We start from the raw sequence: 114,870 nt of genomic DNA on the forward strand, positions 1-114,870 counted from the left end.
GCTCCTCTGTTGCTCATCCCACGTAGTACGCTGGGCGATCGCGTCGCGAATGCCTTTGCCGATGAATGGCAGAAGCTCGGTGGCGGTATGGTGCTGCAGCAGAAATTCGGTTCCGTCTCTGAACTGCGCGCTGGCGTAAATGGCGGGGCAGGTATCGCCCTGAACGGAAGTCCGGTGACCGCAAGCCTGCCGCAGCAGCAGGGCGTGACAATTGGTGGTCTGACAATCCCTGCCCCACCTACCGACGCGCAGATCAGCGGTGGCGGTAAAGTGGATGCAGCCTATATTGTCGCCACGCCACAAGAGATCGCCTTTATCAAACCGATGATTGCAATGCGTAACGGCAGCCAGAGCGGCGCAACGCTGTACGCCAGTTCACGCAGCGCGCAGGGCACTGCAGGCCCGGATTTCCGTCTGGAAATGGACGGTCTGCAGTACAGCGAAATCCCTATGCTGGCAGGCAGCAATCCGGCACTGATGCAGCAGGCGCTGGGGGCAGTACGTAACGACTACTCTCTGGCACGTCTGTATGCGATGGGTGTCGATGCGTGGGCGCTTGCAAACCACTTTACCCAGATGCGTCAGGTGCCAGGCTTTGAGCTTAACGGCAACACCGGCGATCTGACCGCTACTCAGGATTGCGTGATCAACAGGAAGTTATCATGGCTCAAATACCAGCAGGGGCAAATCGTCCCGGCCAGTTAAGCCGTAAAGAGACCGGCGATGCGTGGGAACTCAAAGCGCGTCGCTGGCTTGAAGGCAAAGGACTGCGCTTTATCGCCGCTAACGTCCGTGGGCGTGGCGGCGAAATTGACCTGATCATGAAAGAGGCTCAGGTCATTGTGTTTGTAGAAGTCCGTTTTCGACAGTCCTCCCGTTTTGGCGGCGCTGCCGCCAGCGTGACGCTCGCCAAACAACATAAATTATTACAGACTGCCCACTTGTGGCTTGCCCGCCATAATGGGAGCTTTGATACTGTGGATTGCCGGTTCGATGTGATAGCCTTCACCGGAAATGAGATCGAATGGCTTAAAAACGCTTTTGGCGAAGACGCATAATTAAGATTTAAAAGGGATAACGTGCTCGAAAGAATTAAAGTGTGCTTCACAGAAAGCATCCAGACTCAGATTGCCGCGGCTGAAGCGCTACCGGATGCTATCTCCCGTGCCGCGATGACGCTGGTGCAATCCCTGCTTAATGGCAACAAAATCCTCTGTTGTGGCAACGGAACGTCAGCCGCCAACGCACAGCATTTTGCTGCCAGCATGATCAATCGTTTTGAAACAGAACGTCCGAGTTTACCTGCCATTGCACTTAATACCGATAATGTGGTCTTAACAGCGATTGCTAACGATCGTCTGCATGACGAAATTTATGCGAAGCAGGTGAGAGCCCTCGGCCATGCCGGAGATGTGCTGCTGGCAATATCCACACGCGGCAACAGCCGGGACATTGTCAAAGCTGTTGAAGCCGCTGTGACCCGGGACATGACTATCGTGGCTTTAACCGGCTATGACGGTGGTGAGCTGGCGGGTTTGCTGGGGCCGCAGGATGTGGAAATTCGCATTCCTTCTCACCGTAGCGCGCGTATTCAGGAAATGCATATGCTGACGGTAAATTGCTTATGCGACCTGATCGATAACACGCTTTTCCCTCACCAGGATGATTAAGGAGTTCTTATGAAGGCTTTATCGACCCTCGCAGTCCTTATGTCTGCATTACTGCTTCAGGGCTGTATCGCTGCGGCTGTCGTGGGTACTGCTGCGGTAGGCACTAAAGCAGCAACCGATCCGCGTACTGTCGGGACGCAGGTGGATGACGGTACGCTTGAACTGCGCGTCAACAGTGCGCTGTCGAAAGACGAACAGATTAAGAAAGAAGCGCGCATCAATGTGACGGCTTATCAGGGTAAAGTGCTGCTTGCGGGCCAGGCACCCAATATGGAACTCGCCTCCCGCGCCAAACAGATTGCGATGGGTGTAGAAGGTACAACAGAAGTCTTCAACGAAGTGCGCCAGGGACAACCTGTCAGCCTGGGCACCGCATCGTCTGACACCTGGATCACCACCAAAGTGCGTTCCCAGTTGCTGGGTTCTGACCAGGTGAAATCTTCCAACGTGAAAGTGACGACGGAAAACGGTGAAGTGTTCCTGCTGGGTCTGGTAACCGACCGTGAAGGAAAAGCTGCGGCTGATATCGCCAGCCGGGTGAGCGGCGTGAAACACGTCACCACCGCGTTTACTTATATCAAGTAATAAAAAATACCCGGCAATGTCGGGTATTTTTTTGTCTTAAACCAACGCAAGACTTCCCACTACCACCCCACTCAACGCCACCAGCCCCGCTGTCAGCCACAGCGCTTTGGCCGGGAATGATTTACGCAGCATGATAAGCGACGGCAGGCTGATTGCAGGCAGTGTGATGAGCAGCGCCAGCGCCGGTGCTGTGCCCATGCCAGCCAGCATCATGGTCTGCACAATCGGGATCTCCGCCGCCGTTGGGATCACAAACAGGCAGCCTGCAACGGCCATCGCAATGACCCACATCAGCGTGTTGTCGATAGCCCCATCCGCATGCGGGAAAAGCCAAACGCGCGCAGCCCCCAGAACCAGTACCGCCAGGATATAGACCGGGATAGTGCTCCAGAAAAGCTGCCATAACGCCTGACCCCAGCGCATGAAGAAACTCCCCTGAGGCTCGCTGACGTTCAGCTCAACTGACGCCGGTTCAACGGCATTATCTTTCACCCATTTTTGTACCAGCGTCGCGACTACCAGCACCGTCAGCAATCCAGCCACCAGACGGATGAACGCAAAATGCCAGCCCAGAACAAATCCCATAAACACCAGCGTCGCCGGGTTTAATAGCGGGTTACCCATCCAGAAAGCCAGCGCTCCGCCCATTGAGACACGCTGGCGACGCATCCCCGCGGTAACAGGAGCAGCGCAGCAGGAGCACATCATGCCCGGCAGAGAGAAAATCGTCCCCAGAAGCGTGCCCTGAAAACGCGACTGCCCGAGAGTTTTCACCAGCCAGTTCCGCGGAATAAGTACCTGAATCAGTGACCCCAGAATGACGCCTAAAACGGCGGCTTTCCAGACGGCAAGGAAGTAGACCAAAGCGTAATCCCACGCCGCCTGCAGTGGGCTGGTATCAGCCTGAGCGAGAATAGACTTACCGATGCTGTGCGTTTCGGCGGCGGTGAAGGCTTTGCCGTAATAAGGCTGCCATTTCACATACCAGAGGCCGATAATGACCACAAGAAAGAAGAGCGCGGGCTTCCACCATTGAACAGGTGTTGCCGCCTGAGATGAAGACTGACCAGTCATAACATTCCCCGGAGAGTAGTAGGTAATTAGCCGGGGGAGTTTACGCCTCGCCCTGCGCGATTTCACGCAGTTTTGCCGAAGGGATAATGTTCACCCCTTCCTTCGAAGGCGAAAACGCCTCTTTCAGCATCGCGCGAGCGACATCCTGCGCCTCAATGGATTTCCAGTTCCCCGGAAGAATGCGGAATAGCGGCGCGAAAATTGACTCATTAAAACGCCGTTCGTCGCGGTGTCCCAGTAGCATGGAGGGGCGAGCAATCGTCAGATATTCCCACCTCTGCGCAATCAGCGCGTCCTCCATTTTGCCCTTCACTTTGTTGTAGAAAAAAGGCGATCCGGCGCTGGCACCCAGCGCGCTGACCACCAGGAAATGTTTCGCCCCAAGCCTTTTGGCCGTGAGTGCCGTATCTACCACCAGTGTGTAGTCCGCATGCACAAACGCCTCTTTACTGCCCGCCTCACGCCGGGTCGTGCCGAGACAGCAAAATGCGATATCAATGGGGTCCTGCACCTGTGCCAGCGCATCCGTCAGTTGCGGATCATGTGGGTTAAAGACGCCGGAGATGTCTGCGAGCGGTCGTCGCGTAGGGGCGGCGATATAATTCACTTTGCGCTCCTGAATCAGCAGACGCAGCAAATGTCCGCCCACCAACCCGGTTGCGCCTGTAAGCAGTACCTGGCTCATCTTTTCCCCTTTACAGAATTGTCCGTTTGCGAACTCAGCGTGGTCGACCACACTTAGAAGTCTGTTACAGGTAAGTATTTACCACAAGCGGAGAAAAATCAGTCTGAAGCCAAAACAACGGAGACCGGTCTTTGCCATCTGCCACGGCCCGCAACTGCTCATCAGCGCTGAGGTTGTACGCGGGCGTAAGCTCACGGCGGTGAAACCGATCGTTATCGATCTGAAAAATGCGGGGTCCGAGTTTTACGATCAGGAAGTGGTCAACGACAAAGACCAGCTGATCACCAGCCGGACCCCGGACGATCTTCCGGCATTTAACCGCGAAGCGCTACGCCTGCTCGGCGCGTAGCCAGTGCAGCTTCTTGCCAAAGCCCAGCGTGTTGTCGGTAAATTTCAGCTCATCAAGGCGGATTTCCCATACCGGGGCTTTTAGCGAAGCGGCAACAGGAAAACGGCGCGTGTAACGCTTACGATGCGCGTCGCTCTCTTCTCCGTCCAGACGACGGATTTCCCCTTTAAACTGCACCCCACGGATCAGCGCGACCGTTTTAGGCTGGCCATTCACCGTGCCCGCGACCTTCGCCTGCTGGCCAGTCATCTGCGCATGACGAGTCTTATCTTCACTCATGACATAAAAGGCCACACGCTCGGGATCGTAGTAGTAAAACGCGTTTGCGCACCACATCTCGCCCTCGCTGTACACGCACCAGGTGACGACATGCTGTTTCGTCAGCCAGCGGTTAATGGTGGCCAGTGTTTCCATTTTCATTCTCTCTCATGCTATGGTGCGTTCACCTTAACATACTGAATCTGTTTACCGTGTGCTGGTTTCTCTATCTTGTCCGAACCGCTGATAACGCACTCTACACCGGGATCACCACCGATGTGGCGCGGCGTTTTTTACAACATCAAACGGGAAAAGGGGCAAAAGCACTGCGGGGGAAAGGAGAACTACAACTCGCCTTTTCAGCACCTGTTGGTGACAGATCGCTGGCGCTCAGACTGGAATACCGTATTAAGCAGTTGACGAAGCGCCAGAAAGAGCGCCTCGTGAGCGGAGACGGCTCGTTTGAGGCGCTACGCGAGCGCCTGATTAAAAGCGATTGAAATGGTCGTGGTACTCCACCAGGCCATTAACGCCATTGAGCGCGTCATCGGCCAGACGGTGTACCTGGAACGCGGATTCCGTGCCCGGCCAGCGGCAGCGGAGATCGTAATGCGCGGCCTGCTCAAAGCCTAAATGGCCATAAAACGCCGGATCGCCCAGCGTGACCACAGCGGCATAGCCAAACTCATTGAGCGAATCCAGCCCTTCATAGACCAACTGGCGTGCCAGCCCTTGTCCACGATAATTTTCATCAACGGCCAGTGGTGCCATACCTACCCACTGGAGCTCTTCTCCCTGAACGGTAACCGGGCTGAAGGCAACGTAGCCCACCACCTGACCTTCATCATCGGTGGCAACCAGCCCCAGCGTAATCAGGCCGTCTTCGCGAAGATCGTGGACCAGTTGGGCTTCGGCATCGCTCTCAAAAGAGCGGCGTAGCAACGCATCAATTCCCGGTGCATCAATCCCAATTTCAACTCGAATCAGCATGGCTCACCTACTGAAGTGTGTTTGCTTTCCGGCGGGCTTTTCAGCCCGGCCTCAACGAAATCTGCCATTTGCATCAACATGACACGCAGCGCTTTCGGCATCTGCTCCAGCTCAATGGCATCCATTAAATTCTTAACGTACAGGCCCAGCTCCGTATCGCCTTCAATGACCAGACGACGCTGGAAGAAGAGCGTATCCGGATCTTGCTTACGCGCGGCAATCATCAGCAAATCGCTGGCGTTGGCGCTAAAACTCACATCCGCGTCGGCAGATTCACGTACGATCAACTGGTCATTCTCAACAGAGGTAAACCAGCGCAGCCCGATGTCACGCACCTCAATGCTTAACCAGCGGCCTTCCAGGAACTCCAGCTCGCCATCGTGCAGCGCCTGGCGGAACTGCCAGCTCAGGACCTGCTCCAGCACCTGGCGTTTAAGCGCGAACGGCGCCAGTTTGACCGGCACGCTCAGCATTGATGGACCAAATTGTACGAGACGTGAACGCAGTTTATCCAGCACGAGCTTTACTCCCTGATATCTATAGTCCTGCTATTTTGCCATATCCGAAGCACAACATAGCGGCGTAAATCAACAAACCGTCGTCCGGTGTACCTCATTATTGGTGCCATCAATACGCCATTAGCTGCCTTAAATCAAAAATTGTCGCGTATGGGTTAATTAAAATCCCAGCTCGTTAACAATTTTGCGATCGACTACATCAGGATAAATTATGGAGCTGCTCTGCCCAGCCGGAAACCTTCCGGCGCTTAAGGCGGCCATCGAAAATGGGGCCGATGCGGTCTATATCGGGCTAAAAGATGACACCAATGCCCGCCATTTTGCTGGCCTCAACTTTACGGAGAAAAAGCTTCAGGAAGCCGTTAACTTCGTTCATCAGCACCGCCGCAAACTGCATATCGCCATCAATACTTTTGCCCATCCTGATGGCTATGCCCGCTGGCAGCGTGCGGTGGATATGGCTGCACAACTGGGTGCGGATGCGCTGATCCTGGCCGACCTCGCTATGCTTGAGTATGCGGCAGAACGCTATCCCCATATTGAGCGCCACGTCTCTGTTCAGGCATCTGCCACTAACGAAGAGGCCGTACGTTTTTACCATCAAAACTTTGACGTGGCCCGTGTGGTGCTACCGCGCGTGCTCTCTATTCATCAGGTTAAGCAACTCGCGCGCGTCACGCCAGTGCCGCTGGAAGTTTTTGCTTTTGGTAGCCTGTGCATTATGGCTGAAGGTCGTTGCTACCTTTCCTCTTATTTAACCGGTGAATCACCGAATACCGTCGGGGCCTGCTCCCCTGCCCGCTTCGTCCGCTGGCAGCAGACGCCACAGGGGCTGGAGTCTCGCCTGAATGAAGTACTGATCGACCGCTATCAGGACGGTGAAAACGCAGGGTATCCGACGCTGTGTAAAGGCCGCTACCTGGTCGACGGCGAGCGCTACCACGCGCTGGAAGAACCCACCAGCCTCAACACGCTGGAACTGCTGCCGGAACTGCTGGCGGCCAATATTGCCTCGGTAAAAATCGAAGGTCGCCAGCGCAGCCCGGCGTACGTGAGCCAGGTGGCGAAAGTCTGGCGTCAGGCCATCGACCGCTGCATGGCCGATCCGCAGAATTACGCTCCGCAACCGGCCTGGATGGAAACGCTCGGTTCGATGTCCGAAGGCACGCAAACCACGCTTGGCGCGTATCACCGTAAATGGCAGTGAGATAACCATGAAATATTCATTAGGGCCGGTGCTCTACTACTGGTCAAAAGAGACGCTGGAAGATTTTTACCAACAGTCCGCCACCAGCAGCGCCGATGTGATTTATCTCGGTGAAGCCGTGTGCAGCAAACGCCGCGCCACTAAGGTAGGCGACTGGCTGGATATGGCAAAAAACCTGGCCGGAAGCGGCAAACAGGTGGTGCTTTCAACGCTCGCGCTGGTACAAGCCTCTTCCGAACTGGGGGAACTGAAGCGTTACGTTGAGAATGGCGAGTTCCTGCTGGAAGCGAGCGACCTGGGAGTGGTGAACATGTGCGCTGAACGCAAGTTGCCATTTGTCGCGGGTCATGCGCTGAACTGCTATAACGCCGTCACCCTGCGTCTGCTGCTCAAACAGGGGATGACGCGCTGGTGCATGCCGGTAGAACTCTCTCGCGACTGGCTGGCAAATCTGCTGACACAGTGCGAAGAGCTGGGCATTCGCAATCAGTTTGAAGTGGAAGTACTGAGCTATGGCCATTTGCCGCTAGCCTACTCTGCCCGTTGCTTTACCGCGCGCTCGGAAGATCGTCCGAAAGACGAGTGTGAAACCTGCTGCATCAAGTATCCGAACGGGCGCAGCATGCTGTCTCAGGAGAATCAGCAGGTATTTGTTCTCAACGGTATTCAGACCATGAGCGGTTATGTCTATAACCTGGGCAATGAGCTGGCATCGATGAACGGGCTGGTAGACATGGTGCGTCTGTCGCCGCTGGATACCAGCGTGTTCGCAATGCTGGACGCCTTCCGTGCCAATGAAAATGGGACATCTCCGCTGCCGCTGACCGCTAACAGCGACTGCAACGGTTACTGGAAGCGGCTCGCCGGGCTGGAACTGCAGGCATAGCGATAAAGTGTAAAGGCTCACTTTGTTAACAACGGTTATTAATTTTTAATGCACTATTAAAAGATTCACCGTCGACAAAGTGAGCTGTTATGACTGATAAAACCATTCCGTTTTCGGTGCTGGATCTGGCGCCGATCCCACAAGGTTCCTCAGCGCGCGAGGCCTTTTCCCACTCTCTGGATCTTGCTCTTCTTGCCGAAAAACGTGGCTATCACCGCTACTGGCTGGCAGAACACCACAATATGGTGGGTATCGCCAGTGCCGCGACTTCAGTGCTGATTGGCTATCTGGCGGCGAACACCACCACGCTGCACCTGGGATCCGGTGGCGTCATGTTGCCGAACCATGCACCACTGGTGATTGCCGAGCAGTTTGGTACGCTCAATACCCTCTATCCTGGCCGCATTGATTTAGGGCTTGGCCGTGCGCCGGGCAGCGATCAGCCGACCATGCGCGCGCTACGTCGCCATATGAGCGGGGATATCGACAACTTCCCACACGATGTGGCGGAACTGGTGAACTGGTTCGATGCGCGGGACCCGAACCCACACGTGCGTCCGGTTCCAGGCTACGGCGAGAAGATCCCGGTGTGGTTGTTAGGCTCAAGCCTCTACAGTGCACAACTTGCCGCACAACTGGGGCTGCCATTTGCATTTGCCTCACACTTCGCGCCGGATATGCTCCATCAGGCGCTACATCTCTACCGCACGAACTTCAAACCATCTGAGCGTCTGGAAAAACCGTATGCGATGGTGTGTATCAATATCATTGCTGCCGACAGTACTCGCGATGCCGAGTTTTTGTTCACCTCCATGCAGCAGGCGTTTGTGAAGTTGCGCCGCGGTGAGACAGGCCAGTTGCCGCCACCGGTGGAGAATATGCATCAGTTATGGTCCGCTTCCGAGCAGTATGGCGTGCAGCAGGCGCTAAGCATGTCTCTGGTGGGCGATAAGGCGAAAGTGCGTCACGGTCTGGAAGCGGTGCTGCGTGAAACGCAGGCGGATGAGATTATGGTTAATGGCCAGATATTCGATCACCAGGCGCGTTTACATTCGTTTGAGCTGGCGATGCAGGTGAAAGAAGAAATGTAGTGAAGTATGTTTTGTTACTCCAGCCCTCTCCCACGGGGAGAGGGTGAAAAGAGGCGTTTACTGATACACAGGCAGCAGGTTGAAGCTCGACAGCACATGCACCAGTGCGTTGCCAACACCGAACACCAGAATCAGCACAATCATCGGCTTGCCGCCCCAGACGCGGAATTTAGGGCTTCCGAAGCGTTTACGTGATTTACGTGCCAGCAGCGCCGGGACAATCGCAGCCCAGATGGTTGCTGCCAGTCCGGCATAGCCGATGGCATACAGGAAACCATTCGGCCACAGCAGGCCTCCTACAATCGGTGGCAGGAAGGTCAGCAGTGCGGTTTTGAAGCGCCCCATTGCAGAATCATCAAAACCAAACAGATCAGCCAGGTAGTCAAACAGACCCAACGTCACGCCGAGGAAAGAGCTCGCCACGGCAAAGTTGGAGAACACCACTAGCAAGAGATCCAGACTACGGCTGTTCAGCACACCACTCAGCGCCTGTACCAGCACATCTATGTTACCGCCCTTCTGCGCAATGCCGATAAATTCCGGACGCGGGATGTTGCCCATCGTCCCCAGCAGCCAAATCACATACAGACCCAACGCCAGCAGCGTGCCGTAGACCAGACACTTCACAATCGTGCGTGGATCTTTGCCGTAGTACTTCATCAGGCTCGGCACATTACCGTGGTAGCCGAACGACGCCAGACAGAATGGCAGCGTCATCAGTAGGTATGGCGTATAGGAGGTATTCACTTCGGCGACATTAAACAGTGTCGCGGGAGTGACGTGCCCCAGCAGGCTGCCGAAGGTCAGGAAGAAGGTGATGACCTTAGCGCCCAGCACAATCGCCGTCATGCGGCTCACTGCTTTGGTGCTCATCCAGACGATAAACGCCACGCCCAGCGCAAAGCACAGCCCTGCCAGACGCGCCGGAACGTTCAGCGACATCTCCGAGAAGGTGTGGTGCAGAATAGAACCGCTCGCTGAAATATATGCGTAGGTCAGGATGTAAAGCACAAATGCGATGGAGAGGCCGTTCACCAGGTTCCAGCCTTTGCCTAACAGATCTTTGGTAATGGTGTCGAAGCTGGAGCCTATACGGTAGTTCAGGTTCGCTTCGAGGATCATGAGCCCGGAATGGAGCATACAGAACCAGGTAAAGACCAGCGCCGCCAGCGACCAGAAGAACCACGCACCGGACATGACCACTGGCAGGGAGAACATCCCGGCGCCAATAATGGTTCCGCCGATGATCACCACGCCGCCAAGCAGCGAAGGTGACGTTTGAGTGGTGGTTAGTGTCGCCATACAGCCATTTCTCCAGTCAATAATGCGGTGATGCATTTTAATGTGCAGCACTGTACCAGTACAGGAGTACAAAAGAAATAAAAAAAGCCCCGATTGTGTTTATCGGGGCTGTATATTTTACTTTACGTCAGTTGCGTAAGGATTACGCGTCACGACGACGGCTTGAACCTTCGTCACGACGTGGGCCGCGGTTTTCACGGCGCTCGCCGGAGAAACGACGACCTTCACCGCCACGACCTTCGCTGCGACCACCTTCACGACGCTCACCACCGAAACCGCGACCACCGCCACGACGTTCGCCGCCACGGTCAGGACGTGGCTGTGCATCGCCCAGCAGCTGCATGTTCATCGGCTTGTTCAGGATGCGGGTGCGAGTAAAGTGCTGCAGTACTTCGCCCGGCATGCCTTTTGGCAGCTCAATGGTAGAGTGGGATGCGAACAGCTTGATGTTACCAATGTAACGGCTGCTGATGTCGCCTTCGTTAGCGATCGCGCCAACGATGTGACGAACTTCAACACCATCATCACGGCCCACTTCAATGCGGTACAGCTCCATGTCGCCCGCGTCACGACGCTCACGACGTGGACGGTCTTCACCACCGCGCTCTGGACGGTCACCACGTGGGCCACGATCGTTACGGTCGCCACGACGTTCGAAGCGATCGTCACGGTCACGGAATTCACGCTTAGGACGCATTGGTGCATCTGGTGGCACGATCAGGCTACGTTCGCCTTGCGCCATTTTCAGCAGTGCTGCTGCCAGAGTTTCCATATCCAGCTCTTCGCCTTCAGCAGTTGGCTGAATCTGCGACAGCAGTGCACGGTACTGATCCAGATCGCTGCTTTCCAGCTGCTGCTGAACTTTCGCGGCGAATTTTTCCAGACGGCGTTTGCCCAGCAGTTCTGCGTTTGGCAGGTCAGCTTCTGGAATGGTCAGCTTCATGGTGCGTTCGATGTTACGCAGCAGACGGCGCTCGCGGTTCTCAACGAACAGCAGAGCACGACCCGCACGACCCGCACGACCGGTACGGCCGATACGGTGAACGTAAGACTCGGAGTCCATCGGGATGTCGTAGTTAACAACCAGGCTGATACGTTCAACGTCCAGACCACGTGCTGCCACGTCGGTTGCAATCAGGATATCCAGACGACCGTCTTTCAAACGCTCCAGAGTCTGCTCACGTAGGGCCTGGTTCATGTCGCCGTTCAGCGCTGCGCTGTTGTAGCCGCTACGCTCAAGCGCTTCAGCCACTTCCAGGGTCGCGTTTTTGGTACGAACGAAGATAATCGCCGCATCAAAATCTTCCGCTTCCAGGAAACGTACCAGCGCTTCGTTTTTGCGCATGCCGTATACAGACCAGTAGCTCTGGCTGATGTCCGGGCGAGTGGTAACGCTGGACTGAATACGCACTTCCTGCGGCTCTTTCATGAAGCGGCGGGTAATGCGACGAATCGCTTCTGGCATGGTTGCAGAGAACAGCGCGGTCTGATGACCGTCCGGGATCTGCGCCATGATAGTTTCTACGTCTTCGATGAAGCCCATACGCAGCATTTCATCTGCTTCATCCAGTACCAGGCCGCTCAGTTTAGAGAGGTCCAGAGTACCGCGCTTCAGGTGATCCAGCAGACGGCCAGGCGTACCGACAACAATCTGTGGGCCCTGGCGCAGGGCGCGTAACTGCACGTCATAACGCTGGCCGCCGTACAGGGCTACCACGTTTACGCCGCGCATATGTTTAGAGAATTCCGTCATTGCTTCAGCAACCTGAACAGCCAGTTCACGGGTTGGAGCCAGGACGAGGATCTGCGGTGCACGCAGGTCCGGATCAATATTGTTCAGCAGCGGCAGCGAGAACGCCGCAGTTTTACCGCTACCAGTCTGGGCCATGCCCAGCACGTCACGACCAGAGAGCAGATGTGGGATACATTCTGCCTGGATCGGAGATGGTTTTTCGTAACCCAGATCGTTAAGGGCTTCAAGGATAGGAGCCTTCAGGCCCAGATCTGCAAAAGTGGTTTCGAATTCAGCCATGTAGTACGAGTGCCTCAATGTCAATGGCGGCCAGTCTACTTAGCTCATCGTGAAAATGATCTGCAATTTTCATTGAAAAGTGTGAACCGGCTCAAATTAGATGTATTGACGAACAACAACGCCCTCACCAGTTAAGATGATGGCAATCAAAAGATTACGGGCTGATGTTTATGTCGTCAGCTATTGCTGGTCCGATTCTGCCAGGTCGTCTTGCTCCTGGCCCAAGAGCGATAATTCCAACAATGCATAACGGTGCTCAACGAAGTTGTGTACGTTGTTAGCAACCGCTAATTTGAACAGTGCCGTAGCGCTGTCCTTATCCCCCAGACTTAGGTAGTACTTACCTAAATAGAAGTTGGTTTCACTGAGATGCTCAGCGAGCGAGGTGTTATCCGTTGCGTCCGCCTTGAGGCGTTCCATCAGCGTTGCTTCGCTAATGTTGCCCAGGTAGAACTCGACAATGTTCCATCCCCACTGTTCCTTGTCCGATTTATCGAAGCGCTGTTTCAGTGCCTCTTTTGCCTGCTTCTCATCGAGCTTCCGCTCAACGATGTAAAGCCACAGGCTACGGAAAGGATCATTAGGATCGTCTTGATAAAACGCCAGCAGATCATCTTGCGCTAACTTATCACGACCGCCGTAATACAATGCGATACCGCGATTCAAGTGCGCGTAGTTGTAAGTTGGATCAAGCTCAAGTACAGAATCAAACGCTTCATAGGCAGCATCAAAATTGCCTGCCTGCGTTAAATAAATGCCTAAGTAATTGAATACTTCAGGCATATCAGGTCGGATTGCCAGCGCTTGTGAAAAATCATTTCGCGCCAATGCCCTCAGACCGAGACTATCATACAACACTCCGCGCTCATATAAAAGCTGTGCGCGTTCGTCATCGGTTAAAGCCCGACTGGCAAGAATTTGTTCCATGCGTGCCAGAATCACTTCCTGCTGCAAAGTCGGTTGCAATGGCACTGCGAGGACTTCGCTCTTACGCCAGGCAGAGTTGCTGCATCCTGCCAGCGTTAGAGCTGTCGCAACGAAACACCAGCGCAAAAAAGGCTTCATTTCCCACTCCCGAAGACAACTATTGGATGAACGTCCTGTCCCCCGGCGGCTTAACAAGGCGTCCTGCCTGATAATAGGCCCTCCGCAAAGCGGAGGGCAAATGGCAACTTACTCGCCTTGCTGTTCTGCTGCCTGTGCTTCAGGCGCAGCAGCTGGCTGAGACTGCTCGGTTGCTTCTTTAATGCTCAGACGGATACGGCCCTGGCGGTCAACTTCCAGAACTTTAACCGGTACTTCCTGGCCCATCTGCAGGTAATCGGTCACTTTCTCAACGCGCTTGTCAGCGATCTGAGAGATGTGAACCAGACCTTCTTTACCGCCACCGATGGCAACGAACGCGCCAAAGTCAACGATACGGGTCACTTTACCTGCATAGACGCGGCCCACTTCGATTTCTGCAGTGATTTCTTCGATACGACGGATAGCGAATTTCGCTTTCTCGCCATCGGTTGCAGCAATCTTCACTGTACCGTCATCTTCGATTTCGATGGTGGTGCCAGTTTCTTCGGTCAGAGCACGGATAACAGAACCGCCCTTACCGATAACATCTTTGATCTTGTCTGGATTGATCTTGATGGTGTGAATACGCGGAGCGAACTGAGAAATATCGCCACGCGGTGCGTTAATCGCTTGTTCCATCACGCCCAGGATGTGCAGACGCGCACCTTTAGCCTGGTTCAGAGCAACCTGCATGATCTCTTTGGTGATACCTTCAATTTTGATATCCATCTGCAGTGCAGAGATACCGTCGCGGGAACCCGCTACTTTGAAGTCCATATCGCCCAGGTGATCTTCGTCGCCCAGAATGTCAGACAGAACAACAAAGTTGTCGCCTTCTTTCACCAGACCCATTGCGATACCCGCAACAGCGGCTTTGATTGGCACGCCAGCATCCATCAGCGCCAGAGAGGCACCACACACGGAAGCCATGGAAGAAGAACCGTTAGATTCGGTGATTTCAGAAACCACACGAACGGTGTACGGGAATTTGTCTGCGTCTGGCATCACTGCCAGCACGCCGCGCTTCGCCAGACGACCGTGACCAATTTCACGACGCTTCGGCGAACCCACCATACCGGTTTCACCTACGGAGTACGGAGGGAAGTTATAGTGGAACAGGAAGCTGTCAGTACGCTCGCCCATCAGTTCGTCGATGATCTGTGCATCACGGGCAGTACCCAGAGTTGCCGTCACCAGCGCCTGAGTTTCACCACGGGTGAACAGCGCAGAACCGTGAGTACGTGGCAGTACGCCAGTACGAACGTCCAGACCACGGATCATGTCTTTTTCGCGGCCATCAATACGCGGCTCACCAGCCAGAACGCGGCCACGAACAACGTTTTTCTCGATTGCGTGCAGGATTTCGCCAATTTCGTTAGCGTCCAGCGTTTCGTCTTCAGCAACCAGGGCAGCGGTAACGTCAGATTTGATCACGTCAACCTGAGCGTAACGCTCCTGTTTGTCAGTGATACGGTACGCATCGCTCAGACGAGATTCTGCCAGTGCAGCAACGCGTGCATTCAGTGCGTCGTTTGCCGCTTCTGGCTGCCAGTCCCAACGTGGTTTACCCGCTTCTTTCACCAGGTCGTTGATGTTCTGGATAACAACCTGCTGCTGATCGTGACCGAAGACCACGGCGCCCAGCATCTGGTCTTCGCTCAGCAGTTCAGCTTCAGATTCAACCATCAGAACGGCGGCTTCAGTACCCGCAACAACCAGGTCCAGCTTACTTTCTTTCAGCTCTTCCTGAGTTGGGTTCAGTACGTACTGGTCGTTGATGTAACCGACGCGCGCGGCACCGATTGGGCCATTGAATGGAATACCAGACAGTGACAGGGCGGCAGAAGCACCAATCATCGCTACGATGTCTGGGTTAACCTGTGGGTTAACGGAAACAACGGTCGCGATAACCTGAACTTCGTTCACGAAACCTTCCGGGAACAGCGGGCGAACCGGGCGGTCAATCAGACGCGCGATCAGGGTTTCGCCTTCGCTTGGACGGCCTTCACGACGGAAGAAACCACCTGGGATTTTACCGGCAGCGTAAGTACGCTCCTGGTAGTTAACGGTCAGTGGGAAGAAGTCCTGACCTGGTTTTGCTTTTTTCTGGCCAACTACGGTCACGAATACTGCAGTGTCATCCATGCTTACCATAACGGCAGCAGTAGCCTGACGTGCCATCATGCCAGTTTCCAGCGTGACGGTATGTTGACCATACTGGAATTTACGAACGATCGGATTCAGCAAAATTCTGTCCTTTCTTAAATGTTTGACAGCACACCCACGGCGTGCTGTCGATTTAACCCGACCTTCTTCGCATCCTCGCGACTAATGACAACCGACACCCTCATGGGTGAAGCCTCTCATTAGCCGCGCGAACCTCTGCAATGAAGATCATTTATAGCAACAATACAATAGTTTCCAGTGAATTGCTGCCGTCTGGTTGAAAAAAGGGGCCATCAGGCCCCCTTTTCTGAAACTCGCAAGACTTAGCGACGCAGACCCAGACGCTCGATCAGCGCGGTGTAGCGTGCAACATCTTTACGTTTCAGGTAGTCGAGCAGTTTACGACGCTGAGAAACCATGCGCAGCAGACCACGACGGCTGTGGTGATCTTTTTTGTGCTCTGCAAAGTGACCCTGCAGGTGGTTAATCTGTGCAGTCAGCAGTGCAACCTGAACTTCGGTAGAACCGCTGTCGTTAGTACCACGACCAAACTCAGAAACGATTTTAGCTTTAGCTTCAACGCTTAGAGACATTTTCAAACTCCAAAGTATAAAGAATGTAAGGATGCCGATCTCTAATTCAGCAATCCAATGTACGCCCCGCAGATTGTTAAACAATTTACCAGGCGTTAAGCGGCAATATTCTACTCGTCTCCCCTGCTTATCGCAAGGTGAGCCGTTATTGCCGTCACGCTTCTACCGGGTATTCGACGACCAGACGGCGTGGCGCAACGCGCCCTTCACCATCCATTTCGCCCATCCCAATAAACTTGCCTTCATCACCTTCAGTCACACGTACCAGACCTTCGAGCGGCGCATCAGCCGTACGAACCGGGTTTCCGTTCTTAAAGTAAACGGACGATGTTAAAGGAAGATTAACTACAGGGAAGTCCGCTGCCGGACTGTCCATCGGCATCAGCAATGGATCCAGTAAATCTGCCGGAGCAATACCCTGGGCTTCAGCCTGTTCAACCAACGCGCGAAGATGTTCAAGGGTCACCATTCGCTCTACTGGATACTTACTCACCGCAAGGCGGCGCAGGTAGATAACATGTGCGCCACAGCCCAGTTTTTCACCAAGATCGTCGATGATGGTACGAATATAGGTGCCTTTCGAACAGTGTACTTCCAGCTCCAGCTCATCCCCTTCGTGGCGAATAAACAGCAGTTCATACACGGTTATCGGACGGGCTTCACGCGGGACTTCAATGCCCTGGCGTGCATATTCGTAGAGTTTTTTTCCCTGATATTTCAGCGCCGAATACATCGACGGCACCTGCATCGTGTCCCCACGGAAGCTCTCCAGCGCAGCATCAAGCTGTTCCGCGCTGAATGTCACCGGACGCTCTTCTACCACCTGACCATCTGCGTCGGAGGTATCCGTACGCTGTCCTAGTTTGGCGATAACGCGGTAACGCTTATCGGAGTCGAGCAGGTACTGGGAAAACTTTGTCGCCTCCCCCAGACAAACCGGCAGCATACCGGTTGCCAGAGGGTCCAGCGCACCCGTGTGGCCCGCACGGTTGGCGTTAAAAATACGCTTAACTTTTTGCAGCACGTCGTTGCTGGAAGCGCCCTGGGGTTTATCCAGCAGCAGCACACCATGCACGTCGCGACCACGACGACGAGGACGACTCATTAGTCCTCCTTGCTGTCGTCCGCTGGGTTAACACGACGTTCGTCGTCATGTTTCACCACGCTGGTTACCAGGTTAGACATACGCATACCTTCAACCAGCGAGTTGTCGTAGAAGAAGGTCAGCTCAGGCACGATACGCAGACGCATCGCTTTACCAAGCAGAGAGCGGATGAAACCAGAGGCTTCCTGAAGGGCTTTGATACCGTTTTTAACTGCGGCTTCATCCTGATCGTTCAGGAAAGTCACGAACACTTTGGCATACGCCAGGTCACGGGACATTTCTACGCCAGACACGGTGGTCATCATACCCACGCGTGGGTCTTTAATTTCACGTTGCAGAATGAGGGCGATCTCTTTCTGCATTTCCTGCGCTACGCGCTGAGGGCGACCAAATTCTTTCGCCATAATAAATTCTCCAGACAAAAAAGGGGCTAAAGCCCCTTTTTTAAATTATTGCCGGGTGGCGCGAGGCGATCCCGGCCTACAATCGGTCATTAAGCGATGGTACGCTGAATTTCGATGATCTCGAACACTTCGATCATATCGCCAACGCGAACGTCGTTGTAGTTCTTCACGCCGATACCACATTCCATACCGTTACGGACTTCGTTCACGTCATCTTTGAAGCGGCGCAGGGATTCCAGCTCGCCTTCATAGATAACCACGTTGTCGCGCAGGACACGGATTGGGTTGTGACGCTTGATGATACCTTCGGTAACCATACAGCCCGCGATCGCACCGAATTTCGGTGATTTGAACACGTCACGTACTTCAGCCAGACCGATGATCTGCTGTTTCAGCTCAGGAGACAGCATACCGCTCATCGCAGCTTTCACTTCGTCGATCAGGTTATAGATGACGGAGTAGTAACGCAGATCCAGGCTTTCCGCTTCGATCACGCGGCGAGCAGAAGCATCAGCACGCACGTTGAAGCCAACCAGGATAGCGTTGGACGCTGCAGCCAGGGTCGCGTCGGTTTCGGTGATACCACCTACGCCAGAACCGATGATCTTCACTTTAACTTCGTCGGTAGACAGTTTCAGCAAGGAGTCGGAGATCGCTTCCACAGAACCCTGAACGTCGGCTTTCAGAACAACGTTCACTTCGTGAACTTCGCCCTCGGTCATGTTGGCAAACATGTTCTCGAGTTTAGATTTCTGCTGACGAGCCAGTTTAACTTCACGGAATTTGCCCTGACGATACAGTGCAACTTCACGTGCTTTCTTCTCGTCACGCACAACGGTCACTTCGTCACCGGCAGCCGGCACACCGGACAGACCCAGGATTTCCACTGGAATGGACGGACCTGCTTCCAGGACTTCCTGACCCAGTTCGTTACGCATCGCACGAACACGACCATATTCGAAACCACACAGGACGATATCGCCTTTATGCAGTGTACCTTCGCGAACCAGAACGGTCGCCACCGGGCCACGGCCTTTATCCAGGAAGGATTCGATAACAGCGCCGCTCGCCATACCGTTACGGATCGCTTTCAGCTCCAGAACTTCAGCCTGCAGCAAGATCGCGTCCAGCAGGTCGTCGATACCGGTACCTGCTTTCGCAGACACGTGTACGAACTGGCTTTCACCGCCCCACTCTTCTGGCATGATGCCGTACTGGGACAGTTCGTTTTTAACACGATCCGGATCCGCTTCTGGCTTATCGATCTTGTTCACTGCAACCACTACCGGCACACCCGCCGCTTTCGCGTGCTGGATAGCTTCGATAGTCTGTGGCATGACGCCATCGTCAGCTGCAACAACCAGAACAACGATATCTGTCGCCTGGGCACCACGAGCACGCATTGAGGTAAACGCGGCGTGGCCTGGGGTATCCAGGAAGGTGATCATACCGTTGTCAGTTTCTACGTGGTAAGCACCGATGTGCTGGGTAATACCACCCGCTTCACCGGAGGCCACTTTCGTAGAACGAATGTAGTCGAGCAGAGAGGTTTTACCGTGGTCAACGTGACCCATGATGGTCACCACTGGCGCACGCGGTTCAGCCGCAGCACCGGTGTCACGGTCGCTCATTACCGCTTCTTCCAGCTCGTTTTCACGACGCAGGATAACTTTGTGGCCCATCTCTTCGGCAACCAGTTGTGCGGTTTCCTGGTCGATAACCTGGTTGATGGTCGCCATTGCGCCCAGTTTCATCATCGCTTTGATGACCTGAGAGCCTTTAACTGCCATCTTGTTCGCCAGATCGCCAACGGTGATGGTTTCGCCGATCACAACGTCACGGTTAACTGCCTGAGCTGGCTTCTGGAAGCCCTGCTGCAGAGAAGAACCTTTACGCTGTTTGCCGCCTTTACCACCACGTACCGCTGCACGCGCTTCTTCACGGTCAGCTTTAGATTCGGCGTGTTTATTGCCTTTCTTCGCCGGACGCGCTGCTTTCGCATTGCGACCACGACCACGGCCGCCTTCAACTTCACGGTCGTTATCATCTTCAGCCTGACGCGCGTGCTGAGAAGTGGTCACGTGATAGTCGCTGGTATCTTCAGACTGCTCAGCGGTATCAACACCGTTCTTCTCGTTTTCTTCTGCCATACGGCGTGCTTCTTCAGCCACACGACGCGCTTCTTCTTCCAGCTTACGACGGGCTTCTTCTTCCGCTTTACGCTTCAGCTCGGCAGCTTCATTTTCACGGCGGGCTTTTTCAGCCTGGGCGGTTTTGGTCATTTCGTCTGTCTGTTGATTGCTCACTTTGTCTTTTTCCGCAGCGTCACGCTTCACTTTATCACTTGCGTCGCGTTTCGCTTTTTCTGCGGCCTCACGTTCAGCTTTTAATTCTGCTTCACGTTTAGCGGTTGCTTCCGCCTCACGCTGAGCTTGTTCTTCCGCTTCACGCTGTGCCTGCTCTTCCGCGGCAAGGCGTTCTGCCTCTTGCGGATCACGTTTTACAAAGGTGCGCGTCTTGCGGACTTCAATTTGTACCGATTTGCTTTTGCCACCGGTACCTGGGATGTTTAACGTGCTACGCGTTTTGCGTTGCAGCGTTAACTTGTCAGGCGTCGAACCGTGTTCACGGTTCAGATGCGTTAACAAGGTTTGTTTTTCTTGCGCGGTCACCGAGTCATCAGCGGACTTCGGGATCCCTGCATCAGCAAATTGCTGTACCAGGCGGTCCACGGAGGTCTGAATCTCAGCAGCCAGCGATTTTACAGTTACATCAGTCATGCTGTTCCTTCCTGCTACAGTTTATTACGCTTCGTCGCCGAACCAGCAAATATTACGTGCGGCCATGATGAGCTCGCCGGCTTTCTCGTCGGTTAAACCTTCGATATCAGCCAGGTCATCAACGCCTTGCTCGGCGAGGTCTTCCAGCGTACAAACACCACGGGCAGCCAGCTTGAACGCAATCGCACGATCAAGACCTTCCAGATTCAGCAGGTCATCAGCCGGCTTCTTATCGCCAAGGCTTTCTTCCTGAGCCAGTGCCAGGGTGGTCAGTGCGTTTTTAGCGCGTTCACGCAGGGCTTCAACGGTTGGCTCATCCAGACCGTCAATTTCCAGCAGCTCTTTCATTGGCACATAGGCCAGTTCTTCCAGCGTAGAGAAGCCTTCTTCAACCAGAACAGTGGCGAAATCTTCGTCAATATCCAGGTACTTAGTGAAGGTATCGATCGCCGCATGGGCTTCAGCCTGATGCTTGGCCTGCAGGTCATCAACGGTCATGACGTTGAGTTCCCAGCCGCTCAGCTGTGACGCCAGGCGAACGTTCTGACCATTACGGCCGATTGCCTGCGCCAGGTTGCCCGCTTCAACTGCGATATCCATAGTGTGTTTGTCTTCGTCAACAACGATAGACGCCACATCAGCTGGAGCCATTGCGTTGATCACGAACTGCGCCGGGTTATCGTCCCACAGAACGATATCAATACGCTCGCCGCCAAGCTCAGTAGAGACAGCCTGAACACGCGCACCACGCATACCGACACAAGCACCGACTGGGTCGATACGTTTGTCGTTGGTTTTCACCGCAATTTTCGCACGAGAGCCCGGATCGCGAGCCGCTGCTTTAATCTCGATAACTTCTTCGCCGATTTCCGGTACTTCGATACGGAACAGTTCAACCAGCATTTCTGGTTTAGAACGGGTCACGAACAGCTGTGCACCACGCGCTTCAGGACGCACGGCGTACAGAACACCACGAATACGGTCACCTGGACGGAAGTTTTCACGTGGCAGCATATCTTCACGCAGAATTACCGCTTCAGCGTTACCCGGCATCCCTTCGGATTTGATTTCCAGAGAGATGTTGTCGCGGTTCACTTTCTTCACCACGCCAGTAATGATTTCGCCTTCCTGATCGCGGAACTGGTCGACAACCAGCGCGCGCTCGGCTTCACGCACTTTCTGCACGATAACCTGTTTCGCGGTCTGGGTCGTGATACGGTCGAAAGTCACAGATTCAATCTGATCTTCAACGTATTCACCCACGTTCAGACTTTCGTCTTCAAAACGTGCCGCTTCCAGGGTGATCTCTTTGGTCGGCTGGGTCACTTCTTCAACGATTACCCAACGACGGAATGTATCGAAGTCACCGCTTTTACGATCGATTTCTACGCGAACATCGATCTCTTGCTCGTATTTTTTCTTGGTTGCTGTAGCCAGTGCACTTTCCAGCGCTTCGAAAATCTTCTCACGCGGCAGTGATTTCTCGTTGGAGACGGCTTCAACAACAGCCAAAATTTCTTTGTTCATCGCGGGCTTTTCACCTCAATCCAGACTGTTAAAAGTGGGGAACCAGGTTCGCCTTCTGGATATTACTCAGCGCGAACACTTCATCTTTGCCTTCGACTGTTACCGTGATCATTTCACCATCAACGGCTTTGATAATTCCCTGCCATTTACGGCGGTTCTGTACGGCCATACGCAGAACGAGAGCCACTTCTTCACCGGTAAAACGCACATAGTGTTCGGCCGTGAACATCGGGCGATCGAGGCCAGGTGAGGAAACTTCCAGGTTGTACGCAACGGTAATCGGGTCTTCAACATCAAGAACCGCACTCACCTGGTGGCTAACATCAGCACAATCATCAACATTGATGCCATCTTCACTATCAATATAGATGCGCAGCGTCGATGTACGGCCGCGAACGAATTCGATGCCGACCAGTTCGTAGCCCAGTGCTTCGACCGGTGCAGTAATCATCTCTGTTAATTTTTGCTCTAATGTGGACAAGCCCACCCCCAAGACATAAAAAAAGGGCGTAAAGCCCAGTTATTCTGTAGTCAGATAACAAAAAACCCCGATAAATCGGGGCTTTAGATAACTGAACCCTATAGCCACAACTGTGGCCTGGAGCACTCTCCGAAAGAATTTTTTCAAATCCAGCTACGAAGGCTCTAAGTCTTCACAGTATATTTGAAAAAGAACTTTATGGGAAAGTGGTTGCGGGGGCCGGATTTGAACCGACGACCTTCGGGTTATGAGCCCGACGAGCTACCAGGCTGCTCCACCCCGCGCCTGAAACGTGGCAAATTCTACGCGTTTTGGACAGAATTTGCAAATAATGCTGGGATTTGGTACCGAAGACGGGACGTAAAATCGGCGTTCAGTATATTGATAGTTGACCCCACCTGTCAAGGCGACTTCCGTCAGAGCAATCAGACCAAAATTTTTACAAAAAACGCAGGAGTCTCTTTCGGTCATCGGCAAAAGATGATTAAATGAGTACTCACTTATTTTGCATAAACATGCACAGATAGCGAAAGCGGTCTCTAATCAGTCAATCAAGCAGGGTTTTATTATATGACGACGATTCTCAAGCATCTTCCGGTAGGACAACGTATTGGCATCGCTTTCTCAGGCGGCCTGGATACCAGCGCTGCACTGCTGTGGATGCGCCAGAAGGGAGCGGTTCCGTATGCATATACTGCGAACCTCGGTCAGCCAGATGAGGAAGATTATGATGCGATCCCTCGTCGTGCCATGGAATATGGTGCAGAGAACGCACGTCTGATTGACTGCCGTAAACAACTGGTCGCTGAAGGTATCGCGGCTATTCAGTGTGGCGCGTTCCATAACACCACCGGCGGCCTGACCTATTTCAATACCACCCCACTGGGCCGTGCCGTGACCGGTACTATGCTGGTTGCAGCCATGAAAGAAGATGGCGTGAACATCTGGGGTGACGGTAGCACCTATAAAGGCAACGATATCGAGCGTTTCTATCGTTATGGTCTGCTGACAAACGCTGAGCTGCAGATCTACAAACCGTGGCTGGATACTGACTTCATCGACGAGCTGGGTGGCCGTCATGAGATGTCCGAATTCATGATCGCCTGTGGTTTTGACTACAAAATGTCAGTCGAGAAAGCCTATTCCACCGACTCCAATATGCTGGGTGCAACGCACGAAGCGAAAGACCTGGAGTTCCTGAATTCCAGCGTGAAGATTGTTAACCCGATCATGGGTGTGAAGTTCTGGGACGAAAACGTCAAAATTCAGGCGGAAGAAGTGACCGTGCGTTTCGAACGTGGTCATCCGGTTGCGCTGAACGGCAAAACGTTCTCTGACGATGTTGAACTGATGCTGGAAGCAAACCGTATCGGTGGTCGTCACGGTCTGGGCATGAGCGATCAGATTGAAAACCGTATCATCGAAGCGAAAAGCCGTGGCATCTATGAAGCCCCGGGGATGGCGCTGCTGCATATCGCATACGAGCGTCTGCTGACCGGTATTCACAACGAAGATACCATTGAGCAGTATCACTCTCATGGGCGCCAACTGGGTAAACTGCTGTACCAGGGCCGCTGGTTCGATCCGCAGGCACTGATGCTGCGTGATTCCCTGCAACGTTGGGTTGCAAGTGCAATCACTGGTGAAGTCACTCTTGAGCTGCGTCGCGGTAACGACTACTCCATCCTAAACACCGTGTCTGACAATCTGACTTACAAAGCAGAACGTCTGACCATGGAGAAAGGGGAATCTGTGTTCTCTCCGGACGATCGTATTGGCCAGTTAACCATGCGTAACCTGGACATCACCGATACGCGTGCGAAGCTGTTTAACTACGTGGAGAATGGCCTGCTCTCTGCCAGTTCCGGTAATGGTCTGCCACAGGTTGAAAACCTGGAGCACAGCGATAAGAAGTAATCGCTGACAAGAAATGCAAAAGGCGTCCGATGGACGCCTTTTTTATGCCTGTTAATCCACAGACGAAAAAAAAGACGTCTTTCGACGTCTTTCTTCTGGAATATTGGTACCGAGGATGGGACTCGAACCCACAAGCCCGTTAGGGCACTACCACCTCAAGGTAGCGTGTCTACCAATTCCACCACCTCGGTACAGAATACTTAGTGCGGGATATCGCTGGTCGGCTTAGCCGGAGCAGCTGGTTGAGTTTGCTCAGTTTTTGCTGGCGCGCTCAGATTTTCCCACTCGCTTCCTTTGCTGGTCTTGTTGCTGTTGATATTGCCAAGCACCAGACTGATGATGAAGAACAGCGTAGCCAGAATCGCCGTTGTGCGGGTCATGAAGTTCGCAGAACCACTTGAACCGAACAGCGTACCGGAAGCGCCTGCTCCGAAGGAGGCTCCCATATCAGCGCCTTTACCTTGCTGCAGCATAATCAGCGCTACGAGAGCGATGGCTACAATAAGGAAAACAACTAAAAGAGCTTCGTACATAATCAACCTGTTCCTTGCGGATTTGCCGCATACCAATGCTTCGACCAATTAGCAGGATTTTTGTTTCCCACTGAAGCGGGTGTGAATACTAACCAAAGCGAATGACCTTCGCAAGGGCATTTTTGACGCATTGTATCAACTGCGGAAAAAAACAGCAAAAAGCCATTAATTGATTAAAACAAAGGCGACAAAAGCCGCCTTTTTAAACATTTAGCGTGCAAAATTATGCAGCTTTTACGGCATCCGCGATACGGTGCGCAAATTCATTAACCTGCGCTTCGTCTTCCCCTTCCACCATAACGCGAATCAGTGGTTCAGTACCAGACTTACGCAACAGTACGCGTCCACGGTTGCCCAGGGCAGCTTCAACATCAGCCATCACCGCTTTCACGTTATCATTTTCCAGCGGATCGCCTTTACCGGCGGTAAACCGCACGTTCACCAGGATCTGTGGGAACATTTTCATACCGCTGCAGAGATCGTGCAGGCTCATATGGTTGCGCGCCATGGCCGCAACCACCTGCAGTGCGGCGACGATACCGTCCCCGGTGGTGGTTTTGTCCAGCAGAATCACGTGACCGGAGTTTTCTGCGCCAATTCGCCAGCCCTTCTCCTGCAGTTTTTCCAGCACGTAGCGGTCACCCACTTTCGCGCGAACAAACGGAATACCGAGCTGTTTCAGTGCCAGTTCCAGGCCCATGTTACTCATTAAGGTGCCGACTGCGCCGCCACGCAACTGCCCCTGACGCAGACCTTCACGCGCGATGATATACAGGATCTGGTCACCATCGACCTTATTGCCTTCGTGGTCGACCATGATTACGCGGTCACCGTCGCCGTCCAGCGCAATACCCAGATCGGCTTTTTCAGCCAGCACACGCGCCTGCAGGGCACGAACGTCTGTCGCACCAACCTGTTCGTTAATGTTCAGACCATCCGGCTCACAGCCAATGGTGATGACCTTCGCGCCCAGTTCACGGAAGACATTCGGGGCAATGTGGTAGGTCGCACCGTTTGCGCAGTCCACCACAATTTTGAGATGTGCCAGACTCAGTTCGTTCGGGAATGTCCCTTTGCAGAATTCGATATAACGACCCGCCGCATCGACGATACGGTTGGCTTTACCCAGTTCTGCGGAATCGACACAGGTGATCTCTTTTTCCATTTCGGCTTCAATGGCTTCTTCCACTTCATCCGGCAACTTGGTGCCATCGATGGAGAAGAACTTGATACCGTTGTCATAGAACGGGTTGTGTGAAGCCGAAATAACAATCCCCGCTTCTGCACGGAAAGTACGCGTCAGGTATGCGACTGCAGGTGTTGGCATTGGCCCCGTAAAGGAGGCGGATAGCCCGGCAGCCGCAAGGCCAGCTTCCAGTGCCGATTCCAGCATATAACCCGAAATACGAGTGTCTTTACCGATAATGATCTTACGGGAACCATGACGTGCCAGTACCTTGCCAGCAGCCCAGCCGAGCTTCAGGACAAAATCAGGGGTGATGGGAGCATCGCCTACACGCCCACGGATACCATCGGTACCAAAATATTTACGATTACTCATAGCGTTTGTTTTCCTTCGCTGCCAGTGTGGCTTCCACCACTCGCATGGCTTCTACTGTTTCTTTGACGTCATGGACACGGATAATGTGCGCACCTTGCATCGCCGCAATCACCGCGCAGGCCAGGCTGCCACTCAGGCGTTCCCCTGGCCCCACATTCAGTAACTGACCAATCATCGACTTTCTCGACATCCCCACCAGCAGCGGCAGGCCAAAGTGATGAAATTCCGATAAGCGCGCAAGCAATGCATAATTGTGGGAGAGATTTTTACCGAAACCGAACCCCGGGTCGAGCAGCAATTTCTCTTTTGCGATACCTGCACGTTCGCAGCGCGCAATATGTTCAATAAAGAAGCGATTCACATCGGCGTACACATCATCATACTTTGGCGCTTCCTGCATGGTTTTCGGTTGCCCTTGCATATGCATCAGGCAAACCGGCAAGCCGGTTTCCGCAGCGGCTTCAAGTGCGCCAGGTTCGGTGAGCGAACGGATATCATTGATAATGTGAGCACCTACTCTCGCCACTTCACGGATCACTTCTGGCTTGGATGTATCCACAGAGATCCAGACCTCAAATCGCTGTGCTATCGCTTCCACCACCGGCACCACGCGCGCTAGCTCTTCTTCCACAGAAACGTCAGCCGCACCAGGACGCGTCGATTCGCCGCCAACATCAATGATCGTGGCACCTGCATTGATCATTAAATTGGCGTGCTTAACCGCTTCGATGAGCGTGTTATGCGTGCCACCGTCGGAGAAGGAATCAGGGGTAACATTCAGGATCCCCATCACATGGGGATGTGAGAGATCGAGATGCGAGTCCTGAGCGAATAGTTTCATGGCAAAATCCCTGGTATTTTCAAGGTTAAACAGAAAAGAAAAACCCCGGAGCAAGCTCCAGGGTTTGATGTACAGACAAACGCTTCAACAGCAGTGACTTACTTATCGCCCAACTGTTCTGACATGGTGTTGCCCGGGTTTGGCGTACGCGGTTCATCAACCGGACGCGGCGCACGCGGGGTGCCATTATTGTCAGAATTGTTGGAAGCACCTGGGTCTTCCCAGCCAGCTGGCGGACGCACTTCGCGGCGGGCCATCAGGTCGTCGATCTGCGGAGCATCAATGGTCTCATATTTCATGAGCGCATCTTTCATTGAATGCAGAATGTCCATATTGTCGTTCAGGATCTGACGTGCGCGACCGTAGTTACGTTCAATCAGCGCTTTCACTTCCTGGTCGATGATACGTGCAGTCTCATCGGACATATGTTTCGCTTTCGCCACAGAACGGCCCAGGAATACTTCACCCTCTTCCTCTGCATACAGCAGCGGACCGAGTTTGTCGGAGAAGCCCCACTGAGTCACCATGTTACGCGCCAGGTTTGTCGCGACTTTAATATCGTTAGACGCACCGGTAGAAACATGTTCTGCACCGTAGATAATCTCTTCCGCCAGACGACCGCCGTACAGGGTTGAAATCTGACTTTCCAGTTTCTGACGGCTGGCGCTGATCGCGTCGCCTTCAGGCAGGAAGAAGGTCACACCCAGCGCACGACCGCGCGGAATAATCGTCACTTTATGCACCGGATCGTGTTCCGGTACCAGGCGGCCGATGATCGCGTGACCCGCTTCGTGGTACGCCGTGGACTCTTTCTGCGCTTCGGTCATCACCATGGAGCGACGTTCCGCACCCATCATGATTTTGTCTTTCGCTTTCTCGAACTCTACCATCGACACAACACGCTTGTTACCGCGAGCGGCAAACAGTGCTGCTTCGTTGACGAGGTTAGCCAGGTCCGCACCAGAGAAACCTGGGGTACCGCGCGCAATGATTGCCGCGTCGATATCTGGCGCCAGCGGTACGCGACGCATATGGACTTTCAGAATCTGTTCACGACCGCGAACATCTGGCAGACCCACCACAACCTGACGGTCGAAACGGCCTGGACGCAGCAGCGCAGGGTCAAGTACGTCAGGACGGTTAGTCGCCGCGATAACGATGATACCTTCGTTACCTTCGAAACCGTCCATCTCAACCAGCATCTGGTTCAGCGTCTGTTCACGTTCATCGTGACCACCACCCAGCCCAGCGCCACGCTGGCGACCTACGGCGTCGATTTCATCGATGAAGATAATGCACGGTGCTGCCTTCTTAGCCTGCTCGAACATGTCGCGCACACGAGATGCACCCACACCCACGAACATTTCTACGAAGTCAGAACCCGAAATTGTAAAGAACGGCACCTTCGCTTCACCCGCGATGGCTTTCGCCAGCAGGGTTTTACCGGTACCCGGAGGGCCTACCATCAGCACGCCTTTCGGGATCTTACCGCCCAGTTTCTGGAAACGGCTCGGCTCGCGCAGGTATTCAACCAGTTCACCGACCTCTTCTTTCGCTTCGTCACACCCGGCAACGTCAGCGAACGTGGTCTTGATCTGGTCTTCCGTCAGCATACGCGCCTTGCTCTTACCGAACGACATGGCACCTTTGCCACCGCCGCCCTGCATCTGGCGCATAAAGAAGATCCAGACGCCGATAAGAAGCAGCATCGGGAACCAGGAAATGAAGATAGAAGCCAGCAGGCTTGGTTCTTCTGGCGGCTCACCTACCACCTTGACGTTTTTAGTCAGAAGGTTATCAAGCAGCTTAGGATCGTTCACCGGGATGTAAGTCGTGTAACGGTTACTATCTTTCTTGGTAACGTTGATCTCACGTCCGTTGATACGCGCTTCGCGAACCTGGTCCTGATTGACCTCCTGCAGGAAGGTAGAATAATCCACCTTGCGGCCATTCGACTCGCTGGGCCCAAAGCTCTGGAATACTGACATCAGCACAACGGCAATGACCAGCCAGAGTATTAGGTTTTTCGCCATGTCACTCAAGGGATTAACCTCATATTACAACTGTGTTAAAAACAGCGTCAGGATACTCTATATCCAGTTTCATTCAAACTTTCGCCTGAAATCCACCGGTTATCATTTTCGCCCGGTCGCTACAATATACACTTCTCGGGAACGGGCCCGGGAAGAGTCCGGCTTACGAACTTTGACCTTCGCAAACAGGGAGCGAATTTCCTTAAGATACTCCTCGAAACCTTCGCCCTGAAACACCTTCACAACAAAACTACCACCAGGCGCTAGTACATCACGACACATTTCTAACGCTAGCTCCACCAGATACATGGCGCGGGGGATATCCACCGCCGGTGTTCCACACATATTTGGTGCCATATCCGACATGACAACCTGGACCTTACTGTCACCTACACGATCAAGTAACGCTTTCAGCACTAATTCATCACGAAAATCGCCCTGAAGGAAGTCGACACCAACGATGGGATCCATTGGTAAAAGATCACACGCGATGATTCGACCGGTTCCGCCGATCTGCGTTACCGCATACTGGGACCATCCGCCAGGTGCCGCACCGAGGTCGACAACCGTCATCCCCGGCTTAAAAAGTTTGTCACTTTGCTGTATTTCATCAAGTTTAAACCAGGCGCGGGATCGCAACCCCTTTTTCTGCGCCTGTTGAACATATTTATCGCTAAAGTGTTCCTGAAGCCAGCGGCTGGAGCTGGCAGAACGCTTTTTACCTGTCATTTAACATTTCCGTCCTGGTTCATCGTTGCTTGCCTGTGACGTAAATTTCTACGCAGCTATTTGGCGATATAAGGGAGATGGCGGTAGAATGAACCGTTTTCAATCCCAACGTAAGCAAAAATATACGATGAATCTGAGTACTAAACAAAAACAGCACCTTAAAGGTCTGGCACATCCGCTCAAGCCTGTAGTCATGCTTGGCAACAATGGTTTGACCGAAGGGGTGCTTGCCGAGATTGAACAAGCGCTGGAACACCACGAGCTGATCAAGGTGAAAATCGCCTCTGAAGACAGAGACACTAAAAACCTGATCGTGGAAGCCATCGTGCGCGAAACCGGCGCCTGTAATGTACAGGTCATCGGTAAAACGCTGGTGCTCTACCGCCCATCTAAAGAGCGTAAAATCTCGCTGCCACGCTAAGGATATCCTGAATCGAACACATTTTCTGTGTAAAACGAGGGATTTCTGTCAGCAGGTGAGCAAAATGCCACGCTCCTTGAGTTGATAAAAGGCCGCTATGCGGCCTTTTTCTTTTCTTTACAATGTATCAACATCTTAGCAGAGAGGCGAATTACAGGTACTCGACCTTGATAATTTCGTACTCCACTTCACCACCAGGGGTGCGGATAGTCACAACATCATCCTGCTCTTTGCCAATCAGGCCACGAGCAATCGGTGAGTTCACCGAAATTAGGTTCTGTTTAAAATCGGCTTCATCATCGCCCACGATGCGATAAGTTTGCTCTTCGTCGCTGTCCAGGTTCAGCACAGTAACGCTTGAGCCGAAGATCACGCGGCCATTATTTGGCATTTTTGTGATGTCGATAACCTGCGCATTAGACAGCTTGGCTTCGATATCTTTAATGCGCCCTTCGCAAAAGCCCTGCTGCTCACGCGCCGCATGATATTCAGCATTCTCCTTCAGGTCGCCATGCTCACGCGCTTCCGCGATAGCGGCGATAATTTCAGGGCGACGAACGGATTTCAGGAAATCCAGCTCTTTGCGCAGTTTTTCGGCACCACGTAAGGTCATCGGAATAGCTTGCATTTGTTATACCTCTTAAACATTCCTGTTGGGAGCAGTGTTCCCTGCCCCGGCCGCATTAGCAGGCCAGAAGCAAAAAGAAAACCGACCCGGGGGTCAGACCCCAGGTCAGCAGCAATTTTCAATTTGATACGCATTTTACCCCGAAGTTCACTATGGGTCATCGTTTACTTTGCAGTGCTATGCACCGTAGTATGACGGTTTGTTTTCGGGTTGTTAGCGCGAGATTATGCGATTTTCCAGATTTATCATCGGATTGACTACCGGTATAACGTTCAGCGTTCAGGCTGCGAATGTTGATGAGTATATTAATCAACTGCCCGCAGGTGCCAACCTTGCATTGATGGTGCAGAAGGTCGGAGCGCCGACACCAGAAATTGACTACCACAGTCAACAAATGGCGCTGCCCGCCAGTACCCAGAAGGTGATCACTGCGCTCGCCGCCCTGCTTCAGCTCGGGCCTGATTTCCGTTTCACCACCACCCTTGAGACCAAAGGCAACGTCGAGGGCGGTGAACTGAAAGGCGATCTTATCGCCCGCTTCGGAGGTGACCCAACCTTTAAACGCCAGGATATCCGCAATATGGTTGCGGTGCTGAAAAAATCCGGTGTGCAGAAGATTGATGGCAATGTACTGATCGACACCTCTATCTTTGCCAGCCACGATAAGGCTCCTGGTTGGCCGTGGAACGACATGACGCAGTGCTTTAGCGCCCCGCCCGCCGCCGCGATTGTTGACCGTAACTGTTTCTCTGTTTCGCTGTACAGCGCGCCAAAGCCAGATGATTTAGCGTTTATCCGTGTGGCATCCTACTACCCGGTCACGATGTTTAGTCAGGTACGCACGCTGGCCAAGGGCTCACCGGATGCGCAGTATTGCGAACTGGACGTGGTACCAGGCGATCTTAACCGCTTCACGCTGACGGGCTGCCTCACGCAGCGCGCCGATCCGTTGCCGCTGGCCTTTGCGATACAGGATGGGGCAAGCTATGCGGGTGCCATTCTGAAAGATGAACTGAAACAAGCGGGAATAACATACACCGGCACGCTGCTTCGTCAGACGCAGGTCAACCAACCCGGCACGGTCATCGCCAGCAAACAGTCGCCACCGCTGCACGATTTGCTGCGAATTATGCTGAAAAAGTCTGACAACATGATTGCCGACACCGTGTTCCGCATGATTGGTCACGCGCGCTTTGGCGTGCCAGGGACCTGGCGTGCGGGCTCAGATGCTGTTCGTCAGATCCTGCGACAACAAGCAGGGATCGATCTGGGTAATACCATCGCCGTCGATGGCTCCGGGTTATCACGCCATAATTTGATCTCCCCGGCCAGCATGATGCAAGTGCTTCAGTACATTGCACAACATGACACTGAGCTAAACTTTATTTCTATGCTGCCACTTGCCGGGCAGGACGGTACGCTGCAGTACCGCGCCGGGCTTCACGCTGCCGGTGTGGATGGTAAAGTATCCGCGAAGACAGGTTCATTGCAGGGGGTTTACAACCTTGCAGGCTTCATCACCACCGCCAGCGGACAACGCATGGCATTCGTGCAGTATCTTTCCGGCTATGCCGTCGAGCCGACCGACCAGCGCAATCGCCGTATTCCGCTTGTTCGGTTCGAAAGCAGGCTTTATAAGGACATCTACCAGAATAACTAGCGATGAAACTACTCATAGTTGAAGACGACCTGTTATTACAGGAAGGGCTGGCGCTAGGGCTGGCTAATGAAGGGTATGCCCTTGACTGTGCTGGCACAGCGGCGGAGGCGGATGCTCTGATCCAGAGCGGCGAATACAGTCTGGTGATCCTTGATTTGGGCTTACCTGATAAAGACGGTGCCACGCTGCTCAGTCAGTGGCGTCGCCGCGGGATCGCCAATCCAGTGTTGATCCTGACAGCACGCGATGCCATAGAAGATCGTATCACCGGCCTCGATGCTGGCGCAGATGATTACCTGGTGAAGCCTTTTGCACTGGCAGAACTGCAGGCTCGCGTGCGAGCGTTAATACGCCGTTATCAGGGCCATAGCGATAACTTGCTGACTGATGGTGATATTACGCTGAATCTGCAAACCCAGCAGGTGCTGCGTCAGTCCCATCCGATTGAGGTGACACCCAAAGAGTTTGCTTTGCTTACGCGCCTGATTATGCGCAGCGGGCAAACGGTGCACAGAGAAACCCTGCAACAGGATATTTACTCCTGGCAGGACGATCCTGGGTCCAATACCCTTGAAGTCCACATTCACAACCTGCGTCGTAAGCTTGGCAAAGACCGGATCAAAACCGTCCGTGGCGTTGGCTACCGCCTGGAGAGCCAGAAATGAACAGCATGCGTCGGCGCTTGATGGTGCTGCTGGCGGTGATTCTCTTATTTTTTCAACTGATAAGCGTGATCTGGCTGTGGCATGAAAGCCGTGAACAGATTGGTTTTCTGGTCAGTGAGACGTTGTCAGCAAAAGCGCGTAACAACCATGTCGAAAAAGAGATCCGCGAAGCGATCGCCTCTCTGCTGGTTCCATCTCTGGTGATGGTTGGTTTCACGCTGTTTTTCTCATTCTGGGCAGTGACCTGGATAACCCGACCTCTGAATAAACTGCGTGCCAGCCTGGCTAACCGTTCGGCGGATAACTTAACACCGCTTCCTATGTATTCCGACATGGAAGAAATCGGCGCGGTGACAACCTCCCTGAATCAGTTGCTCGCCCGGCTGGATAATACTATCCAACAGGAGCGTCTTTTCACCGCAGACGCCGCACATGAACTGCGGACGCCCCTTGCCGGCATCAGGCTCCATCTTGAACTGATGGCACAGTCTGGTTCTCCTCAGGCTGCGACGTTAATTAGCCGTATTGACCAACTCATGCACACCGTTGAGCAACTGCTAATGCTGGCCCGAGCAGGGCAAGCAATGGCCAGCGGTCACTACGAAACCATTCACTGGACGGAGAATATCATCACTCCGCTTGGTCTGGAGCATGAAGCCAAAGACCATACCGTGATATGGCCTGCCAAAAGTGCGCTCACGGTTCAGGGAGACGCCGTGCTTCTGCGTCTGATGCTGCGTAACCTGCTGGAGAATGCCGGACGTTACAGCCCGTCAGGGACAACCATTGAAGTGACATTAGCAGAAGTCGAGGGCGGTACACAGGTCAGTGTTATCGATCAGGGGCCAGGTATTGCTGAAGCGCACCGACAGTCAATCACTGAACCGTTCCGTCGTCTTGATCAGCGTTATGGTGGTAGTGGCCTGGGACTGAGTATTGTGCAGCGCATCATGCAACTCCACCGCGGTAAGCTGACACTTGAGAACGGTGTTGAGGGCGGTTTAATCGCCAGCTGTTGGTTACCCTCGACGCTGGAATAAAAAAAGCCCCCTTAATGGGGGCTTTGAACTGATATTAGTGCTTGTAGATGAACTCGACGCCTTCTTCGTCGTCTTCATCCCAATCATCATCCCAGTCTTCTTCCTCTTCCGCTTCCAGCTCTTCGAGCTGTTGACGGTGGTAGTCATCCCACATGAATTCGACTTTTTCAGGCTGTTTCGCTTCTTCAGCCTGAACAATTGGGTTCTCGATGATAAAGGTCATCACATCCCAGCAGAGGTCTTTCACGCCAACCTGGCTTGCCGCAGAGATCAGGTAGTATTTCTCTTCCCAACCCATTGCTTCAGCAATCGCTTTAGCTTTCGCTTCCGCTTCGGCTTTGTCCATCAGGTCAATTTTGTTGAAGACCAGCCAGCGTGGTTTATTCGCCAGTTTTTCGCTGTATTTTTCCAGCTCGCCGATGATGATTCGGGCGTTTTCAACCGGATCGGAACCGTCGATAGGATCGATATCAATGAGGTGCAGCAATACGCGACAGCGCTCAAGGTGTTTCAGGAAGCGGATACCCAGACCGGCACCTTCAGCAGCACCTTCAATCAGACCCGGAATATCGGCAACCACAAAGCTCTTCTCGTTATCCATGCGGACAACGCCCAGGCTTGGTACCAGTGTGGTAAACGGATAATCCGCCACTTTTGGTTTCGCGGCAGACACGGCGCGAATAAACGTCGATTTACCGGCATTTGGCATACCCAGCATGCCCACGTCGGCCAGAAGCATCAGCTCCAGTTGCAGATCGCGCTTATCGCCAGGCGTCCCCATCGTTTTCTGACGCGGAGTACGGTTAACGGAAGATTTGAAACGGCTGTTACCCAGACCGTGCCAACCACCTTTTGCGACCATCAGACGCTGACCGTGTTTGGTCATGTCACCCATGGTCTCACCGGTACCTTGATCGATAACACGCGTACCGACAGGAACCTTAATGGTGACATCTTTACCGCGTTTACCGGTACAGTCACGGCTCTGGCCATTCTGGCCACGTTCAGCGCGGAATGATTTTTCGAAACGGTAGTCGATCAGCGTGTTGAGGTTCTCATCTGCCTCAAGCCAAACGTCACCACCATCCCCGCCGTCGCCACCATCAGGGCCACCACGTGGGATATATTTTTCACGGCGGAAGCTCACGCAACCATTGCCGCCATCACCAGCCACGACCAGGATCGTCGCTTCATCAACAAACTTCATTTTACTCTCCGTAACTCATTCGCCTGAGCGGGGGACCACTACAACCGCTTCATTTTTGCGCCAACGTCCCCAAAGACGATGACCAATGGCGGAATACATCGCGCCCGCAACCACGACAAACGCACCGAGATAACCCAACAAGTTGAGCATCGGTCTGACGAAGACATCGGGCCAGGCCATTGATAACAAATCTGAAAATAACAGCGTAAACAACGGGGTCAGCGTGATTAACGCGCTCACCTGTGCTGCCTGCCAGCGCGCCATCGCTTCGGCCAGCGCGCCATAACCGACCAGCGTATTCAGTCCACAAAAAATGAGACACGCCAGTTGCCAGTCGCTAAGCTGGGCAATCACACCCGGCTTTGCTAATGGCAGTAATGCTATTGTACACAAAGTGTACAGCAAAAAGAGGATCTGCTGTGAGGCCAGACGTCGCAATAACACCTTTTGCGCGACACCATAACTCACCCAGACCGCAGCTGCACCTACACCGAAGATCACACCCCAGGTGTAATCCGTCAGCCGGGTAAAAATCTCTATCAGGCTGGTGTTGAAGAACATCACCAGTCCGCATAGCAGCATGCTCGCCCCGACAATCTGTGTACCGCGCATCTTCTCCTTGAGGATAAAGACGCTGGCGACCATCATGCCCACCGGTGAAAGCTGACCAATCACCTGCGACGCCGTGGGGCTGAGATATTGCAGGGAAGAGCTGAACAGGATGAAGTTACCGAACAGACCGCCCGTCGCGATAGCCAGCAACACCAGCCAGCGCGGTTTACGGAAGAGCCGCAAGGGTGGAAGCTTACCTTTGATAGCCAGAATGGCCCCAAGGCCGATGCTTGCCATCAGAAAGCGATAAAAGACCACCGTAGGCGGCTCCATCACTTCCAGTACCTGCTTCATGGCAATTGGCAGCGCACCCCAGCACATTGCGGTAGTGAGCGCCAAAAGAATACCAATGCCGGCCTGCTGCTTCATGCCCGTTTTCCCTACAGAAAAAATTACCGGGTTTCCAATGTAAAAAGCCCCGCAACAGGTTGCGGGGCTTTAATCCGTTACCGGACCGAGAAAACCTTACTCAGCAACGATGCTGATGTATTTACGGTTGTTCGGGCCTTTAACTTCAAATTTCACTTTACCGTCTGCTTTAGCAAACAGAGTGTGGTCACGACCGCAACCTACGTTGTTGCCAGCGTGGAATTTGGTACCACGTTGACGAACGATGATGCTACCCGCCAGAACGGATTCGCCACCGAAACGCTTAACGCCCAGGCGTTTAGCTTCTGAATCGCGACCGTTACGTGTGGAGCCGCCAGCCTTTTTATGTGCCATTTAAATCTCTCCTCAGGTCTTAGGCGCTGATGCCAGTAATTTTCACATCAGTGAACCACTGACGGTGGCCCTGCTGCTTACGGTAGTGCTTACGACGACGAAACTTAACGATTTTAACTTTCTCGCCACGACCGTGTGCAACAACTTCAGCTTTGATAACGCCGCCATCAACGAAAGGAACGCCGATTTTGACTTCTTCACCGTTTGCGATCATCAGAACTTCAGCGAATTCAACAGATTCGCCAGTTGCGATGTCCAGCTTTTCCAGGCGAACGGTCTGACCTTCGCTTACTCGGTGTTGTTTACCACCACTTTGGAAAACCGCGTACATATAAACTCCGCTTCCGCGCACATCCTCGTATGAATCAGAGTGCGCTATAAATATTCACAATAGGGCGCGAATATTACGCAAAACGCGAGCCTTTGACAAGTGCTACCGTCAATACATGAAGAAAAAAAACACAACACGTACGGTAACGTTTATCTGAGCCGTTTTTTCAGTACAATCAGCACTACTATTGATAAACCGAAACCCTTCGTTACCCCATTGAAGATGGGATCAACAGGATAAAAAGCCCGGCTTTTGCGATGAATTTAGAAAAAATCAACGAGTTAACCGCGCAAGATATGGCGGGTGTGAATGCAGCAATCCTGGAGCAACTCAACTCTGATGTTCAACTGATCAATCAGTTGGGCTACTACATCGTCAGCGGCGGCGGTAAACGCATTCGCCCGATGATTGCCATCCTGGCCGCCAGAGCCGTTGGTTATCAGGGAAATGCCCACGTGACCATCGCAGCACTTATCGAATTTATTCACACGGCGACGCTTCTGCATGACGACGTTGTGGATGAATCGGATATGCGTCGTGGTAAAGCCACGGCAAACGCTGCTTTCGGGAACGCAGCCAGCGTTCTGGTGGGGGATTTTATCTATACCCGCGCCTTCCAGATGATGACCAGTCTGGGCTCTCTGAAAGTACTGGAAGTGATGTCCGAGGCCGTTAACGTGATCGCTGAAGGTGAAGTGCTGCAGCTGATGAACGTCAATGACCCAGACATCACCGAAGAAAACTACATGCGCGTGATCTACAGCAAAACCGCGCGCCTGTTTGAAGCGGCTGCCCAGTGCTCCGGTATTCTGGCGGACTGTACCGAAGCACAGGAAAAAGGCCTGCAGGACTATGGCCGTTATCTGGGTACCGCATTCCAGTTAATTGATGATTTGCTGGACTACAGTGCTGACGGCGAAACACTTGGCAAAAACGTGGGCGATGACCTGAACGAAGGCAAACCCACCCTGCCACTGCTTCATGCTATGCGCAACGGTTCAGCCGAACAGGCAAAAATGATCCGTGAAGCGATTGAGCAGGGAAATGGCCGTCATCTGCTGGAACCTGTGCTGGAAACCATGGCAATCTGCGGATCGCTGGAATGGACGCGCCAACGTGCGGAAGAAGAAGCCGACAAAGCCATCGAAGCTCTTCAGGTCATTCCCGACAGCCCATGGCGCGATGCAATGATTGCGCTTGCCCACATTGCCGTTCAGCGAGACCGTTAATCCCTCCTGCATCTCCCTGCGGCCATCGCGGGGAGATTCCAGCACACACCTGTAAATTCCGTGTTCATGTAAATTCATCGGTTTAAAGACCGCATGAATAAAGCCATGCCTTATTCTGAATATCCCTTCCAGTAACGCGAACTTTTTAGAACAAGTGTGTGAAATGGGTATAGTAAGCCAGTCGTTTCAGAAGAAACGGCGTGACAGAATCCGAACTTAAGGACAGCGTTATGGATACGAAATTTATCGACTGGCACACGGCAGATATCATTGCGGCACTGCGCAAAAAAGGCACCTCACTGGCAGCTGAATCTCGCCGCAATGGCCTGAGTTCTTCAACCCTGGCAAACGCCCTGACTCGTCCCTGGCCAAAGGGAGAATTAATTATCGCAACGGCGCTGGATACGCATCCGTGGGTGATCTGGCCCTCGCGTTATCACGATCCCATTACCCATGAATTTATCGACAGATCGCGCATGATTCGCCAGAAAAAGGCAAAGAAAAAACCGCAGGAATAATGCGATTTTTGACAGGAACAGCAACCCCCCGGTCATTGCTGGCAGGGGGCTGCCGGAACGATTACTCGCCCTTCACACGCTCGATGTTAGCACCCAGCGCGCGTAGTTTGTCTTCGATACGCTCATAGCCACGATCGATGTGGTAAATACGATCCACAACCGTTGTACCTTCCGCGATACAACCTGCCAGTACCAGGCTTGCGGACGCACGCAGATCGGTTGCCATCACCTGAGCACCTGACAGCTTCTCAACGCCGTGACAAATCACAGTGTTGCTCTCGATCTCTGCATGTGCACCCATACGGATCAGCTCCGGTACGTGCATAAAGCGGTTCTCGAAAATGGTTTCAGTGATGAAGCCAGTACCTTCAGCGACCAGGTTTAGCAACGTGAACTGAGCCTGCATGTCCGTCGGGAACGCCGGATGTGGAGCAGTACGTACATTCACCGCTTTTGGACGCTGACCATGCATATCGAGGCTGATCCAGTCTTCACCGACCTCAATATCAGCACCCGCATCGCGCAGCTTCGCCAGTACCGCATCCAGCGTATCCGGCTGAGCGTTACGACAAACAATCTTACCGCCAGAAATCGCCGCAGCGACCAGGAAGGTACCGGTTTCGATACGGTCCGGCAGAACGCGATAGACACCGCCACCCAGGCGCTCAACACCTTCGATGGTGATACGGTCGGTACCCTGGCCGGAGATCTTCGCACCCAGCGCGACGAGGAAGTTTGCGGTATCCACAATTTCCGGTTCACGTGCGGCATTTTCAATAATGGTGGTACCTTCTGCCAGCGTTGCCGCAGACATAATGGTTACCGTTGCGCCTACGCTCACTTTGTCCATGACAATGTGCGCGCCTTTCAGGCGACCATTCACGGACGCTTTAACGTAACCTTCTTCCAGTTTGATCTCTGCGCCCAGTTTCTCCAAACCAAAGATATGCAGGTCAACCGGGCGTGCGCCGATTGCACAGCCGCCTGGCAGTGAAACCTGACCCTGCCCAAAACGCGCCACCAGCGGGCCAAGCGCCCAGATGGACGCACGCATGGTTTTCACCAGATCGTACGGCGCAGAGAAGTTGTTCACATTGCTGGCATCGATCCAGACGGAACCATTACGCTCAACTTTGGTTCCCAACTGGGTGAGCAGTTTCATGGTGGTGTCGATATCTTTCAGCTTTGGTACGTTCTGAATTTCTACCGGCTCTTCCGCGAGCAGCGCAGCAAAGAGGATTGGCAGCGCGGCGTTTTTCGCGCCAGAAATTGTGACTTCGCCCTGGAGACGCGTTGGCCCCTGTACACGAAATTTATCCATTGTGTGTTCTCTTATAAATTCAACCGTGCTGCGGGCTTGTCGCCCTCAGCTCAAAAACCGTTTAGTTTGCGATCGCGTGCCCACTCTTGCGGGGTGAACGCTTTAATCGACAGAGCGTGGATGCGGTTATCCGCAATATATTCCATCAGCGGCGCGTACACAGCCTGCTGCTTCTTCACACGGCTCATACCGTCGAACATCTCACCCACAGCAATAACCTGGAAGTGACTGCCATCGCCAGTGACGTGGGCTTCCTGAAGGGAGAGTGCATTCATCAGCACTGTCTGGATTTCATGATTTTCCATGGGCTCTTAATCATCTGATAGTGAAAACAAGCCCAACATCTTAGAGCAAAGTGACGTCGTCTTAAACAAGCAAAAAGCCCTGACGATGAAACTGTCAGGGCTTTCAGAAGTAACGCACTGAAAATATTAACGAGGCAGCACGTCCTGAGGGAGATTGTAGAGCTGCGCGAGGGTAACAACATTATCACTCGCGCCGTGAAGCTGGACGCTTTGCCCCTGCTTTCTCCCCACGGCAATCAGATGGGCGAGCAGCGCAATACCTGCTGTATCCACCCGTATGACATCACTTAAGTCGATGAGCGTCACACCCTGCATCGCTTCATGACGTTGATCCCATAATGGGTTCAGCAGATCCTGATCAAGTTCACCGGACAGCTTTAATGTCTCGCCTTCACGCGACCAGCTGAGTTGCTGCGACATTACTTCTTCTCATCCAGGGTAATTTTCTGACGAGAAATAGACTGCAGCTGCGCGGTCAGGCCATCAATACCTTTAGTACGCAGCAGGTCGCTCCACTCGTTCTGTTTGGTGGTGATCATGCTTACCCCTTCGGCAATCATGTCATACGCCTGCCAGTGCCCCGTCTGGCTGTTTTTACGCCACTGGAAATCCAGGCGAACCGGTGGACGCCCGTTAGGATCGTTGATCGTCACACGGATAGGTACAATGGTAGCATCGCCCAACGGCTGCTCAGGGGCAATCTGATAGGTCTGTCCGTGGTACATCGCCAGTGCCTGACCATATGCCTGTTTCAGGTATTCACGGAACGCGGCAAAGTAGGCATCACGCTGGGCGGGAGTCGCATCTTTGTAATAGCGACCCAGCACCAGCGCACCCGCATATTTGATCTGCACGTACGGAAGCAATTCCTGATCGACAACCTCACGCAGATAATCAGGATTGGCACGTATTTTTGGTTGCTCGTTTTTAAGACGGTCGAAAGTCTTCTTCGCAGCTTCGTCCATCTGTTTGTACGGGTTACTCTGATCCGCAGCATGGGCCGCGGTGAGAGGGGCAATGACCAGCATGGCAACCATTAACAGTCGTTTAAACATGAATGACTTCTCCTGAAATTAATTCGTCGTGCCAGATGTCGGTGCGACGTTGGTATGATCTTCAGTCTGCGCAGGGGCAGCATCGGACTTTTTATCATCTCCCTTACTGCTGTAAAGGAACTGACCAATCATATCCTCCAGCACCATCGCGGACTTGGTATCCTGGATAACGCTACCGTCTTTAAGGATAGTCGTTCCAAGCTCAGGATCTTCAAAGCCAACGTTCAGTGCCAGATATTGTTCGCCCAGCAGGCCAGAGGTACGGATAGAAAGCGAGCTGGTGTCCGGGATATGGTTGTAGCGCTCTTCAATATCCATCGCCACGCGCGGCAAATAGGTTTTCTCATCAAGCGTAATGTCCGACACACGGCCGATCACCACACCACCAATACGTACCGGTGAACGCGCCTTCAGCCCGCCGATATTATCGAAGGTGGCATAAATGCGATATGTCGGCTCGGTGCGGACAGATGTGATATCCGCCGCTCTCAGGCAGATAAACAGCGCAGCCAGCAGTGCCAGTAACAGGAACACGCCGACCCAAATTTCATTTTTTCTCGTTTGCATGAACTCAATTCCCAAACATCAGTGCGGTGAGCACAAAATCCAGACCCAGTACGGCCAGCGACGAATGTACGACTGTACGTGTTGTTGCACGGCTAATGCCCGCCGACGTCGGGATGGCATCGTAACCATTGAACAATGCAATCCAGGTGACCGTAATAGCAAAGACCACGCTTTTAATCAGACAGTTGACCAGATCCATTCGCAGATCAATGGCGTCCTGCATGGCTGACCAGAAGAAACCGGCATCAATGCCTTTCCAGTGGACGCCAACCAGCGAGCCGCCCCAGATACCCACGGCGACAAACAGAATAGTCAGTAACGGTAACGAAATCACCCCAGCCCAGAAACGCGGCGAGATCACGCGACGCAGCGGATCGACCGCCATCATCTCCATGCTGGAAAGCTGCTCGGTCGCACGCATCAGGCCAATTTCAGCCGTTAATGCCGACCCCGCGCGCCCGGCGAACAACAGCGCCGCCACAACCGGCCCCAGTTCACGCAGCAGTGAGAGTGCCACCAGCATTCCGAGGCTGGTTTCTGCACTGTAGGTTGTCAGAACAAGGTAGCCCTGAAGCCCAAGCACCATACCGATAAACAGCCCGGAAACAATGATGATGAGCATCGACAGCACGCCGACATTATAGAGCTGACGCACCAGCAAAGGTGCGTGCTTGCGAAATTCCGGCTTGCCGACCAGCGCGTTGAATAACATCAATCCGGCACGCCCGAACGTCCTGATGGTTTTTATGCCACGGTGTCCGAGAGCGGCCAACGCATTTAACAGCATGAATGGCTTAACTCCCTATTCCCAGTAAATCGTCACGATAGTCGCCCGCCGGGTAGCGGAACGGCACAGGGCCATCTGCAATACCGTCCAGGAACTGCCGCACGCGCGGATCGCAATTTTCCTGCAACGCCTGAGCGCTACCGTGTGCGACGATCTTTTTGTCCGCCACAATATAGGCGTAATCGGCAATGCTCAATACTTCCGGTACATCGTGAGAAACCACAATGCAGGTGACGCCGAGTGCGCTGTTCAGCTCAGAGATGAGCTTCACCAGCACACCCATCGTGATAGGATCCTGTCCGACAAACGGTTCGTCGAACATGATTAAATCAGGTTCTAGTGCAATGGCTCGAGCCAGTGCAGCGCGTCGCGCCATCCCGCCGGACAGTTCCGAAGGCATCAGTTTTGCAGCCCCTCGCAGACCGACGGCTTCGAGCTTCATCATCACCGTGCTTTTCAGCAGTTCAGGCGGCAGGCTGGTATGCTCGCGTAGCGGATAAGCCACATTATCAAAGACGTTCATGTCGGTGAACAGAGCCCCCGACTGAAAGAGCATGCTCATGCGTTTGCGGACAGTATACAAGCGTGAGCGCGACATCTCCGGGATGTTTTCGCCATCAAAGAGGATTTCACCGCTATCCGGTGGGATCTGCCCACCAATAAGACGCAGCAGGGTCGTTTTACCGATCCCGGACGGCCCCATGATGGCAGTGATCTTGCCACGCGGTACGGTCAACGAAATATCATCAAATATCAATCTGTTGGCGCGAGAAAAACTCACACCGCGAACATCGACTAAATTCGCCATCGTTTGGCTCATTTATGGTTCCTTTCTTACCCTGCTCACGTTAAGTCATGCAGCCTGAATCAACCCCAAACTCAGCATTTTTACAGAATAATAGCCGTTGAGGTTAGCGAAAGCTGGCATTTGTTTTACTTTTCCGGCGCATAAAGTCAAAATTAGGAATTCGTTACGCCTCAGACTGTATGCAGTCCAGCCATTCCCGCGCGATGGACCGACGAGTATACCTGAAGAAAGGACTTTTGATGCTTTTAGCAACAGCACTGTTAATAATTGGTTTACTTTTGGTGGTCTACAGTGCTGACCGTTTAGTGTTTGCTGCATCTATCCTGTGTCGCCTGACCGGCGTACCGCCTGTTGTCATCGGGATGACCGTTGTCAGTGTTGGAACCTCACTTCCTGAAATCATCGTCTCTGTTTCGGCATCGCTGCATGGTCAGGTAGACCTGGCTATTGGCACCGCGATTGGCTCAAACATCGTCAATATATTACTGATTTTAGGCCTGGCGGCACTACTCCACCCATTTCGCGTGCATTCCGATGTTCTGCGCCGTGAATTGCCGCTAATGTTAATCGTAAGCCTGCTGGCAGGGTGCGTATTTTATGATGGCGTACTGAGCTACAGCGACGGTATTTTCTTGCTGGCGCTGGCCGTCATCTGGCTGCTTTATAGTGTTAAAATCGCCCGCCAGGCTGAAAAGCTGGGTCAGGATAGCCTGACGCGGGAGCAAGTCGCCGAACTCCCACGGGAAGGCACGCTGCCTGTAGCACTGCTCTGGCTTGGCGTCGCGCTGATCATCATGCCGATGGCAACTCGCATGGTCGTCGATAACGCGACGGTACTGGCGAACTATTTTGCCATCAGCGAACTGACCATTGGCCTGACGGTCATTGCCATCGGCACCAGTCTGCCGGAGCTGGCTACAGCCATTGCGGGAGCACGTAAAGGTGAAGATGATATTGCTATTGGCAATATCATCGGTTCCAACATTTTTAATATCGCGATTGTGATGGGTCTGCCGGCCCTCATAACGCCCGGGCCATTTAACCCCCTGGCGTTCTCACGCGATTACGGTGTGATGTTGCTGGTCAGCGTGATATTTGCCCTGCTCTGCTGGCGGCGGCAACGCCAGATCGGCAAAGGCGCAGGCGCGCTGTTGACGAGTGGATTTATCGTATGGATGGCGATGCTGTACTGGCTCTCGCCTCTTCTCTCTGGGTAAACGGAAACGCATTATGTCGCAAATAGAATTGCAGCCGGGTTTTGACTTTCAGAAAGCAGGCAAAGACGTTCTGGAGATTGAACGTGAAGGTCTGGCGCAGTTAGATCAGTACATTAATCAGGATTTTAGTCTGGCATGTGAGAAGATATTCTACTGTGCCGGCAAAGTCGTGGTAATGGGGATGGGCAAGTCCGGTCATATTGGCCGCAAAATGGCAGCGACGTTTGCCAGCACCGGAACCTCTTCTTTCTTTGTACACCCGGGGGAAGCCGCACACGGCGACCTGGGGATGGTCACGCCGCAAGATATCGTCATCGCACTGTCAAACTCCGGTGAATCCAATGAGATCCTGGCGCTGATCCCGGTACTGAAGCGACTGCAGGTTCCCCTCATTTGCATGACCAGTCGCCCGGAAAGCAGCATGGCGCGGGCGGCCGATATTCACCTGTGCGTTAAGGTTCCCAAAGAAGCCTGTCCGCTTGGCCTGGCACCAACCTCCAGCACCACCGCTGCACTGGTCATGGGTGATGCGCTTGCCGTGGCCCTGCTGGAAGCCCGCGGTTTCACGCCTGAAGATTTCGCACTTTCTCATCCTGGCGGTGCGCTTGGGCGCAAGCTGCTCCTGCGGGTTAACGATATTATGCACACCGGGGATGAAATTCCCCACGTCAGTAAAGCGGCCTCCCTGCGCGATGCGCTGCTGGAAATCACCCGCAAGAACCTGGGTATGACGGTCGTGTGCGACGACCTGATGAAAATTCAGGGGATCTTCACCGATGGGGACCTGCGTCGCGTGTTTGATATGGGTGTCGATGTCCGCACGCTTGGCATTGCCGATGTGATGACACCTGGCGGCATCCGTGTTCGCCCGGGTACGCTGGCAGTGGATGTGCTGAACCTGATGCAGTCCCGTCATATCACCTCCGTTATGGTTGCCGATGGCGACCAGTTGCTGGGTGTGGTACATATGCATGATCTGCTGCGCGCAGGCGTAGTGTAATGAAGGATAAGACAATGAGTAATGCGGGTGCATCCCTTGCAACCTGTTATGGTCCGGTCAGTACCCATATGATGGCGAAGGCAGAAAATATTCGTCTGCTCATCCTGGATGTAGATGGTGTCCTCTCCGATGGCCTGATTTACATGGGCAATAATGGTGAAGAGCTGAAAGCGTTTAACGTTCGCGACGGTTACGGTATCCGCTGTGCCCTTACCTCGGGGATCGAGGTTGCCATCATCACCGGGCGAAAAGCTAAACTGGTAGAAGATCGCTGTGAAACGTTGGGCATTACCCATCTGTATCAGGGGCAATCCGATAAGATGGCGGCTTTCAACGATTTACTGGGTAAACTGGCTATCGCACCAGAAAACGTGGCTTATGTCGGGGATGACCTGATTGACTGGCCAGTAATGGCTGAGGTCGGCCTGAGTATCGCTGTTGCCGATGCGCATCCGCTGTTGCTCCCACGCGCTGACTACGTTACCCACATCAATGGCGGTCGTGGTGCCGTACGTGAAGTCTGCGATCTGCTTCTGCTGGCGCAAGGCAAGCTTGATGAGGCCAAAGGGCAATCAATATGAGTAAAACCAGACGTTGGGTTATCATTCTGCTTTCGCTTGTCGCACTGGTATTGATTGGCGTCAACCTTGCCGATCGCGATGATACGCAAACGGAAGTGATCAATAATAACGATCCAACCTATAAAAGCGATCACAGCGATACCGTGGTCTATAGCCCGGAAGGGGCGTTGAACTATCGCCTGATTGCCCAGCATGTTGAATATTTTTCAGATGACGGTATTTCGTGGTTTACCCAGCCTGTCATGACGACGTTTGATAAGGACAAAGTCCCGACGTGGTCAATCAAGTCAGACCGGGCAAAACTGACAAATGACCGTATGCTTTATCTATATGGCCACGTTGAAGTCAACGCTCTGACGCCTGACTCGCAACTGCGAAAAATTACGACGGATAATGCCCAGATCAACCTGGTGACCCAGGATGTGACGTCGCAGGATCTGGTCACACTGTATGGCACAACATTTAATTCCAGCGGTTTAAGAATGCGCGGGAACTTACGCAGCAAAAACGCCGAGCTGATTGAAAAGGTTAGAACCTCCTATGAAATTCAAAACAAACAAACTCAGCCTTAAAGTAATTATCGCCAGTGCGATGCTGGCGACCAGTCTCCCCGCGCTTGCTGTAACGGGCGATACCGACCAGCCGATCCATATCGAGTCAGACACGCAGTCTCTTGATATGCAGGGTAACGTCGTCACCTTTACGGGTAATGTCGTCATGACCCAGGGCACCATCAAAATTAATGCCGACAAAGTAGTCGTTACCCGTCCGGGTGGTGAACAGGGCAAAGAGATCATTGATGGCTACGGCAACCCGGCAACCTTCTACCAGATGCAGGACAACGGCAAGCCGGTGAAAGGTCGTGCCAGCCACATGCACTATGAACTGGCGAAGGATCTGGTCATCCTGACCGGTAACGCCTATCTGGAGCAGCTCGATAGTAATATCACCGGTGACAAGATCACCTATCTGGTGAAAGAGCAAAAAATGCAGGCCTCCAGCGAGAAAGGCAAACGCGTAACCACCGTACTGGTTCCGTCGCAGCTGCAGGACAAAGGTAAAGGCCAGGCCCCGGCACAGAAGAAGAGTAACTAATTCGTTATGGCAACATTAACTGCAAAAAATCTCGCGAAGGCCTATAAGGGCCGCCGTGTCGTAGAAGATGTCAGTCTGACCGTCAACTCCGGCGAAATTGTGGGCCTGCTTGGCCCTAACGGTGCGGGTAAAACCACCACTTTCTACATGGTCGTTGGCATTGTGCCGCGCGATGCCGGCAACATTGTTATTGACGATGAAGATATCAGTCTTCTGCCGTTGCACGCGCGCGCGCGCCGCGGAATCGGCTATCTGCCGCAGGAAGCCTCTATTTTCCGCCGTCTTAGCGTTTACGATAACCTGATGGCGGTCCTGCAAATTCGTGACGACCTGACCAGCGAACAGCGTCAGGATCGTGCCAACGAACTGATGGAAGAGTTCCACATTGAACACCTGCGCGACAGCCTCGGTCAGGCGTTGTCAGGGGGGGAACGCCGTCGCGTTGAGATTGCACGCGCGCTGGCCGCAAATCCGAAGTTTATCCTTCTGGATGAACCCTTTGCGGGTGTTGACCCAATCTCCGTTATCGACATTAAACGTATCATTGAACACCTGCGTGACAGCGGGCTTGGCGTGCTGATCACCGACCACAACGTGCGTGAAACGCTGGCCGTGTGTGAACGCGCCTATATTGTGAGCCAGGGCAATCTGATCGCCCACGGTACGCCGCAGCAGATCCTCGAAGATGATCATGTTAAGCGCGTCTATCTTGGGGAAGACTTCAGACTCTGATAGGGTAGAGGTAACGTAACGCCGAACCGGAGAAAAATGCTCTGAACATGAAGCAAGGTTTGCAATTAAGGCTCAGCCAACAACTGGCGATGACGCCGCAGCTACAGCAGGCAATTCGCCTGTTGCAACTGTCCACGTTAGAACTCCAGCAGGAGCTCCAGCAAGCGCTGGACAGCAATCCACTGCTGGAACAAACCGATCTTCATGACGAGGTAGATACCCAGCAATCGCAGGATACAGAAGCGCTCGATACCGCTGATGCACTCGAACAAAAAGAGATGCCGGACGAGCTTCCGCTGGATGCCAGCTGGGATGAAATCTACACCGCCGGAACCCCTTCCGGTACGCGTGCAGACTACCAGGACGATGAGCTACCGGTCTATCAGGGAGAAACCACCCAGTCGCTACAGGATTATCTGATGTGGCAGGTGGAACTGACTCCGTTCTCCGATACCGACCGCGCGATTGCCACGTCAATTGTCGATGCCGTTGACGACACGGGCTATTTGACCGTCACGCTGGACGATATTCTGGAAAGCATGGGCGACGAAGAGATTGAACTTGAAGAGATTGAAGCGGTTCTGAAGCGTATCCAGCGTTTCGATCCGGTCGGTGTGGCGGCAAAAGATCTGCGCGACTGCCTGCTGATCCAGCTTTCTCAGTTCAGCAAAGAGACGCCATGGCTCGATGAGGCGCGTGTCATTATCAGCGATCATCTGGATCTGTTGGCTAACCACGATTTCCGCACCCTGATGCGCGTCACACGCCTGAAAGAAGAGGTGCTGAAAGAAGCGGTTAATCTGATCCAGTCGCTCGATCCACGCCCCGGACAGTCGATCCAGACCAGCGAACCTGAGTATGTGATCCCGGATGTACTGGTCAGAAAACACAATGGCCGCTGGGTCGTTGAACTGAACTCTGACAGCATCCCTCGCCTGCAAATCAACCAGCAGTATGCCTCCATGTGCACCAGCGCACGAAACGACTCTGACAACCAATATATTCGTAGCAATCTGCAGGAAGCGCGATGGTTGATCAAAAGTCTGGAGAGCCGAAATGATACGCTGCTCCGCGTCAGCCGCTGTATTGTCGAACAGCAGCAGGCTTTCTTTGAGCAGGGTGAAGAGTATATGAAACCGATGGTACTGGCGGATATCGCCCAGGCCGTCGAGATGCATGAATCAACCATTTCCCGCGTCACCACGCAGAAGTATCTGCACAGTCCACGCGGTATTTTTGAGCTTAAGTATTTCTTCTCCAGCCATGTTAATACCGAGGGCGGCGGTGAAGCGTCGTCAACGGCAATTCGCGCACTGGTGAAGAAGTTGATCGCCGCGGAGAACCCCGCGAAGCCACTGAGTGACAGTAAGTTAACCACCATGCTGTCCGACCAGGGTATTATGGTGGCACGTCGTACTGTTGCGAAGTATCGAGAGTCTTTATCCATTCCGCCGTCCAACCAGCGTAAACAGCTGGTCTGACACAACCGATAAGGAAGACACTATGCAGCTCAACATCACTGGACAAAACGTCGAAATTACTGAGGCTTTACGCGACTTCGTGAATGCGAAATTTGCGAAACTCGAGCAGTATTTCGAAAGGATCAATCAGGTCTATATTGTGTTGAAAGTGGAGAAAGTGACTCATATCTCGGATGCAACCCTGCACGTCAACGGGGGTGAACTCCATGCCAGTGCGGAAGGGCAAGACATGTATGCGGCTATCGACGGCTTGATTGATAAGCTTGCGCGACAGCTTAATAAACATAAAGATAAACTGAAACAACACTAATTGTCCGGGCAGTTAACGGGTGCAGGACGGCCTGTTGTGAAACACAACGGGCCATTTGTACAGTTAGCGCTTAGGTGAAATTATGATGAACAACGATTCCGCTCTTCAATTGAGCAATGTCCTTAACCAGGAATGTACCCGCAGTGCAGTTCACTGCCAGAGCAAAAAACGTGCGCTGGAGATCATCAGTGAACTGGCCGCAAAACAGCTGGGCCTGCCGCCGCAGGTGGTGTTCGAAGCTATCCTGACCCGTGAAAAGATGGGCAGTACCGGCATCGGCAACGGCATCGCGATCCCGCATGGCAAACTGGAAGAAGACACCTTGCGTGCCGTCGGTGTGTTTGTGCAGCTGGAAACCCCTATCGCCTTCGATGCCATTGATAACCAGCCCGTCGATCTCCTCTTCGCGCTGCTGGTGCCTGCCGACCAGACGAAAACCCACCTGCATACGCTTTCTCTGGTCGCAAAACGCCTGGCCGATAAAACCATTTGCCGTCGGCTGCGCTCAGCCCAAAGTGATGAAGAGCTCTATCAAATTATCACTGAAGCAGAAGGCAATCAGGATGATGTATAACCAGGAGATGGCCTTCACATCTGTTGTCCTGAGGAGAAACGGAACATGGTGCTGATGATTGTCAGTGGTCGTTCAGGGTCGGGGAAATCCGTTGCTCTGCGTGCGCTGGAGGACATGGGTTTTTACTGCGTAGATAACCTGCCGGTCGTGTTGTTACCCGATCTGGCTCGCACGCTTGCGGAAAGACAAACCTCTGCCGCCGTCAGTATCGACGTTCGTAATATGCCTGAATCGCCAGAAATCTTTGAACAGGCAATGAGTAACCTGCCTGAGGCTTTCTCGCCTCAGTTGCTGTTCCTGGATGCAGACCGTAATACCCTGATCCGCCGCTACAGCGATACCCGCCGTTTGCACCCGCTTTCCAGTAAGAACCTCTCTCTGGAGAGCGCAATCGACGAAGAGAGCGATCTGCTGGAGCCGCTCCGTTCTCGTGCTGACCTGATTGTCGACACCTCTGAGATGTCCGTTCATGAGCTGGCGGAAATGCTGCGTACCCGTTTGTTGGGCAAACGCGAGCGTGAACTGACGATGGTGTTCGAGTCCTTCGGCTTTAAACACGGTATCCCCATTGATGCGGATTATGTTTTCGATGTACGTTTCCTGCCGAACCCGCACTGGGATCCGAAACTGCGTCCAATGACAGGTCTGGATAAACCCGTCGCGGCCTTCCTCGACAGACACACAGAAGTTCACAATTTTATCTACCAGACGCGAAGCTACCTTGAGCTATGGTTACCTATGCTGGAGACAAACAATCGTAGCTACCTGACTGTAGCGATTGGCTGTACCGGCGGTAAACATCGTTCGGTCTACATCGCCGAACAGCTGGCCGATTATTTCCGTTCACGCGGAAAGAACGTTCAGTCCCGTCATCGCACGCTGGAAAAACGTAAAACATGACCGTAAAACAAACTGTTGAGATCACCAATAAGCTGGGCATGCATGCACGCCCGGCGATGAAACTGTTTGAGCTGATGCAGGGGTTCGATGCAGAAGTTCTGCTGCGTAATGATGAAGGCACCGAAGCGGAGGCGAACAGCGTGATCGCATTGCTGATGCTGGACTCAGCCAAAGGACGCCAGATTGAAGTTGAAGCCACCGGCCCCCAGGAAGAGGAAGCGCTGGCGGCGGTGATTGCACTGTTTAACGCCGGTTTTGACGAAGACTAACGTTCATTCCTTTGGCGGGTGGCGCTACGCTTACCCGCCCTGCATGAGATTATTACGCTGCATAAACCCCTCCCCACCCAGCTGGCGCATCTGGCGCATAATCCACGCCTGCCGGCTTCGTACATACCCTGACGGTGCACTGGCTTTAAAGCGGATGGGATTTGGTAAGACGGCGGCGAGTAGTGCCGCTTCTGACATACTCAGGCGACTGGCAGGCTTATTGAAATAACGCTGCGCAGCAGCTTCCACGCCAAATACACCGTCGCCAAACTCAGCAATATTGAGATAGACCGTCAGAATGCGTCGTTTACTCCAGACCGTTTCCATCCCCAGGGTCAATCCCGCTTCCAGCCCCTTTCGCACCCAGCTTCGACCATCCCAAAGAAACAGATTTTTGGCCGTCTGTTGCGACAGCGTTGACGCACCGCGTACGCGGTTTTCGTGGCGTTCGTTATGGGCAAGTGCCTTCTCAATGGCCGCCACATCAAACCCCCAGTGCTCCGGGAATTTCTGATCCTCCGCCGCAATAACCGCCAGCCCCATGAACGGTGAGATGTCGTCCATGCTCACCCAATCGGAATGTGCAACGTAACGGAAATCTCCGGAAAGCCATGCACCAACCTGGCGCTCGACCATCACAGCAGAGAAAGGAACCGGTACGATGCTGAATAACGCGATCCCGCCGCCCCAGAAGACAGCCAGTAAAAGCAGGACTCTCAGCAGAACACGCTTTATTCCTGCACCGGGACTCAACTTACGACTCATTCAGTAAGCACCAGCACTCTGTCCACCAGCTTTTCAATACCCGTGGCGGCCTCAGCAATACTCTGCGCCAGCATGTAGGCAGGCGTGGTAATAATTTTATTGTCTTCGTCCACCACAATGTCATCGACAGGACACGGCACATGTTCGCCGCCCATATCCTCAACGACTTCAGCTGTGTCAATGTCGGTCCCAATGGTCAGACGCAACGGGAAATCAAAAATTTTCGGCAGCATCGCCGGGGCAATACAGATAAAACCCTGCGGTTTACCCGCAGCGTGCATTGCACATGACAGCGCTTTTAAATCCGGATCCACATGGCACTCTGCCCCCTGGGAAGCAAAGCTGCTCAGGTTTTTCGCTGCCCCAAACCCGCCAGGCACAATTAACCCATCAAGCTCTGAAGCATTAGCCTGATTAAGAGGGTGAATATCACCGCGAACAATGCGTGCCGATTCAATCAGCACGTTACGAGTTTCCGCCATCGGCTCACCGGTCAGATGATTAATCACATCAGCCTGGCTTTTATCCGGCGCGAAGCAGACAACATCAGCTCCGTTTCGGGAAAGCGCCAACAATGTAATTACGGCTTCATGTATCTCTGAACCGTCGTAAACACCGCATCCGCTCAGCACGATACCAATCTTTTTCATCATAACGTTCCTTCTCTGCAACTCGCTGAAGCACATTAATAATTTTGATTAAAACGCTATGCTTCACACATTTCACTGATTCATGTAACAAACCATTTAAGATTTGCTATCTTATCTGCGTGCGGCCTAAATTTTTCAGGCGGCGCCCTTTCGAAAATAACTTTAAAAAACAGGCGCAGCCACGATTTCCCTGGTGTTGGCGCAGTATTCGCGCACCCCGGTTAATCCGGGGTCATTTTTTTCTGGCATCGACCCAGGCTTTAAGTACCGCAACATCGTTTTGCCACTCTTGTTTCATCTCTTCGACCCAATCACCAACGTTATCTTCCCATGCTGGTAAATCAGGTGACTGAATCTGTTGTCCCAACTGTTGCAGATGGCGTAACCCGACCGATCCAGCCGCACCTTTGATTTTATGTCCTTCTTCCACAATGCCCTTCTGGTCTCGCGCCGTCAGGTTTGATTCCAGCACACTCAGATAGCCAGGCATCATCTTTTCGAACACGGCCAGACCGTCGGTAATCAGTTTTGGGCCAACCAGATCGATATACTGCTCCAGCATCGCGGTATCGAGTATCGTTTGGGCTTTTGCGCTATCAACAGACGTCATGGTGCTCTCCTCTTCTTCACGGGTATCCCAGAACTTCTTGATCATGGCAGTCAGGGCAGGCACCGCCAGCGGTTTACTGAGCACATCATCCATACCGGCATCGAGGTACTCTTTTTTGTCTTTCAGCACGTTGGCCGTCAGCGCGACCAACGGCGGCAGATCATCAGCAGCATACTTGCTCGTCAGTTCACGCGAGATATCCAGCCCGGTCATGTCCGGCAGTTGAATATCCAGCAGAACGAGGTCATATTCGCCCGGTTTAAACATCTCCAGCGCGGCTTTACCGGTCATTGCCACATCCACACTGTTACCCAGTTTTTCCAGCACAGAGCGAGCCACAATTACGTTCAGCTCGATGTCTTCCACCAACAGGACGTGCAGCGCTGGCAGCGGCATATCGTCGTTTTCAAAGGTATCCTCAACCTCTTCAGCCACCGCTGGCGCATGTACCGTCAGCGTGAAGGTCGAGCCTTTGCCCGCCTGGCTGGTTACCGTAATGTCCCCGCCCATACTCTTCGCAAGCCGTTTAGATACCGCCAGGCCAATACCTGTACCGGTGGCGGGTTTCCCGCCGTTGCTGTCTTTCACCTGGTAGTACATCGCGAAAATTTTGTCCTGCTCCTCCTGCGGAATACCAATCCCGGAGTCTTCCACCTCAAAGTGCAGCATGTCACTTTCGTCATAGCGGATGCGCACCGCAACCTGCCCCTTCTGGGTAAATTTCACGGCGTTACTGATAAGGTTCCACAGGATCTGACGCAGACGCGTACCGTCCGTGACCACTTTATGCGGCAGTGGCAGGGAGGGTTCCATAACAAAACTCAGCCCTTTCTGCTGCGCCTGCAGACCGGACAAGTTTTCCAGATCGGCCATGAAACTGGTGAAATCAACAGGCTGGTTATCCAGCTGGACTTTACGGCGCTCCATCTTATCCATATCGATAATATCGTTGAAGATATTACCCAGCGTGACCGCCGAGACATGGATAGTTTTGAGGTATTTTTCCTGTTCCGCGGTCAGATCGGTGTCCAGCAAAATACGGCTCAGCCCAACAATGCCATTAAGAGGCGTACGCAGTTCGTGGCTGATGGTGGAGATAAAGGTGGTCTTATCGCGGCTGGCGCGCTCAAGGGCATCCTGATAGCGCTTACGCTCGGTAATATCGCGACCAAAGCCCATCAGGCCATGACGTTTCCCGACGCGGTCGTAGTACGGCACTTTACGGATCTCAAAGCAGGCTTTGCGCCCGTCCGGGTAATCCAGCCACTGTTCATAGGTCAGCGAGACGTTGTGGCGGAAAACTTTTTCATCTGTCTCCATGACCTTGGCCGCCGCCTCCTCAGAATAGACATCCTGAGGTTTCAGGTGAATCAGCTGCTTTTCACTTTTCCCGGTCAGCAGCTCCATCGCCCGGTTACAGCCGGAGAATTCTTTGTCTTCGTTACGGTAGAAAACCAGATCCGGTGAAGCATCGAGGAACGAACGCAGGAAAGAGGATTGCTGCTCAAGTTGGATCTGCGTGACCTCGCGCTCTTTCATTTCGATTTTAAGCTGCTCCAGCGTGGCCTGACGCTCGGCTTCCGCCTTCTCACGATCTGAAATCTCCTGGTTCAGCTGTGCAATGTTGTCTTTGAGCTGGACATTGAGCTTCAGGTCGCGCTCGCGCATCTCTTCCAGTTTATCGACCAGTTTTGACAAGCGCTGACGGGACTCTTCCAGTTGTTCAACCACCACGGAGAGGAAATAGACCGCCCAGGGGGTAATGAGCAAGCCAAAGAAGATGGAGCGGATGACGTCGATACTCTCGACCTGACCATGAAGAACCATGGTAACGGCCATCTGCACGACAATCGCCAGAACGACCAGCGCCAGCGCAAGTAGCATGGAGAAACGCACCAGCCCGAGCTTCATCATCAGGTCGACGTAGTACTGGGCAAGCATTCGAATTTGCTTCATAGAGGATCCCTTCACGACTTTATCGCTCAATAATACTCAAATTCGCGGCGGGGCGTTGAAGGTTGTGAGAAAAAGTGCGGGATGAAACAGGAGATTAGCCTCGCTCCCGGTTAGCCGGAAGCGAGGAGAGGTCAATCAGGAGCGTTTCAGCAGTAGCCAGAGGCTGATCAGGAAGAAACTGGCGCTTGGCAGCAACGCACCAATAATCGGCGGGATGCCGTAAACCAGCGTCAACGGGCCGAAGATCTGATCGAGAACGTAGAATACAAAGCCGAAGCTGATACCGGTTACGACGCGTACGCCCATCGGCACACTACGCAGCGGGCCGAAGATAAACGACAGCGCCATCAGCATCATCACCGCCACAGACATTGGCTGGAAGATTTTGCTCCACATGTTGAGCTGATAACGTCCGGCATCCTGTCCGCTCGACTTCAGGTATTTCACATAGTTATGTAAACCACTAATAGAAAGCGCATCAGGATCCAGTGCCACAACCCCGAGCTTATCCGGCGTGAGGTTCGTCTTCCACGTGCCAGATACCGTCTGAGAACCGGTGATCTGTTTCGGATTTGTCAGGTCAGACTCATCTACCTGTGACAAACGCCACTGCTTATGTTCGGGGTCAAACTTCGCCGATGAGGCGTGTTTGACTGACAGCAAACGGCGCTGGTCGTTGAAGGAGTAGATACTCACGCCGCCCAGCTCATCATCACCTTTTACACGTTCGATGTAGACGAAGCTTTTACCATCTTTCGCCCATAATCCTTGCTGCGTCGAGAGCAGTGAACCACCGTACATCGCCTGAGCACGATAGTTACGCGCCATCTGTTCACCCTGCGGCGCCACCCATTCGCCAATCGCCATGGTCAGCAGCACCAGAGGGATCGCGGTTTTCATTACCGACAGCGCAACCTGCATACGGGTAAAACCCGATGCCTGCATAACAACCAGCTCGCTGCGCTGGGCCAGCATCCCCAGCCCCAGCAGCGCACCTAACAGGGCTGCCATCGGGAAGAAGATCTGCACATCTTTCGGCACGCTGAGTAAGGTGTACATCCCCGCGCCCATCGCGTCATAGCTCCCCTGCCCTGCTTTTTTCAGCTGATCGACAAATTTGATAATGCCGGAGAGCGACACCAGCATGAACAACGTCATCATGATGGTGGTAAAAATGGTTTTACCGATATAGCGATCAAGAACGCCAAACGCCTGCATTAGATGGCTCCTTTACGCGAGAATCGGGCACGTATGCGGCGCACTGGCACCGTATCCCACAGGTTTAATCCCAGCGCCAGTAAGATGTACAAACTGTTGACGACCCAGGTCCAGACCATAGGATCCAGCTTACCCTTAGCACCGTTTGAGCGAATCGAAGTTTGCAGCAGGAAGTAGACCAGGTACAGCAGCATCGCCGGTAGCATGGAGAGCACACGTCCCTGGCGAGGGTTGACCACGCTCAGCGGAACCACAATCAATGCCATCATAAACACGGTGAAGACGAGAGTAATTCGCCAGTGGAACTCAGCCCGCGCTCTGTTGGTATCGGTATTCCACAGCGTACGCATGTCCATTTGCTCGGTATCCGATGGATCGAGCGCCACAGTCTGATGACCGATAATGGCCTGATAGTTCTGGAAGTCCGTAATACGAAAGTCACGCAGCATCGCGGTACCTTCAAAACGGGTACCTGTATTCAGCGTCACAATTTGCGAACCATCTTTGCGTTGAGCAAGCTGGCCAGAGTCGGCGACGACCACCGACGGACGTGCGTTACCTTTCGTACGCAGCTGCGCCAGAAATACGTCGTTGAATTTACTGCCGTCAACACTCTCAATAAACAGCACGGAGTTACCGTCAGTCGCCTGCTGGAACTGCCCCTGGGCTAACGCTGCCATACCGGGGTTTGCTTTCGCTTCGGCCAGCACTTCGTCCTGATGACGGGAAGACATGGGACCTGCCCACATCACATTCACCGCAGCAACGATACCGGTGAATAGCGCCAGTATCATCGCGGCCTTCACCAGCACGGCTTTGCTCAGACCACAGGCATGCATCACCGTGATTTCACTCTCGGTGTAGAGCTTACCAAGTGTCATGAGCAGACCAAGGAATAGACTTAGCGGCAGGATAAGCTGCGCCATTTCCGGGATCCCTAAACCAAGCAGGGAAAGCACCAGATTCGTTGGAATTTCGCCGTCAACGGCCGCACCGAGGATCTTAACCAGCTTCTGACAGAAAAAAATCAGCAGCAGGATGAAGAGGATCGCCAGTTGGCTTTTGAGCGTCTCCCGCACCAGATATCTTATGATTATCACTTTAAATACGCCCGTAAAAACCCGTCTCTTTGCTGGAAAATCGCTTGTTTCATGGCTTAAACGTCATTTATTCTCTTGAGTCGTCGAAATCATCGCTAAGATTAAAACACCCGGCGGATTCACGCTTCAGGACTTTTTTCTGACGTGTCGAAACCGTAATAACGTAAGATTAACACGAAGTCACCACAACAGCGGACATGAGTTACGAAAGCTTTCAATTCTATCTGTAGCTGCCGCCGTTGTCTTTAAGATTCAGGAGCGTAGTGCATGGAGTTCAGTGTAAAAAGCGGTAGCCCGGAGAAACAGCGGAGTGCCTGCATCGTTGTGGGCGTCTTTGAACCACGCCGACTCTCCCCGATCGCCGAACAACTCGATAAAATCAGTGACGGCTACATTAGCGCCCTGCTGCGCCGTGGCGAACTGGAAGGCAAACCTGGGCAGACGCTGTTACTGCACCATGTTCCGAACGTACTGTCCGAACGCATTCTGCTGATTGGCTGCGGTAAAGAGCGCGAGCTGGATGAACGCCAGTATAAGCAGGTGATTCAGAAAACGATCAATACGCTGAATGATACCGGTTCAATGGAAGCTGTCTGCTTCCTGACAGAACTGCACGTCAAAGGCCGTAACACCTACTGGAAAGTACGCCAGGCTGTCGAAACAGCAAAAGAGAGCCTGTACAGCTTCGATCAACTGAAGACCAATAAAAGCGAGCCGCGTCGCCCGCTGCGTAAAATGGTCTTCAACGTGCCTACCCGTCGTGAGCTGACCAGCGGCGAGCGCGCTATTCAGCACGGTCTGGCGATTGCGGCTGGCATTAAGGCGGCGAAAGATCTCGGTAACATGCCGCCTAATATCTGTAACGCCGCGTATCTGGCCTCTCAGGCGCGCCAGCTGGCTGATACCTACAGTAAGAATGTCATCACTCGCGTCATCGGCGAACAGCAGATGAAAGAGCTGGGGATGCACTCGTATCTGGCCGTTGGTAACGGCTCTCAGAACGAATCCCTGATGTCAGTCATCGAATACAAGGGCAACCCGTCTGAAGATGCACGCCCAATCGTGCTCGTCGGCAAGGGCCTGACCTTCGACTCCGGCGGTATCTCGATCAAACCTGCCGAAGGCATGGACGAGATGAAATACGACATGTGCGGCGCAGCAGCCGTATACGGCGTGATGCGTATGGTCGCAGAACTTCAGTTGCCGATTAACGTTATTGGCGTACTGGCAGGCTGCGAAAATATGCCTGGCGGTCGCGCTTATCGTCCGGGTGATGTCCTGACCACTATGTCTGGTCAGACGGTTGAAGTTCTGAACACCGACGCCGAAGGCCGTCTGGTGCTGTGTGACGTGCTGACCTACGTCGAGCGTTTCGAACCTGAAGCGGTCATCGACGTGGCTACCCTGACCGGTGCCTGCGTGATCGCGCTGGGTCATCACATTACCGGCCTGATGTCGAACCACAACCCGCTGGCACACGAACTGATTGGTGCCTCAGAGCAAGCCGGTGACCGCGCATGGCGTCTGCCGTTGGGTGATGAGTATCAGGAGCAGCTGGAGTCTAACTTTGCGGATATGGCGAACATCGGCGGCCGTCCTGGCGGTGCTATCACCGCAGGCTGCTTCCTGGCACGCTTCACCCGCAAGTACAACTGGGCACACCTGGATATCGCGGGCACCGCATGGCGTTCCGGTAAAGCCAAAGGTGCAACCGGTCGTCCGGTGGCGCTGCTGTCGCAGTTCCTGCTGAACCGTGCGGGTTTTAACGGCGACGAGTGATGTAAAACGCCGGGTGGCGGCTTCGCCTTACCCGGCCTACAACGTCACTCAACCGTAGGCCGGGTAAGCGTAGCGCCACCCGGCTTTGCATTTAAATCCACGACAAGAAGCCCCATATATGAAGAATGCAACGTTCTACCTTCTGGACAACGACACCCATCAGGATGGCCTTAGCGCTGTTGAACAACTGGTGTGTGAAATTGCCGCAGAACGTTGGCGAGCAGGCAAGCGCGTTTTGATTGCCTGCGAAGATGAACAGCAGGCTATACGGCTTGATGAAGCGTTGTGGGCACGCCCGCCGGAGAGTTTTGTGCCGCATAACCTGTCTGGCGAAGGTCCGCGCGGCGGTGCGCCGGTCGAAATTGCCTGGCCGCAAAAGCGCAACAGCAGTGCACGCGATATTCTGATTAGCCTGCGGATAGATTTTGCAGATTTTGCCACCGCTTTCACAGAAGTGGTAGACTTTGTCCCTTACGAAGAATCTTTGAAACAACTGGCGCGCGAACGCTACAAAGCGTACCGCCTGGCTGGTTTTAACCTGAATACGGCAACCTGGAAATAATGGAAAAGACATATAACCCACGCGATATCGAACAGCCGCTTTACGAGCACTGGGAACAGCAGGGCTATTTCAAGCCTAACGGCGATGAAAGCAAAGAGTCCTTCTGCATCATGATCCCGCCGCCGAACGTCACCGGCAGTTTGCATATGGGTCATGCTTTCCAGCAGACCATCATGGACACCATGATCCGCTACCAGCGCATGCAGGGCAAAAACACCCTGTGGCAAGCGGGTACTGACCACGCGGGTATCGCGACCCAGATGGTGGTTGAACGTAAAATTGCCGCGGAAGAAGGTAAAACTCGCCACGACTACGGTCGCGACGCGTTCATCGACAAAATCTGGCAATGGAAAGCGGAATCTGGCGGCACCATTACCCGTCAGATGCGTCGTCTTGGCAACTCCGTGGACTGGGAGCGTGAGCGCTTCACTATGGATGAAGGCCTGTCCAACGCCGTTAAAGAAGTCTTCGTCCGTCTATATAAAGAAGACCTGATTTACCGTGGCAAACGCCTGGTAAACTGGGATCCGAAACTGCGCACCGCAATTTCTGACCTGGAAGTGGAAAACCGCGAGTCTAAAGGCTCCATGTGGCATATCCGCTATCCGCTGGCTGACGGTGCAAAAACCGCCGATGGTAAAGATTACCTGGTGGTTGCAACGACCCGTCCGGAAACCCTGCTGGGTGATACCGGCGTGGCTGTTAACCCGGAAGATCCACGTTATAAAGATCTGATCGGCAAATTTGTGGTGCTGCCGCTGGTTAACCGTCGTATTCCGATCGTGGGCGATGAACACGCCGACATGGAAAAAGGCACCGGCTGTGTGAAAATCACCCCGGCGCACGACTTTAACGACTACGAAGTCGGTCGTCGTCACGCCCTGCCAATGATCAACATTCTGACTTTCGACGGTGATATCCGTGAAAGCGCAGAAGTGTACGATACCAAAGGTGAAGAAACTGACGTTTACTCAAACGCTATCCCGGCAGAATTCCAGAAAATGGAACGTTTTGCCGCGCGTAAAGCGATTGTGGCTGCCGTTGACGCACTCGGCCTGCTGGAAGAGATCAAGCCCCACGACCTGACCGTGCCGTACGGCGACCGTGGTGGCGTGGTTATCGAGCCAATGCTGACCGACCAGTGGTATGTGCGTGCTGATGTGCTGGCGAAACCGGCTGTTGAAGCGGTTGAGAACGGCAGCATTCAGTTCGTGCCGAAGCAGTACGAAAACATGTACTTCTCCTGGATGCGTGACATTCAGGACTGGTGTATCTCCCGTCAACTGTGGTGGGGTCACCGTATCCCGGCGTGGTACGACAACGAAGGTAACGTCTACGTTGGCCGTACGGAAGACGAAGTGCGTCAGGAAAATAACCTGAGCGCTGACGTTGCGCTGCGCCAGGACGAAGACGTGCTGGATACCTGGTTCTCTTCCGCGCTGTGGACCTTCTCCACCCTCGGCTGGCCAGAAAACACCGACGCACTGCGTCAGTTCCACCCGACCAGCGTGATGGTATCCGGCTTCGACATTATCTTCTTCTGGATTGCCCGCATGATCATGATGACCATGCACTTCATCAAAGATGAAGACGGTAAACCTCAGGTTCCGTTCCATACCGTTTACATGACCGGTCTGATCCGTGACGACGAAGGCCAGAAGATGTCGAAATCCAAGGGCAACGTTATTGACCCGCTGGATATGGTCGACGGTATCTCCCTGGAAGAGCTGCTGGAAAAACGCACCGGCAATATGATGCAGCCGCAGCTGGCTGAGAAAATCCGCAAGCGTACCGAGAAACAGTTCCCGAACGGGATCGAGCCTCACGGTACTGACGCCCTGCGTTTCACCCTGGCGGCACTGGCTTCTACTGGCCGTGACATCAACTGGGACATGAAGCGTCTGGAAGGTTACCGTAACTTCTGTAACAAGCTGTGGAACGCCAGCCGTTTCGTGCTGATGAACACCGAAGATCAGGATTGCGGCTTTAACGGCGGTGAGATGATCCTGTCTCTGGCGGATCGCTGGATCCTGGCGGAATTCAACCAGACAGTGAAAGCATTCCGCGAAGCGCTGGACAGCTACCGCTTCGATATTGCGGCAGGCATCCTGTACGAATTCACCTGGAACCAGTTCTGTGACTGGTATCTGGAGCTGGCGAAGCCAGTGATGAACGGCGGTTCGGAAGCGGAACTGCGCGGTACGCGTAATACGCTGATTACCGTGCTGGAAGGTCTGCTGCGTCTTGCGCATCCGATCATTCCATTCATCACCGAAACCATCTGGCAGCGTGTGAAGGTCATTGCAGGTATCAACGCAGACACTATCATGCTCCAGCCGTTCCCGGAATTCGATGCAGCCCGTGTTGATGAAGCCGCAGCGGCTGATACCGAATGGCTGAAACAGGCGATCGTTGCTGTACGTAACATCCGTGCAGAAATGAACATCGCCCCGGGTAAACCACTGGAATTGCTGCTGCGTGGTTGCAGTGAAGCTGCTGTTCGTCGTGTCACCGAGAACAACACCTTCCTGAAAACCATGGCACGTCTTGAAAGCATCACTGTGCTGCCTGCGGATGATAAAGGTCCGGTATCCGTGACCAAAATCATCGACGGCGCAGAGTTGCTGATCCCGATGGCAGGACTTGTCGACAAAGACGCTGAGCTGGCTCGTCTGGCGAAAGAAGTGGCGAAAGTCGACGTGGAAATCGGCAAAATCGAAAGCAAACTGGCGAACGAAGGCTTTGTGGCCCGCGCGCCGGAAGCGGTCATCGCCAAAGAGCGTGAGCGTCTGGTTGCTTTCGCCGATGCGAAGACCAAACTGATTGAGCAGCAGGCAGTGATTGCCGCCCTGTAATGCTTTTACCCCTTACGCTTCAGGGCGTAAGGGGTAACCTTCCTGAAAACTCCTCGCTTGCACTCCCCTTTCTGCGGTGCTATTAACAGCAGTTATGTGTCAATTTTTGTAATGAGTCATACTATGAGCGTGATTACCCCCGTCGCGACGACGATGCGTCGGATCACTGAGCAGGATAACCCGGCTATCGCCGCCGTTATCCGCACCGTTTCTGCCGAATATGGCCTGACGGCTGACAAAGGCTACACGGTTGCAGACCCAAATCTGGATGAGCTTTTTCAGCTCTACAGCCAGCCAGGGCATGCCTATTGGGTAATCGAACAGAATGGTCTGGTTGTGGGTGGCGGCGGCGTGGCGCCACTCCGTTGTAGCGAGCCGGATATCTGCGAGCTACAGAAAATGTATTTCCTCCCAACTGCACGCGGGCAAGGACTGGCGAAAAAACTGGCGCTGATTGCCCTGGAACACGCACGTAAGCAGGGTTTTACGCGCTGTTACCTCGAAACAACCGCCTTCCTCAAAGAGGCCATTGGCCTGTATGAACATCTGGGCTTTGAGCATATTGATGCACCGCTGGGCTGTACTGGACACGTCGATTGCGAAGTCAGAATGCTGAAAAATCTGTAAATAATCTTGCCGCCCTCTTCTGTTAAGCGGTGCTGAACTGAATGCTCTACACTCTCAGTTCACACCACAACGGGGGAAACACGATGTCGAAGATAAAAAGCTACGCCGCACCGCAGGCGGGTGCAGAACTTGAGCTGTACGAGTACGATGCGGGCGAACTAAAAGCAGAAGACGTCGAAGTACAGGTTGATTACTGCGGGATCTGCCACTCGGATCTCTCGATGATCGACAACGAATGGGGCTTCTCCAGCTACCCGCTGGTTGCCGGACACGAAGTCATTGGCCGCGTCGTAGCGCTCGGTAGCGCCGCGCAGGACAAAGGACTGAAAGTAGGTCAACGCGTGGGCATTGGCTGGACAGCACGCAGTTGCGGTCACTGCGATGCCTGTATCAGCGGTAATCAGATCAACTGCCTTGAAGGCGCCGTTCCCACCATACTGAACAAAGGCGGTTTTGCCGATAAGCTGCGCGCCGACTGGCAATGGGTCATTCCGCTGCCGGACAGCATTGATATCGAATCCGCCGGTCCGCTGCTGTGTGGCGGTATCACCGTCTTCAAACCTCTGCTGATGCACCATATCACTGCCACCAGCCGCGTGGGCGTCATCGGTATTGGCGGACTGGGCCATATCGCCATCAAACTGCTGCATGCGATGGGCTGTGAAGTCACGGCATTCAGCTCGAACCCGGCGAAAGAGAAAGAAGTGCTGGCGATGGGTGCAGACAAGGTGGTGAACAGCCGCGATCCGCAAGCACTGAACGCGCTGGCAGGCCAGTTTGATCTGATCATCAACACCGTCAACGTCGATCTCGACTGGCAGCCGTACTTTGAGGCGCTGGCCTACGGCGGAAACTTCCACACCGTAGGTGCTGTGATGAAGCCGCTGCCCGTTCCGGCGTTTACCTTGATTGGCGGGGATCGCAGTGTGTCCGGCTCTGCGACCGGTACGCCATTCGAGTTGCGCAAACTGATGAAGTTTGCCGGGCGCACCAAAGTGGCTCCGACCACTGAGCTGTATCCAATGTCGAAAATCAACGAAGCGATCCAGCACGTGCGTGACGGCAAAGCCCGTTATCGCGTGGTGTTGAAAGCGGATTTTTGATGTGATTGTGCCGGGTGGCGGCTTCGCCTTACCCGGCCTACTTTGCTATTTCGCTAACGTGTTAAACACCTCTGCCACCGCGACCGCTCCCGGATCCATCACCCCTTCCAGGTTCTCTTTATTCACATACGACGAACGCCCCGCTCCGGCTTTCTGCATTTTCGCGGTCGCTTCGGCACCCTGTCGCGCAGCCTGCGCCGCCGCGTGAAGATCACCTTTCTGCAACGCTTCCAGCGCCGGCTGTAGCGCGTCGATCAGCGTACGATCGCCGAGATCCGCCCCGCCATACTGCTTCATCTGCGCCAGCCCACTCAGCAGGGCCTCCGGCAACGGCTTCCCGTCATGCAGCTTTTGTCCGGCCGCAGTAAAGAAGATCGACATCAGCACGCCACTCGATCCCCCCATCACCGTAGCCAGCCGCTCGCCCACCAGCAACAGCAGCGTCGGGATGTCATTGAGCGGTAATTTATGCTCCTCAAGGCGCTGCGCAATGTCTCGCGCGCCTTGCGCAAAGGTAGAGCCTGTATCGCCATCCCCCACTTTGGCATCCAGTGCATTGAGCCGATTTTCCAGCTTAATCAGCGTGGTTGTCACCAGAGAAACATACTCGCCCACCTTTGCGTTAGCAGATGGGGTATATTCCACGCGGTCATGGAGCGCGCTATGTTCCTGGACACGCAAGGGGGCAAACGCCACCGGTTTTTGCCAGCCCAGCGTCTCAACCTCTTCATGGAGCGCTTTTTCAAAGTGATCGTTAAGCTTCAATAACGTCAGGGAAAAGCCCTTCATATCCAGGGCACTCACCAGCGGCGCTGGGCCAATCAGGTACGCGATATGCTCTTTCAGAGCCGAGTGCGCCAGCTCTTTGGTGAGCAGCGCCATCTCCAGCGCCGACACGCCGCCAAGATTGTTAATCAGCACTGCAAAGCGCCCCTCACCCGCCTGTGCCTTCAACGGCGTGACCAGCGTATCAATAATGGCTTTGCTGTTTTGCGTATCAACCACCGAAGCTCCTGGCTCTCCGTGAATACCGAGCCCCAGCTCCACATGACCTTGTTTAATTCGCCCTTCTTCATCATCACTGCCTGGCAGGTTACAGGTTTGCATCGCAACACCCAGGCTCCAGAGGTTATCGCAGGCCTGTTGCGCAATATTCCGCACTTCACTCAGAGATTTCCCGTGCTCCGCCGCATAGCCCGCAATCTTATGCACCAGCGCCGTACCAGCGATGCCGCGTGGCTGCTTGTTATCCGGCAGGGCGATGTCGTCAGCAACAATCACCATTTCGACCTTCAGGCCATAGCGTTTGGCCTTTTCCGCTGCCAGACCGAAGTTCAGGCGGTCGCCAGTATAGTTTTTGACGATCAGCAGACAACCGCGATCACCCGTTACCGCCACAATGGCGTTCAGTACCGCATCCACGCTCGGCGAAGCAAACAGATCGCCGCACACCGCCGCCGTCAGCATACCTTTGCCGACAAACCCGGCATGTGCAGGCTCATGACCTGAGCCACCACCGGAGATCACCGCTACGCGGCTTTTATCCCAGTCACCTCGCGCGACGACCCTGATGGCTGGATCAATATCAAGTTTGACGAGATTCGCGTGTGGTGCAGAAAGCAGTATGCCTTCAATGGCATCGTTGACCAGCTGTTTGCGATCGTTAAAAAAGAATCTGGACATAGTTTCCCACTATTTTGTGAACCGTATGCAAAAGCATAGTCCGCGCTGGATAATGCGCCGCAAAGTCAGGAATTTACTCAACCAAATTGCGACCAGGTTGCCTATACTCCACCCAGGACTAAGAGAGGAAGCGCATTATGAGTACACCATTGTTAATTGCCCGGACGCTGGAAAAAGAGCTGTATTTACTGCCCGCGATGGCGAACCGCCACGGTCTGATCACCGGTGCCACAGGGACGGGGAAAACCGTCACCCTGCAAAAACTGGCGGAATCGCTTTCAGATATTGGCGTGCCGGTATTTATGGCTGATGTGAAAGGTGATTTAACCGGTGTGGCTCAGGAGGGTACCCCCTCCGACAAACTGCTCGAACGCCTGAAAAATATCGGTATTACGGACTGGACGCCGCACAGCAATCCGGTGGTGGTGTGGGATATCTTCGGTGAGAAAGGCCACCCGGTACGCGCGACCGTCTCCGATCTCGGTCCGCTACTACTGGCCCGTCTGCTTAACCTTAACGACGTGCAGTCCGGCGTATTGAATATTATCTTCCGTATTGCCGATGATCAGGGGTTGCTGCTGCTCGATTTCAAAGATCTGCGCGCCATTACCCAATACATCGGTGATAACGCTAAATCCTTCCAGAACCAGTACGGGAATATCAGTAGCGCGTCAGTGGGTGCCATTCAGCGTGGGTTACTGACCCTGGAGCAACAAGGGGCCGAGCACTTCTTCGGCGAGCCGATGCTGGATATCAAAGACTGGATGCGCACCGACAGCAACGGCAAAGGCATCATCAACATTCTGAGTTCTGAGAAGCTCTATCAGATGCCGAAGCTTTACGCTGCCAGCCTGCTGTGGATGCTCTCTGAGCTCTACGAACAACTACCCGAAGCCGGTGACCTGGAAAAACCCAAACTGGTGTTCTTCTTTGACGAAGCACACTTGCTGTTTAACGATGCCCCACAGGTACTGCTGGACAAGATTGAACAGGTTATCCGCCTGATCCGTTCCAAAGGTGTTGGCGTCTGGTTTGTTTCGCAAAATCCGTCAGATATTCCGGACAACGTGCTCGGGCAACTTGGTAACCGCGTGCAGCACGCCCTGCGCGCCTTTACGCCGAAAGATCAGAAAGCCGTTAAGGCTGCCGCGCAAACCATGCGTGCCAATCCGGCCTTTGATACCGAAGCCGCTATTCAGGCTCTGGGCACTGGTGAAGCACTGATCTCGTTCCTGGATACGAAGGGTAGCCCGTCAGTTGTGGAGCGCGCCATGGTGATTGCGCCTTGCTCGCGCATGGGGCCGGTGACCGATGATGAGCGCAACGGCCTGATTAACCACTCTCCAGTGTACGGGAAATACGAAGACGAAGTGGACAGAGAATCTGCATACGAGATGCTGCAGAAAGGGGTACAGGCGACCACAGAATCACAGGATGCGCCAGCCAACAAAGGCCAGTCTGTTTCCGTCGATGACGGTATTCTCGGCGGCCTCAAAGACATCCTGTTCGGCAGCACCGGTCCGCGTGGAGGCAAGCGTGATGGCGTTGTACAAACCATGGCGAAAAGCGCCGCGCGGCAGGTCACCAATCAGATCGTGCGCGGCATGCTGGGAAGTCTGTTAGGCGGCCGTCGCCGGTAGCCGGGGAACCCACGGACGGCCAAGCGCCGAGCCCTGTACGCCGTTCTCCTGCAGATAACGGTCGATTTCTACCATCCCCGTCCAGCGGTTCTCACACCAGAGCGGTGCCAGAAGCGTTGGGCGGCGTGCGCTGGCTGAAATGCGGTGGTAGACAATCTCCGGTGGCGTGTGGCGAATCATCTCCCCTGCCGTCACTGTGTAATCGTCGAGTTCAATACCGCTTAACCGCCCGGCTTCCCAGGCTTTCGCCATAATGCTTCCCGTAACGATATGCAGAGGATGCAGCTTAATGCCGTCCACGCCGGTCTCAACCACCTTTTCCAGCGTTTCAAGACCATGCTGCTGACCTTCCCCTGGTAAACCGACAATCAGATGCGAGCAGACTTTCAGCCCACGCTCACGGGCAAGCCGCGTGGTGCGTTGGTAGCAGGCGAAATCATGGCCGCGATTAATGCGGTGCAGGGTTTTGTCGTGCGCGGTTTGCAGGCCCAGCTCCAGCCAGATCTCATAGCCTTGTTCTTTGTACTCGCTGAGCAGGTCCAACACCGCGTCCGGTACGCAGTCCGGACGCGTGCCCACGCACAGCCCAACGATGTTAGCCTGGCTGATGGCCTGCTGATACATCGAGCGTAGCACCTGCACTTCCGCCCAGGTGCTGGTGTAGGCCTGGAAATAGGCCAGATATTGCTTTGCGCGGTTCACCAGACTGGCCTGATGTGACAGTTGCTCTGCAATGGAGTGATGCTGCTGCGCTTCGTCGGCAAATGAGGCAACGTTACAAAACGTGCAGCCACCACGCCCGATGGTGCCATCGCGATTCGGGCAGCTAAAGCCGCCATGCAGCGTCAGCTTATGAACCTTTTGCCCATAGCGTTGCAAAAGATCCCCACCAAACATATTGACTAATTTCTGTAACTGCATAATCTGATAGACCGTCCCGGAGAAAGGGGACAAGCCTGCCATTTTTAGCCTCTGTCGGCGATGACCTGGATCAATCGCCCTGGGCGGCTTTTATCTATATGAATAAATACTCAGGATTACTGCAATTTCATTCACGCCAGTTGTGATTACTTTTCCTTATGTTCTGATTGTTTTTTTCGTTTATAGCGCCCTCACTGAAAAACAGTGGGTTTATGCGGGTTTGCAGTCAATGGCAGATTATTATTCTGCTATAAAACTGCTATTCAGCACGCTACATTGATAATACCGCTTTCAGATAGTGAGTCAGATCACACTCCGCGATGTCCTTTCAGGGCATTTAATCAATGTAAAAATAGTTAAATACCATTAAAATACAAAAACATAAACTCGCTTTAGCACATTTTTGTATAAATAAGATTGCCATTTGACCTGTGTACCAATTCCCGATAAGTTGGAAATCCGCTGGAAGCTTTCTGGATGAGCGGCCTGCTCATCATATTTATGCAGTAATTGAGATTCCCTCTGAAGCAAGTCCTCAAACTTGTTTACCTGCGCGAAAGGATGAAAAGAGGGCGAATGCGAGGTCCGCGTATGAAACGCAAACCCCGTCGCCATGCTCTTTCTGTGCCTGTGCGCCACGGTAAAGTTCAGTGGGAAGCCCGACGAGCCTGGGGAGGTTCACTGATATGTTGTACGATAAATCCCTTGAGAAGGATAACTGTGGTTTCGGCCTGATCGCCCACATAGAAGGCGAACCTAGCCACAAGGTAGTGCGTACTGCCATTCACGCACTGGCCCGTATGCAGCACCGTGGTGCCATCCTTGCTGATGGTAAAACCGGCGACGGTTGCGGTCTGCTGCTGCAAAAACCGGATCGTTTCTTCCGTATCGTTGCGGAAGAACGCGGCTGGCGTTTAGCCAAAAACTACGCTGTCGGTATGCTGTTCCTGAATCAGGATCCTGAAAAAGCTGCCGCCTCACGCCGCATCGTCGAAGAAGAACTTCAACGTGAAACCCTGTCTATTGTGGGCTGGCGCAATGTGCCGACCAACGAAGGGGTGCTCGGTGAAATCGCCCTCTCCTCGCTGCCTCGTATTGAACAAATTTTCGTTAACGCGCCTGCGGGCTGGCGTCCGCGCGATATGGAACGCCGTCTGTTCATTGCCCGCCGCCGCATTGAAAAGCGTCTCCAGGACGATAAAGAGTTCTACGTTTGTAGCCTCTCGAACCTGGTGAACATCTATAAAGGTCTGTGTATGCCGGCTGACCTGCCGCGCTTCTATCTGGACCTGGCGGACCTGCGTCTGGAATCGGCCATTTGCCTGTTCCACCAGCGCTTCTCCACCAACACCGTTCCACGCTGGCCGCTGGCTCAACCGTTCCGCTACCTGGCGCACAACGGCGAGATCAACACCATCACCGGTAACCGCCAGTGGGCACGCGCCCGTACCTATAAGTTCCAGACGCCACTGATCCCTGACCTGCACGATGCCGCGCCGTTCGTCAACGAAACGGGCTCTGACTCCAGTTCAATGGATAACATGCTGGAGCTGCTGCTGGCAGGCGGGATGGATATCGTTCGCGCCATGCGTCTGCTCGTGCCACCTGCCTGGCAGAACAACCCGGATATGGATCCGGAGCTGCGCGCGTTCTTTGACTTTAACTCCATGCACATGGAGCCGTGGGATGGCCCGGCGGGCATCGTAATGTCCGACGGCCGTTTTGCAGCCTGTAACCTGGACCGTAACGGTCTGCGTCCGGCGCGCTACGTCATCACCAAAGACAAACTCATCACCTGTGCCTCCGAAGTCGGTATCTGGGATTACCAGCCTGACGAAGTGGTTGAGAAAGGCCGCGTCGGCCCGGGTGAACTGATGGTTATCGACACCCGCGGTGGACGTATTTTGCACTCCGCCGAAACCGATCACGATCTGAAAAGCCGCCATCCATACAAAGAGTGGATGGAGAAGAACGTGCGTCGCCTCGTGCCGTTCGAAGATTTATCGGATGAAGAAGTGGGCAGCCGCGAGCTGGACGACGATACGCTTGCCAGCTTCCAGAAACAGTTTAACTACAGTGCTGAAGAGCTGGATTCCGTTATCCGCGTGCTGGGTGAAAACGGCCAGGAAGCCGTTGGCTCCATGGGCGATGACACCCCGTTTGCCGTGCTCTCCAGTCAGCCACGTATCATTTACGACTACTTCCGTCAGCAATTTGCGCAGGTCACCAACCCGCCAATCGATCCGCTGCGTGAAGCCCATGTGATGTCGCTGGCGACCAGCATCGGCCGCGAGATGAACGTCTTCTGCGAGGCCGAAGGCCAGGCGCACCGTCTGACCTTTAAATCGCCGATCCTGCTGTACTCCGATTTCAAACAGCTCACCACCATGAAAGAGGAGCACTACCGCGCTGACACGCTCGATATCACCTTCGACGTGGCGGAAGCGAGCCTTGAAGAGACGGTGAATGCCCTGTGTGACAAAGCCGAACAGATGGTGCGTAACGGTACCGTTCTGCTGGTGCTGTCTGACCGCAATATCGCGAAGAATCGCCTGCCGGTGCCTGCACCAATGGCAGTCGGTGCTATCCAGACGCGTCTGGTCGATAAGAGCCTGCGCTGCGACGCCAACATCATTGTTGAAACCGCGAGCGCACGCGACCCTCACCACTTTGCCGTGCTGTTAGGCTTTGGTGCGACGGCGATTTATCCATACCTGGCCTACGAAACGCTGGCACGTCTGGTCGATACCCGCGCGATCGACAAAGACTACCGTGCAGTGATGCTGAACTATCGTAACGGCATCAACAAAGGTCTGTACAAGATCATGTCCAAGATGGGCATCTCGACCATCGCCTCCTACCGCTGCTCGAAGCTGTTTGAAGCGGTCGGCCTGCATGACGACGTCGCAAACCTCTGCTTCCAGGGTGTGGTCAGCCGTATCGGCGGAGCCGGTTTTGCTGACTTCCAGCAGGATCTGGTAAACCTGTCGAAACGCGCCTGGCTGGCACGTAAACCGTTGGATCAGGGCGGTCTGCTGAAATACGTTCACGGTGGCGAATACCATGCCTACAACCCGGACGTGGTTCGTACGCTGCAGCAGGCGGTTCAGAGCGGTGAGTACAGCGATTATCAGCAATATGCTGAGCTGGTAAACAACCGCCCGGCAGCGACGCTGCGCGATCTGCTGGCACTGAATCCTGGTGATGATGCGGTCAGTATTGATGACGTTGAACCAGCCACTGAGCTGTTCAAACGCTTTGATACTGCAGCAATGTCTATCGGTGCTCTGAGTCCGGAAGCCCACGAAGCGCTCGCGGAAGCCATGAACAGCATCGGCGGAAACTCGAACTCCGGCGAAGGCGGCGAAGATCCTGCCCGTTACGGCACCAACAAAGTGTCCCGTATCAAGCAGGTGGCATCCGGTCGCTTTGGCGTCACGCCAGCGTACCTGGTCAACGCCGACGTTATTCAGATTAAAGTCGCTCAGGGTGCTAAACCGGGCGAAGGCGGTCAGTTGCCGGGTGATAAAGTCACCCCGTACATCGCCAAACTGCGCTACTCCGTACCGGGCGTGACGTTGATCTCTCCGCCACCACACCACGATATCTACTCTATCGAGGATTTGGCGCAGCTGATTTTCGACCTGAAGCAGGTCAACCCGAAAGCGATGATCTCCGTGAAGCTGGTTTCCGAGCCGGGCGTCGGTACCATCGCAACGGGCGTAGCAAAAGCCTATGCGGATCTCATCACCATCGCCGGTTATGACGGCGGTACCGGTGCAAGCCCACTCTCCTCCGTGAAATATGCGGGTTGTCCGTGGGAACTGGGGCTGGTGGAAACTCAGCAAGCGCTGGTTGCGAACGGTCTGCGTCACAAGATCCGTCTGCAGGTGGATGGTGGCCTGAAAACCGGCCTCGATATCATCAAAGCGGCGATTCTGGGTGCGGAAAGCTTCGGCTTTGGCACCGGTCCAATGGTTGCACTCGGCTGTAAATATCTGCGTATTTGCCATCTGAATAACTGCGCAACCGGTGTTGCTACCCAGGACGAGAAACTGCGTAAGAACCACTATCACGGTCTGCCGTTCAAAGTAACCAACTACTTTGACTTCATCGCCCGTGAAACCCGTGAGCTGATGGCGCAACTGGGCGTGAAACGCCTGGTAGACCTGATTGGCCGCACCGACCTGTTGAAAGAGCTGGAAGGCTTCACGGCCAAACAGCAGAAACTGGAGCTGTCTAAGCTGCTGGAAACCGCACAGCCTCATCCTGGCAAGGCGGTCTACTGCACCGAAAACAATCCACCGTTCGACAACGGCGTGCTGAATGCGCAGCTGTTACAGCAGGCAAAAAGCTATGTGGATGACAAACAGAGCAAAACGTTCTGGTTTGATATCCGCAACACCGACCGTTCCGTGGGTGCGTCGCTCTCTGGTTACATCGCGCAGACGCATGGTGACCAGGGTCTGGCTGCCGACCCGATTACCGCACACTTCAGCGGTACTGCGGGCCAGAGCTTCGGCGTGTGGAACGCAGGCGGCGTTGAACTGTATCTGACCGGTGATGCCAACGACTATGTCGGTAAAGGCATGGCGGGTGGTCTGCTGGCGGTGCGTCCGCCTGTCGGTTCAGCTTTCCGCAGCCACGAAGCAAGCATCATCGGTAATACCTGTCTGTACGGTGCGACCGGCGGTCGTCTGTTTGCCGCCGGCCGTGCGGGTGAGCGTTTTGCGGTGCGTAACTCCGGTGCTATCACCGTGGTGGAAGGCATTGGCGATAACGGTTGTGAATACATGACGGGCGGAATTGTATGCGTCCTGGGTAAAACCGGCGTGAACTTCGGCGCAGGCATGACAGGCGGTTTTGCGTACGTCCTGGATGAAGATGGCGAGTTCCGCAAACGCGTGAACCCGGAGCTGGTGGAAGTGCTGGACGTTGATACGCTGGCCATCCACGAAGAACACCTGCGCGGTCTGATTACCGAACATGTGCAGCATACCGGTTCTTCTCGCGGCGAAGAGATCCTGGCGAACTGGCCAGCATTCTCTGCGAAATTCGCGCTGGTTAAACCGAAGTCCAGCGATGTAAAAGCACTGTTGGGTCACCGTAGTCGTAGCGCAGCAGAGCTGCGTGTGCAGGCGCAGTAAGGAATTCAGATGAGCCAGAACGTATACCAGTTTATCGACTTGCAGCGCGTTGATCCGCCAAAGAAACCGCTGAAAATCCGTAAAATTGAATTTGTTGAAATCTATGAGCCGTTTTCAGAAGGCCAGGCCAAAGCACAGGCAGACCGCTGCCTGTCCTGCGGTAACCCTTACTGCGAATGGAAATGTCCGGTGCATAACTACATCCCGAACTGGCTGAAGCTGGCCAACGAGGGGCGTATCTTTGAAGCTGCCGAGCTGTCTCACCAGACTAACACCCTGCCGGAAGTGTGCGGCCGCGTGTGTCCTCAGGACCGTCTGTGTGAAGGCTCCTGTACGCTGAACGACGAGTTTGGCGCAGTGACCATCGGTAACATTGAGCGCTATATCAACGATAAAGCGTTCGAGATGGGCTGGCGTCCGGATATGACCGGCGTGAAGCAAACCGACAAGCGCGTAGCGATCATCGGTGCGGGCCCGGCGGGCCTGGCCTGTGCGGACGTGCTGACCCGCAACGGCGTAAAGGCGGTGGTCTTTGACCGTCATCCGGAAATCGGTGGTCTGCTGACCTTCGGTATCCCGGCCTTCAAGCTGGAAAAAGAGGTGATGACCCGCCGCCGTGAAATCTTCACCGGCATGGGTATCGAGTTCAAACTCAATGTGGAAGTGGGCCGCGATGTGCAGCTCGACGATCTGCTGAAAGATTACGACGCCGTATTCCTCGGCGTAGGCACCTATCAGTCCATGCGCGGTGGTCTGGAGAACGAAGACGCACCAGGCGTTTACGACGCTCTGCCATTCCTGATTGCTAATACCAAGCAGATTATGGGTTACGGCGAAACCGCCGATGAGCCATACGTCAGCATGGAAGGTAAACGCGTTGTCGTACTGGGTGGTGGTGATACGGCGATGGACTGTGTGCGTACCTCTATTCGTCAGAATGCCGCGCACGTAATCTGTGCTTATCGTCGTGACGAAGAGAACATGCCGGGCTCTAAGCGCGAAGTGAAAAACGCGCGTGAAGAGGGCGTGGAGTTCCAGTTCAACATCCAGCCTCTGGGTATTGAAGTGAATGCCAACGGTAAAGTGAGTGGCGTGAAGATGGCGCGTACTGAGATGGGTGCGCCAGATGCGAAAGGCCGTCGTCGTGCGGAAATCGTGGCAGGCTCAGAACATGTGATCCCGGCCGATGCCGTCGTGATGGCGTTCGGTTTCCGTCCTCACAGCATGGAGTGGCTGGCGAAGCACAGTGTGGAGCTGGATTCTCAGGGCCGCGTAATTGCACCGGAAGGTAGCGACAACGCTTTCCAGACCAGCAACCCGAAAATCTTCGCCGGTGGCGATATCGTTCGCGGCTCTGACCTGGTGGTCACCGCGATTGCCGAAGGTCGCAAAGCGGCTGACGGTATACTGAATTACCTGGAAGTGTAAAAAAAACAGGCCCGATTGGGCCTGTTTTTTTATTTGACGACGCGAAGAGCCGGACGACCACCGCGCGGAGGCGGATCGTCATCAGGATCATTGTCGTCATGATGATCAGGTTTATCGCCATCGATAAGTGACATCACCGTGTCGCTTTCGCGCTCATCGGATGCGTTGTCATCATTCAGGCTGGCAACATCCTCATCGTATGCCGCTTCCGGCTCAAACATGGTACCCGCGCCGTTTTCACGCGCGTAGATCGCCAGTACCGCAGCCAGAGGAACGGACACCTGACGCGGCACACCGCCAAAGCGCGCATTAAAGCGCACTTCGTCGTTCGCCAGTTCCAGGTTGCCCACCGCGCGCGGCGCGATGTTCAGCACGATCTGTCCGTCACGCGCATATTCCATTGGAACCAGCACACCCGGCAACGTCACATCCACAACCAGGTGCGGCGTGAGCTGGTTATCCAGCAGCCATTCATAGAAGGCGCGCAGCAGATACGGACGGCGTGGGGTAAGTTGTGACATTTCCACAGTCATTAGCCTCGGCCAAGACGCATTTCACGTTCAGGTTCAGTTAACGATGCCAGGAATGAATCACGCTCAAATACGCGAGTCATGTAACCCTTCAGCTCTTTCGCACCCGGACCGCTGAACTCTACGCCCAGAGTAGGCAGACGCCAAAGCAGCGGTGCCAGGTAGCAATCCACCAGGCTGAACTCATCGCTAAGGAAGAATGGCTTCTGACCAAACACAGGGGCAATTGCCAGCAGCTCTTCACGCAGTTGCTTACGTGCTGCGTCGGCTTCAGAAGAGGAGCCGCTAACGATAACGTTCATCAGCGAGTACCAGTCTTTTTCGATACGCTGCATGTACAGGCGGCTTTCACCACGCGCGACAGGGTAAACCGGCATCAACGGCGGATGTGGGAAACGCTCATCCAGATATTCCATAATGATACGGGATTCCCACAGGGTCAGCTCGCGATCCACCAGCGTCGGTACGCTTTGGCTCGGGTTGAGATCGATCAGATCCTGAGGTGGGTTATCCTTTTCCACATGCTCGATCTCAAAACTGACACCCTTCTCGGCCAGCACGATACGAACCTGATGGCTATAAATGTCAGTAGGACCAGAAAACAGCGTCATTACCGAACGTTTGTTGGCAGCGACAGCCATGAAAACCTCCAGGTATATTCAGAATTTTTACTGCTACCGGCCCAACAGGGGCCAGCCAGATGTTGTATCGCCCATCCCAGAGAAGACACATTGTTCAAGAATCGAACAAAAATCGAGTATTCACCGATATTTGGGCAGAAAATTGGATGATAGTTTACCAGATTTTGATGGCTTTGTGGTGAGGGGATTCTGGAAATGTGGAAAAAGAGGAGATATATGAATTTATATTGTGGATAACCTGCACATTATCCATAAAAAAACCCGCCGAAGCGGGTTTTTCGCCAATCGTTCTGCGTAAGCAGAAAATGATTAACGTTTGGAGAACTGTGGACGACGACGTGCTTTACGCAGACCCACTTTCTTACGTTCAACCTGACGAGCGTCACGAGTAACGAAGCCAGCTTTACGCAGTTCAGAACGCAGGGATTCGTCGTACTCCATCAGAGCGCGGGTGATACCGTGACGGATCGCACCAGCCTGACCGGAGATACCACCACCTTTAACGGTGATGTACAGATCCAGTTTTTCTACCATGTCAACCAGTTCCAGCGGCTGGCGAACTACCATGCGGGCAGTTTCGCGACCGAAGTATTGTTCCAGAGAACGCTGGTTGATTACGATTTTACCACTGCCCGGTTTGATGAAAACGCGAGCTGCGGAACTTTTGCGGCGACCAGTGCCGTAGTATTGATTTTCAGCCATTGCCTATAATCCCGATTAGATGTCAAGAACTTGCGGTTGCTGTGCCGCGTGGTTGTGCTCGTTACCTGCGTAAACTTTCAGTTTACGGAACATAGCACGACCCAGCGGGCCTTTTGGCAGCATGCCTTTAACCGCGATTTCAATCACACGCTCAGGACGGCGAGCAATCATCTCTTCAAAGGTCGCTTCTTTGATACCACCGATGTGGCCGGTGTGGTGGTAGTACATTTTGTCAGTACGCTTGTTGCCGGTTACAGCAACTTTATCAGCGTTCAGAACGATGATGTAATCACCGGTATCAACGTGCGGAGTGTATTCCGCTTTATGCTTACCGCGCAGGCGACGAGCCAGTTCAGTAGCCAGACGGCCCAGAGTTTTACCGGTCGCGTCAACAACATACCAGTCGCGCTGTACGGTTTCTGGTTTAGCTGTAAAAGTTTTCATTAAAAGCTTACCCAAATAATAAGTTACACGTTGGTGAACACCCAAACGTTTAGTCAGTTGAGGTTCACACGACAAAGTCCGGCAAACCTACCCCTTCGAATAGCTAATGCCGACACATAGAAAGTTTCGGGAAAAAAACCTTCTCGTAACGTGGGGTCGCAAGATTATAGAGAAGTTGAGGTCAAAGATCGACCCTTAAATGTGATTTGGAATGGGTTTTTCGAGGGTGGGTATTGTGCGGTCTGGTGTCCTCACCCCCAGCCCCTCTCCCGTTGGGAGAGGGTGGCATTTGTTACGGCATATGCTCAAGCTTGAGGTATTCCTCGCTCTGCATCTCCTGCAGGCGCGAGAGGCAACGCTGGAACTCAAACTTCAGCCGCTCTCCCTGGTAGATCTCATATAAAGGTACCTCAGCACTAATCACCAGCTTGACGTGACGCTCATAAAACTCGTCCACCAGCGCAATGAAGCGTCGTGCTTCGCTCTCCATCAGCCGCGTCATGACCGGAACATCCAGCACCATCACGGTATGAAACAGGCGTGAAAGCGCAATATAGTCATGCTGACTGCGGGCATCCACACACAGTGTTGTAAAGGAGACGGCCAGCGTTTGATTCTCTACGCCAAGCGTGGGCAACGGGCGGTGGTTAATCTCAAGCTCCGGAGCGTTTTCACGTTTTGCCCCCGCCAGCGCCAGCCAGAGTGTATCCATTTGATGGGTAGTCTCGGCGTTCAGTGGTGAGAGCCACAGGTGCGCCTGGGTCAACGTACGCAGCCGGTAATCCACCCCGGCATCCACATTCATAATGTCACAATACTGTTTGATGGCATCAATGGCAGGCAGGAAACGCGCCCGTTGCAAACCATTGCGATACAGTTCATCAGGCGGGATATTTGACGTGGCAACCAGCGTAATCCCGCGAGCAAACAGCGCTTTCATCAGACCGCCTAACAGCATGGCATCGGTGATGTCAGAAACAAAAAATTCATCGAAGCAGAGCACGTCCGTTTCCGCCTTGAACCTGTCGGCCACAATCTCCAGCGGATCACTTTTGCCCTGCAGTGCGGTCAGTTCTTCATGAACCCGCAGCATAAAACGATGGAAGTGCAGACGCTGCTTACGTGCGCCCGGCAGACTCAGATAAAACAGATCCATCAACCAGGTTTTTCCGCGCCCTACGCCGCCCCACATATATAAGCCGCGCACCGGAGCATGAATCTGTGGCTCTTTTTTCCCGAGCAACCGCCCTAACGCCACCTTCAGTCCACCACGTTGTTCCGCTTCCGCGGGTTTTACCGTGAGTTCCTGATAAATCATCTCCAGGCGGCTTACCGCCTCACGTTGAACGTCATCCGCTTGATGAGTTCCCTCGTTAAGGGCCAGTTGATAACGCGATGCAGGGGACAGGTTTTGCATAATCTTATTGTTATTCCTTCAATTAAACCTCACCAGCAGCCGTGACTGATGAAAAAAAGGCCGTTCTACACTACGCGATGATACGTCAGGATTCCACTTCTACAGAAATAGCGGTTATAGTGGCATTATCAGGCACAGGCAGGAGCCGAGCCAACACCCTACGGAACAACAAGACAACGGGAGAAGTTCATGACCTGGGAATATGCGCTAATCGGTTTAGTCGTCGGCATCGTCATCGGTGCTGTGGCCATGCGTTTCGGTAATCGAAAATTGCGTCAGCAGCAGTCACTGCAGTACGAACTGGAAAAGAACAAATCTGAGCTGGAAGAGTATCGTGAAGAGCTGGTCAGCCACTTTGCCCGTAGCGCCGAGCTGCTGGACAACATGGCAACCGACTATCGTCAGCTGTATCAACATATGGCAAAAAGCTCCAGCAGCCTGCTGCCGGAAATGACCGCGGAAACCAATCCGTTCCGCAACCGTCTGGCAGACTCTGAAGCTGGTAACGATCAGGCGCCCGTTCAGATGCCTCGTGACTATTCAGATGGTGCTTCCGGCCTGCTGCGTGGCGGTGTAAAACGCGATTAATCGCACAACCTGAATTTATTTTACGGGCGCAGCGATTGCGCCCGTCCTTTCTTCATGACCCCAGCTATCATTTAGTTAAACACCTCATTGTTCAGCGGTTTAAAATTCAATAACATCAACGTGTTTTTGGGGCCGTTTTTCCTTTATTCCAGGTTACGAGAGTCAACATCGATGAAGAAAAAAAACCAGCTGTTGAGCGCTATCGCGTTAAGTGTCGGGTTATCTCTCTCGGCGTCCTTCCCTGCCCTTGCCGCCATCCCCTCTCAGGTGCCCGGTCAGGCGGCCATTCCAAGCCTCGCGCCGATGCTGGAAAAAGTGTTGCCTGCGGTCGTCAGCGTACAGGTTGAGGGTACGGCTGTACAAAGCCAACGCGTACCGGAAGAACTGAAAAAATATTTTGGCGATGAGGCTCCCGACCAGCAGGCTCAGCCTTTTGAAGGTCTGGGTTCAGGTGTCATTATTGATGCGGCCAAAGGCTATATTCTGACCAACAACCATGTCATCAGCCAGGCCGATAAAATCAGCGTACAGCTTAATGATGGACGTGAATTTGATGCCAAACTGATTGGCGGCGATGACCAGAGCGACATCGCGCTGTTGCAGGTGCAGAACCCGAGCAACCTGACTCAGATTGCCATTGCGGACTCCGACAAACTGCGTGTTGGTGATTTTGCCGTTGCCGTAGGCAACCCCTTTGGTTTAGGGCAGACCGCCACCTCCGGGATCGTCTCGGCACTGGGTCGTAGCGGTCTGAATCTGGAGGGGCTGGAAAACTTTATTCAGACGGATGCCTCCATTAACCGCGGGAACTCCGGCGGGGCATTGCTCAACCTGAATGGCGAGCTGATTGGGATTAACACGGCTATTCTGGCCCCGGGTGGCGGCAGTATTGGGATTGGTTTTGCCATCCCCAGTAACATGGCCAAAACGCTGGCCCAGCAGTTGATCCAGTTCGGTGAAATCAAGCGCGGGCTGTTGGGGATCAAGGGAATGGAGATGAGCGCGGATATCGCCAAAGCGTTCAACATCAACGTGCAGCGGGGCGCATTTGTGAGTGAAGTCCTGCCAAACTCCGGTTCGGCAAAAGCCGGCGTGAAGTCAGGCGATGTGATCGTCAGCCTGAACGGTAAACCGTTGAGCAGCTTCGCAGAGTTGCGTTCACGCATTGCCACGACAGAACCTGGTGCCAAAGTGAAACTGGGACTGATTCGTGACGGCAAGCCGCTGGACGTTGAAGTCACGCTGGATAAGAGTACCTCGTCATCTGCCAGTGCTGAGCTTATCGCCCCGGCGTTACAAGGGGCAACGTTAAGCGATGGGCAACTGAAAGACGGTACGAAAGGCATTAGCATCGACACCGTTGAGAAGAGCAGTCCTGCCGCGCAGGCCGGATTACATCAGGATGATGTCATCATTGGCGTAAACCGCAATCGCGTGCAATCCATCGCCGAGCTGCGCAAGGTACTGGAAAGTAAACCAGCGGTCATTGCCCTGCAGGTTATGCGTGGTAATGAGTCTATCTATATTCTGTTGCGCTAAGCATTTGCGATGCCGGACATCACCGCTGCGTGTGATGTCCGGATAACTCATGTTATGCTGCAAATCGTCCCTTTTTTAACGACACGCGCATCATGCTTTTAAAGCTCTTACGTTCAATTGTCATCGGTTTGATTGTCGGCGGCCTGTTGCTGGCGGCAATGCCGTCTTTACGTCAGTTCAACAAGCTGACGGCTCCCGAGTTCGACAGCACGGATGAAACGCCGGCTACCTATAACCAGGCCGTTCGCCGTGCCGCACCTGCCGTGGTGAATGTCTATAACCGCGGCCTAAATAGTGCAACCCATAACCAGCTGGAGATCCGCACCCTCGGCTCCGGGGTGATTATGGACGAACGCGGCTACATTATTACCAACAAGCACGTGATTAACGATGCAGACCAGATTATCGTTGCCCTGCAGGATGGCCGCGTGTTTGAGGCGTTACTTGTGGGGTCTGACAGCCTGACCGACCTGGCCGTCCTGAAAATCAACGCCACGGGCGGTTTGCCGATCATTCCAATTAATCGTAAACGCACCCCTCACATTGGTGACGTCGTCCTGGCTATCGGTAACCCTTATAACCTGGGCCAGACGATTACCCAGGGAATTATCAGTGCGACGGGTCGTATTGGTCTCAACCCATCCGGGCGGCAGAACTTCCTGCAAACCGATGCGTCGATCAACCGCGGTAACTCCGGCGGTGCGCTGGTGAACTCACTGGGTGAGTTGATGGGCATCAATACCCTCTCGTTCGACAAGAGCAACGACGGCGAGACACCGGAAGGGATCGGCTTTGCCATTCCGTTCCAGCTGGCGACCAAAATTATGGATAAACTGATCCGCGATGGACGGGTGATCCGTGGTTATATCGGAATTGGTGGCCGTGAAATTGCACCAATGCATAACCAGGGCGGCGGTATTGATCAGATTCAGGGCATCGTGGTCAACGAAGTGTCACCTGGCGGCCCGGCAGACAACGCGGGAATTCAGGTTAACGATGTCATTGTGTCGGTTAATGGTACCCCAGCGGTCTCGGCTCTGGAAACCATGGATCAGGTCGCAGAGATCCGCCCGGGGTCTATTATCCCTGTTGAAGTCATGCGCAATGATAAGAAACTCACGCTGCAGGTGACGGTTCAGGAATACCCGGCAACAAACTGACTGCCATAAAAAAACCGAAGCCAGTGAGTGCTTCGGTTTTTTTTGCCGGGTGGCGCTAACGCTTACCCGGCCTACGTAAGACGGTTCGTTTTACTTGTTAACGAACTCTTCGCCCAGGGTGATATCTTTCTTCAGGGTATCCAGCATGCCTTCCATCGCGTGTTGTTCAAACGCGCTCAGCTTGCCGATAGGTTGACGTTCTTCGATACCGTTTTTACCCAGCAGCAGCGGCTGAGAGAAGAAGCGAGCGTGTTCGCCATCACCTTCAACATAAGCGCATTCTACAACGCCTTTCTCGCCCTGCAGAGCGCGAACCAGTGACAGGCCGAAACGTGCAGCCGCCTGGCCCATAGACAGGGTTGCAGAACCGCCACCCGCCTTCGCTTCCACCACTTCGGTGCCCGCGTTCTGGATACGTTTGGTCAGGTCAGCCACTTCCTGCTCGGAGAAGCTTACGCCTGGGATCTGCGACAGCAGAGGCAGAATGGTGACACCAGAGTGTCCACCGATCACCGGAACTTCAACGTCTGTTGGCTGTTTGCCTTTCAGCTCAGCCACGAAGGTGTTGGAGCGGATGATATCCAGCGTGGTCACGCCGAACAGTTTATTTTTGTCGTAAACACCGGCTTTCTTCAGCACTTCTGCTGCGATAGCAACAGTGGTGTTCACCGGGTTAGTGATAATACCGATGCACGCTTTCGGGCAGATTTCAGCGATCTGCTGTACCAGGTTTTTCACGATGCCCGCGTTGACGTTGAACAGGTCTGAACGATCCATACCTGGCTTACGCGCCACGCCTGCAGAAATCAGCACCACGTCGGCACCCTGCAGAGCAGGACGCGCGTCTTCACCGGAGAAGCCTTTGATTTTCACAGCTGTCGGGATGTGGCTCAGGTCAACCGCCACACCAGGGGTTACCGGAGCAATATCGTACAGGGAGAGTTCTGAGCCTGAAGGCAGTTGGGTTTTCAGTAGTAGGGCAAGCGCCTGGCCGATACCACCAGCAGCGCCGAGGACTGCGACTTTCATCCTAAACTCCTTATTATGGTTAACTTAAGTATCTGTAACTCCGTTGCGGCGACCATAATTCAGCGAGTAAATAATTACAATTTTCGTAGCTAAAGAATTTGAGGTCACGCGACTTTATCTCTCACCAGAAGACTATCTGACGACAGACGGCAACGAATTAAGAGGTGGTTACAATACACCCTGCCCCGCCACCAAAACAACATCATTTTGATAACATTTAATTTACTTTTAAGCTTATTTGCGTGGCGTGACCCAGGCATGTTTTCTGATAACGAAATCTGATAAAATCACTCCCTTTCATAACATTATTTCAGACTACCTCCCGGTAGATAATTTGCATAAAAATTCATCCACATGCATAATAATGTTGTTTCTATCGTCATATTCCGGGTGACTTATGCGAAGCTCGTCTAAGCAAGAAGAATTAGTAAAGGCGTTTAAAGCGCTACTCAAAGAAGAGAAATTCAGTTCTCAGGGAGAGATTGTTCAGGCGTTACAGGAACAAGGCTTCGATAACATCAATCAGTCGAAAGTCTCCCGCATGTTAACTAAATTTGGCGCGGTGCGTACCCGTAACGCCAAAATGGAGATGGTCTATTGCCTGCCAGCTGAACTTGGCGTGCCGACGACCTCCAGCCCGCTGAAGAATCTGGTTCTGGATATCGACTATAACGACGCCGTGGTGGTGATCCACACCAGCCCTGGTGCTGCGCAGTTGATTGCTCGCCTGCTGGATTCCTTAGGTAAAGCGGAAGGTATTCTCGGCACGATTGCCGGGGATGACACTATCTTTACCACCCCGGCAAATGGTTTCTCCGTCAAAGACCTCTACGAGGCAATTCTGGTTCTGTTCGAACAGGAACTCTAATCCCCTCTCCCCGTAGCGCCGCTGCGGGGATCGTTCTGCTCCCGCTGCGTTTCCCTCTCGATTCCACTGCCCTGACTTTGACAAATAGTGCTTTTTACTACCTATTAACATTCATCTGGTGAATGCTAAATCAAAAAATCGCACAAAAAATCAAAATCCGATATCCATATGATTTAATTAGAGAACAATACACAAAGCGGACAAAAAACACTCAATATTATGCAATTTGGTTATAAAAAACGCATTGGTTAACACGTAATAACAATTGGAACAATTAGCCTGGTATTAATTTTTACCGTTATTAGTGTATACTTGATTTTGTGATGAGGGTCACGAAACAAGACCCCACTAAAAAATTCGACGAGGTAAAAATCATGAACATTAAAACTACTGTAGCGGCGCTGAGCGTCCTGTCTGTCCTGTCATTCGGTGCTTTCGCTGCTGACTCAATCAATGCTGAACAGGCGCAATCCCGCCAGGCAATTGGTACGGTTTCTGTCGGTGCGATCGGTACATCCCCGATGGACATGCATGAGATGTTGAACAAGAAAGCGGAAGAACAGGGTGCATCATCCTACCGCATCATTGAAGCACGTTCAGGTGACCACTGGCACGCGACTGCTGAGCTGTATAAATAAGGTTTAGCAATAACTGAAGACATAAATCTCCACTCAACGGCACCAGGCATAAAAATAGCTTTTCAACCCTTCTCGCCGTTGAGCAACAACCCTATTCAAGAGTAAAGACTATGAAAACCAAATTGATCATCGCAACCCTCGGTCTGGCCTCAGTTCTCTCTTTCGGCGCAAGTGCAGCCGTACAGCAAGTGAATGCCGACCAGGCACAAAATCTGCAGTCTATGGGCAGTGTATCCGTAACGTCTGTCACTGGCTCACCCATGGATATTCGTCACGAACTGGCCGCAAAAGCTGAAAAAGCAGGCGCCAGCAGCTATCGTGTCACCGAACTGAATCAGGGTGACCACTGGCATGCAACAGCAGAGCTGTACAAATAAACCCTCGTCGTATTTCATCATACGACTTGCCCCTGACCTGCTGGTCAGGGGCTTTTTTATGCCATTCAATGGCGCGCGTTAAAACGCAGTTGCCCTTCCAGTTCTTCTTCCGCTTCATCGAACAGTAATATCAATGCGCCAAAACGTCTGCGCAGCTTATCGGGTAAATGAGTGAACTCAATCTCCAGCGGGAGTGGCAACAGACTGCCGGTCACCACGTCCCACAGGGTATCCAGATTCGTCACGCTTTCCCGTTCAAGATCAAACACCCGGATAAATTCACGATAGAAGTCTTCCTGACTGTCGATCTCGTCAAAATCAAAGGTATAGGTTTTCATTGCCAGCCACCCAGTCCACGCGAACGGCAGCTGCCGCCGCCCTGTCTATTATAATCCCCCGATATGCAGGGTTTTGACTTCCAGATACTCTTCCAGCCCAAGCACGGAGCCCTCGCGTCCAAGACCTGACTCTTTTACGCCGCCAAAGGGTCCCAGTTCCGTGGAAACGGCGCATTCGTTAATGCCAATCATCCCGCTCTCGATAGCCTGAGAAACACGGAAAACGCGTGAAAGATTCTGGGTATAGAAGTAAGCCGCCAGGCCATAAGGCGTGTTGTTGGCACGCTGGATGACCTCATCTTCTGAGGTGAAACGGAAGCACGCCGCTACCGGGCCAAACGTCTCTTCTTCTGCCAGCTTCATGCCTTCATGGCAGTCACCCAGTACAGTTGGCATCCAGAAATTCCCGCCAAGTGGATGGGGTTTCCCCCCTGCCAGTACGGTTGCCCCGCGGGCAACGGCATCGTCGACATGCTCACGTACCTTGTTGACCGCAGCAGGTTCAATCAGCGGTCCGACGACAACCCCCTCTTCAAGACCATTACCCACCTTCAGCGCCTTCACCGCATCGGCAAGTTTATTCACAAACTTGTCGTAGACGGTTTCCTGAATATAGAAACGGTTAACGCTCACGCAGACCTGCCCGGCATTACGGAATTTGTTGGCGATAGCACCTTTAACCGCTGCGTCGATATCCGCATCCTCAAAAACGATATACGGGGCATTCCCCCCCAGTTCCATCGAGACTTTTTTCATGGTGTCTGCGGCGTTACGCACCAGCGTTTTGCCGACGGAAGTCGAACCGGTAAAGGAGATTTTACGTACGTCCCGGCTGGCCATGATCGCGTCACTGATTTCATGGGTATTCCCGGCCACGGCGTTGAGGACACCGTCGGGCACACCTGCCTGCTTAGCCAGGGTAAGCAGCGCAAAAGCACTGAGCGGCGTGTTATTGGCTGGTTTGATCACCCCGGTACAGCCCGCAGCAAGCGCCGGGCCTAATTTACGGGTGAGCATCGCCATCGGGAAGTTCCACGGTGTAATCGCCGCGACCACACCAATGGGCTCGCGGGTTGCCAGAATGCGGGAACCGGGTTTGATCGGCGGAATAATTTCCCCGTTAGCGCGCTTGGCCTCTTCGGCAAACCACTGGATAAAGCTGGCGGCGTACTCTACTTCACCTTCCGCTTCTTTCAGAGGCTTGCCCTGCTCGGTGGTCATTAGCTGCCCGAGCCAGTGTTTATTTTCAATAATCAGTTCGTACCAGCGGTAAAGGATCGCCGAACGCTCTTTCGCGGTTTTGGCTCGCCAAGCCGGGAAAGCATTAGTGGCTGCGGCAATCGCAGCTTCGGTTTCCGCTTTACCCGCTTTCGCGACTTTAGCGATGACCTCGCCGGTCGCCGGGTTAAGAACATCAAACGTCGTGTCCAGCGTTTTCCAGATGCCATTAACCAGATAACCGGTCTGAAAAAGGATGTGGTCCTGAAGCGTCTCAGTCGTCATGTGTCCTCCCTTTCTGAATGTAAGAACGTGCTGGAATTAAGTATAGCCACAAAAAAACCGACGCTTTTGGCGTCGGCTTTTTTACTTCAGTCAGTTATCTGTGAGGGCATTCTGGTAGCGATGCAGCATAAACACCAGCCGTCCTACTGGCTCGGTCACCTGAGGCGGTGCTTCCCAGACCTTCAGCTTCTCCTGGTAGATATCGAGCTCTTCAAGCAGTTGCGTAAAGTAACGACGACGTTTGTCATCGCTGGTCGCGGAAAGCACATGGTCGGCAGTGCGGCGTAGCTGACGGTGGAAAGCCGACAGATCGTCGTTGATCGGCACAGGCGCGTTACGCAGACGCTGGTGCGCGATGATCATGGTTAATGCCAGCCGGAACTTAGCGATGTCACCCGGGAACTTGTTCAGTAGTAAAAACAACTGCTGATAGAGCGCTGGTAAGTGGTTTTCTTTGCGACGTGCGGTATTGGTGGTCATCGACGACACGGCAGCGGAAACAAACTGGTTCAACAATACACGGCCCGTTCTTGCCTGTGAGTTATCGCGTACCAGCAGAATAACCATCATTGCCAGGAAACACCCCACCAGCTGACCCAATGCGCTGTCGAGGAACTGGCTGAAATGGAAGGTCATCGGGTTATCCAGCACAATGATGTTAATCGTACTGGCCAGCGCCCCCAACGATCCCAGACGGCGCTTTTGCACTTCTATGCCGATAAAGAACGCCATTACCGCCAGACTTATGCAGAGCAGCAACATGCTCTGTTGCGTGGAAGGGATGATCACCAGGAAATAGAGCGCGCCTATCGGCAGAGCGGCAATGGTGCCGTACAGGAAATCAATCGCGACCATACGCGGGTTAGGCAGACGCATCGCCAGTGCAGTCACAACGGCGATCATCACCATTGCACCGCTGCCGGACGTCCAGCCGGTCCACAACCAGAACAGCGTACCGAGCATGCAGGCGAGCGTCGTACGCCAGAAGTTGACCATCGCGTGATGACGCTCGGCGGATTCCGCCTTAATCACCACTTCTCCCTGCAGCACCTCTTCTTCCGTCGCGCTGATTTTGGTATTGCTAACCACGCCGCGTTTCAGCAGCAGGTAACGCGTCGCAGCCCCGACCCAGGTGTAGATGGTCACAGGTGTGTCACGTTCCCCTGTCCAGGCAATGACCCGGCGCATGCGCTTAAGCTGCTTATGCACGTCCTGCACGGTTTCCACCGGCTCGGCAAACAGTTCGCGGAAGGTATTGGTGACCGCTTCCGGACGGGTGTTCTGGATCAGATAGGTTTCGCACGCCTGGGTAATCAGCGTTAAGGAGACCGTATTGAGGGCTTTAAGGCGACGATTCGCCCGGGCCCAGCGCGAAGACTCCATATTGAGGTTACTGCGCATTCCTTCCAGCGCCTGCGTGCGACGTACCAGCCCGCTCCAGGCCTTATCCACCTCTTCACTGTCACCATGCTTGATGCAGAGCTGCATCAGCTGGTACTGGGCAACAATCAGCGCATCCAGCTCGCGATCCACCTCTTGCTTGATAGAGCGAGGGGAGAAAAGCAGGTCAGCAACAATCGCGCAGACAATACCAATCACAATCTCACTGCAACGCTCCACCGCAAACTGTGGTGCAAGCAGCGGCTCGCTTTGGATAGTGATGACGATAATCAGCGCGGTGTAACCCGCCAGTCCCCAGGCGTAGGAGTTTTCTACTTTCACCAGAGACGAGACCCAGGTGCAGAAGCCCGCCCAGATACAGCACACCATCAGCATCAGCAGTGGGGTGCGGATCATCAAAATAATAATGGTCAGCGCCGCGAAACAACCGATAAACGTCCCAATGATACGCAGCATCCCGCGATAGCGGATCGCGCCAGAGTAAGGTTCACCACCGGCCGCGAATGCCGGACCAGCCGCGACAATTGCCGCCGTCAGCACCGCCCAGCGCGGGGTTTCAAGCTGGAAGTGGAAGCCGACAAACAGTGCCAGCACAATGGCACTCGCCAGCTTCACGGCAAAGCGAATGTGCTGGTTGGCGATGGAAAAGATACCCATAGCGATTAGCCAAACTCGCGCAGACGGTGGGCAATTTTACGGAACATCGACTCCTGGCTGGCATCCCGGTCTTTAGCGCCGGTAATCACCACCGTCGCCGTGGTACCCGCAGGCCAAACATTTCCCTGCTGTTCGTCCAGATGGATACGCACCGGCACACGCTGAGCCAGACGTACCCATTCCAGGTTAGAGTCCACCGTCGCCATCCCTTTTGCATCCTTAGAACTGCTGGCGTTGGTCACCCCTGCGGCGACGCTGTCGACGGTGCCTTTAAAGACGCGGTTGCTGCCAAGCGGTGTAATTTCGGCACGATAACCCGGACGCACGCCCTCAAGCTTAGTCTCTTCCATATAGGCGAGCACGTAGAAGGAGTTCTGTTTAACCAGCGCCACGGCCGTTGAGCCGCGGGTGATAAATTCCCCGGCATAGACATTAAGGTTAGTGACCCAGCCATCCGCCGGCGCGCGGATTACGGTGCGCTCCAGATCGAGCTTTGCCAGATCGCGCGTCGCTTGCGCTTTGGCCATCTGGTGGAGCACGGTTTGCAGCACGTTATTGGACTGGTCGATCTCTTCGCGGGACATGGCCTGAACACCCAACTGGTTACGACGGCCAGCCTCACGGCGTTTCTCTGCCGCCAGCGCCTGATAATAGGCCACGTCAGCTTCCGCTTCTTCCAGTGCTTTCTGGTAGCGAGGCTGATCGATGGTGAACAGTACCTGATCTTTTTTTACCAGTTGGTTATCGTGAACGTTGACCGCCGTGATAAGGCCAGCCACGTCGGGGGCTATGGCCACGACATCGGCGCTGAAACGCGCATCACGTGTCCACGGTGATTCCGTGTAATAGACCCAGGCCCGAAAAATAGCGATGAAGGCGAGGATAACCAGCGCCATGGTGATGGCGGTTCGGGAGATTTTTCTTGTTAGTGTTTTCACGTCAACCTCAGACAAACATGCGCGATATCAGGTAAAACAGGCAGCAATACAGCGCGGTATTGAACAATGCAGGGTGCCAGACGAAATCGTAGATCCCGGTAGGAACCAGCACCTTGCGCACCAGCCAGAAGATCGCCAGTGATAAAAGAAGCTCGAAAAATATCGGTGGGAACGACAGACCGAACACCACGATAACGGGAAACAGACTCATGTTGACCTTGATAAGAGAGAGTGCAGGCTACAGAATTTTTTAGCGCACGCCATCGCAGGAGAGCAAGATATGCCGGGCGAGAATGGCGCAGCCGTTAAGTAATTAATAATATATTAACGTAACTGTTATGCTGTTATCTATAATATGTGATCTAAATCACTTTTAAGCCAGAGTGAACAATGGAACGTTTAAAACGCATGTCGGTTTTCGCCAAAGTGGTTGAACTGGGCTCTTTTACCGCTGCTGCACGCCAGCTTCAGATGAGCGTCTCTTCAATCAGCCAGACGGTGTCCAAACTGGAAGATGAGCTTCAGGTCAAGCTGCTCAATCGCAGTACCCGCAGCATTGGGCTGACAGAAGCGGGTAAAATTTACTATCAGGGTTGTCGCCGCATGCTGCTTGAAGTGCAGGATGTCCACGAACAACTCTATGCTTTCAACAACACACCTATCGGCACACTGCGCATCGGTTGTTCTTCAACTATGGCACAAAATGTCCTCGCTGCCATGACAGCGGACATGCTGAAAGAGTATCCCGGATTAACCGTGAATCTGGTGACAGGTATTCCGGCGCCGGATCTGATTGCCGATGGTCTGGATGTGGTTATCCGCGTTGGAGCGTTGCAGGATTCCAGCCTTTTCTCGCGCAGGCTGGGCAGCATGCCGATGGTGGTTTGCGCCTCGAAAAGCTATCTGGCGCAGTACGGGGTCCCTGAGAAACCCGCCGACCTCACCAACCACTCATGGCTGGAATACAGCGTTCGACCGGATAATGAATTCGAACTGATTGCTCCGGAAGGGCTCTCCACCAGACTGTTGCCAGAAGGCCGGTTTATCACCAACGATCCAATGACCATTTCACGTTGGTTAGTGGCAGGAGCCGGGATCGCCTACGTGCCGTTGATGTGGGTGATCAACGAGATCAACAGCGGTGTACTGGAGATCCTCTTCCCTCGCTACCAGTCCGATCCGCGCCCGGTGTATGCCCTGTACACAGAAAAAGACAAGCTACCACTCAAGGTGCAGGTGTGTATTAACTATCTGACCGACTATTTTGTGGACGTGGCGGAGTTATTTCAGGGGATGCGCGGAAGAAGTAAGGAATAATCTATTAGTCGCGGAACACATATTTTGCACGAATATGTCCTGGATGAGACGCGCATTCATTCAGGAATTTTCCCTCGCCACTATCAGTAATAGCTAATTGACACTTCAGTTACCCTCCCATTACCTTATAAGAAGTCTGTCATTCAGACTGTTATTAATTTGTTACTGATATGAATAATAAAATGTATTTCACAGGATGACATTAAACAAGGAAAAGAAATGAATATATTTGAACAAACACCACCTTCGCGCAGGCGCTATGGACTCGCCGCGTTCATTGGTTTGATAGCCGGGATTGTCTCGGCCTTCGTGAAATGGGGAGCCGAGGTTCCGCTTCCGCCACGTAGTCCCACCGATTTATTCACTGGCGCATGCGGACCAGAGCAATTAATTAGAGCCGCAAGTCAGATTGATTGTTCGCGCAATTTTCTCAACCCACCTTATGTATTTTTACGCGACTGGCTGGGTATTGCCGATCCTAACGCGGCGGTTTATACATTTGCCGGACATATATTTAACTGGGTCGGCGTAACACATATTATTTTCTCAATTGTCTTCGCTGTAGGATATTGTGTAGTTGCGGAAGTCTTCCCGAAAATTAAACTCTGGCAAGGTTTGCTTGCAGGTGCGTTAGCCCAGCTTTTTGTCCACATGATCTCCTTCCCGCTGATGGGTCTGACACCGCCGCTGTTCGAACTTCCATGGTACGAACACGTCTCAGAAATCGTGGGTCATTTAGTGTGGTTCTGGTCGATCGAAATCATTCGTCGTGATTTGCGTAATCGCATCACACACGAGCCCGATCCGGAAATACCATTAGGTAACTTGCGTTAAAAAAAAGGCGCTACCTCTGTAGCGCCATTTTTTTATGCATCGTCAGATCAAGCGGTGCCACCCACCGTCAAATTGTCGACTTTCAGCGTCGGCTGACCTACGCCAACCGGCAGGCTCTGGCCCTCTTTACCACAGACGCCCACACCGTTATCCAGCTTCAGATCGTTTCCGACCATGGAGATCTGCTGCATGGCTTCAATACCGGAGCCAATCAGCGTCGCACCTTTCACCGCTTTGGTCACTTTGCCCTTCTCAATCAGATACGCTTCTGAGGTAGAGAAGACAAATTTACCGGAGGTGATGTCCACCTGGCCGCCACCAAAGTTTGGTGCGAAGATACCGTAATCGACGGATTCGATAATCTCCTGCGGTGTGGATTTGCCCGGCAGCATGTAGGTGTTAGTCATACGCGGCATCGGCAGATGCGCATAGGACTCACGACGACCATTACCCGTTGGCGCTACGCCCATCAGGCGCGCGTTGAGTTTGTCCTGCATGTAGCCTTTCAGCACACCGTTTTCGATCAGCACATTGTACTGTCCAGGCGTGCCTTCATCGTCGATAGCCACCGAGCCACGGCGATCGCGCATGGTGCCATCATCCACCACGGTGCAAAGCTCAGACGAGACAAGCTGCCCCATCTGGCCGCTGAATACAGACGTACCGCGACGGTTAAAGTCACCTTCCAGACCGTGACCCACCGCTTCGTGCAACAGTACGCCCGGCCAGCCAGCGCCCAGAACGACCGGGAATGTCCCCGCCGGTGCTGCAACGGCATTCAGATTCACCAGCGCCATGCGCACGGCTTCTTTTGCCCACGCGTCAGCGCGTGCTTCACCGTCAACATCGCCCAGGAACCAGTCATAGCCGAAACGACCGCCACCGCCGCTTGAACCGCGCTCGCGTTTGCCGTCGTCATCAACCTGTACGCTGATGGAGAGACGGACCAGCGGACGAACATCCGCTGCCAGAGTACCGTCCGTCGCCGCAACAAGAATCAGCTCATAGACACCGCTCAGGCTGGCAGAGACTTCCTGCACACGCTTGTCGGCAGCACGCGCCACTTTGTCCACGCGGCGCAGAATATCCAGCTTCTCTTCACGGCTCATGCTCTGCAGCGGATCAATGCTGGTATAGAGCGCAGAGTGCTGCACTTCACCCAGCGTTTTCACACGACCATCGCCGGTATCACGCACAATGGTACGCGCAGCCTGAGCACTCTGCTCCAGGGCGGCCAGGCTAATCTGATCGGCATAGGCAAAACCGGTTTTCTCGCCGCTGACGGCACGGACACCGACGCCCTGGTCGATGTTATAAGAGCCGTCTTTGATGATGCTGTCTTCTAAAACCCAGGATTCGTGATAGCTCGACTGGAAATAGAGATCGCCGTAGTCGAGACGGCGTTCGGTCAGTTGACCAAGAATGGAGAACAGGTCCTGATGGCTCAGGCCGTTCGCTGCGAGCAAATGTTCACTTACCAGGTTCAGACTCATCGTATTGCTACTCGTTCGTTGCCGCCTGTGGCGGTATAAAGATCGTATTTATTGAGAGTGAGGCAATTACCTGCCCACGTCAAATCATTGCTGTGCTTCTTTGCGCGGCTGGCGCAGCACTTCATTAATCTGCGGTTTATCTACCGGGCCGGTAATGTGGTAGCGCAGAATGGAGACCTTGCTCCACAGCGGCCCCAGCACTTTACTGGCGGCAAACACCGCCGCACCGACAATCGGGTTCACCACAAAGGCTGCTGCCACGCCAACGCTCGCGGAAATTTCCGGCGCCACCACGGCTTCCATATCCAGCTCTCGACGCACGAGGTTGACCGAGCCTTTCATCGCGATATCCGCTTCCAGGCCGTCCACCAGCGTGTCGTCCGTGTGCATAACGCCGTCTTTGATCCACGCCGTGCTGCGGATGGAATCGTAGTAGAACCCTTCGCTGAAGGTATCGCTAAAATCAAAGCGCAGCTTGCGCAGCAGCGCATCAAAACTCAGCAGTCGCAGGATCTGCCCGGCGCGCCCTGTACTTACGTCGGCGATTTCACCTTTACCGAAGCGGGTTTTCAGGATGCCGTTCAGCGAGGCTTCGTCCGGCGTCCACGGCGCGGCACGCCAGTGAAGATCGTAATCAACGTCAAATGATGAGCCACGCAACGGTGTGGTGATGCCAAAGAAATTGGCCGCAGCATCCAGTTTGTTGCCTTTAATGTCGCCCTTCAGAGAGGTACGTTGCCCGCCCGGGTTATTCACCCATTCTCCGGTAGCCGTCATGCGACCAAAACCGGTATCGACCAGGCCGCCGGTGAGCGTTAGCGTATTTCCCTGAATAGCGAAATCACCGTCGATACGGCCATATTTTTGCCCCCACAGCCAGCATTCGGCACAGCGCAACTGGAGATCAGGCCAGCCAGTAAAGTCGACGCGGGATGTATTACTTAACGGCGATGTATTTGCCGGTTGACCGTTCCCGCTCGCAGCTGTCGGGTTGTAGTAGAGGTAGCGGATCGCTGCCTGCCACGGTGCGTTATTACGCATGGTCAGCGCGCCGTTGATCTCTCTGCCCTGGGCCTCGACTTTCGTGCCGTTAGCCGTTGGCTGAGAAACAATACTCAGGTTGTTCCACTGCTGCCCACCCAACATCAACGACGGTGTACGTACGGTAATGGCCTGCGGGAACTGAGCGGTTTCATCAACGTTTTGCCCAACGCCTTTCTGGAACAGCGCCAGCCACTCTGCACCGTCCAGCGGCGGGAGATTCAGCTCAATGCCCGCCTGCTCTGGTAGCGGTGGTATTGAGCGGCTATCTGTTGTCCAGATGGCTTTGTCGAGTGTGAGCTTATGGTTAAGCAGCCAGCGGCTGTTGAAGTGATTTTTCCCGGCCGTGCTTCCGGTCAGCTCGAAGCTGTTCAGGTTGCCATCGACGTTAAGCTTGACTGACAGCGGCTGTCCGGCCTGTTTATCCAGCGGCGCAGGTAGCTGGCTATGAAGGTTTTTCAGGTCTCCCGTGATGTCGACCTTATAATGTGCGCCAGCGTGATAAGGCAGTTCGATTGCCACGTCCCCCTTCCAGGATGCCGACCCATCCACTGACGCTTCAATCGGCTTCGGCAGTACATCCATACGCGCTGGCTGCCAGTTACCATCGAGATTGACAGCCACCTGATACGCCTTTTCACCCTCAGTGGTCGTAAAGTCGATATTTACGGGTTGATTAAACCAGCTGGCAGTGAGCGGCTCGCTCTTCAGGTTACCGTTCACAAAACTGAACTGCCCACTGAGATTTTTCAGCGTGCTTTCAAGAGGTTTGATGTACAGGCTGTTATTCTTCAGACGGACGTCGCCTTTGGCGGTGGTCATCTCTCCGTCCAGCGGGATATCAAGATGTAAGCGAGCATTCACATCGCCATCAAGCTGCAATTGTTGTAGTGTCGCCGCCAGCGACGCTTTCAACGGCGTCTCCTCAAAATACGGTCCTACTGCTTTGCCCGGGCCGTTGATGTCGGCATCAATCAGCAGTTTCTCTTTTGAATAATCCGGGATGTTGGCCGTCAGATTGCTGGCCGTCACACCACCCAGCGCGACGCTGTCTGACTTCATCCATAATCCGTCATTGAGGAAGTTAAGTTCGATATCCAGGTTTTTCAGTGCTGGCCAGCCTGGCTGGAACGCAAAGGTGGCATTGTGCAACGGCACAAGGACCTGGAACTGACCTTCATTATGTTTGTACGGGAAAAGATGCGGGTTACCGCCATAGACCAGCGTGGCGTTATCCGCCTGTCCACCCTGGATCGCGCCGCTCAGATAGTCCACCAGCGCTTTCCCCATCAGGTTTTCCGGGAAATAGCGCCAGGCCTGAGAACCATCGTTGGTACTGATCCCGGCCAGAATCCCCAACCACGGCTCATCACCCTCTGGTTGCAGATAGCGAAAATCACCGCGCGCATGCACGGCTTTGGCTTTTACGTCGATATGGCGGCCATCGAGCTGGAAGCCCTTATCATTCTTGAGCCAGTTAAGTACCGCACTGCCTTGTTCAATTTCCAGTGGCGCGCGGAAGACCGTCTCGTAAGGCATTCTGGCGTCATGCATATCGACCGTCAGCCTGCCATTCTCTACGCTGCCTTCCAGCTTGCCGCTAAAGTGCTCCGCGCCTGGCAGTAACTTCCACTGCTTCCAGGCAAGATCTTTCCAGGTCGCCTGGAAGCGGGTTTTTTCCGTCGCCTGGAGCGGAATATCCAGCGCCAAAGTATCAATCTTTCCGCTCGGCTGCGTGGCCTGCCAGATTTCCCCGAGATCCGAAGAGAGCTTCGCCGCCATTGAGCGCAGACCTTCTATTGCGGCCAAATCCAGGTTACTGGCGCGAATGCGCAACTCATCGCTGCGTTTACTGGCCGCTCCTCCCACATCCTGCTCCGGCATCCAGGCAAGCATCAGCGCGCCACGCGGCCACGGCTTGTTGTCCATGGTGATGCGCGTATCCGGAATGGCAAACTGCCAGCCTCCTTTCTCCTGCGTCACGTGCGCGGTGAGGTTATCGACGGAAAGCTGATGCTGCTGTTTCTCACCCTTCCAGCTTGCTCCACCCTTTTTCAACCAGATATCGCCGCTGGCAAATTTCCCTTTCGTCAGGGTCATCCAGCCTTCAAGGCTGAAACGGGCGGTTTCCAGCTGCATATTTTGCTGAAGCCAGTCTCCCAGCCACGGTTTTACATCCACATCGTCGGCCTGAAGCCACACCTTACCGTTGTTGAGCAAGCCGTCATCGTCTCGCAGATCCATGCGCACCTGCATCACGCCGTGCTGACCGTTCAGGCTGGAGAGATTCACCTGTCCTTCCGCGCGGTGCCGATCCTTACCGTTGAGCCAGGTCAGTTGTGGGATCGCCAGTTCAGCACGCTGGCCAGAAAGCGTAATAAAGCTCACTTCGCTGTCACGAAGATCGAAATGATCGAACTGGCGCAGGAAGAGATCGCTGAAACGGTTGGCTTCAAGACCCTGGCTACTGTCCCCACCGGACAGCGGCGTATTGGTCAAAAACTGGAGTTGATAAAAGGTGAGATCGCGAAACTGCCAGCGTAAATGCAGAAGGCTTTGCCAGACATCCAGCGCAAGGGTCACGCGTTTGATTTTCAGGTAGCCGCCATCTTTCAGGCTGGCGTTGATATCCCGGACATCGAGCGCCGGGCCAAAATTCTGCCAGTTAGCACTGATCTGGCTTACGTCCACCGGCACGCCGGTGGTGGATTCGATTTTCGCCAGCAGTTGCGGACGCCAGCTGTCCAGATGCGGTAAAACGAGGCGTAGCCCGCTCACGAGCAACGCGACAATCACGACCAGCGTTGCCCCTGTAAGCAATAAAATCCCCGGCAATCGCCTCACGCATCTCTCCTTGTCAGCTTTGGTCACGCAGCGTACTGCGTCTTACATCATCACGACGTCAAACTGCTCCTGGTTATAGAGCGGTTCAATTTGTACTTTTACCTGTTTGCCGACAAAGATTTCCACTTCCGCCAGCGCGTGCGACTCTTCGCCTTTCAACGCTTCAGCCACCGCAGGGGAAGCATAGACCAGAAAACGATCGGAGTCGTAGGCATGATGAACACGCACGACTTCACGCATGATTTCGTAGCAGACAGTCTCAACCGTCTTTACCGTTCCGCGGCCATGGCAGGTTGGGCATTCATTACACAGCACATGTTCAACACTTTCACGGGTACGCTTACGCGTCATTTCCACCAGCCCGAGCTGTGAGAAACCGTTGATGCTGGTTTTCACGCGATCTTTACTCAGCGCCTGCTCCAGCGAGTGCAGCACGCGGCGGCGATGGTCTTCATTACTCATATCGATAAAGTCGATGATGATAATGCCGCCGAGGTTGCGCAGACGAAGCTGGCGCGCAATCGCCTGCGTGGCTTCAATGTTGGTATTGAAGATAGTGTCATCCAGATTGCGGTGACCAACAAACGCGCCGGTATTGATATCAACGGTGGTCATCGCTTCGGTCTGATCGATGATCAAATACCCACCAGACTTCAGTTCAACCTTACGCTCCAGCGCACGCTGGATCTCGTTTTCGACATCATAGAGATCGAAGATCGGCTGACGCCCTGAGTAATGCTCCAGCAAGCCAGGCATCTCGGGGATGTATTCAGCAGTAAACTCCAGCAGGGCTTCATACGTCAGACGGGAATCCACGCGAATGCGGTCGAGCTGTGCATCGGCAAAGTCACGCAGAACACGTTGAGCAAGTGCCAGCTCACCATAGAGCTGGTAGCGGGTCTGGTTGCGTTTTTTACGCTCCATCACTTTGGTCCAGACACGCTTCAGGTAAGCCGCATCAGACGCCAGGTCTTCTTCACTGATCCCTTCCGCGGCGGTACGGATAATAAACCCACCCTGCTCATCACAGTAAGCGCTGACCACTTTCTTCAGACGCTCACGTTCGCTTTCGCTCTCAATACGCTGTGAAACGCCCACGTGCGACGCACCAGGCATAAAGACCAGATAACGGGAAGGTAAAGTGATGTCGGTCGTCAGACGAGCACCTTTGGTGCCGAGGGGATCTTTAACCACCTGCACCATCAGATCCTGCCCCTGACGCACCAATTCAGAAATATCGCGGACGGCAAATTGCTTTTGCTCTTCACCTGCAACGCACTCGGTGTGCGGCATGATATCGGAGGCATGTAAAAATGCCGCCTTATCCAGTCCAATATCTACAAAAGCCGCCTGCATACCCGGTAGTACACGACTGACACGACCTTTGTAGATATTGCCTACTATTCCGCGTCGCGCTTCACGCTCAATATGAATTTCCTGAAGAATGCCACCATCAATGTAGGCCACACGGGTTTCCGATGGCGTTACGTTTACCAACAATTCAGCCGTCATAATTATCCCTTCCCTCACGCAGTGAGTTAAAATTGCTCAGCAACTCATACGTTTCCACCAGCGGTAAGCCGACTACGGCGTGATAGCTGCCATTAATCTTCCTGACAAAACAGCCACCCAGCCCCTGAATACCGTATGCACCTGCCTTATCCATCGGTTCACCGCTGGCAATGTAAGCGGTGATCTCGTCGTCGGTAAGCACTCTGAATGTCACATCCGTCACGACCAGGCAATCCAGCACGTTCTGGCTGTCTGCCAGTGCGACGGCCGTCATCACCTGATGCGTTTGTCCGGACATTTTGCGCAGCATACGCGCCGCATGATCGGCGTCGCGCGGTTTCTCAAGCACTTCACCGTTAAGAATAACGATGGTATCTGCCCCCAGCACCGGAAGGTCACGTGGCACACTGGCTACGCCAGCCTGCGCTTTCTCGCGCGCAAGGCGAGACACGTACTGTTGAGCACTTTCGCCCTCAGCACGTTTTTCTTCAATGCCGGTCACGATGCGTTCAAAAGATACCCCTAACTGCGTCAGGAGTTCCTGACGGCGCGGGGAGCCAGAAGCGAGATACAAAGACGTCATAGAAACCTTTTATTGCACGGCAAACTGCTGGCGAATCTTACGCATCAGCAGGAATAACCACGGCCAGAGCACACCGTTTACTACACTACTCCAGAACACTTCCGGTCGGAAAGAGACGTTGATCACTAAAAACTCTGCCCAGAAAACAACGATATCCGCAGCAAGCGACAACAACATCACTACCAGGGCCTGTTGCCAGAGCGCGAGGTTACGAAAGAGCTGGAATTTAAGTGCGACGAGGTACGCAATAATGCTCATGGACAACGCGCGCACACCAAGCGTAGAGCCACTAATGAGATCCAGTATGGCACCCATCACAAAACCTGTGCCGACATTTACGCGATGCGGCAGGGCAAGGATCCAGTAGAGCAAAATGAGTAACACCCAGTTTGGCCGGAAAACAAGAATGTCATCCGGCCAGGGCATAACCTGCAGTAACAGCGCAATGAGAAACGAGAGCCAGATGACCCAGCGTCCCTGGCTACGATAACTTGCCACTACTGCCCTCCCGAAGAGAGTTTAGGCGGTGGTGGCGCATCCGGCAGCGGCTGCGTTAACCCTGTTGCTGGCGCCGGGACTGGCGCAGGCGGCCCCATGGAATCTGCAGGCGGGAGAACCTGCGGCATCATCTGCATCAGACGCTCATTCGCCACACGATGCACCTCTTCAGGTGTCATCGGGTTAGCACCATTACGATCGGCTCCCCACAGCAGCAGCAGATAGCGCAGACGCTGTAAACCTGCGGTTGGACGCGCCTGAATCACGGTATAGGCACGCTGAGTATCGAGTTTCACCGAAGAGACCACCGCAACCGGATAGCCTTCCGGGAAACGTCCACCCAGACCGGAGGTCACCAGTACGTCACCGACACGGATATCCGTGTTCGCTGGCAGGTGTTCCAGTTGCAGATCATCCGTACAACCGTTACCGGCGGCGATCACGCGAATGTCGTTACGCAGGACCTGAATCGGCAGCGCATGGGTAGCATCGCAAATCAGCAGAACGCGGCTGGTCAGTTTGGCCACGGCAACAACCTGGCCCACAACGCCTTTATCACTGATGACAGGCTGACCTTCATACACACCGTTTACGCTACCTTTGTCGATCACAACCTGATCGCTGTAAGGGTCGTTTACGGTGGAAATCACCTGCGTCACCATCTTCTGCTCATCCTGACGCAGCGGCGAACCGAGCAGTTCACGCAGACGCGCATTTTCCTGCTTATATTGCCCCAGCATCAGCAGTTCGCTGTTTTTCAGCAACAGTTCCTGACGTAATGCCCGGTTTTCGAGTTCGAGTTGGTCGCGCGAAGACAGCGTTTGAGAAACGGAGTCGAGTAGTTCGCGGGGACCATTTGATACAAAGTAGAAAGGACTGACGGCGGTATCCATGTACGTTCTGATCTGACTGAACGTACCGAGGCGGCTATCGGCAATAATGACCCCAAGCGCCACCAGAACCGCCAGAATGAGGCGAAACTGTAGCGATGGGCCACGGCTAAAAATTGGCTTCATAGGCTATGCGTATTCTCGTGTCAGAGAGAAAGGGTAGCGATACGCTACCCTTTCACAATGACTACTCTTCGCTGAACAAGTCGCCGCCGTGCATGTCGATCATTTCCAGCGCCTTGCCACCACCACGGGCGACGCAAGTCAGTGGATCTTCTGCAACTACGACAGGAATACCTGTCTCTTCCATTAACAGGCGGTCGAGGTTACGCAGCAGCGCACCACCACCGGTCAGAACCATACCGCGCTCGGAGATATCGGACGCCAGTTCTGGCGGGCACTGTTCCAGCGCAACCATTACCGCGCTTACGATGCCGGTCAGCGGTTCCTGCAGTGCTTCCAGAATTTCGTTGGAGTTCAGGGTGAAACCACGTGGAACACCTTCAGCCAGGTTACGGCCGCGTACTTCAATCTCACGCACTTCATCGCCCGGATACGCAGAGCCGATTTCGTGTTTGATACGCTCTGCAGTGGCTTCACCGATCAGAGAGCCGTAGTTACGGCGAACGTAATTAATGATGGCTTCGTCGAAGCGGTCACCACCAATACGCACGGAAGAGGAGTAAACCACACCGTTCAGAGAGATAACGGCGACTTCAGTGGTACCACCACCGATATCCACCACCATAGAACCCGTTGCTTCAGACACAGGCAGACCTGCACCAATTGCCGCAGCCATTGGCTCTTCAATCAGGAATACTTCACGAGCACCTGCACCTTGGGCAGATTCACGGATTGCGCGACGCTCAACCTGGGTTGCGCCAACCGGCACACACACCAGAACACGCGGGCTTGGGCGCATGAAGCTGTTGCTGTGAACTTGCTTAATGAAGTGCTGAAGCATTTTTTCAGTCACGAAGAAGTCAGCGATAACGCCGTCTTTCATTGGGCGAATTGCGGCGATGTTGCCAGGGGTACGACCCAGCATCTGCTTCGCGTCATGACCCACTGCAGCAACGCTTTTCGGCGAGCCTGCACGATCCTGACGAATGGCCACAACAGAAGGCTCATTCAATACGATGCCTTGTCCTTTTACATAAATAAGGGTATTCGCGGTACCCAGGTCAATGGACAGGTCATTGGAAAACATGCCACGAAATTTTTTCAACATACTAAGGGATAATCCTGAAAGCTGGGGCGGAAAACAAAATCCGCTTACTTTACCAACCACACGCAGCAGCGACAAGGCGCAAAAATCATCTGCAACGGTGAAAATTTGTGCAGTACGTTTCCTGATGTTACAAAATCATCCCCTGACTCCCTCAGGGCTGAGTAAACAGTAGCGTTCCCCACTGACGTTTGTAACCCGTTAAAGGTCGTTCACTGGCTTTTTGCTCGACATACTCAAAGCTACAGGCGCGATATTCTACGTGAAAACAGCGTAAACGGCAGGTCAAACAGAGTATCTTTGCAAATATTTTTTCACGTTGGTGTCAAGCGGCTGAGAGGCGGCAAAAAAATCCCCCTGACCACCCATCACACCGCGCTCTGTTAACATCTGCCATTCACCTCTGGAGCGCACACCTGTGGCAAATACTTGCGTTCGCGTTCCCTTGCACGCTTCAACCAGACTCTGTACCAGCAGCTGGTTTTCCGTACGCTTCTCAATATTCCTTACCAACCCCGGATGTAACTTTAATAACTCTACATCCAGCTCTTTGATCCAGTTAGTACTGACCAGCGTCAGCCCGGCATGCGTAACGGCTACACGCGCGCCGAGCGCATTGATCAAACGTACCACCGGTCGCAACCGGCTGATGTGTTGACCAACATCTGCCTCTGCAAGTTCAAAAATAATATGTTTGCGTTGCGATTTTTCGCATTGCATTAATGTATCACGCAGCCAGCGCTGAAAACGCGGGCGTATTAACGACTCTACGGTGACCTGTAATGCCAGGGTTTCTTCTGGCCAGAAGGATAAAAACGGAATCAAACGGCTAATTTGCTGGCGGTCATACTCTTCGGAGAGCCCAAACTGCAGCACCATCGGCAGGTATTCCGCAGAAATAACTTCTTCCGTGCCGTCAAAAATACGGCACATCAATTCACGATGATGAACATGCCCGTTTTTCATGACTGCAGGTTTTTGATAAATACGTGGCCCACCGCGACTGAGCATTTGCTCTATCAGGGTTCGCCAGCGCACATTGCCACGCCCTTTTTCCGGTAGCGAGTCGTCATAAACCGCCCACCCGTTCGCCCCTTGTAACACGGCGTTGCGGGTGGCCGCTTCCGCGTGTTCCATCACTTGTTCTGTTGATTGCCCGCCGCGCCAGGCACAGATCCCCATATGCACCATATCGTCCCTGTCGAGCATTTTGCTCTGCGGCAGCGCATCCACCGCCTTCAGCAACTGGCTGGCGATGCTTTCCGACTCCTTCAACGTACGATGAGGCAACAATACGGCAAAGTCGCTGCGGTGATAGCGGGCCAGTAGCGCCCCCGGGTAGCGCATAATAAAGGTGGAGAGCAGGTTGATCAGCGTAAAGAGATTTTCTTCCGCAACCCGCTGTCCCCATGTGTCGCGAAGGAGATCAAAATCGGGCAGGCGAATCATCATTACCACCCCGTGCGTCCCCACCTTTTCCGGATCCTCAAGCAATGTGGCCAGTTGGTTGTCAAAGAACAGGCGGTTGTTAAGGCCGGTTTTATTATCCTGCGCAGCATAGGAGCGGATCAGCGTATCCATACGGCTGCGCTGGTCACTGGCGAACTGGATTTCTGAAAGCAACGTATCCAGCGCGCTACTGGCGCGTGAAGGCCATTCATGGACGGAACCGCGCACCTGGGGGCCGCGTTCACCGTTAAGGATCCGCACAGAGCGAACCTCCAGCAGTTCCTGCCCGGAGAGCTGGCGTCGCAGCCAGCGGACAGCAAGAAAAATAAGCAGGACGATAAACGCGACAGCAATGGTGAGTGGCGCAGTGGTCATCATGGAGCGGAAGTAACTGGCCATCGGATCAAGGTAGACCATGTGCAGGGTCATCCCAGGATTTTTAAGTGAGTGTACCGTCACTTCCCGATACTGGCTCACCGCACCTGCAGGCCGATAACTATCCTGACGTATATGACTAAAAACCCGATGTTTTCCCTGCTGAATGTCGATCTGAACAATATCAACAGGTGCCATCAACTCATCCAGTTCGCGAGAAAGTTCTGGCAGCGGCGTCGTCAGCAGACGGGCATCAACCACCGAAGCAACCGCCTGGACCCGGTTGACCAGTTTGCCCTGAATGGCGTTATAAAAGCTAAGAGAGCAGCCAAGTAGCGTGACAAAAATGGTAAGCCCCGTCAGCAAGGTGATAAAAGCTGAGAACTTCGTCGTTAATCGCATCCTTGAGATTACTCCGTAGGTTGATGGGGTAGCGAGTAAGCGCTAACTTGCATTTCAAATGCGGCATACTATCAAATCGGCTGTAACTGGCAATTTATTGCGTTAAATCGACATTGCTTTTCCCTGAGCGAGTATAGTCTTCAGAAATTATTTTCCAATCATCTGAGTCGTGGGGACCCCATATGCAGGCTTTGATCTTAGAACAGCAGGACGGCAAAACGCTTGCCTCAGTGCAAACCGTTGAAGAGACTCGCTTGCCGGAAGGCGAAGTCACCGTCGACATCGACTGGTCCAGTTTAAATTATAAAGATGCACTGGCTATCACCGGCAAAGGGAAAATCATCCGAAATTTCCCTATGGTGCCCGGTATTGATTTTGCTGGCCGGGTTCATACCAGCGAGGATCCGCGCTTCCATCCAGGCCAGCAGGTACTTCTCACCGGCTGGGGTGTGGGTGAAAATCACTGGGGTGGGCTGGCCACGCAGGCGCGTGTTAAGGGTGACTGGCTGGTCCCCATGCCAAAGGGGATGGATGGCCGCAAAGCAATGATCATTGGCACAGCAGGCTTTACCGCCATGCTGTGCGTGATGGCGCTGGAAGATGCGGGCATCCGCCCGGAATCGGGTGAAATTGTCGTGACCGGCGCCAGCGGTGGCGTGGGTAGCACAGCAGTCACGCTGTTGCACAAACTGGGTTATCAGGTCGCCGCGGTTTCGGGTCGTGAAAGCACCCACGATTATCTGCGCAAACTCGGCGCTGACCGCATACTTAGCCGCGACGAGTTTGCCGAAACCCGCCCACTGGAAAAACAGGTCTGGGCAGGCGCAGTAGACACCGTCGGTGACAAAGTGCTGGCGAAAGTGCTGGCGCAGATGAACTACGGCGGCTGCGTGGCAGCCTGCGGACTGGCGGGGGGATTTGCCCTGCCAACAACGGTGATGCCATTTATTTTGCGTAACGTTCGCCTGCAGGGGGTCGATTCCGTGATGACGCCAGCGGCACGTCGTCATGAAGCCTGGGAACGACTGGTGCGCGATCTACCAGAATCCTTCTATACCCAGAGCGCAACGGAAATTAGCCTCAGCCAGGCACCGGAATATGCCAGTAAGATCATGGACAACCAGTTCCACGGTCGCGCGCTGGTGAAAATTGCCTAATCTTCAAATTTTCGTGACATATTCGCGTGAATCCTTCTCCTCCGTCATGCTTAGAAAAACGCATGACGGAGGATGCCATGAAAACCAAAAAACTGACGGAAGCCGACGTAACGTCTGAATCTGTCTTTATGTTACAGCGCCGCCAGATCCTGAAAATGCTTGGCATCAGCGCCACAGCCCTGACGCTTTCCCCAACGGCACACGCCGACCTGCTCGACTGGTTTAAAGGCAACGACAGGCCGAAAGCCCCTTCCGGTGCTCCACTCACCTTTACCAAACCGGCCCAGTGGCAAAACACGCTGACGCTCACACCGGAAGATAAAGTCACCGGCTATAACAACTTCTACGAATTCGGTCTCGACAAGGCCGATCCTGCCGCCAATGCAGGAAGCCTCAAAACCGATCCGTGGACGCTGAAAATTGACGGTGAAGTGGCAAAACCCCTGACGCTGGACCATCACGATCTCACCACCCGCTTCCCGCTCGAAGAACGTATCTACCGCATGCGGTGTGTGGAAGCCTGGTCGATGGTAGTGCCATGGGTTGGCTTCCCGCTGCATAAGCTGCTGGCAATGGCGGAGCCCACCAGCAATGCAAAATATGTCGCTTTCCAGACGCGTTATGCTCCTGACGAGATGCCTGGGCAGAAAGACCGGTTCATCGGCGGTGGGCTTGAGTATCCTTATGTCGAAGGGTTACGCCTCGACGAAGCAATGCATCCGCTTACCCTGCTGACCGTTGGTGTTTACGGCAAAGCGCTTCCACCGCAAAACGGTGCCCCCATTCGTTTAACCGTACCGTGGAAATATGGTTTCAAAGGGATTAAATCTATTGTCAGCATTAAGCTCACCCGCGAACGTCCGCCAACCACCTGGAATCTGGCCGCCCCGGGCGAATACGGTTTCTTCGCCAATGTGAATCCGCATGTGGATCATCCACGCTGGTCGCAGGCAACTGAGCGTTTTATTGGTTCCGGCGGTGCGCTGGACGTGAAGCGCCAGCCGACGCTGCTGTTTAACGGTTATGCGGATGAAGTGGCTTCACTTTACCGTGGTCTCAATTTACGGGAGAACTTCTGAGTGCGTTTAACAGCAAAGCAGATAACCTGGCTGAAAGTGCTGCTCCACCTGGCCGGGTTGCTTCCTTTTATCTGGCTGTTCTGGGCCGCCAGCCAGGGATTCTTTAGCGCAGACCCGGCGAAGGATATCCAGCACTTTACGGGTAGGATGGCTCTGAAATTTTTGCTGGCGACCTTGCTCGTCTCGCCGCTGGCGCGCTACGCTAAACAGCCATTATTGATACGAACTCGTCGGCTTTTGGGGCTATGGTGTTTTGCCTGGGCGACGCTGCATCTCACCAGCTATGCCCTGCTGGAACTGGGAATTAACAATCTGACACTGCTTGGCCGTGAACTGGTGACGCGTCCTTATCTAACACTGGGTATCGTTAGCTGGCTGGTTTTACTGGCGTTAGCGCTGACATCCACGCAATATGCGCAGCGTAAACTGGGCAGACGCTGGCAACTGCTGCACAACTTCGTCTATCTTGTCGCGATCCTCGCACCCATTCATTATCTATGGTCGGTGAAGATCCTCTCGCCGCAGCCAATCCTTTATGCGCTGGTGGCCGTGGCGCTTTTAGTATGGCGTTATAAGAAGTTCCGTCAGTGGTTGCGATAGTTCGCGAAACTGTGCGTTTTCCCGCAGATTACCTGTCAACCGCTAATCTTTTTCGGATAGCGGTTGATAATCTTCCCTGATAAGACCAGTATTTAGCTGCCAAATGCTACGAAATCGTTATAATGTGCGACTTTGGTTCACCCGACAGCGGGTTTAGGCCTCTGAAAAGGTGACAATTGCGTTTCGAAGGTATATTTTGTTTTTTACCGGAAAATCGCAGGAGATAGCAGCACAATGGCTGATAAATTCCATATCTTAGTTTTAAACGGACCGAACCTGAACATGCTCGGTACCCGCGAGCCGGAGAAGTACGGCACGCTAACATTGGGTGAAATTGTTAACCGTCTGGGAACGGAAGCCGCGTCGCTCAATGTGGATTTGGATCATTTTCAGTCAAACGCGGAGTACGCACTCATCGACCGTATTCATCAGGCTAAAGACAATGTGGACTATATCCTGATCAATCCGGCCGCGTTTACGCACACCAGTGTTGCTATCCGCGACGCACTGCTCGCGGTGAGTATCCCGTTTATCGAGATCCACCTGAGTAACGTGCACGCCCGAGAGCCGTTCCGCCACCATTCGTATCTGTCAGATATCGCTGCTGGCGTTATCTGCGGACTGGGCGCTGACGGCTATTCATACGCTTTACAGACAGCGGTAAAACGCTTGTCACAATCACACTAAACAAGAGTACGGAACCCACTCATGGATATTCGTAAGATTAAAAAACTGATCGAGCTGGTTGAAGAATCAGGCATCTCCGAACTGGAAATTTCTGAAGGCGAAGAGTCTGTACGCATCAGCCGTGCAGCACCCGCCGCTAGCTTCCCGGTAATGCAGCAAGCTTATGCTGCGCCAGTGCAGCAGCCTGCGCTTTCCGCAGCCGTTGCGCCAGCCGCTGAAGCCGCACCTGCCGCTGCTGCAGAAATCAGTGGTCACATCGTACGTTCCCCAATGGTTGGTACTTTCTACCGCACCCCGAGCCCGGACGCGAAGGCGTTCATCGAAGTGGGTCAGAAAGTCAACGCAGGCGATACCCTGTGCATCGTTGAAGCGATGAAAATGATGAACCAGATCGAAGCAGACAAATCAGGTACTGTGAAAGCGATTCTGGTCGAAAGTGGTCAGCCGGTTGAATTTGACGAGCCGCTGGTCGTCATCGAGTAACGAGGCGAACATGCTGGATAAAATTGTTATCGCCAACCGCGGCGAGATCGCACTGCGTATTCTTCGTGCCTGTAAAGAACTGGGCATCAAGACTGTCGCTGTGCACTCAAGCGCGGATCGCGATTTAAAACACGTATTGCTGGCGGATGAGACGGTCTGTATTGGCCCGGCTCCGTCCGTAAAAAGCTATCTGAATATCCCGGCTATCATCAGCGCCGCTGAAATCACTGGCGCGGTGGCAATTCATCCGGGTTACGGCTTCCTCTCTGAGAACGCCAACTTTGCTGAGCAGGTTGAACGCTCTGGTTTTATCTTCATCGGCCCGAAAGCTGACACCATCCGCCTGATGGGCGACAAAGTGTCTGCCATCACCGCGATGAAAAAAGCTGGCGTACCAACCGTACCAGGCTCTGACGGCCCTCTGACCGACGACATGGATGCTAACCGTGCGCATGCTAAACGCATTGGCTACCCGGTGATCATCAAGGCGTCTGGCGGCGGCGGCGGTCGCGGTATGCGCGTTGTGCGCAGCGATGCCGAACTGGCACAGTCCATCTCCATGACCAAAGCAGAAGCGAAAGCCGCTTTCAGCAACGACATGGTGTACATGGAAAAATACCTGGAAAACCCACGCCACATCGAAATTCAGGTGCTGGCTGACGGTCAGGGTAACGCAATCTATCTGGCAGAACGTGACTGCTCCATGCAGCGTCGTCACCAGAAAGTGGTCGAAGAAGCACCAGCACCGGGTATTACCCCGGAACTGCGTCGCTACATTGGCGAGCGCTGCTCCAAAGCGTGTGTCGATATCGGCTATCGCGGTGCAGGTACCTTCGAGTTCCTGTTCGAAAACGGCGAGTTCTACTTCATTGAAATGAACACCCGTATTCAGGTTGAACACCCGGTTACCGAAATGATCACCGGCGTTGACCTGATCAAAGAACAGCTGCGTATCGCAGCAGGCCAGCCGCTGTCCATCAAGCAGGAAGAAGTTGTGGTGAAAGGCCATGCGGTAGAATGCCGTATCAACGCCGAAGACCCGAACACCTTCCTGCCAAGCCCGGGTAAAATCACGCGTTTCCACGCGCCGGGTGGCTTTGGTGTGCGTTGGGAGTCTCATATCTACGCCGGTTACACCGTACCGCCGTACTATGACTCAATGATCGGCAAGCTTATCTGCTACGGCGAAAACCGTGACGTGGCGATTGCCCGCATGAAAAATGCCCTGCAAGAGCTGATCATCGACGGTATCAAAACCAACGTTGATCTGCAGATGCGTATTATGAGCGACGAGCATTTCCAGAATGGTGGAACCAACATCCACTATCTGGAGAAGAAACTCGGTCTGAACGAGAAGTAATACAGCATCTTTGCGAAAAGGCCGGATTATCCGGCCTTTTTTATTTCTGGGGCCTGGAAAGCCTCATCATGTACAATCCCCGCTTTCTTCATCCACAAGGGACAAAAAATGGACAAACGTTTTGTTCAGGCCCATAAAGAAGCGCGCTGGGCGCTGTGGCTGACCCTTCTCTATCTTGCCGCATGGTTAGTAACTGCTTACTTACCTGATTCGGCTATTGGCATTACCGGCCTGCCGCACTGGTTTGAAATGGCGTGCCTGCTCATGCCGCTGGTGTTTATTGTTTTGTGCTGGGCAATGGTGAAGTTCATTTATCGCGATATTCCGCTGGAGGACGATGATGCAGCTTGAAGTCATTCTGCCACTGATTGCGTATCTGCTCGTCGTGTTTGGATTGTCGGTTTATGCCATGCGTAAAAGAGCGACGGGCACCTTTCTGAACGAGTATTTTCTTGGCAGCCGCTCCATGGGCGGGGTCGTGCTGGCCATGACACTCACCGCTACCTACATCAGTGCTAGCTCGTTTATCGGCGGCCCAGGTGCAGCCTATAAATACGGGCTAGGATGGGTGCTTTTAGCGATGATCCAGCTGCCCGCAGTCTGGCTCTCGCTGGGTATCCTCGGCAAAAAGTTTGCCATTCTGGCGCGCCGTTACAATGCTGTGACGCTCAACGATATGCTGTTTGCACGTTACCAGAGCCGTTTACTGGTATGGCTGGCAAGTTTAAGTCTGCTGGTGGCCTTTATTGGTGCGATGACGGTGCAGTTTATCGGTGGCGCGCGTCTGCTGGAAACGGCTGCAGGTATCCCTTACGAAACAGGGCTACTGATCTTTGGGATAAGTATCGCGCTGTATACGGCATTTGGTGGCTTCCGCGCCAGTGTACTTAACGACACCATGCAGGGAATGGTGATGCTTATCGGGACGATTGTCCTGCTGGTGGGCATTGTGCACGCTGCGGGTGGCCTGAGCCACGCTGTTGAAACGCTGGAAGCGATCGATCCAAAACTGGTCTCTCCTCAGGGCGCAGATGACATTCTTTCTCCGACCTTTATGACGTCATTCTGGGTACTTGTTTGCTTTGGCGTGATTGGTCTGCCACATACTGCAGTGCGCTGTATCTCGTATAAAGATAGCAAGGCGGTTCATAAAGGCATCATCATTGGTACCATTGTGGTTGCCATTCTGATGTTTGGCATGCATCTGGCGGGTGCATTAGGCCGCGCGGTGATCCCTGATCTCACCGTGCCGGATCTGGTGATCCCTACGCTGATGGTAAAAGTGTTACCGCCATTTGCTGCCGGAATATTCCTTGCCGCACCGATGGCCGCCATCATGTCGACGATCAATGCCCAGTTACTGCAAAGTTCCGCTACGATCATTAAAGATCTCTATCTCAATTTACGTCCTGAACAGGTTGAGAATGAACGACGTCTGAAGCGTATGTCCGCCGTGATTACGCTGGTGCTAGGGGCTTTGCTGCTGTTAGCCGCATGGCGTCCGCCTGAGATGATCATCTGGCTCAACCTGCTCGCGTTTGGTGGTCTCGAAGCTGTTTTCTTGTGGCCGCTGGTGCTTGGTCTCTACTGGGAGCGTGCAAATGCTGCGGGCGCGTTGAGCGGTATGATCGTCGGTGGCGTGCTGTATGCCGTCCTTGCGACATTTAAAATTCAGTATCTGGGCTTCCATCCGATTGTGCCTTCGTTACTGTTAAGTTTGCTGGCGTTTGTGGTGGGGAACCGTTTCGGTCAGCCCGACCCGCAACCCGCTATGATTTCTACTGATAAATAAAGAGTTTTGCCATGCCGTGGATCCAACTAAAACTGAATACAACTGGTGCAAACGCCGAAGAGCTGAGCGATGCGCTGATGGAGGCCGGTTCGGTCTCCATCACCTTCCAGGACACGCATGACACGCCTGTCTTCGAACCACTTCCGGGCGAAACCCGCCTGTGGGGTGATACCGACGTTATTGGCCTGTTTGATGCCGAAACCGACATGAAAGAGGTCGTCGCAATTCTGGAAAACCATCCTCTGCTCGGCGCGGGTTTTGTACACAAAATCGAACAGCTGGAAGACAAAGACTGGGAGCGCGAGTGGATGGATAACTTCCACCCCATGCAGTTCGGCAAACGTCTGTGGATCTGCCCAAGCTGGCGCGACGTTCCGGATGAGAACGCGGTTAACGTGATGCTCGATCCGGGCCTGGCATTTGGTACCGGCACCCACCCAACCACCTCCCTGTGCCTGCAGTGGCTGGATGGTCTGGATCTGGACGGCAAGACGGTGATCGACTTCGGTTGCGGATCCGGGATCCTGGCCATTGCAGCACTGAAACTGGGTGCGGCAAAAGCCATCGGGATCGATATCGATCCGCAGGCAATTCAGGCCAGCCGTGATAACGCCGAGCGTAACGGTGTCTCCGATCGCCTGGAACTGTATCTGCCGGATGCGCAGCCAGAAGCCATGAAAGCCGATGTGGTGGTCGCAAACATTCTGGCAGGCCCATTACGCGAACTGGCTCCGTTAATCAGCGTGCTGCCCGTTGAGGGCGGTCTGCTTGGACTTTCAGGTATCCTGGCAAGCCAGGCTGATAGTGTTTGCGAAGCCTATGCCGATCTCTTTACGCTCGACCCGGTGGTGGAGAAAGAAGAGTGGTGTCGTATTACCGGCCGTAAAAAATAAGCCCTGGGCGTGGTCATCTGGCCACGCCTTATCTCGTTTTGCTGCATAAAACCCCCTCACTCACCTCTGAAGATCTTGTCCTAAAATGAGAGCCAGATCTCAAAGATGGCGGTAAAACTGTTGCTAAAAACAGCAGATTATCCCGCTTCATCGAAGCATTTATTCAGAAATGATGAGAAGTTACGGGAAATTGTAAGCGTACATAAAACAAGCATTATCGCATAACACAATGATTTACATGGTGAATAATTTTTAACAGCGTGATTGAGCGGCGATTCCTTGATCTACAACAGAGGATTGTTCAAAGTTTGGCCTTTCATCTCGTGCGAAAAATGCGTAATATACGCCGCCTTGCAGTCACAGTATGGTCATTTCTTAACTCATGCGCATCGGACACCACCAGCTTAGAAATCGCCTGATCGCAGCCCCTATGGCAGGTATTACCGACCGGCCGTTCAGGACGCTGTGCTATGAGATGGGAGCCGGTTTAACCGTATCCGAGATGATGTCGTCTAACCCGCAGGTATGGGAAAGCGATAAATCCCGCCTTCGGATGGTGCACATTGATGAACCAGGTATCCGCACCGTGCAAATTGCCGGAAGCGTGCCTGAAGAGATGGCAGATGCCGCGCGTATTAACGTGGAAAGTGGTGCCCAGATTATTGATATCAATATGGGTTGCCCGGCCAAAAAAGTGAATCGCAAGCTTGCAGGTTCAGCCCTTCTGCAATACCCCGACCAGGTGAAATCTATCCTGACGGCGGTTGTCAGCGCAGTGGACGTTCCTGTTACGTTGAAGATTCGCACGGGTTGGTCGCCGGAACACCGTAACTGTGTAGAGATTGCCCAACTGGCCGAAGACTGTGGCATTCAGGCCCTGACCATTCATGGACGCACTCGCGCCTGTTTGTTCAATGGTGAAGCTGAATACGACAGCATTCGGGCAGTTAAGCAGAAAGTTTCCATTCCGATTATCGCGAATGGCGACATAACTGACCCGCTTAAAGCCAGGGCTGTACTCGACTATACGGGAGCTGATGCTCTGATGATAGGACGTGCAGCTCAGGGAAGACCCTGGATCTTCCGGGAAATCCAGCATTATCTGGACACTGGGGAGCTGC

General features: G+C 53.6%; 111 protein-coding genes, 2 tRNA genes and 1 pseudogene (2 of these 114 cut by a window edge). 53 read left to right on the forward strand and 61 right to left on the reverse strand.

Annotation, left to right across the window (positions count from 1 at the left end):
• The 4 genes in view from HED65_RS12505 to dolP are tightly spaced (at most 21 nt apart) and all read left to right on the forward strand, a layout consistent with a single transcriptional unit that may run on beyond the window.
• Positions 1–705, forward strand: partial view of a penicillin-binding protein activator gene (locus tag HED65_RS12505; protein WP_114978828.1) — the final stretch only. It extends 1,452 nt beyond the left edge of the window; the window shows 705 of its 2,157 coding nt (coding positions 1,453–2,157); the start codon falls outside the window, past its left edge; the stop codon is at positions 703–705.
• Positions 663–1,058: a YraN family protein gene (locus tag HED65_RS12510; protein WP_028017062.1), complete on the forward strand. Its 396-nt coding sequence runs from the start codon at positions 663–665 to the stop codon at positions 1,056–1,058. The genes HED65_RS12505 and HED65_RS12510 overlap by 43 nt, the downstream gene beginning before the upstream one ends.
• 21 nt (positions 1,059–1,079) lie before the next feature.
• The gene (diaA, locus tag HED65_RS12515; RefSeq protein WP_003861754.1) at positions 1,080–1,670 is read left to right on the forward strand and encodes a DnaA initiator-associating protein DiaA; all 591 of its coding nucleotides are present in this window, start codon (positions 1,080–1,082) and stop codon (positions 1,668–1,670) included.
• A 9-nt stretch (positions 1,671–1,679) separates the two neighbouring features.
• Positions 1,680–2,255 (forward strand): division/outer membrane stress-associated lipid-binding lipoprotein, encoded by a 576-nt coding sequence (gene dolP, locus HED65_RS12520; protein ID WP_114978829.1) that lies wholly within the window; start codon positions 1,680–1,682, stop codon positions 2,253–2,255.
• Between the two features lie 36 nt (positions 2,256–2,291).
• Here dolP and HED65_RS12525 read toward each other — a convergent pair whose 3' ends face one another.
• Together HED65_RS12525 and HED65_RS12530 are read right to left on the reverse strand one after the other, a co-directional pair.
• The gene (locus tag HED65_RS12525; protein ID WP_114978830.1) at positions 2,292–3,329 is read right to left on the reverse strand and encodes a permease; all 1,038 of its coding nucleotides are present in this window, start codon (positions 3,327–3,329) and stop codon (positions 2,292–2,294) included.
• Positions 3,330–3,369: 40 nt separating this feature from the next.
• Complete coding sequence (locus HED65_RS12530) at positions 3,370–4,014, reverse strand: NAD(P)H-binding protein (RefSeq protein ID WP_114978831.1); 645 nt, start codon at positions 4,012–4,014, stop codon at positions 3,370–3,372.
• 121 nt (positions 4,015–4,135) lie between these two features.
• Here HED65_RS12530 and HED65_RS12535 point away from each other — a divergent pair.
• Positions 4,136–4,363 (forward strand): annotated as a pseudogene (locus HED65_RS12535) (DJ-1/PfpI family protein); the annotation flags it as partial.
• Here the strand turns inward: HED65_RS12535 and HED65_RS12540 are convergent.
• The gene (locus HED65_RS12540; RefSeq protein WP_114978896.1) at positions 4,343–4,777 is read right to left on the reverse strand and encodes a YhbP family protein; all 435 of its coding nucleotides are present in this window, start codon (positions 4,775–4,777) and stop codon (positions 4,343–4,345) included. The pseudogene HED65_RS12535 and the gene HED65_RS12540 sit on opposite strands and share 21 nt — an antisense overlap.
• Before the next feature lie 14 nt (positions 4,778–4,791).
• Between HED65_RS12540 and HED65_RS12545 the strand changes: the two genes are divergently transcribed.
• Positions 4,792–5,121: a GIY-YIG nuclease family protein gene (locus tag HED65_RS12545; RefSeq protein ID WP_080282778.1), complete on the forward strand. Its 330-nt coding sequence runs from the start codon at positions 4,792–4,794 to the stop codon at positions 5,119–5,121.
• Here HED65_RS12545 and HED65_RS12550 read toward each other — a convergent pair.
• Together HED65_RS12550 and ubiT are read right to left on the reverse strand one after the other, a co-directional pair.
• Positions 5,108–5,611, reverse strand: coding sequence for a GNAT family N-acetyltransferase (locus HED65_RS12550; protein ID WP_114978832.1), 504 nt, complete (start codon positions 5,609–5,611; stop codon positions 5,108–5,110). The genes HED65_RS12545 and HED65_RS12550 overlap by 14 nt on opposite strands.
• Positions 5,605–6,129 (reverse strand): ubiquinone anaerobic biosynthesis accessory factor UbiT, encoded by a 525-nt coding sequence (gene ubiT / locus HED65_RS12555; RefSeq protein ID WP_114978833.1) that lies wholly within the window; start codon positions 6,127–6,129, stop codon positions 5,605–5,607. Before ubiT ends, HED65_RS12550 begins: the two co-directional genes overlap by 7 nt.
• A 211-nt stretch (positions 6,130–6,340) precedes the next feature.
• Between ubiT and ubiU the strand changes: the two genes are divergently transcribed.
• The 3 genes from ubiU (at position 6,341) to HED65_RS12570 (ending at position 9,313) form a co-directional block, all read left to right on the forward strand.
• Positions 6,341–7,336, forward strand: coding sequence for a ubiquinone anaerobic biosynthesis protein UbiU (gene ubiU / locus HED65_RS12560; RefSeq protein ID WP_114978834.1), 996 nt, complete (start codon positions 6,341–6,343; stop codon positions 7,334–7,336).
• Between the two features lie 7 nt (positions 7,337–7,343).
• Positions 7,344–8,222, forward strand: coding sequence for a U32 family peptidase (locus HED65_RS12565; RefSeq protein ID WP_114978835.1), 879 nt, complete (start codon positions 7,344–7,346; stop codon positions 8,220–8,222).
• An 89-nt stretch (positions 8,223–8,311) separates the two neighbouring features.
• Entirely contained in the window at positions 8,312–9,313 is a 1,002-nt protein-coding gene (locus HED65_RS12570; protein WP_114978836.1) for a luciferase-like monooxygenase, read from the forward strand.
• A gap of 57 nt (positions 9,314–9,370) precedes the next feature.
• Here the strand turns inward: HED65_RS12570 and mtr are convergent, their stop codons facing one another.
• The 12 genes from mtr to HED65_RS12630 all read right to left on the reverse strand — a co-directional run bounded on the left by mtr (position 9,371) and on the right by HED65_RS12630 (position 23,052).
• Complete coding sequence (gene mtr / locus HED65_RS12575) at positions 9,371–10,615, reverse strand: tryptophan permease (protein ID WP_108091080.1); 1,245 nt, start codon at positions 10,613–10,615, stop codon at positions 9,371–9,373.
• Positions 10,616–10,757: 142 nt separating this feature from the next.
• Positions 10,758–12,647, reverse strand: coding sequence for a DEAD/DEAH family ATP-dependent RNA helicase (locus HED65_RS12580; RefSeq protein WP_028017050.1), 1,890 nt, complete (start codon positions 12,645–12,647; stop codon positions 10,758–10,760).
• On the reverse strand, positions 12,640–12,720 hold the full coding sequence (yrbN, locus tag HED65_RS12585; protein WP_097533792.1) for a protein YrbN: 81 nt from the start codon (positions 12,718–12,720) through the stop codon (positions 12,640–12,642). Before yrbN ends, HED65_RS12580 begins: the two co-directional genes overlap by 8 nt.
• 107 nt (positions 12,721–12,827) lie before the next feature.
• Positions 12,828–13,712 carry a lipoprotein NlpI gene (nlpI, locus tag HED65_RS12590; RefSeq protein ID WP_008501476.1) on the reverse strand — a complete coding sequence of 295 codons (885 nt, stop codon included), beginning with the start codon at positions 13,710–13,712 and terminating at the stop codon, positions 12,828–12,830.
• Positions 13,713–13,820: 108 nt separating this feature from the next.
• Positions 13,821–15,959 (reverse strand): polyribonucleotide nucleotidyltransferase, encoded by a 2,139-nt coding sequence (gene pnp / locus HED65_RS12595; protein ID WP_114978837.1) that lies wholly within the window; start codon positions 15,957–15,959, stop codon positions 13,821–13,823.
• 242 nt (positions 15,960–16,201) lie between these two features.
• Entirely contained in the window at positions 16,202–16,471 is a 270-nt protein-coding gene (gene rpsO, locus HED65_RS12600; RefSeq protein ID WP_003861789.1) for a 30S ribosomal protein S15, read from the reverse strand.
• 154 nt (positions 16,472–16,625) lie between these two features.
• Positions 16,626–17,576 carry a tRNA pseudouridine(55) synthase TruB gene (gene truB, locus HED65_RS12605; RefSeq protein ID WP_028017048.1) on the reverse strand — a complete coding sequence of 317 codons (951 nt, stop codon included), beginning with the start codon at positions 17,574–17,576 and terminating at the stop codon, positions 16,626–16,628.
• A complete protein-coding gene (gene rbfA / locus HED65_RS12610) occupies positions 17,576–17,980 on the reverse strand; it encodes a 30S ribosome-binding factor RbfA (protein ID WP_003024988.1) in 405 nt (134 codons plus the stop codon). The genes truB and rbfA overlap by 1 nt, the downstream gene beginning before the upstream one ends.
• A gap of 89 nt (positions 17,981–18,069) precedes the next feature.
• Positions 18,070–20,760 carry a translation initiation factor IF-2 gene (gene infB / locus HED65_RS12615; RefSeq protein ID WP_114978838.1) on the reverse strand — a complete coding sequence of 897 codons (2,691 nt, stop codon included), beginning with the start codon at positions 20,758–20,760 and terminating at the stop codon, positions 18,070–18,072.
• 24 nt (positions 20,761–20,784) lie between these two features.
• Positions 20,785–22,287 (reverse strand): transcription termination factor NusA, encoded by a 1,503-nt coding sequence (gene nusA / locus HED65_RS12620; protein ID WP_028017046.1) that lies wholly within the window; start codon positions 22,285–22,287, stop codon positions 20,785–20,787.
• A gap of 28 nt (positions 22,288–22,315) precedes the next feature.
• Positions 22,316–22,768 carry a ribosome maturation factor RimP gene (gene rimP / locus HED65_RS12625; protein WP_014833432.1) on the reverse strand — a complete coding sequence of 151 codons (453 nt, stop codon included), beginning with the start codon at positions 22,766–22,768 and terminating at the stop codon, positions 22,316–22,318.
• A gap of 207 nt (positions 22,769–22,975) precedes the next feature.
• Positions 22,976–23,052 (reverse strand) — tRNA-Met (locus tag HED65_RS12630).
• Positions 23,053–23,338: 286 nt separating this feature from the next.
• Here HED65_RS12630 and argG point away from each other — a divergent pair.
• Entirely contained in the window at positions 23,339–24,685 is a 1,347-nt protein-coding gene (argG, locus tag HED65_RS12635) for an argininosuccinate synthase (RefSeq protein WP_028017045.1), read from the forward strand.
• 104 nt (positions 24,686–24,789) lie between these two features.
• Here the strand turns inward: argG and HED65_RS12640 are convergent.
• The 6 genes from HED65_RS12640 to rlmE all read right to left on the reverse strand — a co-directional run bounded on the left by HED65_RS12640 (position 24,790) and on the right by rlmE (position 30,382).
• Positions 24,790–24,876 (reverse strand) — tRNA-Leu (locus tag HED65_RS12640).
• 9 nt (positions 24,877–24,885) lie between these two features.
• Positions 24,886–25,218 (reverse strand): preprotein translocase subunit SecG, encoded by a 333-nt coding sequence (secG, locus tag HED65_RS12645; protein ID WP_023309338.1) that lies wholly within the window; start codon positions 25,216–25,218, stop codon positions 24,886–24,888.
• 223 nt (positions 25,219–25,441) lie between these two features.
• Positions 25,442–26,779, reverse strand: coding sequence for a phosphoglucosamine mutase (glmM, locus tag HED65_RS12650; protein ID WP_028017044.1), 1,338 nt, complete (start codon positions 26,777–26,779; stop codon positions 25,442–25,444).
• On the reverse strand, positions 26,772–27,620 hold the full coding sequence (gene folP / locus HED65_RS12655; RefSeq protein ID WP_114978839.1) for a dihydropteroate synthase: 849 nt from the start codon (positions 27,618–27,620) through the stop codon (positions 26,772–26,774). Before folP ends, glmM begins: the two co-directional genes overlap by 8 nt.
• Positions 27,621–27,718: 98 nt before the next feature.
• Complete coding sequence (gene ftsH, locus HED65_RS12660; RefSeq protein WP_014833437.1) at positions 27,719–29,653, reverse strand: ATP-dependent zinc metalloprotease FtsH; 1,935 nt, start codon at positions 29,651–29,653, stop codon at positions 27,719–27,721.
• Between the two features lie 102 nt (positions 29,654–29,755).
• Complete coding sequence (gene rlmE, locus HED65_RS12665; protein ID WP_003861812.1) at positions 29,756–30,382, reverse strand: 23S rRNA (uridine(2552)-2'-O)-methyltransferase RlmE; 627 nt, start codon at positions 30,380–30,382, stop codon at positions 29,756–29,758.
• A 127-nt stretch (positions 30,383–30,509) separates the two neighbouring features.
• Here rlmE and yhbY point away from each other — a divergent pair, with 127 nt between their 5' ends.
• Entirely contained in the window at positions 30,510–30,803 is a 294-nt protein-coding gene (yhbY, locus tag HED65_RS12670) for a ribosome assembly RNA-binding protein YhbY (RefSeq protein ID WP_003861814.1), read from the forward strand.
• Positions 30,804–30,954: 151 nt separating this feature from the next.
• On the opposite strand, the gene greA is transcribed toward yhbY, so the two are convergent.
• The gene (gene greA, locus HED65_RS12675; protein WP_114978840.1) at positions 30,955–31,431 is read right to left on the reverse strand and encodes a transcription elongation factor GreA; all 477 of its coding nucleotides are present in this window, start codon (positions 31,429–31,431) and stop codon (positions 30,955–30,957) included.
• A 226-nt stretch (positions 31,432–31,657) separates the two neighbouring features.
• Here greA and dacB point away from each other — a divergent pair, with 226 nt between their 5' ends.
• From dacB to pmrB, 3 genes are read left to right on the forward strand one after another with little or no spacing between them, the layout of a single operon-like run.
• A complete protein-coding gene (gene dacB, locus HED65_RS12680) occupies positions 31,658–33,091 on the forward strand; it encodes a serine-type D-Ala-D-Ala carboxypeptidase (RefSeq protein ID WP_114978841.1) in 1,434 nt (477 codons plus the stop codon).
• A gap of 2 nt (positions 33,092–33,093) precedes the next feature.
• The gene (gene pmrA, locus HED65_RS12685) at positions 33,094–33,756 is read left to right on the forward strand and encodes a two-component system response regulator PmrA (protein WP_114978842.1); all 663 of its coding nucleotides are present in this window, start codon (positions 33,094–33,096) and stop codon (positions 33,754–33,756) included.
• Positions 33,753–34,796 carry a two-component system sensor histidine kinase PmrB gene (gene pmrB, locus HED65_RS12690; protein ID WP_114978843.1) on the forward strand — a complete coding sequence of 348 codons (1,044 nt, stop codon included), beginning with the start codon at positions 33,753–33,755 and terminating at the stop codon, positions 34,794–34,796. Before pmrA ends, pmrB begins: the two co-directional genes overlap by 4 nt.
• Before the next feature lie 34 nt (positions 34,797–34,830).
• Here the strand turns inward: pmrB and cgtA are convergent, their stop codons facing one another.
• The 4 genes from cgtA to rplU all read right to left on the reverse strand — a co-directional run bounded on the left by cgtA (position 34,831) and on the right by rplU (position 37,669).
• Positions 34,831–36,003 (reverse strand): Obg family GTPase CgtA, encoded by a 1,173-nt coding sequence (gene cgtA, locus HED65_RS12695; protein ID WP_028017037.1) that lies wholly within the window; start codon positions 36,001–36,003, stop codon positions 34,831–34,833.
• 15 nt (positions 36,004–36,018) lie between these two features.
• Positions 36,019–36,984: a DMT family transporter gene (locus HED65_RS12700; protein WP_114978844.1), complete on the reverse strand. Its 966-nt coding sequence runs from the start codon at positions 36,982–36,984 to the stop codon at positions 36,019–36,021.
• 96 nt (positions 36,985–37,080) lie between these two features.
• Positions 37,081–37,338 (reverse strand): 50S ribosomal protein L27, encoded by a 258-nt coding sequence (gene rpmA, locus HED65_RS12705; protein ID WP_004385076.1) that lies wholly within the window; start codon positions 37,336–37,338, stop codon positions 37,081–37,083.
• 19 nt (positions 37,339–37,357) lie between these two features.
• The gene (gene rplU, locus HED65_RS12710) at positions 37,358–37,669 is read right to left on the reverse strand and encodes a 50S ribosomal protein L21 (RefSeq protein ID WP_003025032.1); all 312 of its coding nucleotides are present in this window, start codon (positions 37,667–37,669) and stop codon (positions 37,358–37,360) included.
• A 257-nt stretch (positions 37,670–37,926) separates the two neighbouring features.
• Here rplU and ispB point away from each other — a divergent pair, with 257 nt between their 5' ends.
• Together ispB and sfsB are read left to right on the forward strand one after the other, a co-directional pair.
• Positions 37,927–38,898: an octaprenyl diphosphate synthase gene (gene ispB / locus HED65_RS12715; RefSeq protein WP_114978845.1), complete on the forward strand. Its 972-nt coding sequence runs from the start codon at positions 37,927–37,929 to the stop codon at positions 38,896–38,898.
• A 230-nt stretch (positions 38,899–39,128) separates the two neighbouring features.
• Complete coding sequence (gene sfsB / locus HED65_RS12720) at positions 39,129–39,416, forward strand: DNA-binding transcriptional regulator SfsB (RefSeq protein WP_028017034.1); 288 nt, start codon at positions 39,129–39,131, stop codon at positions 39,414–39,416.
• Between the two features lie 61 nt (positions 39,417–39,477).
• On the opposite strand, the gene murA is transcribed toward sfsB, so the two are convergent.
• The 7 genes from murA to mlaF all read right to left on the reverse strand — a co-directional run bounded on the left by murA (position 39,478) and on the right by mlaF (position 44,271).
• Positions 39,478–40,737, reverse strand: coding sequence for a UDP-N-acetylglucosamine 1-carboxyvinyltransferase (gene murA / locus HED65_RS12725; protein WP_114978846.1), 1,260 nt, complete (start codon positions 40,735–40,737; stop codon positions 39,478–39,480).
• Between the two features lie 50 nt (positions 40,738–40,787).
• Positions 40,788–41,042 (reverse strand): BolA family iron metabolism protein IbaG, encoded by a 255-nt coding sequence (ibaG, locus tag HED65_RS12730; protein ID WP_008501458.1) that lies wholly within the window; start codon positions 41,040–41,042, stop codon positions 40,788–40,790.
• Positions 41,043–41,168: 126 nt separating this feature from the next.
• Positions 41,169–41,462: a lipid asymmetry maintenance protein MlaB gene (gene mlaB, locus HED65_RS12735; RefSeq protein WP_114978847.1), complete on the reverse strand. Its 294-nt coding sequence runs from the start codon at positions 41,460–41,462 to the stop codon at positions 41,169–41,171.
• Entirely contained in the window at positions 41,462–42,097 is a 636-nt protein-coding gene (mlaC, locus tag HED65_RS12740) for a phospholipid-binding protein MlaC (protein ID WP_114978848.1), read from the reverse strand. Before mlaC ends, mlaB begins: the two co-directional genes overlap by 1 nt.
• A gap of 18 nt (positions 42,098–42,115) precedes the next feature.
• Positions 42,116–42,664: an outer membrane lipid asymmetry maintenance protein MlaD gene (gene mlaD, locus HED65_RS12745; protein ID WP_114978897.1), complete on the reverse strand. Its 549-nt coding sequence runs from the start codon at positions 42,662–42,664 to the stop codon at positions 42,116–42,118.
• A 4-nt stretch (positions 42,665–42,668) separates the two neighbouring features.
• Entirely contained in the window at positions 42,669–43,451 is a 783-nt protein-coding gene (mlaE, locus tag HED65_RS12750) for a lipid asymmetry maintenance ABC transporter permease subunit MlaE (protein ID WP_010436044.1), read from the reverse strand.
• 7 nt (positions 43,452–43,458) lie between these two features.
• The gene (gene mlaF, locus HED65_RS12755; RefSeq protein ID WP_024906354.1) at positions 43,459–44,271 is read right to left on the reverse strand and encodes a phospholipid ABC transporter ATP-binding protein MlaF; all 813 of its coding nucleotides are present in this window, start codon (positions 44,269–44,271) and stop codon (positions 43,459–43,461) included.
• Between the two features lie 227 nt (positions 44,272–44,498).
• Here mlaF and HED65_RS12760 point away from each other — a divergent pair, with 227 nt between their 5' ends.
• The 11 genes from HED65_RS12760 to npr all read left to right on the forward strand — a co-directional run bounded on the left by HED65_RS12760 (position 44,499) and on the right by npr (position 52,418).
• Positions 44,499–45,476 (forward strand): calcium/sodium antiporter, encoded by a 978-nt coding sequence (locus tag HED65_RS12760; protein ID WP_114978849.1) that lies wholly within the window; start codon positions 44,499–44,501, stop codon positions 45,474–45,476.
• Positions 45,477–45,489: 13 nt separating this feature from the next.
• Positions 45,490–46,476, forward strand: a complete 987-nt coding sequence (gene kdsD, locus HED65_RS12765) for an arabinose-5-phosphate isomerase KdsD (RefSeq protein ID WP_025756696.1) — start codon at positions 45,490–45,492, stop codon at positions 46,474–46,476.
• Between the two features lie 14 nt (positions 46,477–46,490).
• Positions 46,491–47,057, forward strand: coding sequence for a 3-deoxy-manno-octulosonate-8-phosphatase KdsC (kdsC, locus tag HED65_RS12770; RefSeq protein ID WP_114978850.1), 567 nt, complete (start codon positions 46,491–46,493; stop codon positions 47,055–47,057).
• Complete coding sequence (gene lptC / locus HED65_RS12775; RefSeq protein ID WP_114978851.1) at positions 47,054–47,629, forward strand: LPS export ABC transporter periplasmic protein LptC; 576 nt, start codon at positions 47,054–47,056, stop codon at positions 47,627–47,629. Before kdsC ends, lptC begins: the two co-directional genes overlap by 4 nt.
• On the forward strand, positions 47,598–48,152 hold the full coding sequence (lptA, locus tag HED65_RS12780) for a lipopolysaccharide ABC transporter substrate-binding protein LptA (protein WP_014885394.1): 555 nt from the start codon (positions 47,598–47,600) through the stop codon (positions 48,150–48,152). Before lptC ends, lptA begins: the two co-directional genes overlap by 32 nt.
• Before the next feature lie 6 nt (positions 48,153–48,158).
• Positions 48,159–48,884, forward strand: a complete 726-nt coding sequence (lptB, locus tag HED65_RS12785; RefSeq protein WP_114978852.1) for an LPS export ABC transporter ATP-binding protein — start codon at positions 48,159–48,161, stop codon at positions 48,882–48,884.
• A gap of 47 nt (positions 48,885–48,931) precedes the next feature.
• A complete protein-coding gene (rpoN, locus tag HED65_RS12790) occupies positions 48,932–50,365 on the forward strand; it encodes an RNA polymerase factor sigma-54 (protein WP_114978853.1) in 1,434 nt (477 codons plus the stop codon).
• A gap of 22 nt (positions 50,366–50,387) precedes the next feature.
• Entirely contained in the window at positions 50,388–50,675 is a 288-nt protein-coding gene (gene hpf, locus HED65_RS12795; protein ID WP_008501444.1) for a ribosome hibernation promoting factor, read from the forward strand.
• Between the two features lie 82 nt (positions 50,676–50,757).
• Entirely contained in the window at positions 50,758–51,249 is a 492-nt protein-coding gene (gene ptsN / locus HED65_RS12800; RefSeq protein WP_063862166.1) for a PTS IIA-like nitrogen regulatory protein PtsN, read from the forward strand.
• Between the two features lie 45 nt (positions 51,250–51,294).
• Positions 51,295–52,149 carry an RNase adapter RapZ gene (gene rapZ, locus HED65_RS12805; protein WP_047347692.1) on the forward strand — a complete coding sequence of 285 codons (855 nt, stop codon included), beginning with the start codon at positions 51,295–51,297 and terminating at the stop codon, positions 52,147–52,149.
• Positions 52,146–52,418, forward strand: a complete 273-nt coding sequence (gene npr, locus HED65_RS12810) for a PTS phosphocarrier protein NPr (protein ID WP_003861872.1) — start codon at positions 52,146–52,148, stop codon at positions 52,416–52,418. The genes rapZ and npr overlap by 4 nt, the downstream gene beginning before the upstream one ends.
• A gap of 30 nt (positions 52,419–52,448) precedes the next feature.
• Here npr and mtgA read toward each other — a convergent pair whose 3' ends face one another.
• The 5 genes from mtgA to lptF form a co-directional block, all read right to left on the reverse strand.
• Positions 52,449–53,183 (reverse strand): monofunctional biosynthetic peptidoglycan transglycosylase, encoded by a 735-nt coding sequence (gene mtgA, locus HED65_RS12815; RefSeq protein ID WP_114978854.1) that lies wholly within the window; start codon positions 53,181–53,183, stop codon positions 52,449–52,451.
• On the reverse strand, positions 53,180–53,833 hold the full coding sequence (elbB, locus tag HED65_RS12820) for an isoprenoid biosynthesis glyoxalase ElbB (RefSeq protein WP_114978855.1): 654 nt from the start codon (positions 53,831–53,833) through the stop codon (positions 53,180–53,182). The genes mtgA and elbB overlap by 4 nt, the downstream gene beginning before the upstream one ends.
• Positions 53,834–54,065: 232 nt before the next feature.
• Positions 54,066–56,399: an aerobic respiration two-component sensor histidine kinase ArcB gene (arcB, locus tag HED65_RS12825; protein ID WP_114978856.1), complete on the reverse strand. Its 2,334-nt coding sequence runs from the start codon at positions 56,397–56,399 to the stop codon at positions 54,066–54,068.
• Positions 56,400–56,534: 135 nt separating this feature from the next.
• Positions 56,535–57,617, reverse strand: a complete 1,083-nt coding sequence (lptG, locus tag HED65_RS12830) for an LPS export ABC transporter permease LptG (RefSeq protein WP_114978857.1) — start codon at positions 57,615–57,617, stop codon at positions 56,535–56,537.
• Positions 57,617–58,717: an LPS export ABC transporter permease LptF gene (gene lptF, locus HED65_RS12835; RefSeq protein WP_114978858.1), complete on the reverse strand. Its 1,101-nt coding sequence runs from the start codon at positions 58,715–58,717 to the stop codon at positions 57,617–57,619. Before lptF ends, lptG begins: the two co-directional genes overlap by 1 nt.
• 267 nt (positions 58,718–58,984) lie before the next feature.
• Between lptF and pepA the strand changes: the two genes are divergently transcribed.
• The 5 genes from pepA (at position 58,985) to ahr (ending at position 65,643) form a co-directional block, all read left to right on the forward strand.
• A complete protein-coding gene (gene pepA, locus HED65_RS12840; protein WP_114978859.1) occupies positions 58,985–60,496 on the forward strand; it encodes a leucyl aminopeptidase in 1,512 nt (503 codons plus the stop codon).
• A 118-nt stretch (positions 60,497–60,614) separates the two neighbouring features.
• Positions 60,615–61,058 (forward strand): DNA polymerase III subunit chi, encoded by a 444-nt coding sequence (gene holC / locus HED65_RS12845; protein WP_008502815.1) that lies wholly within the window; start codon positions 60,615–60,617, stop codon positions 61,056–61,058.
• Complete coding sequence (locus tag HED65_RS12850) at positions 61,058–63,913, forward strand: valine--tRNA ligase (protein ID WP_114978860.1); 2,856 nt, start codon at positions 61,058–61,060, stop codon at positions 63,911–63,913. The genes holC and HED65_RS12850 overlap by 1 nt, the downstream gene beginning before the upstream one ends.
• A 123-nt stretch (positions 63,914–64,036) precedes the next feature.
• Entirely contained in the window at positions 64,037–64,540 is a 504-nt protein-coding gene (locus HED65_RS12855; RefSeq protein ID WP_114978861.1) for a GNAT family N-acetyltransferase, read from the forward strand.
• Between the two features lie 83 nt (positions 64,541–64,623).
• On the forward strand, positions 64,624–65,643 hold the full coding sequence (gene ahr / locus HED65_RS12860) for an NADPH-dependent aldehyde reductase Ahr (RefSeq protein WP_114978862.1): 1,020 nt from the start codon (positions 64,624–64,626) through the stop codon (positions 65,641–65,643).
• Between the two features lie 45 nt (positions 65,644–65,688).
• On the opposite strand, the gene HED65_RS12865 is transcribed toward ahr, so the two are convergent.
• Positions 65,689–67,326: a dihydroxyacetone kinase subunit DhaK gene (locus HED65_RS12865; RefSeq protein WP_114978863.1), complete on the reverse strand. Its 1,638-nt coding sequence runs from the start codon at positions 67,324–67,326 to the stop codon at positions 65,689–65,691.
• Between the two features lie 137 nt (positions 67,327–67,463).
• On the opposite strand from HED65_RS12865, the gene HED65_RS12870 reads away from it, so the two are divergent.
• Positions 67,464–68,966 (forward strand): helicase HerA-like C-terminal domain-containing protein, encoded by a 1,503-nt coding sequence (locus HED65_RS12870; RefSeq protein ID WP_114978864.1) that lies wholly within the window; start codon positions 67,464–67,466, stop codon positions 68,964–68,966.
• Here HED65_RS12870 and mnmL read toward each other — a convergent pair.
• A complete protein-coding gene (gene mnmL / locus HED65_RS12875; protein ID WP_114978898.1) occupies positions 68,946–69,887 on the reverse strand; it encodes a tRNA modification radical SAM protein MnmL/YtqA in 942 nt (313 codons plus the stop codon). The genes HED65_RS12870 and mnmL overlap by 21 nt on opposite strands.
• A gap of 686 nt (positions 69,888–70,573) precedes the next feature.
• Between mnmL and gltB the strand changes: the two genes are divergently transcribed.
• On the forward strand, positions 70,574–75,034 hold the full coding sequence (gene gltB / locus HED65_RS12880; RefSeq protein ID WP_114978865.1) for a glutamate synthase large subunit: 4,461 nt from the start codon (positions 70,574–70,576) through the stop codon (positions 75,032–75,034).
• A gap of 9 nt (positions 75,035–75,043) precedes the next feature.
• A complete protein-coding gene (gltD, locus tag HED65_RS12885) occupies positions 75,044–76,462 on the forward strand; it encodes a glutamate synthase subunit GltD (protein ID WP_061096937.1) in 1,419 nt (472 codons plus the stop codon).
• A 29-nt stretch (positions 76,463–76,491) separates the two neighbouring features.
• On the opposite strand, the gene sspB is transcribed toward gltD, so the two are convergent.
• The 5 genes from sspB to zapE all read right to left on the reverse strand — a co-directional run bounded on the left by sspB (position 76,492) and on the right by zapE (position 80,196).
• Positions 76,492–76,989, reverse strand: coding sequence for a ClpXP protease specificity-enhancing factor (sspB, locus tag HED65_RS12890; RefSeq protein ID WP_024906337.1), 498 nt, complete (start codon positions 76,987–76,989; stop codon positions 76,492–76,494).
• A 5-nt stretch (positions 76,990–76,994) separates the two neighbouring features.
• A complete protein-coding gene (gene sspA / locus HED65_RS12895; RefSeq protein ID WP_028017010.1) occupies positions 76,995–77,633 on the reverse strand; it encodes a stringent starvation protein SspA in 639 nt (212 codons plus the stop codon).
• A 309-nt stretch (positions 77,634–77,942) separates the two neighbouring features.
• Positions 77,943–78,335: a 30S ribosomal protein S9 gene (gene rpsI / locus HED65_RS12900; protein ID WP_003860436.1), complete on the reverse strand. Its 393-nt coding sequence runs from the start codon at positions 78,333–78,335 to the stop codon at positions 77,943–77,945.
• Positions 78,336–78,350: 15 nt separating this feature from the next.
• Positions 78,351–78,779 (reverse strand): 50S ribosomal protein L13, encoded by a 429-nt coding sequence (rplM, locus tag HED65_RS12905; protein WP_003860434.1) that lies wholly within the window; start codon positions 78,777–78,779, stop codon positions 78,351–78,353.
• 292 nt (positions 78,780–79,071) lie between these two features.
• Complete coding sequence (gene zapE, locus HED65_RS12910; protein ID WP_114978866.1) at positions 79,072–80,196, reverse strand: cell division protein ZapE; 1,125 nt, start codon at positions 80,194–80,196, stop codon at positions 79,072–79,074.
• Positions 80,197–80,385: 189 nt separating this feature from the next.
• Between zapE and zapG the strand changes: the two genes are divergently transcribed.
• The 3 genes from zapG to degS all read left to right on the forward strand — a co-directional run bounded on the left by zapG (position 80,386) and on the right by degS (position 83,483).
• Positions 80,386–80,784: a Z-ring associated protein ZapG gene (gene zapG, locus HED65_RS12915; protein ID WP_114978867.1), complete on the forward strand. Its 399-nt coding sequence runs from the start codon at positions 80,386–80,388 to the stop codon at positions 80,782–80,784.
• A 171-nt stretch (positions 80,785–80,955) separates the two neighbouring features.
• Positions 80,956–82,323, forward strand: coding sequence for a serine endoprotease DegQ (gene degQ / locus HED65_RS12920; protein ID WP_114978868.1), 1,368 nt, complete (start codon positions 80,956–80,958; stop codon positions 82,321–82,323).
• A gap of 92 nt (positions 82,324–82,415) precedes the next feature.
• Positions 82,416–83,483, forward strand: a complete 1,068-nt coding sequence (gene degS / locus HED65_RS12925) for an outer membrane-stress sensor serine endopeptidase DegS (RefSeq protein WP_114978869.1) — start codon at positions 82,416–82,418, stop codon at positions 83,481–83,483.
• Between the two features lie 90 nt (positions 83,484–83,573).
• Here degS and mdh read toward each other — a convergent pair whose 3' ends face one another.
• The gene (gene mdh / locus HED65_RS12930) at positions 83,574–84,512 is read right to left on the reverse strand and encodes a malate dehydrogenase (protein ID WP_114978870.1); all 939 of its coding nucleotides are present in this window, start codon (positions 84,510–84,512) and stop codon (positions 83,574–83,576) included.
• A 397-nt stretch (positions 84,513–84,909) separates the two neighbouring features.
• Between mdh and argR the strand changes: the two genes are divergently transcribed.
• The 3 genes from argR to yhcN (HED65_RS12945) all read left to right on the forward strand — a co-directional run bounded on the left by argR (position 84,910) and on the right by yhcN (HED65_RS12945) (position 86,395).
• Entirely contained in the window at positions 84,910–85,380 is a 471-nt protein-coding gene (gene argR, locus HED65_RS12935) for a transcriptional regulator ArgR (protein ID WP_003860428.1), read from the forward strand.
• Positions 85,381–85,754: 374 nt separating this feature from the next.
• Positions 85,755–86,018: a peroxide/acid stress response protein YhcN gene (gene yhcN, locus HED65_RS12940; protein ID WP_114978871.1), complete on the forward strand. Its 264-nt coding sequence runs from the start codon at positions 85,755–85,757 to the stop codon at positions 86,016–86,018.
• A gap of 110 nt (positions 86,019–86,128) precedes the next feature.
• Positions 86,129–86,395, forward strand: a complete 267-nt coding sequence (gene yhcN / locus HED65_RS12945) for a peroxide/acid stress response protein YhcN (RefSeq protein WP_111964988.1) — start codon at positions 86,129–86,131, stop codon at positions 86,393–86,395.
• Between the two features lie 65 nt (positions 86,396–86,460).
• On the opposite strand, the gene HED65_RS12950 is transcribed toward yhcN (HED65_RS12945), so the two are convergent.
• From HED65_RS12950 to aaeX, 5 genes are all read right to left on the reverse strand, one after another.
• Complete coding sequence (locus tag HED65_RS12950) at positions 86,461–86,733, reverse strand: barstar family protein (protein WP_114978872.1); 273 nt, start codon at positions 86,731–86,733, stop codon at positions 86,461–86,463.
• A 48-nt stretch (positions 86,734–86,781) separates the two neighbouring features.
• Entirely contained in the window at positions 86,782–88,236 is a 1,455-nt protein-coding gene (locus HED65_RS12955; protein ID WP_114978873.1) for an NAD-dependent succinate-semialdehyde dehydrogenase, read from the reverse strand.
• 90 nt (positions 88,237–88,326) lie between these two features.
• Positions 88,327–90,294 carry a p-hydroxybenzoic acid efflux pump subunit AaeB gene (gene aaeB, locus HED65_RS12960; RefSeq protein ID WP_114978874.1) on the reverse strand — a complete coding sequence of 656 codons (1,968 nt, stop codon included), beginning with the start codon at positions 90,292–90,294 and terminating at the stop codon, positions 88,327–88,329.
• Positions 90,295–90,299: 5 nt separating this feature from the next.
• Entirely contained in the window at positions 90,300–91,232 is a 933-nt protein-coding gene (aaeA, locus tag HED65_RS12965; RefSeq protein WP_114978899.1) for a p-hydroxybenzoic acid efflux pump subunit AaeA, read from the reverse strand.
• 7 nt (positions 91,233–91,239) lie between these two features.
• Positions 91,240–91,443, reverse strand: coding sequence for a p-hydroxybenzoic acid efflux pump operon protein AaeX (gene aaeX, locus HED65_RS12970; protein ID WP_003860416.1), 204 nt, complete (start codon positions 91,441–91,443; stop codon positions 91,240–91,242).
• A 179-nt stretch (positions 91,444–91,622) separates the two neighbouring features.
• Here aaeX and aaeR point away from each other — a divergent pair, with 179 nt between their 5' ends.
• Together aaeR and HED65_RS12980 are read left to right on the forward strand one after the other, a co-directional pair.
• Positions 91,623–92,549, forward strand: coding sequence for an HTH-type transcriptional activator AaeR (aaeR, locus tag HED65_RS12975; protein WP_028017000.1), 927 nt, complete (start codon positions 91,623–91,625; stop codon positions 92,547–92,549).
• Between the two features lie 219 nt (positions 92,550–92,768).
• Positions 92,769–93,383, forward strand: a complete 615-nt coding sequence (locus tag HED65_RS12980; RefSeq protein WP_114978875.1) for a YagU family protein — start codon at positions 92,769–92,771, stop codon at positions 93,381–93,383.
• 47 nt (positions 93,384–93,430) lie between these two features.
• On the opposite strand, the gene tldD is transcribed toward HED65_RS12980, so the two are convergent.
• The 8 genes from tldD to csrD form a co-directional block, all read right to left on the reverse strand.
• A complete protein-coding gene (gene tldD, locus HED65_RS12985) occupies positions 93,431–94,876 on the reverse strand; it encodes a metalloprotease TldD (RefSeq protein ID WP_028016998.1) in 1,446 nt (481 codons plus the stop codon).
• Between the two features lie 84 nt (positions 94,877–94,960).
• Positions 94,961–98,761: an AsmA2 domain-containing protein YhdP gene (gene yhdP, locus HED65_RS12990; protein WP_114978876.1), complete on the reverse strand. Its 3,801-nt coding sequence runs from the start codon at positions 98,759–98,761 to the stop codon at positions 94,961–94,963.
• Positions 98,762–98,803: 42 nt separating this feature from the next.
• The gene (gene rng / locus HED65_RS12995; RefSeq protein WP_114978877.1) at positions 98,804–100,273 is read right to left on the reverse strand and encodes a ribonuclease G; all 1,470 of its coding nucleotides are present in this window, start codon (positions 100,271–100,273) and stop codon (positions 98,804–98,806) included.
• Entirely contained in the window at positions 100,263–100,856 is a 594-nt protein-coding gene (locus HED65_RS13000) for a Maf family protein (protein WP_028016995.1), read from the reverse strand. Before HED65_RS13000 ends, rng begins: the two co-directional genes overlap by 11 nt.
• 9 nt (positions 100,857–100,865) lie before the next feature.
• Positions 100,866–101,354 (reverse strand): rod shape-determining protein MreD, encoded by a 489-nt coding sequence (gene mreD, locus HED65_RS13005; protein ID WP_028016994.1) that lies wholly within the window; start codon positions 101,352–101,354, stop codon positions 100,866–100,868.
• On the reverse strand, positions 101,354–102,370 hold the full coding sequence (mreC, locus tag HED65_RS13010; RefSeq protein WP_023309400.1) for a rod shape-determining protein MreC: 1,017 nt from the start codon (positions 102,368–102,370) through the stop codon (positions 101,354–101,356). The genes mreD and mreC overlap by 1 nt, the downstream gene beginning before the upstream one ends.
• 61 nt (positions 102,371–102,431) lie before the next feature.
• Positions 102,432–103,475, reverse strand: coding sequence for a rod shape-determining protein MreB (mreB, locus tag HED65_RS13015; RefSeq protein ID WP_000913396.1), 1,044 nt, complete (start codon positions 103,473–103,475; stop codon positions 102,432–102,434).
• A gap of 282 nt (positions 103,476–103,757) precedes the next feature.
• Complete coding sequence (gene csrD / locus HED65_RS13020) at positions 103,758–105,698, reverse strand: RNase E specificity factor CsrD (RefSeq protein WP_114978878.1); 1,941 nt, start codon at positions 105,696–105,698, stop codon at positions 103,758–103,760.
• A gap of 182 nt (positions 105,699–105,880) precedes the next feature.
• On the opposite strand from csrD, the gene acuI reads away from it, so the two are divergent.
• The 10 genes from acuI to dusB form a co-directional block, all read left to right on the forward strand.
• Positions 105,881–106,855 carry an acrylyl-CoA reductase (NADPH) gene (gene acuI, locus HED65_RS13025; RefSeq protein ID WP_114978879.1) on the forward strand — a complete coding sequence of 325 codons (975 nt, stop codon included), beginning with the start codon at positions 105,881–105,883 and terminating at the stop codon, positions 106,853–106,855.
• Between the two features lie 77 nt (positions 106,856–106,932).
• A complete protein-coding gene (gene msrP, locus HED65_RS13030) occupies positions 106,933–107,934 on the forward strand; it encodes a protein-methionine-sulfoxide reductase catalytic subunit MsrP (RefSeq protein WP_114978880.1) in 1,002 nt (333 codons plus the stop codon).
• Positions 107,935–108,534 carry a protein-methionine-sulfoxide reductase heme-binding subunit MsrQ gene (gene msrQ / locus HED65_RS13035; protein ID WP_114978881.1) on the forward strand — a complete coding sequence of 200 codons (600 nt, stop codon included), beginning with the start codon at positions 107,935–107,937 and terminating at the stop codon, positions 108,532–108,534.
• Between the two features lie 234 nt (positions 108,535–108,768).
• Positions 108,769–109,221, forward strand: coding sequence for a type II 3-dehydroquinate dehydratase (gene aroQ, locus HED65_RS13040; protein ID WP_114978882.1), 453 nt, complete (start codon positions 108,769–108,771; stop codon positions 109,219–109,221).
• Between the two features lie 21 nt (positions 109,222–109,242).
• Positions 109,243–109,704 carry an acetyl-CoA carboxylase biotin carboxyl carrier protein gene (accB, locus tag HED65_RS13045; RefSeq protein WP_014171866.1) on the forward strand — a complete coding sequence of 154 codons (462 nt, stop codon included), beginning with the start codon at positions 109,243–109,245 and terminating at the stop codon, positions 109,702–109,704.
• Between the two features lie 10 nt (positions 109,705–109,714).
• Positions 109,715–111,064, forward strand: a complete 1,350-nt coding sequence (accC, locus tag HED65_RS13050) for an acetyl-CoA carboxylase biotin carboxylase subunit (protein WP_023333644.1) — start codon at positions 109,715–109,717, stop codon at positions 111,062–111,064.
• A 108-nt stretch (positions 111,065–111,172) separates the two neighbouring features.
• Entirely contained in the window at positions 111,173–111,415 is a 243-nt protein-coding gene (locus HED65_RS13055) for a YhdT family protein (protein WP_114978883.1), read from the forward strand.
• Positions 111,405–112,856, forward strand: a complete 1,452-nt coding sequence (panF, locus tag HED65_RS13060; RefSeq protein WP_114978884.1) for a sodium/pantothenate symporter — start codon at positions 111,405–111,407, stop codon at positions 112,854–112,856. The genes HED65_RS13055 and panF overlap by 11 nt, the downstream gene beginning before the upstream one ends.
• 11 nt (positions 112,857–112,867) lie before the next feature.
• Entirely contained in the window at positions 112,868–113,749 is an 882-nt protein-coding gene (gene prmA / locus HED65_RS13065) for a 50S ribosomal protein L11 methyltransferase (RefSeq protein ID WP_114978885.1), read from the forward strand.
• A gap of 382 nt (positions 113,750–114,131) precedes the next feature.
• Positions 114,132–114,870, forward strand: the 5' portion of a protein-coding gene (gene dusB, locus HED65_RS13070) for a tRNA dihydrouridine synthase DusB (protein ID WP_014885445.1). The gene runs 227 nt beyond the window's last position; 739 of the gene's 966 nt are visible here — the first part of the coding sequence; its start codon is at positions 114,132–114,134; its stop codon lies off the right edge, out of view.

This window comes from Pantoea sp. LS15 (assembly GCF_012241585.1).
Classification (GTDB): Bacteria; Pseudomonadota; Gammaproteobacteria; order Enterobacterales; family Enterobacteriaceae; genus Enterobacter.

What these genes read in the sequence shown, in the direction of transcription:
- HED65_RS12510 (WP_028017062.1), top strand. Translation starts at nt 663, where the DNA reads ATGGCTCAAATACCAGCAGGGGCAAATCGTCCCGGCCAGTTAAGCCGT.
- dolP (WP_114978829.1), top strand. Translation starts at nt 1,680, where the DNA reads ATGAAGGCTTTATCGACCCTCGCAGTCCTTATGTCTGCATTACTGCTT.
- HED65_RS12525 (WP_114978830.1), bottom strand. Translation starts at nt 3,329, where the DNA reads ATGACTGGTCAGTCTTCATCTCAGGCGGCAACACCTGTTCAATGGTGG.
- HED65_RS12530 (WP_114978831.1), bottom strand. Translation starts at nt 4,014, where the DNA reads ATGAGCCAGGTACTGCTTACAGGCGCAACCGGGTTGGTGGGCGGACAT.
- HED65_RS12540 (WP_114978896.1), bottom strand. Translation starts at nt 4,777, where the DNA reads ATGGAAACACTGGCCACCATTAACCGCTGGCTGACGAAACAGCATGTC.
- HED65_RS12545 (WP_080282778.1), top strand. Translation starts at nt 4,792, where the DNA reads ATGCTATGGTGCGTTCACCTTAACATACTGAATCTGTTTACCGTGTGC.
- HED65_RS12550 (WP_114978832.1), bottom strand. Translation starts at nt 5,611, where the DNA reads ATGCTGATTCGAGTTGAAATTGGGATTGATGCACCGGGAATTGATGCG.
- ubiU (WP_114978834.1), top strand. Translation starts at nt 6,341, where the DNA reads ATGGAGCTGCTCTGCCCAGCCGGAAACCTTCCGGCGCTTAAGGCGGCC.
- HED65_RS12565 (WP_114978835.1), top strand. Translation starts at nt 7,344, where the DNA reads ATGAAATATTCATTAGGGCCGGTGCTCTACTACTGGTCAAAAGAGACG.
- HED65_RS12570 (WP_114978836.1), top strand. Translation starts at nt 8,312, where the DNA reads ATGACTGATAAAACCATTCCGTTTTCGGTGCTGGATCTGGCGCCGATC.
- mtr (WP_108091080.1), bottom strand. Translation starts at nt 10,615, where the DNA reads ATGGCGACACTAACCACCACTCAAACGTCACCTTCGCTGCTTGGCGGC.
- HED65_RS12580 (WP_028017050.1), bottom strand. Translation starts at nt 12,647, where the DNA reads ATGGCTGAATTCGAAACCACTTTTGCAGATCTGGGCCTGAAGGCTCCT.
- yrbN (WP_097533792.1), bottom strand. Translation starts at nt 12,720, where the DNA reads ATGAAAATTGCAGATCATTTTCACGATGAGCTAAGTAGACTGGCCGCC.
- nlpI (WP_008501476.1), bottom strand. Translation starts at nt 13,712, where the DNA reads ATGAAGCCTTTTTTGCGCTGGTGTTTCGTTGCGACAGCTCTAACGCTG.
- rpsO (WP_003861789.1), bottom strand. Translation starts at nt 16,471, where the DNA reads ATGTCTCTAAGCGTTGAAGCTAAAGCTAAAATCGTTTCTGAGTTTGGT.
- truB (WP_028017048.1), bottom strand. Translation starts at nt 17,576, where the DNA reads ATGAGTCGTCCTCGTCGTCGTGGTCGCGACGTGCATGGTGTGCTGCTG.
- rbfA (WP_003024988.1), bottom strand. Translation starts at nt 17,980, where the DNA reads ATGGCGAAAGAATTTGGTCGCCCTCAGCGCGTAGCGCAGGAAATGCAG.
- infB (WP_114978838.1), bottom strand. Translation starts at nt 20,760, where the DNA reads ATGACTGATGTAACTGTAAAATCGCTGGCTGCTGAGATTCAGACCTCC.
- nusA (WP_028017046.1), bottom strand. Translation starts at nt 22,287, where the DNA reads ATGAACAAAGAAATTTTGGCTGTTGTTGAAGCCGTCTCCAACGAGAAA.
- argG (WP_028017045.1), top strand. Translation starts at nt 23,339, where the DNA reads ATGACGACGATTCTCAAGCATCTTCCGGTAGGACAACGTATTGGCATC.
- secG (WP_023309338.1), bottom strand. Translation starts at nt 25,218, where the DNA reads ATGTACGAAGCTCTTTTAGTTGTTTTCCTTATTGTAGCCATCGCTCTC.
- glmM (WP_028017044.1), bottom strand. Translation starts at nt 26,779, where the DNA reads ATGAGTAATCGTAAATATTTTGGTACCGATGGTATCCGTGGGCGTGTA.
- folP (WP_114978839.1), bottom strand. Translation starts at nt 27,620, where the DNA reads ATGAAACTATTCGCTCAGGACTCGCATCTCGATCTCTCACATCCCCAT.
- ftsH (WP_014833437.1), bottom strand. Translation starts at nt 29,653, where the DNA reads ATGGCGAAAAACCTAATACTCTGGCTGGTCATTGCCGTTGTGCTGATG.
- rlmE (WP_003861812.1), bottom strand. Translation starts at nt 30,382, where the DNA reads ATGACAGGTAAAAAGCGTTCTGCCAGCTCCAGCCGCTGGCTTCAGGAA.
- yhbY (WP_003861814.1), top strand. Translation starts at nt 30,510, where the DNA reads ATGAATCTGAGTACTAAACAAAAACAGCACCTTAAAGGTCTGGCACAT.
- greA (WP_114978840.1), bottom strand. Translation starts at nt 31,431, where the DNA reads ATGCAAGCTATTCCGATGACCTTACGTGGTGCCGAAAAACTGCGCAAA.
- dacB (WP_114978841.1), top strand. Translation starts at nt 31,658, where the DNA reads ATGCGATTTTCCAGATTTATCATCGGATTGACTACCGGTATAACGTTC.
- pmrA (WP_114978842.1), top strand. Translation starts at nt 33,094, where the DNA reads ATGAAACTACTCATAGTTGAAGACGACCTGTTATTACAGGAAGGGCTG.
- pmrB (WP_114978843.1), top strand. Translation starts at nt 33,753, where the DNA reads ATGAACAGCATGCGTCGGCGCTTGATGGTGCTGCTGGCGGTGATTCTC.
- cgtA (WP_028017037.1), bottom strand. Translation starts at nt 36,003, where the DNA reads ATGAAGTTTGTTGATGAAGCGACGATCCTGGTCGTGGCTGGTGATGGC.
- HED65_RS12700 (WP_114978844.1), bottom strand. Translation starts at nt 36,984, where the DNA reads ATGAAGCAGCAGGCCGGCATTGGTATTCTTTTGGCGCTCACTACCGCA.
- rpmA (WP_004385076.1), bottom strand. Translation starts at nt 37,338, where the DNA reads ATGGCACATAAAAAGGCTGGCGGCTCCACACGTAACGGTCGCGATTCA.
- rplU (WP_003025032.1), bottom strand. Translation starts at nt 37,669, where the DNA reads ATGTACGCGGTTTTCCAAAGTGGTGGTAAACAACACCGAGTAAGCGAA.
- ispB (WP_114978845.1), top strand. Translation starts at nt 37,927, where the DNA reads ATGAATTTAGAAAAAATCAACGAGTTAACCGCGCAAGATATGGCGGGT.
- sfsB (WP_028017034.1), top strand. Translation starts at nt 39,129, where the DNA reads ATGGATACGAAATTTATCGACTGGCACACGGCAGATATCATTGCGGCA.
- murA (WP_114978846.1), bottom strand. Translation starts at nt 40,737, where the DNA reads ATGGATAAATTTCGTGTACAGGGGCCAACGCGTCTCCAGGGCGAAGTC.
- ibaG (WP_008501458.1), bottom strand. Translation starts at nt 41,042, where the DNA reads ATGGAAAATCATGAAATCCAGACAGTGCTGATGAATGCACTCTCCCTT.
- mlaB (WP_114978847.1), bottom strand. Translation starts at nt 41,462, where the DNA reads ATGTCGCAGCAACTCAGCTGGTCGCGTGAAGGCGAGACATTAAAGCTG.
- mlaC (WP_114978848.1), bottom strand. Translation starts at nt 42,097, where the DNA reads ATGTTTAAACGACTGTTAATGGTTGCCATGCTGGTCATTGCCCCTCTC.
- mlaD (WP_114978897.1), bottom strand. Translation starts at nt 42,664, where the DNA reads ATGCAAACGAGAAAAAATGAAATTTGGGTCGGCGTGTTCCTGTTACTG.
- mlaE (WP_010436044.1), bottom strand. Translation starts at nt 43,451, where the DNA reads ATGCTGTTAAATGCGTTGGCCGCTCTCGGACACCGTGGCATAAAAACC.
- mlaF (WP_024906354.1), bottom strand. Translation starts at nt 44,271, where the DNA reads ATGAGCCAAACGATGGCGAATTTAGTCGATGTTCGCGGTGTGAGTTTT.
- HED65_RS12760 (WP_114978849.1), top strand. Translation starts at nt 44,499, where the DNA reads ATGCTTTTAGCAACAGCACTGTTAATAATTGGTTTACTTTTGGTGGTC.
- kdsD (WP_025756696.1), top strand. Translation starts at nt 45,490, where the DNA reads ATGTCGCAAATAGAATTGCAGCCGGGTTTTGACTTTCAGAAAGCAGGC.
- kdsC (WP_114978850.1), top strand. Translation starts at nt 46,491, where the DNA reads ATGAGTAATGCGGGTGCATCCCTTGCAACCTGTTATGGTCCGGTCAGT.
- lptC (WP_114978851.1), top strand. Translation starts at nt 47,054, where the DNA reads ATGAGTAAAACCAGACGTTGGGTTATCATTCTGCTTTCGCTTGTCGCA.
- lptA (WP_014885394.1), top strand. Translation starts at nt 47,598, where the DNA reads ATGAAATTCAAAACAAACAAACTCAGCCTTAAAGTAATTATCGCCAGT.
- lptB (WP_114978852.1), top strand. Translation starts at nt 48,159, where the DNA reads ATGGCAACATTAACTGCAAAAAATCTCGCGAAGGCCTATAAGGGCCGC.
- rpoN (WP_114978853.1), top strand. Translation starts at nt 48,932, where the DNA reads ATGAAGCAAGGTTTGCAATTAAGGCTCAGCCAACAACTGGCGATGACG.
- hpf (WP_008501444.1), top strand. Translation starts at nt 50,388, where the DNA reads ATGCAGCTCAACATCACTGGACAAAACGTCGAAATTACTGAGGCTTTA.
- ptsN (WP_063862166.1), top strand. Translation starts at nt 50,758, where the DNA reads ATGATGAACAACGATTCCGCTCTTCAATTGAGCAATGTCCTTAACCAG.
- rapZ (WP_047347692.1), top strand. Translation starts at nt 51,295, where the DNA reads ATGGTGCTGATGATTGTCAGTGGTCGTTCAGGGTCGGGGAAATCCGTT.
- npr (WP_003861872.1), top strand. Translation starts at nt 52,146, where the DNA reads ATGACCGTAAAACAAACTGTTGAGATCACCAATAAGCTGGGCATGCAT.
- mtgA (WP_114978854.1), bottom strand. Translation starts at nt 53,183, where the DNA reads ATGAGTCGTAAGTTGAGTCCCGGTGCAGGAATAAAGCGTGTTCTGCTG.
- elbB (WP_114978855.1), bottom strand. Translation starts at nt 53,833, where the DNA reads ATGAAAAAGATTGGTATCGTGCTGAGCGGATGCGGTGTTTACGACGGT.
- arcB (WP_114978856.1), bottom strand. Translation starts at nt 56,399, where the DNA reads ATGAAGCAAATTCGAATGCTTGCCCAGTACTACGTCGACCTGATGATG.
- lptG (WP_114978857.1), bottom strand. Translation starts at nt 57,617, where the DNA reads ATGCAGGCGTTTGGCGTTCTTGATCGCTATATCGGTAAAACCATTTTT.
- pepA (WP_114978859.1), top strand. Translation starts at nt 58,985, where the DNA reads ATGGAGTTCAGTGTAAAAAGCGGTAGCCCGGAGAAACAGCGGAGTGCC.
- holC (WP_008502815.1), top strand. Translation starts at nt 60,615, where the DNA reads ATGAAGAATGCAACGTTCTACCTTCTGGACAACGACACCCATCAGGAT.
- HED65_RS12850 (WP_114978860.1), top strand. Translation starts at nt 61,058, where the DNA reads ATGGAAAAGACATATAACCCACGCGATATCGAACAGCCGCTTTACGAG.
- HED65_RS12855 (WP_114978861.1), top strand. Translation starts at nt 64,037, where the DNA reads ATGAGCGTGATTACCCCCGTCGCGACGACGATGCGTCGGATCACTGAG.
- ahr (WP_114978862.1), top strand. Translation starts at nt 64,624, where the DNA reads ATGTCGAAGATAAAAAGCTACGCCGCACCGCAGGCGGGTGCAGAACTT.
- HED65_RS12865 (WP_114978863.1), bottom strand. Translation starts at nt 67,326, where the DNA reads ATGTCCAGATTCTTTTTTAACGATCGCAAACAGCTGGTCAACGATGCC.
- HED65_RS12870 (WP_114978864.1), top strand. Translation starts at nt 67,464, where the DNA reads ATGAGTACACCATTGTTAATTGCCCGGACGCTGGAAAAAGAGCTGTAT.
- mnmL (WP_114978898.1), bottom strand. Translation starts at nt 69,887, where the DNA reads ATGCAGTTACAGAAATTAGTCAATATGTTTGGTGGGGATCTTTTGCAA.
- gltB (WP_114978865.1), top strand. Translation starts at nt 70,574, where the DNA reads ATGTTGTACGATAAATCCCTTGAGAAGGATAACTGTGGTTTCGGCCTG.
- gltD (WP_061096937.1), top strand. Translation starts at nt 75,044, where the DNA reads ATGAGCCAGAACGTATACCAGTTTATCGACTTGCAGCGCGTTGATCCG.
- sspA (WP_028017010.1), bottom strand. Translation starts at nt 77,633, where the DNA reads ATGGCTGTCGCTGCCAACAAACGTTCGGTAATGACGCTGTTTTCTGGT.
- rpsI (WP_003860436.1), bottom strand. Translation starts at nt 78,335, where the DNA reads ATGGCTGAAAATCAATACTACGGCACTGGTCGCCGCAAAAGTTCCGCA.
- rplM (WP_003860434.1), bottom strand. Translation starts at nt 78,779, where the DNA reads ATGAAAACTTTTACAGCTAAACCAGAAACCGTACAGCGCGACTGGTAT.
- zapE (WP_114978866.1), bottom strand. Translation starts at nt 80,196, where the DNA reads ATGCAAAACCTGTCCCCTGCATCGCGTTATCAACTGGCCCTTAACGAG.
- zapG (WP_114978867.1), top strand. Translation starts at nt 80,386, where the DNA reads ATGACCTGGGAATATGCGCTAATCGGTTTAGTCGTCGGCATCGTCATC.
- degQ (WP_114978868.1), top strand. Translation starts at nt 80,956, where the DNA reads ATGAAGAAAAAAAACCAGCTGTTGAGCGCTATCGCGTTAAGTGTCGGG.
- degS (WP_114978869.1), top strand. Translation starts at nt 82,416, where the DNA reads ATGCTTTTAAAGCTCTTACGTTCAATTGTCATCGGTTTGATTGTCGGC.
- mdh (WP_114978870.1), bottom strand. Translation starts at nt 84,512, where the DNA reads ATGAAAGTCGCAGTCCTCGGCGCTGCTGGTGGTATCGGCCAGGCGCTT.
- argR (WP_003860428.1), top strand. Translation starts at nt 84,910, where the DNA reads ATGCGAAGCTCGTCTAAGCAAGAAGAATTAGTAAAGGCGTTTAAAGCG.
- yhcN (WP_114978871.1), top strand. Translation starts at nt 85,755, where the DNA reads ATGAACATTAAAACTACTGTAGCGGCGCTGAGCGTCCTGTCTGTCCTG.
- yhcN (WP_111964988.1), top strand. Translation starts at nt 86,129, where the DNA reads ATGAAAACCAAATTGATCATCGCAACCCTCGGTCTGGCCTCAGTTCTC.
- HED65_RS12950 (WP_114978872.1), bottom strand. Translation starts at nt 86,733, where the DNA reads ATGAAAACCTATACCTTTGATTTTGACGAGATCGACAGTCAGGAAGAC.
- HED65_RS12955 (WP_114978873.1), bottom strand. Translation starts at nt 88,236, where the DNA reads ATGACGACTGAGACGCTTCAGGACCACATCCTTTTTCAGACCGGTTAT.
- aaeB (WP_114978874.1), bottom strand. Translation starts at nt 90,294, where the DNA reads ATGGGTATCTTTTCCATCGCCAACCAGCACATTCGCTTTGCCGTGAAG.
- aaeX (WP_003860416.1), bottom strand. Translation starts at nt 91,443, where the DNA reads ATGAGTCTGTTTCCCGTTATCGTGGTGTTCGGTCTGTCGTTCCCACCG.
- aaeR (WP_028017000.1), top strand. Translation starts at nt 91,623, where the DNA reads ATGGAACGTTTAAAACGCATGTCGGTTTTCGCCAAAGTGGTTGAACTG.
- HED65_RS12980 (WP_114978875.1), top strand. Translation starts at nt 92,769, where the DNA reads ATGAATATATTTGAACAAACACCACCTTCGCGCAGGCGCTATGGACTC.
- tldD (WP_028016998.1), bottom strand. Translation starts at nt 94,876, where the DNA reads ATGAGTCTGAACCTGGTAAGTGAACATTTGCTCGCAGCGAACGGCCTG.
- rng (WP_114978877.1), bottom strand. Translation starts at nt 100,273, where the DNA reads ATGACGGCTGAATTGTTGGTAAACGTAACGCCATCGGAAACCCGTGTG.
- HED65_RS13000 (WP_028016995.1), bottom strand. Translation starts at nt 100,856, where the DNA reads ATGACGTCTTTGTATCTCGCTTCTGGCTCCCCGCGCCGTCAGGAACTC.
- mreC (WP_023309400.1), bottom strand. Translation starts at nt 102,370, where the DNA reads ATGAAGCCAATTTTTAGCCGTGGCCCATCGCTACAGTTTCGCCTCATT.
- mreB (WP_000913396.1), bottom strand. Translation starts at nt 103,475, where the DNA reads ATGTTGAAAAAATTTCGTGGCATGTTTTCCAATGACCTGTCCATTGAC.
- csrD (WP_114978878.1), bottom strand. Translation starts at nt 105,698, where the DNA reads ATGCGATTAACGACGAAGTTCTCAGCTTTTATCACCTTGCTGACGGGG.
- acuI (WP_114978879.1), top strand. Translation starts at nt 105,881, where the DNA reads ATGCAGGCTTTGATCTTAGAACAGCAGGACGGCAAAACGCTTGCCTCA.
- msrP (WP_114978880.1), top strand. Translation starts at nt 106,933, where the DNA reads ATGAAAACCAAAAAACTGACGGAAGCCGACGTAACGTCTGAATCTGTC.
- aroQ (WP_114978882.1), top strand. Translation starts at nt 108,769, where the DNA reads ATGGCTGATAAATTCCATATCTTAGTTTTAAACGGACCGAACCTGAAC.
- accB (WP_014171866.1), top strand. Translation starts at nt 109,243, where the DNA reads ATGGATATTCGTAAGATTAAAAAACTGATCGAGCTGGTTGAAGAATCA.
- accC (WP_023333644.1), top strand. Translation starts at nt 109,715, where the DNA reads ATGCTGGATAAAATTGTTATCGCCAACCGCGGCGAGATCGCACTGCGT.
- HED65_RS13055 (WP_114978883.1), top strand. Translation starts at nt 111,173, where the DNA reads ATGGACAAACGTTTTGTTCAGGCCCATAAAGAAGCGCGCTGGGCGCTG.
- panF (WP_114978884.1), top strand. Translation starts at nt 111,405, where the DNA reads ATGCAGCTTGAAGTCATTCTGCCACTGATTGCGTATCTGCTCGTCGTG.
- prmA (WP_114978885.1), top strand. Translation starts at nt 112,868, where the DNA reads ATGCCGTGGATCCAACTAAAACTGAATACAACTGGTGCAAACGCCGAA.